Here is a 114,227-nt window from a genome sequence, read left to right on the forward strand (position 1 = left end):
GAATCCACGCTGCATTAAAAACCGGCTGCGCCTGGCCCATTCCCTGGCCTCCATTTTTCTCTCCCGTCCGTATTTTTTGCCGTAGACCCGCTCCAGCAATTCCGCCCAGCTTCCGGCCGCGGCCCGGACGAGCTGTTCAAGATCAAAGGCGAACGCCTCTTCCCTGCCCGGGTCGATGCCGGCCTGCTTTAATTCATATCGGATGTGTATCGGACCGTAGCCTTTTGCAATACGCGATCGGGCATAACTTTCGGCGTAGCGCGCATCGCTCTGAAAGCCTTCGTCGGCCAGTTCGTCGATCACCGCCAGCGCTTCATCGCGTCCGAAGCCTTTCGCCGCCAGTTTTTGCTGCAACTCCTTCCGGCTGTGTTCGCGCGCCGCCAGCCAACGCAGGCAGTGGTCCCTGATGTCCCGGCCGGCCTCGCTCATGTCCGAAGCAGCTTCGGATTATTCCTCGTCCAGCTCCGGTTTATCGGAATACACAAGGGTTTTTCCGAACGCTTCGGCTCTGATTTGTTCTTCGATCTCCTTGGCTTTTTCGGGATGTTCTCTCAAAAACTGCTTGGCATTGTCTTTGCCCTGGCCGATTTTTTCGTCTTTGTAGCTGTACCAGGAGCCGGCTTTCTGGACTAGACCGAAAGTAACTCCCAGGTCGACCAATTCGCCGAAGAAGGAGATGCCTTCGCCGTACAAAATCTCGAATTCAGCCTGTTTGAACGGCGGCGCCACCTTGTTTTTCACCACCTTGACGCGGGTTTCGTTGCCGATCACTTCTTCGCCTTTCTTGATCGCGCCGATGCGGCGAATGTCGAGGCGGACGGAGGCGTAGAACTTCAATGCGTTGCCGCCGGTCGTGGTTTCGGGATTGCCGAACATGACTCCGATCTTCATGCGGATCTGGTTGATAAAAATGACCAGCGTATTCGAACGCTTGATGTTGGCGGTCAGTTTCCGGAGCGCCTGGGACATCAAGCGGGCCTGCAAACCCATGTGCGAGTCGCCCATGTCGCCTTCGATCTCGGCTTTCGGCGTCAAGGCCGCCACCGAATCGACCACGACGACGTCGACCGCGCCGGAACGGACCAGCATATCGGTAATTTCCAGAGCCTGCTCGCCGGTGTCGGGCTGCGAGACCAGAAGCTCGTCGACGTTGACCCCGATTTTTTCAGCGTACGCCGGATCCAGCGCATGCTCGGCGTCGACAAACGCGGCCGTGCCGCCCAGCTTTTGTGCTTCGGCAATCACCTGCAGGGTCAGCGTAGTTTTGCCCGACGATTCCGGGCCGTAGATTTCGACAATCCGGCCGCGCGGCAAGCCGCCGCACCCCAGAGCAATATCCAGACCCAACGATCCTGTGGAAATGACTTCAATATCCTTGGCGGCCGCCACGTCGCCCATGCGCATCACCGAGCCTTTGCCGAACTGTTTCTCGATCTGCATCAATGCCGCGCCCAGCGCTTTCTTTCTGTTTTCGTCCATTGCCAATGACCTGTAAGTAAATGGAATAAAAGGAAGTATTACACAACCTAACCCCTTATTATGACATACGGGGGCTGATTCTGGTAGTACTGATTTGGCTCCAGCCGGGAACCGGAATCCTCCGCCGATGCAGCGTCCCAAACTCGATCCGAACCGGTTGTCACAACAAGATCGTTGATTTCCATGCCCCTCGGAATCGCTCCCGAGGGAACCGATTACCGTCGATGCCGGTCAATCCCATCATGGGCCGGGACGCGTATGGGCGGAGGGAAGGCGCTATATGAACACGTCTCGTGTAAAAATCATGAGGTTCGGAAAGACTTCTTGAACCGACCCGACGATGCTTCCAGGCCCTAGGGTTCAGATCCAATTTGAACAAGGAAATTCCCTGGACAAATTCATTAGACCTGCCGGGACAACCCGTAACAGGCAACCGTCCGGCCTGCCGAACGGGTGCTTTTCAAGCGCCGGACCGAACCGATCTGCTCGACCTAATAAGCGCAAGGAACCGGAGATAACGAACATGGCTGAAGAAATTAAACCGTATACCGAGGACTCGCTTATGGAAGAGCTGGGAATTACCGCCGAGGAAATCGAGAAGCGGAAAGCCTTTCTGGAATTTCGCGACGAAGACATCGAAGAACTGGTCGGCATAAACAAACTGGCCCAGGACTACGCCGATCCGGTCATCGAAGCGTTTTACAAGCATCTGCTCTCGTTCGAGGAAACGCGGGTTTTTTTTCTCGATCCCGCCCTCCTCAACCGGGTCAAGCTGGCGCAGAAAGCTTATTTTTCCAGGCTCACGCAAGGCGAATACGATAAAGAGTATGTCAAGGACCGCCTTCGGGTCGGCGCCGTGCACGAGTACATCGGGCTGCCCGTCAAAATCTATCTCGGGATGTACAGTTTCTACATCAGAACCGTGGCCGACCATCTGTTCGAAGCCTACAAAAATGAACCCGGAAAAGCGCTCAAAGCCTTTATTTCACTATTGAAAATCATCTTTCTGGACATCGGTCTGGCGATCGACACCTACATCAACCGCCGCGAGCAATTGATCGGCCAACAACAGGAAGCCATGCGCGAACTGCCTACCCCCGTGCTCCAGGTTCGGGAACGGTTATTGATTCTGCCGGTGGTCGGCCTGCTCGAATCCTACCGCGCCCATCAACTGACCGAGCAACTGCTGGAAAGCATCAGCACCACCCGCGCCAAGGCCGCCATCGTCGACATTACCGGCGTTCCGATAGTCGATTCCAAAGTCGCCAACCATCTGTTGCAGACGGTCAGCGCGGCCCGGCTCATGGGCGCGACCGTTATCCTGACCGGCTTGTCGTCGCAAATTGCGCAGGCTCTGGTGGCGATCGGCGTGGATTTGAGTCAGGTGAAAACCACGGTCGATCTGCAAAGCGGACTGGAAGAAGCGGAGCGCCTGCTCGGCTATCAATTGATCTCTGTGTGCGACGTAAACACAGATCAGACCGATTCGTAAAAATTTATGAACACGCCCATCCTGAAACAAGGCCCTTATTTGATCGCGAGCCTTCAACCCGATTTGAGCGATACGGAATTGCTGGAACTCCAGGATGCCCTGGTCGAGCAAGTGGGCCAGTTCCGTTCTCGAGGCGTCATACTGGACGTGACGCTGCTCGACGTCATGGATTCCTTCGCGACGCGAACCTTGCGCAATATCGCCCAGGCGGTCAGTTTGCGGGGAGCCGAAACCGTCATTGTCGGCATCCGGCCCGAAATAGCGTTTGCCATGGTTCAGTTGGGACTGGACTTGCGCTTTTCGGGCATTCAAACCGTGCTGGATCTGGAAGAAGCGCTGACGATCCTGGCACACCAAAACCCGGAACGGGATCAACATGGCTGATGTGGTGCAGGTGCCGATCCGGTCGGATGCCGATATCGTCACCGTCCGCCAAAGGGCTCGCCAACTGGCCAAGGAGCTGGGATTCTCGACCAGCGAACTGACGATGATCGCGACGGCGATTTCCGAATTGGCGCGGAACATTGTCGAATACGCCCGGCAGGGCGAGATGACCCTGTCTCGAATCAATCAGGGTAGCCATCGCGGCCTGATCATCATCGCCCGCGACCGGGGGCCCGGCATAGCCGATGTCGAACGGGCCCTGCAGGACGGATATTCGTCCGGCAAGGGACTGGGGCTGGGATTGCCGGGCACCAAACGCTTGATGGACGAATTCGAGATCGTCTCCAAGCAGGGCCAGGGCACGACTGTGAGAGTCGCCAAATGGGTGCGCTGATCGAGCACGGCATCGCCGAGCGGACCTTTCCGGGCCAGCGCGTTTCGGGAGACCGGGCGGTCGTCGTGCCGTTTCGGAAAGGCGTTCTGGCGGCGGCCGTGGACGGCCTGGGCCACGGTGAAGCCGCCGGCCTGGCGGCGGGCATAGCCGTTGCAACGATGGAATGCCATGCCGATGAAGAACCGGCTGCTCTGGTGAAAATCTGCCACCGCCAGTTGCGGGGAACACGCGGGGTGGCGATGAGCCTGGCCGCGATCAACGCCTCCGAAAGCAGCATGACCTGGCTCGGCGTAGGCAATGTGGACGGGCATTTGCTGCACATAAGCGTTCGGCCGCCAGCACACGACAGCCTGTTGCCGCGAAGCGGCGTCGTGGGCTATCAGTTGCCGCCGCTGCACGCCTATCGTCTTCCCGTCACCGCAGGGGATCTGCTGATATTTACCACGGACGGGATCGCCGGCAATTATATAAATGGCCTGCCCGTCCAGGACCCGATTTTAAGATATCAACCGGTCCAGGAAATAGCCTGGCGCATTTTGGGCCGATTCGGCAAAACCACCGACGACGCGCTGGTGCTCGTCATTCGCTATTTGGGTCAGCGGCCATGACAGAAAAAGAACAAGGCTTCATCAAACGTTACACGGCCGCCCTCCAGTCCTATCTGGTCGAAGGCGGAGAAGCCGGGCTCGAGCGCGCCTATGCGCTCGGCCATCAGGCGGTCGAGTCCGAATTGGGTGTGCTGGACATGGAGTCGATTTTCCGGGACGCTCTGGCCGCGGCTTTACAGCAACACACTTCCCTCGCCGCAACCCGCCGGACGGTCGCGATGGCGGCGGAATTCTGGGCCGAAAGCCTCGCTCCGTTCGAGATGACTCATCGCGGCTACCGCGAAGCCAACCACGAATTGCGCCAGCTCAACGCCCTGCTGGAAAGCGAAATCGCCGAGCGCAAGCGGGCCGAGGCCGAACTGCAGAAAGCCCACGACGAGCTGGAACAGCGGGTTCGTCTCCGTACCGCCGAGCTGGCTCAAGCCAATAAAGAGCTGCAGGCGGAAATCGCCGAGCGCAAACGCTACGAGGAGCGGCTGCAACTGCGCGATCGCGCCATTGAAGCCTCCAGCGCCGGCATCATCATTACCGACGCCCGCAAACAGAACCATCCGATCATCTACGCCAATCCGGCCTTTGCCCAGATGACCGGCTACAGCCAGGCAGAACTGATCGGGCTCAACCCCCGCATTTTACAGGGCCCTGAAACCTCCACGGAAGCTCTCGAAAGCATCCGCGAAGCGCTAAGAACCTCGCAGCCGTGCCTGACGACGTTAAAAAACTACCGAAAGAACGGCACGATCTTCTGGAACGAGCTGTTCATTTCTCCGGTTCGCGACAGCGAAGGGAATCTCACCCATTACATCGGCGTCCAGACCGATGTAACCCAACTGCGCAAAGCCGAGGAAGAACGCCATGAAATGGAAATCGCCAAACAGATCCAGCTTTCCTTGCTGCCGGGCTCGCCATTGCAGGTCAGCGGCGTGGTCATCGCCGGCTACTGTCTCCCGGCCAGCCACGTCGGTGGGGACTATTTCGACTATTTTTACGGCCAGGACGCGATCGACATCGTGATCGCCGACGTCTCCGGACATTCGATGGGAGCGGCGCTGATCATGGCCGAAACGCGCAGCACCCTGAAGGCGGAAGCCCTGCGCACACTGCACCTTCCCGCCGACGGGGAAGCGCTGCAGACCGAGGCGGGCACCGGAGAGATTCTGCGCGTTCTAAACGCCCTGTTGTACGAAGACCTGAACCGCGCCGAGCTTTTCATTACCATGTTCTACATGAAATACAACCCGGCCACGCGCCGGCTGAGCTACGCCAACGCCGGCCACAACCGACCTTTGCTGTTGCCGGCAGGAGCGAAAGTCTGCCGCGAGCTGGATGCCGAAGGAATCATTTTCGGAGTGGCCAGGGAAATCGTCTTCGAGGAGAAAAGCATCGTCCTGAATCAGGGGGACCTGGTTCTGCTTTATACCGACGGCGTCACCGAAGCGCAGAATCCGGCCGGCGAGTTTTTCGGCGCCGAGCGCCTGGCCCGGCTGCTGGCCACGCAAGGCCCTCATGCGCCGCAAGAAATCATCAACAAAATCGTCAAGGAACTTAAAAGTTTTTGCGAAGGCAATTCTTTTGCAGACGACGTGTCGATGGTGGTTCTGAAGGCGATCTGACGGATTTCGGGGAACGCCGAAGCCGGCCTTTCGTTGATCGTCGCAGCTCAAACGAACCGTCATGAATCCGGCCGGAAAGCCTCGATATAAAAGACAAGACTTCCCGAACGGTCAATTTATATATCCATAAACAGCATCGGAATGCCGTAGGTCAACACGAAATAGCTGAACGCCATGAGCAGGCTGCTACTCATTTTAAACTCCAGCAATTGCCGAAAAATATAACTGATGATGACGATATACCAGAGCACCAGGACGATGCCGAGGCCAATCGAAACTTCTTCCGCTCTATCGATATGCTTTACGATCATCAAATGATACAAGCCCTCGGTGGCGGTCGCCAGGGTCATGATGAAATTCTCGCAAACGAAAATGGCCGTATAGAGTTGATTGTAGTAATACCATTTCTTCTGGACCAGCAAGATGACGCCGACCGTCGAAAAGGCCATGATGGTTCTCAAAACGACTTCCAACGTGCCGTCGGCGGGATCCGAGATCAAACCTTCGACGATCATTCCCGAAACCAGATAAAAGAGCACGTTTTTCCACATGAAGGATTTGGGTGGAATTAAATCGGCCGGGTTATTGACAAAAAAACAAAGCGCTAGGTACTTGAATAATAAATCCATGGAAAAAAGTTTGAGATAGTCCGATTACACAAAAAGGAATGCATTCAAACCGACGACACTATCGGCCCTTTAATTGTATTATTTTTTATACGGGAATTGCTAATGGCTTGAGGGGAGACGGATCAAAAATAAGAAAATCGAATTCGCGGAATGCGGCAATCATGGCATCCGACTTCAATGTTCCATGCGCACTCCTTCGCTTCTTCCGATTTTTCTTTTGAGCGGGCATGCGGAAAAATCCGGCTCAGGATGGGTTGCGTTTTTCAACCGTCAGCATCTCCAAAGCCAGTTCCGCCATGTTTTCAGAGCCTCCGCCCAGCCCTAATTGCGCCTTGACGCCCTCCAGATTCCCGCGCATTTGCCGGGCGTAATCGGCATCAGTCAGGATTTTCAGGATTTCGGCCGAGAGATTTTCGGCGCTGGCCTCGTGCTGGATCAGCTCCTTGACGATGCCTTTGCCGGCGACGATGTTCGGCAAGCCGATGAACGGCGTTTTTACCAGAAGGCGGCCCAGCCAATAAGTCATCGGCGCCAGTTTGTAAGCGATGACCATCGGAACGGTCAGCAGCGCGATTTCCAGCGTCGCCGTGCCCGAGGTCGTCATGATCGCATCGCAGCATTGGATCGCGTCGTAAGGCTCGTTTTTAACGACCGTGATCCCGACCCGGGCCGATTGCAGATAGACTTGCAGCAACTCGTCGGGAATGGAGTCGGCCTGGGGCAGAAGGAACCGGACTTCGGGCAGGACGGCTGCGATCGCCTCGGCCGCTTCGAGCATAACCGGCAACATGCGCCTGATTTCGCCGATGCGGCTGCCGGGCAACAGACCGACGATCGGCCGGTCGGAGCTCAATCCGTAGCGCATGAAATCTTCGTCCCGGCCGAAGCGCGGATGGACCTTGTCGATCGACGGATGGCCGACGTAACGCACCGGCACGTTTTCGGCCTGGTAATATGCCGTTTCGAACGGAAAAATCACCGCCATCATGTCGATCACTTCGCCGTATTTCCTGACCCGGCCGGGCCGCCAGGCCCAGACCTGAGGGCTGACGTAAAACAAAACCTTGACGCCGAGCCGTTTGGCGTATTTGGCCAGCTTGAAGTTGAATTCCTTGTAATCGACGCAGACCAACAGATCCGGTCTTTCCTCCCGGACGATTTGCCGCATCAGCTTGAAAGCGCGCCGGATGTCGCCGTAATGTTTGACGACCTCCACCAGGCCGATTACCGCGATTCGGGCGGAGTCGTAACGGACGTCGATGCCCGCTTCCCTCATCCGGGCACCGCCCATGCCGATACCGTGAACGGCCGGCAGGCGCTTTTTCAGCTCCAAAAACATATGCGCGGCATGCCGGTCGCCGGAGGCTTCGCCGGCACTGAACAAAACGGTCGGAGAACGCTGCATCGAAGGGGATCCGCCAGCGTTTCAGGCGCTCAGCACGCCCCGGATCACGCCGGCAATTTCCTTAATCGTGTGGTCTTCGATCGAAGAACAGATCGGCAGCGACAAACAGCGGCAAGCGATGTCTTCGGTCACCGGCAAAGTCACGCCGGCGCACTCTTCTTTGAACGCATTTTGCTGATGCAGCGGCACCGGATAATACACGGCACAGGCGATCTGCTGATCCTGCAGCGCTTTCATCACTTCGTCGCGCCGGTCGCATAAAAGCGTGTATTGATGATAAACGTGCACGCCGAGACCGTCTTCGTAAGGCGTCGCCAGCGGCAAGTCGCCCAGCAGTTCGGAATAAAGGTGCGCGGCGCGGCGCCGTGCCCGGTTATACTGGTCGATGCGCTTGAGTTTGGCCCGGAGAATCACCGCCTGCATTTCGTCCAGACGACTGTTGTAGCCGATGATGTCGTGATAATAACGGACTTTCGAACCGTGATTGTGCAGCATTTGCAGGGTTTCCGCCGCTTGGTCCGAATTGGTCACGACCAGTCCGCCGTCGCCGAAAGCGCCGAGGTTTTTGCTCGGGAAAAAACTGAAGCCGGCGGCGTGTCCGATCGATCCGGTCTGCTTGCCGTTGATTGAAGCTCCGAACGACTGGCAGCAATCTTCGATCAGCTTGAGATTGTGTTTCTCGCAGAGGCCGGCGATGGCCGTCAAATCGGCCGGCTGGCCGAACAGATGCACCGGCATCACCGCTTTGGTAAGCGGCGTAATCGCTTGTTCGATTGCTTCGGGCGAAATATTGAAAGTTTTGGGATCGATGTCGACGAAGACCGGTCTGGCACCGACGTATTTAATGGCTTCGGCGGTCGCAATAAAAGTGAACGCCGTGGTAATCACTTCATCGCCGGCGCCGATGCCTTCGGCAAGCAACGACAGATGCAGGGCGTCGGTTCCGGAAGCAACGCCGATGGCGTGTTTGACGCCGAGATACTCGGCGCATTCCCGTTCAAACGCCTGAACGTTAGGACCTAAAATAAACGAACAACGGGCGATCGTTTCGGCCAGCCCTTGCTCGACTTCCTCCCTGATTTCAGCGTATTGGGCTTTCAGGTTCACCATCGGTATCATTGTCATGCCTTTTCTAATTACTCGGTAATCGGTTGATTTGAATTCGGAAACGAAACGGGCTTCGGATTAATGCAAAAGCTCGCCGATCTTGATCGCCGTCGCCAAGGCCCGCCGTCCGGCTTCGCCCGACACCAGCGGGTTCTCTCCGCGATGAATGCAACGGACAAAATGCCGGATTTCTTCCAGCAAGGCGTCGCCGCTTTCAAAAACGGACTCCTCGGTGACTATTTCGGGAATGCCGGGGAACATTTCCCGGATGCCGGTGCGATGCTTGGTCAGCACACGGTTCTGGAAATCCACCGACACGTAGGAACTCGGCCGGAACAGGCGCATTTTGCGTTCCATCTTCATACTGATCCGGCTGGCGGTGACGTTGGCCACGCAGCCGTTTTTAAAAAGAAGCCGGGCGTTGGCAATGTCGATGCCCTGAGTCAGAACCGCGGTGCCGCTGGCATCGATGCGCTCGACTTCGGAGTCGACCAGAGCCAGAATGATGTCGATGTCGTGGATCATCAGATCCAGCACCACGCTGACGTCGTTGGCGCGGGGATTGAACGGCGACAGGCGGTGAGATTCGATGAACAGCGGCTTCTCGTCCTTGTCGAGCCCCAGCACGGCGGGATTGAACCGTTCCAGATGGCCCACTTGCAGAATCAGCCCCTTCTGTTCGGCAATGGCGATCAGTTCATCGGCCTCCTCGACCGTAACAGTGATCGGCTTTTCCACCAGAACATGGGCGCCGGCATTCAAAAAGTCTCTGGCCACCTGGTGATGAAGCGTCGTCGGCACCACCACGCTGACCGCATCGACCGCCCCGAGCAGCGCTTGATAGTCGGTCAAGGCTTGCGCGCCGTATTTTTCGGCGACGTTCGCCGCGGCTGTTTCATTGGTGTCGACGACCGCGACCAATTCGCAATCCGGCAACGAAGCATATTTTTCGGCATGGAATTTTCCAAGATACCCAGCGCCAATGACTGCGCATTTTAATTTATTCATGTGATGAGACAGGTAGTTCAACGATCAACGCCGCGCATTGCCTGATAATTCCCGCCCTTTTGCCGGAGCCATCCGCTCTGCTTTCGATACGATTGGAGCATTGTAAACCATCGGCCGCGCATTCAGAAATGCTTTAATCGCACCTTTTATCCCGGCAGCCGTTGCCGGGATAAGAGTTCCTGCCGCCGAAGAACCGGTCGATTAGACGGGACCTTAAGCCGCCAATAATTTGAGTCCAATCATAGAACGGTTTTATGTTATTCTAATGCGCTTGGTTTTTTGTTAAATTCCGATATCACTTTTATGCGGACTCGCGTTAAAATTTGCGGTTTTACTCGTGTCGAGGATGCGGTCTGTGCCGCTCGCCTTGGCGTGGATGCGATCGGCCTGGTGTTTTATCCGCCCAGCCCGAGAAACGTGGAAATCGCTCAGGCCGTCCGCATGGTCGAAGCCCTCCCCGCCTTCGTTTCGGTGGTGGCCCTGTTCGTCGATGAAGAAGAATCCCGCATTCGAGAAGTTTTACGAAGAGTTCCGGTCGACTGTTTGCAGTTTCACGGCGACGAATCGGCCGAGACCTGCCGGCGCTATGGCAAGCGCTACATCAAGGCGGTACGCATGCGGCCGGGCACCGATATCCCGGCGCTGGCCCGGCAATATAACGATGCCGCCGGTTTGTTGCTCGACGCCTGGCATCCCGGCGTCCAAGGCGGCAGCGGCAGCCGGTTCGACTGGGAGTTGATTCCGGAAAATTGCGCCTTGCCTATCGTGCTGGCCGGCGGGCTGGAAGCGGGCAATGCAAGAAAGGCGATACATACGGTAAAACCGTATGCGTTGGATGTGAGCAGTGGCGTGGAAGCCGAAAAAGGTGTGAAGGATGCAGCCAAAATGGCGGCATTCATGTCGGAAGTTAACGAGGGTGATAGAAAAATAATATGACAGCACAATATACCATGCCCGATGAGCGGGGCCATTTCGGCCCTTACGGCGGCATCTTCGTCGCGGAAACGCTGATACCGCCCATTCAGGAGCTCAACGCCGCTTATCAGCGGTATTTGAAAGATCCCGAATTTCTCGCCGAACTGGATGCCGATTTGCAGCATTACGTCGGCCGGCCGTCGCCTTTGTATCATGCCGAACGCTGGAGCCGGGAACTCGGCGGCGCGCAAATCTATTTGAAGCGGGAAGACCTCAACCATACCGGCTCGCACAAGATCAACAATACCGTCGGCCAGGCGCTGCTGGCCAAGCGCATGGGCAAAACCCGGATCATCGCCGAAACCGGCGCCGGCCAGCACGGCGTCGCCACAGCCACCGTGGCCGCGCGGCTGGGCCTGGAATGCGTCGTGTACATGGGCGCGGTCGACGTCGCCCGCCAGTCCCTGAACGTTTACCGGATGAAACTCTTGGGCGCCAAAGTCGTCGCAGTCGAATCGGGCTCGAAGACGTTGAAAGATGCTCTGAATGAGGCACTGCGGGACTGGGTAACCAACGTCGACAATACGTTTTACATCATCGGCACGGTCGCAGGCCCGCACCCCTACCCTGCGATGGTTCGGGATTTCCAGGCCATTATCGGCCGGGAAGCCAAACAGCAGTGCCGGGAAATGACCGGACGCCTTCCGGACGCCCTGGTGGCCTGCGTCGGCGGCGGCTCCAACGCGATCGGCCTGTTTTATCCGTTCATCGACGATCCGTCGGTGCAATTGTACGGCGTCGAAGCCGCAGGCGACGGCGTCGCCACCGGCCGCCATTCCGCTCCGCTGTGCGCAGGCCGGCCCGGCGTGCTGCATGGCAACCGCACCTATTTAATGGCCGACGACGACGGCGAAATCATCGAGACTCATTCCATTTCGGCCGGGCTCGATTATCCCGGAGTCGGGCCCGAACACGCTTGGCTCAAGGACACCGGCCGCGCCAACTACGTCAACATCACCGACAACGAGGCGCTGGAAGGCTTCTACGCCCTGACCCGTACGGAAGGCATCATTCCCGCGCTGGAGTCAAGCCATGCGATGGCTTATACGATGAAACTGGCTCCGAAAATGAACAAAGACCAGACCATTATTGTCAACCTGTCCGGTCGCGGCGACAAAGATATGCAAACCATGGCCAAGCGCGAGGGGATAGAACTGTGAGCCGATTAGCCGCCAAATTTGAAGAATTGTCGAAAGCGGGCCGCAAGGCTCTGATTCCGTTCATTACCGCCGGCGACCCCCATCCCGATTTCACGGTGCCGATGATGCATGCGATGGTCAAGGCCGGCGTCGACGTGATCGAACTGGGCGTGCCTTTTTCCGACCCGATGGCGGACGGTCCGGTCATCCAGCGCGCCAGCGAACGCGCCCTCGCCCATAAGATGAGCCTGCGGCGGACCCTGGCGATGGCGATGGAATTTCGAAAAATCGACCGGAAAACGCCGGTGGTGCTGATGGGCTATTTGAATCCGATCGAAGCGATGGGCTATGAAGATTTCGCCAATGCGGCTCAGCGGGCCGAAGTGGACGGCATTTTGACGGTCGACCTGCCGCCCGAAGAGGGCGAGGAATGCGGGGCTCTGCTCAAGGCGCGGGGCATCGACCCGATCTTTCTCTTAGCGCCCAACAGCAGCGACGAGCGCATCCGGAAAATGTCCAGGATCGGCAGCGGCTATCTTTATTACGTGTCGCTGAAGGGCGTTACCGGCGCCGGGCATCTGGACATCGCGGACGTGGAAAAAAAACTGAAACAAATCAGGGCCAACGCCGCTCTTCCGGTCGGCATCGGTTTCGGCGTCAAGGATGCCGAGACGGCAAAAATAATTGCGGACATCGGCGATGGCGTCGTGATCGGCAGCGCCCTGATCAGCAAAATAGAAAACAATCTGGATGATCCCGAGCGCGCTAAAATTGAAATCGTCGAATTGTTAACGGCCATGCGCCGGGCGATGGACAATTCGACGGCAACGGCATGATCCCAATGAAGTACGAAGAGGCAGATAGAAGACGATGAGTTGGTTTCAGAAACTGGTTCCATCCACAATTCGAACAGAAAACTCCAATAAAAAAGGGACCGTTCCCGAAGGATTATGGAACAAATGTCCCAGTTGCAATGCAATACTCTACAACCTGGAACTGGAAAGAAACCTGAGCGTCTGTCCGAAATGCGAACATCACATGCGCATTCCGGCGAGAACGAGGCTGGACATCTTTCTCGATGAAGAAGAGCGTGAAGAAATCGGCAAAGGCGTAAAACCGGTCGATCCGTTAAAATTCAAGGACAGCAAGAAATACAAGGACCGCATCGCCCAGGCGCAAAAACAAACCAAGGAAAACGACGCTCTGGTCGTCATCAAGGGCAAGCTGAAAGGCCGGGGTATTGTCGCGGCCGCCTTCGATTTCAACTTCATGGGCGGCTCGATGGGCTCGGTCGTCGGTGAACGCTTTATCCGCGGCGTCAACAAAAGCCTGGAGCTGGGCATTCCGTTCATCGTCTTTACCGCCAGCGGCGGCGCACGCATGCAGGAATCGCTGTATTCGCTGTTCCAGATGGCGAAAACCAGCGCAGCGCTCACCAAACTGTCCGAGCACGGCATTCCTTATATTTCCTTTATGACCGACCCGACGATGGGAGGCGTTTCCGCCAGTCTGGCGATGCTCGGCGACATCAACGTAGCCGAGCCGAACGCCCTGATCGGCTTCGCCGGTCCCCGGGTCATCGAGCAAACGGTGCGCGAAAAATTGCCCGAAGGCTTTCAGCGCAGCGAATTTCTTCAGGAACACGGCGCCATCGACATGATTATCGACCGGCGGGAAATGCGCGATAAAATAGCGAGCATTCTGGCCATGCTGACGGCAGGCCGAACGCCGGCCTTTGCCCCGGCCCTTGCCGTCCCCGATACCGACGCGAACGAGGTTGCCGAAACGCCCGAAACGGAGCCGCTGCTGGACAGCATAGCCACCGATATCGAACAGAATCTTGATCAGGATGAATGACTGCATCCGGGCGCAATCGGTTAATGCAGCATTTTGATACCCTGAAGGGCTGGCTGGATTGGCAGGAAAGCTTGCATCCTTTGGCGATAGACCTCGGACTGGAACGGGCCGCCAACGTTTTTTCCAAACTGAATCCGGATTATCTCAAGCCGGTCACCGTCACGGTAGCCGGCACCAACGGCAAGGGTTCCTGCGTCGCCTATCTGGAAGCGATCTATCGGGCCCAGGGTTATCGGGTGGGCGCCTATACCTCGCCTCATATCCTGAAGTACAACGAACGCATTAAAATCGACGGCCAGCCGGTAGAGGACGCTGCGATTTGCGCCGCCTTCACCCGTATCGAGGCGGTGCGCGGCGACGTCACCTTAAGCTATTTCGAGTTCGGGACCCTGGCCGCCCTTGATCTGTTCTTTCGATCGAAAGTCGACATCCAATTACTGGAGGTCGGCTTGGGCGGGCGGCTCGATGCGGTCAATATCATCGACCCCGACGTCTCGCTGATCAGCAGCATCGGCATCGATCATACCGACTGGCTGGGACCGACGCGGGAAGACATCGGCAGGGAGAAGGCCGGCATTTTCAGGGCGGCGACTCCGGCCATTGTCGGCGATCCGGACCCACCCTTTTCGATCTTTCAGACGGCCGAAAGCAAAAAAGCCCGGCTGTATTGCATCGGCCGGGATTTCAGGTACCACAAACACGGGAATGAATGGCACTGGAGCGCCGATCGGCAACAATGTTTGCATTTACCGGAACCGGCTTTGAAAGGCGAACACCAGTATCGCAACGCTTCGTCCGTGCTATTGTCGGTATCCCTGCTCCAGGACAGGCTGCCGGTCAGCGACGCGTCCATCCGTACGGGTCTGGCGGCGACTCGCCTACCCGGTCGTTTTCAGTTGATCGACGGCGATGTTCCGATCCTCCTGGACGTCGGACACAACCCTCAGGCGGTCGGCACCCTGGCCGAATACCTGCATGAGCATTTTCCGGGCAAACGCGTGCATGCGATTTTCTCGATGATGAAAGACAAGGACATAGCCGGAGTCCTTGAAATCATGAATCCTTTTGTCCATGACTGGTTTTTTGCGCCGTTAGCCAATCCCAGATCCGTTACGGAGCCGGTGATACGAGAAATTTTTTTAAAAAACTCGATAAGCAGACTATCCTTCGGTTTTAAGGATTTTTCCGCAGCATTTGCGGCAGCCAGACAACACTCCCGAAAAGGCGACCTGCTGCTGGTTTTCGGATCCTTTCTATTAGTGTCTGACTGCCTGACTGAGCTAAACAAAAAGTGAGTTAACGATATGGACCAGGAATTAAAACAACGTTTGATCGGAGCGGCCGTAGTCACCGCCTTGGCGGCCATTTTTATTCCCATGCTGTTCGACGATCCGATCGACGACAGTGGCAAGGCAGTGAGCGAAATGAGCATTCCGCAAACGCCCGCCGTCACCGCCGAAGCCCCGGCGAACAAACTGCCGGCCAGCGCCGGGGAAGTAACGTCGCAGCCGCTTGAAGCCGAAGCGGAAACCCAAGACGCCGCGCGCGAGCCGGAGCCTCAAGCGCCGGAAAACAGCGAGCCGGAAGTGGTGGTAACCGAAGATACCGGGCAACCCGTCGACAATCAACAGTGGGTTGAAGAAAAATCCGTCGAAGCAGAACCGGAACCGGCGGCTGAAGACGTTTCGGCTCCTGCGCCGGCGGAAGCCGAAGCCGTGGAATCCCCCGCCCCGGCCAAGCCGACGGAACACAAGCGACCCACTCCGCCTCCGTCTCCGTCTTCAATTTCCGAAAGTCTGGAAGAGCAGGCCAAACCGGCGCCGGTCAAATCGGCTACCGAGCCCGTGGCGCCTCCGGTCAAAAAATCCGCCGCAGCGCCGAAAACCGAAGCTTCCAAAGCCGGCAAAGGACTGAGCCGATGGTATATTCAGGCCGGCAGCTTCGGTAAGAAGGAAAATGCACTGGCCCGTCTGGCGGATTTGCAAAAACAGGGACTGCCCGTACTGATGGAAACGCAAAATACGGATAAAGGCACCTTATACCGGCTCAAAGTGGGCCCCCAGCTCGATAAAAAGCGGGCCATCGAAATCAAGAACCGGCTCAACAAACAAAACATCAAATCGATCATAATTGCCGAATGATGTCTAAGGGTTGAGTTTCCGTGGCTCTTTTCTCGGGTATGATTTGGGTAGACTATGCCATTCTTGGGCTGGTCGGCATTTATTTTATCGTCGGTTTGGCGCGCGGCGGCAACAAGGAAATGCGGTCGCTGCTGGGCTGGTTGCTGGCTCTCGGCATAGCCTGGTGCTATGCCCTGGAATTTTCGGCCTTTCTGCAGACGGCCGTGGCTCACCCGCCGGCCAGAATGGCCGCCTCGTTTGTTCTGATGCTGACGATCACCCGAATTTTCGCCGGTTTGATATTTTTTCTAATGGCTGAAGGAACAACAAAAGACAGGGTAACGCTGCTGGGCCATGCGGCGGGCATGATGGTCGGCCTGGTCCGCGGCTTGATTATCGTTGCTGCGATTGTCCTGTTAAGCGGACTGACGCCTCTGCCGAAGGATTCCTGGTGGCTGGAATCCCGATTGATTCCGCCTTTTCAATCGGTGGCCGTCTGGAGCCGGGATCATATTCCGTCAGGAATCGGCGGGTACATTCATTTCAGTTAGTTATTTTTAATTTTCAGGTCGATAAAAATGTGTGGTATAGCTGCTATTGTTTCTCATCAAAACGTCAATCAGGAGTTATTTGATGCACTGACAGTCCTGCAACATCGCGGACAGGATGCCGCCGGCATCGTTACCAGTGAAAACGGGCGATTGCACTTGCGTAAGGACAACGGGCTCGCCCGCGACGTATTCACCAATGCCCAGATGCTGAAATTGAGAGGCAACATGGGCATCGCCCACGTCCGTTATCCGACCGCCGGCTGCACCAGTTCGGCCGAAGCGCAGCCGTTTTACGTCAATTCCCCGTTCGGCCTGACCCTGGCGCACAACGGCAATCTGACCAATACCGAAGAATTGAAAAAAGCGCTGTTCGTCGAAGACCAGCGCCACATCAATACCGATTCCGACTCCGAAGTGTTGCTGAACGTGTTTGCGCACGAATTGCAGAGCCTCGGCAAGCTGCATTTGACCGTCGACGACGTGTTCGAGGCGGTGCGCGGCGTCCATCGCCGATGCCGGGGAGCCTATGCGGTGGTGATCATGATCGCCGGTTTCGGCATCCTCGGCTTCCGCGATCCCCACGGCATCCGGCCGGTCGTTTTCGGCGAACGCAAAACCGACAAGGGCTCCGAATTCATGATTGCATCGGAAAGCGTCGCCCTCGACGTACTCGGCTTCGATCTGATTCGGGACATCGAACCCGGCGAAGCCGTTATCATCGAAGAGTCCGGCATACTGCATACCCGGCAGTGCGCGGACCAGGTCGATCACTGCCCCTGCATTTTCGAATACGTCTATTTTGCCCGCCCCGACTCGATCATCGACGATATTTCGGTGTATAAGGCCCGTCTTAGAATGGGCGAGAAGCTTGCCGAGAAAATTCAGCGGGTATGGCCGGATCACGACATCGACGTGGTGATTCCGATCCCCGACACCAGCCGCACGGCTGCGTTGCAGATGGCCAATCGGTTGGGCGTGAAATTCCGCGAAGGATTCATCAAAAACCGTTATATCGGCCGGACTTTCATCATGCCCGGCCAGAAAATGCGGCAAAAATCGGTCAGACAAAAATTGAACGCGATCGGCCTCGAGTTCGAAGGCAAGAATGTTTTGCTGGTCGACGACTCGGTGGTCCGGGGCACGACGTCCGAACAGATCATTCAGATGGCCCGGGACGCAGGCGCCAAAAAAGTCTATTTTGCCTCCGCGGCGCCGCCGGTCCGCTATCCGAACGTCTACGGCATCGACATGCCGGCGGCGCACGAATTGATTGCCCATAACCTGACCGAAGAGGAAGTGTGCAAGGCGATCGGCGCCGATCGGATAATTTACCAGGATCTTCAGGACCTGATCGAAGCCGTGCGCAAGGGCAATACCGCCATCGAACATTTCGACACTTCCTGCTTCAGCAAGGAGTACATTACCGGCGACATCGACGACGACTATCTCGCTCGCATCGAAGCCTTGCGCAATGATCATGCGCAAAGCCAGCGCAATTCGGAAAATTTCATTATCGAAATGCAGAATTGCCAATAATCGGCAAGCCCGACAGATTTAACAACCTATCTTGTCGGGTTGTCGTCGCCGACCCAACCTACTCTCCGAGACATCATGAACGAAATCGACTGGAACGACTATTCTCTGGAAACGCAAGCCATCCGGGCCGGCCATCACAGGACCCATGAAGGCGAACACAGTCTGCCCATTTTCGCTACGTCCAGCTATGTGTTCAACAGCGCGGAAGAAGCTTCTTTGCGTTTTACCGGACAACTGCCGGGCAACGTCTATTCCCGCTTTACCAATCCGACCGTGGCCGCCTTTCAGGAACGGCTGGCGCTGATGGAAAAAGGCGAGCGCTGCCTAGCTTTCGCTTCCGGCATGGCGGCGATCATGGCGGTCGGCATGGGCTTGCTGAAAGCCGGCGATCACGTCGTCTGCTCGCGCGGCGTATTCGGCAATACCGTGCTGCTGTTCCAGAACTATTTCGGCAAGTTCGGCGTCGCCACCGACTTTGTCGACCTGACCGACCTTGCCGCCTGGGAAGCGGCCATCCGGCCGAATACCCGTTTTCTGTTTCTGGAAACGCCGTCCAATCCGTTGACGGAAATCGCCGACGTCGCCGAACTGGCGTCCATCGCCCATCGGCACGGCTGTCTGCTCGTCGTCGACAACTGCTTCTGCACGCCGGCCCTCCAGAAACCGTTCGAACTCGGCGCCGACATCGTCGTGCATTCCGCGACCAAGTATCTGGACGGGCACGGACGCTGCGTCGGAGGCGCGGTGATCGCCGGCAGCGAGATTATCGAAAAATCGATTTATCCGTATCTGCGCACCGGCGGCGCCGCAATGAGTCCGTTCAACGCCTGGGTTTTTTTGTCGGGCCTGGAAACCCTGGCGGTCCGGATGAAAGCGCATTGCGACAACGCTCTGGCGCTGGCTCAATGGCTGGAGCGGCAGCCGGGCGTGAGCCGGGTTTATTATCCCGGCCTTCCGTCCCATCCCCAGCACGAACTGGCTCGCCGGCAGCAAAGCCATTTCGGCGCCATCGTCAGTTTTGAGCTGAGCGGCGGCAAAGAGCATGCCTGGCGGCTGATCGACGCCACCGAAATGCTGTCGATCACGGCAAATCTGGGCGACGTCAAAACCACCATTACTCACCCGGCCACGACGACGCACGGCCGCCTGACGCCGGAAGTCCGGGCCGCCGCCGGCATCAAGGACGGTCTGGTAAGAGTTTCGGTCGGTCTGGAAAACATCGAGGACATCAAGAAAGACCTCTTGAGAGGCTTATAGCCTCTCTCCCTTAATGCCCAGGTTAAGCTGCCGGACTATCGAGAGTCGCAAAGCTTGCTTTGCGACTCTAAACCTTGTCGAACTTATAAAAAAAGACCTGCTGTTATTGCGCTAAAGCGGCCATTTTCTTCCTCGATTTCGTCAAAAACCTCTTTCATCCTTTTTTCGGACAACAAACAGCCTGGGCGCGGAAGCCTTGTGTTCGTCCGAAAAAATCGCCGTCGACGAAAATTGCGCCGGATTCACCGCTCCGCACCATGCTTCAACCTGCCGGGCTTCCTCGGCGCCTCCCGGATGACCGGGATAAGCAAGTACGGTCAGGATGCCGCCGGGAGCCAGGAGCCTGGCCGCGGCATTCAATGCCGGCAAGGTCGTCTCCGCTGCGGTAATGATGCGCTTGTCGCTGCCCGGCAGATAACCCAGATTAAACATGCAGGCTCTGATCCTGCCGTGAAATTCCGCCGAAATTTTTTCTTCCATGCCGGCATGGCTCTCGCGCAGCAAGATCAGGCAATCGCGCCATCCTGCCCGGTCCGCCTTAGCGGCCGCCGAGTCGAGAGCCGCCTGCTGGACATCGAAGCCGAACACTTTCCCGGAGGGTGCTATTTGCCGAAGCAGAAACAGCGTATCGAAGCCGTTGCCGACCGTAGCGTCGACGGCAACATCGCCCTCATGCAAACGGGGCCGGATCCGATCGTGGGCGCTGTCAACCAGGGAAATGCGTCGCATAATACCGCCGGATGTCGCATCGTTGAGGAACGGGAATATCCTTTAACAAAAAATCCGCCAGTTGCCGGCTATAAGCCGGAATCGACAGGCTGCCCCTGGCGCCGAAACCGTTAAAGACGGCAAGCCGGCGCAGTTTCGGGTGAACGCCGAGAAAAGGCTGCTTGTCCTGCGTGCCTGGGCGGACATTCGCCCGATGGTCGACGACGCCGACGGTCAGATCCGGCGCCATCCGGCCGAGCGCCGACAATAATTCGTTTTTGCCCGACTCGGTAGGCGCCGTATCCGGACGATTGCGGTCAAAAGTAGCCCCGACCCGGATTCGCCCGGAACCTTGCGGAATCAGCCAATGTCCGAAATTGACGATCCGGTCCGGCAACGCGGTTTGATGCTCCAGCGTTAAAATTTCACCTTTGGCAGGCTGGAACGGCAGCCAGGAAAACCAGGGATTGGCTGCCGTCCGGTAGCCTTCGCAAAAAACGATCTGCTCCGGATAAAGGTCTTGCCATTTCAAGACCGGCGAGAGTTCGATGTCCCGGTAATCCATTTCGGCGAGCCGGTAACACGACCGTTCGATGAAAAAATTTTTCAGACATTCGAGCAGTGATTCGGTCAGCAAATGGCCGGTTTGCCTCTGCTCGAGGAATCCGAACGGCGCCTTGAAGCCGATGTCAAGACGACCGGGCGGATGCAGTTCTCCCAGATAATCGCGGTAGCCGGGATCGTTCAGGCGCAGCAGCGCCTGATCCCTTTCCGCTGGATTCCGAAAAATCCTGAGCATCGGCTTTTCCTGAAAAAACGCTTGCCGGAAATCATCGGACAACAGGCGATAACATCGCCGTGCTTCGGGCAACAGCGAGTCGACGTCGGCCGATTTGACCAACCTCATGCCGGTCACCGGATTGATCAGCCCTGCCGAGACTTGCGAAGCGTTTTCCCTGCCGTTATCGACAACCACCACCCGGCGTTGCCGCCGCATCAGTTCCAGCGCCAGCAAACTGCCCGACAGGCCCTGGCCCAGGATTAAAAAATTAATCTTCATACGATTCAAATGAATGGGAATACCGCCCGAATAACAGGCGGGTACAAATTTCGTCTATGTTATGTACAAGTTATGGTACAATAGCCTAACTGCGGAATTGTCAAAAATAAATAGATATTTCAAACGCTTACTTGATATATATGACAATCCGGCATTCAGCATCTCTTCGTAGGGTCCAGCCTTGATTAAAGCGTGCTGACTGCATTGATTGTATTATCCGAGCCAAAGGAGCACTTAATGACGAATGTTAAGGACGATACCGCGCAGTATCTGATCAGTACGGTCTCCAAGCGATCCGGGGTCAAATCCGATCTGGTCAGAGCATGGGAACGCCGATACCAGGCCGTGGTGCCGTCACGCACCGCCGGCGGTCATCGCGTTTACACCGATCTGGACATAGCCCGTCTTAAATTATTGAATCAGGCTACCAATCAAGGCCACAGCATCAGCCAGATCGCCCGTCTGTCCCTTGAAGAGCTGAGAAAGCTTCTGCAAAAGGACGAATCCGGTCCGGCGGCAGCGGCGGCGCCAGTCTCCGGAACGTCATTGAGCGGGGAACGAAAATTTCTTGCCGATGATTATATCGAAAAATGTTACACCGCCGTGGTCGACTTCGATGCCCGAGCGCTGGAGTCGCATTTCGAACACGCCATCGTCGAACTGGGTTCGCAAGCTTTTATCGAAAATCTACTGGAGCCCTTATTGACGATGATCGGCGAACGCTGGCGAACCGGCGAACTGAGGCCGGTGCACGAACATATGGCGTCGTCGATTATACGCTCTTTGACCTACATCCTGCGCAATAACGCCCCCTGCCCTGCCAATGCCCCGCGCATGGTGGTCAGCACGCCCCTCGGCCAGCATCATGAATTGGGCGCCCTGCTGGCAGCGATTCTGGCCGAACTCAAAGACTGGCAGGTCACCTACCTCGGCCCCAATCTGCCGGCGGAAGAAATTGCCGCGGCGGTCAAATTCACCCAAGCAAGAGCGGTTACCCTCAGCATCAGTTTCAGTACCGAAGAGCCGGTCGTACAAAAAGAATTAAGGCGCCTGCGCAAACTGATCGGCAATGAAGTCGCTTTGATTGTAGGAGGAAGAGCAGCCGGCTATTATGAAGCCGTACTGGATGAAATCGGAGTGGCCAAGATCCAGAATTATCAATACTTCAGACATTACCTTGACCAACTGGCCGCCAAAGACGGCAACAATTCCGAAATTTCGAAATAGAACGGATGGGCTTTCCGGCCGGCATTCGTTCTCATCTGTTTTCTCTTGAAAGCTCTCAAAAAAAGGGGGCTTAAAGCCCCCCCTGAATGAGCGCACCTCAAACTTGTTGCACCGGTTCACCGGCCTTGACGCTCTTGTCGTCGGGTTTATCGAGTTTGGGTCCGGGCGATGGGATGCCGGTATCGATCTCGTCCATCGGCGGCCGGGGATCCTTGCCGGCCATCAGATCGTCGATCTGATACTTGTCGATGGTTTCCCATTTCATCAGGGCCTCGGCCATCTTGTGCAGAATCCCGAGGTGATCGGTCAGGATCTGTTCGGCCTTCTGATAATTGCGGTCGATCACCGCGCGGATCTCTTCGTCGATCTGGTGCGCCACCTCGTTGGAAACCTTGGCGCCGGGCGAGGCGTAGCCCATGAACGGCTGGCCGCTCTCTTCGCCGTACACCTGCGGCCCCAGCTTGTCGGAAAAGCCCCAGCGGGTGACCATGTTGCGCGCGAGCTCCGTGGCCCGCTCGATGTCGTTGGAGGCGCCGGTGGTGACCCGGTCGCCGCCGTAAATCATCTGCTCGGCGATGCGTCCGCCGAACAGGCTGGCGATCTGGCTTTCCAGCTTGCGCTTGCTGGCGCTGTACTGGTCGCGCTCGGGCAGGAACATGGTGATGCCCAAAGCCCGCCCCCTGGGCATGATGCTGACCTTGTACACCGGATCGTGCTCGGGCACGAGACGGCCGACGATGCAGTGGCCGGCCTCGTGGTAGGCGGTCAGGCGCTTGTCGTCCTCGGTCATCACCATGGTGTGCCGCTCGGCGCCCATCAGGATCTTGTCCTTGGCTTTCTCGAGGTCGGCCATGGTCACTTCCTGCTTGTTGGCGCGGGCCGCGAACAGCGCCGCCTCGTTGACCAGATTGGCCAGATCGGCCCCGGAAAAGCCCGGGGTGCCGCGGGCGATGTATTTCAGTTCGACGTCGGCCCCGGCCGGCACCTTCTTGATGTGCACGTTCAGGATCTGTTCGCGCCCTTTGACGTCGGGCAGGCCGACGTTGACCTGGCGGTCGAAGCGGCCGGGACGCAGCAGCGCCTTGTCGAGCACGTCGGCGCGGTTGGTCGCGGCAATGACGATGACCCCTTCGTTGCCGTTAAAGCCGTCCATTTCGACCAGCAATTGGTTCAACGTCTGCTCGCGCTCTTCGTTGCCGCCCGAGAATCCGGCGCCGCCGCGCTGCCGGCCGACTGCGTCGATCTCGTCGATGAAGATGATGCAGGGCGCGTGCTCTTTCGCCTGGGCGAACATGTCCCGCACCCTCGAGGCGCCGACCCCGACGAACATCTCGACGAAATCGGACCCGGAAATGGTGAAGAACTTGACCCCGGCCTCGCCGGCAATCGCCCGGGCCAGCAAGGTCTTGCCGGTGCCCGGCGGGCCCACCATCAGAATGCCTCGGGGAATCTGCCCGCCCAGCTTCTGGAATTTCTGCGGATCGGACAGAAAATCGACCAGTTCGACCACTTCTTCCTTGGCTTCCTCACAGCCGGCGACGTCGGCGAAGGTCACCGTGCGCTTGTCTTCTTCGAGCAGTTTCGCCTTGCTTTTGCCGAAGCTGCTGGCGCCCATGCCGCCGCCCTGAGTGCGCCGCATGTAAATGACCCAGACCGCGATCAGCAGCAGCATCGGAAACCAGGAAATGAAAATCTGCATCAGGAACGACTGCCGGGGCGGCTCCAGGGTGCGGATCTGCACCCTGGCGTTGACCAGGTCGTCGATCAGATGCGGATCGTCGGGATTGATCGTCTCGTAGTCCTGCCCTTCGTTGGTGCGGATCCGGATGTGCTTGTCCATGATCTCGACCCGGGCAATCTGCTTGGTTTTGACCATGCTCAGAAATTCCGAGTAGGCAATCGAATCCTGCATCGGCGGCGCCGTGTTGAGCCGGTTGAAAATCAGCAACGATCCCGAGATGACCGCGGCCCACAGCAGAAGGTTGAATAGGTTTGTCTTCATGATTTACTCCGGGGCATACATTGACTCGTGGATGACAACGCTCATGCCAGTGTTGCAGCGTCTGCTTGCGGATTTATCCGGCACGGGTTTTGTCCCTCTATCTGAAAATCGGAGAATAGTTTTTGGAAAAGCTGTCAACAATCGAATCATTCCCACATCCATGCCGGAAACGGTCTCATAAACAAGCCGTCAGTTGCTCCCCATAAAACAGTTTCATTTTATTAAGGGCGGCTACCTGGATTTGTCTGACCCGTTCACGGGTCAGATTCAGTTCCTTGCCGATTTCCTTCAAAGTCATTTCCCGACCGAAATGAATCCCGAAATGGCCGCAGATCACCATGGCTTCGCGAGGATTCAATAATTTAATAGCCTTTCTTATCAATTTTTCAAGATCCGACTGAGCGATATCGCCGAATGGGGGGGCAAATGTCTGCTGTTCCAGAAAATCGACCGGGGAAAAACTGTTTTCTTCATCTTCGTCCGAATCCTCCAGCGAAACGGAAGACTGCGAGATCGTCAAAACCGTGTGGATTTCCTCCCCGGTCAAGCCAGTAAAGTCCGCCAGTTCCTGTAGGGAAGGCTCCATGCCTCGTTGGAAAATAAACTGCTCTCTGGCGCGAAAAACTTTATTGATGATTTCCAACTGGCCGCAGGGTATTCTGACCACCCGCTCGCAGCGGGACAACGCTCTGGACATGGCCTGCCTGATCCAATACCCGGCGTAGGTGGAAAACTTGTATCCCAATTCATAATTGTAACGGTCGACCGCCCTGAGCAATCCTGTCTGACCTTCCTGAACCAGATCGTCAAAATCCAGAAATCCGCCTTTATATTGGTTGGCAATGAATAACACCAGACGAGAATTGGCCGTAGCGAGCTTGTTCCTGGTAGATAACCATTCATGTTCCGAATCGATGACGACCGGCAAAATTTGCTCTCTTTCCTCCTTCTGCAAAAACAGAAACGATTCGTTTAACGAATCATCCAAGGAGCATTTCAACAGATCGAAAAAGCGCCCGTCGACCGCACCGGTTCGCCGCTTCATCTGTTCCCTGCGTTTCAGCAGGCGGCTGGAATCGGCAGGCCCGCCGGGACAGACTGCGCCGCCACGAACTCTTCTCAACTCATCGAAAGTCAGGATCACATCGACCAAGCCGGTCAAATCATGAAAAGAAAACGGAAAGCGTCTCAGGGCTTCGGACAGGCGACGCCGGCTTTCGGCGGAATCCGAACCGCTGCCGGCCGCCTCCTGGACGGCCTGCAAATAGTATCTTTTTATCTCGGTCAGAGCCGGGACCGACTCGGGCAACCACGCGGATTCTTCGTCTGTTTCTGTCTCCGTGTTGTCATATTGTTGTTCATATTTGAACAACAAGTATAATGCGGACACGGGGAATCGGGACAAAGCCTCCGTCAGCCTGGTTTTCTCGGTGATCAATTCCCGAGCCGTTTGAAAATTACTGATCATTTTATTCTTGACCTCACTTTCGAAGATATTGACAGGCATTCGCTACAACTCTTTCCGGACCATAACCGAACCTTACGCGCCGAACCATTTTCTGTAGACGGATCACAAAATCACCCGGTCTCTGGTCTTTATGGTTTGCGGCAGGTCCGGGAATTCGTCTGAACCTTCCGCCTCACCGAGAATTAGAGTCGGCAACGGACCCATTCAATATCAGTTGCTAATAAGACAAAGCATTGCCGTATAAGTTTTAAAGAAATTCGACTTAACGATTCTTTTCGATACGAAATTTAACAACTATTGACAACATCGTCAAATTTTAATTATACAATATATGGACAATTTGAATGATTTGCTTTAATTTCTCTAATTTCTCTAAAGACAACATCCGAAGCCGGGCAATGCATGCTTTGCTTCTTAAAGTAATAGCACCGACTGGGTTGAGGTACGAAACCCAGCTTTTCCCAATCTTGGCAATGCCGGGTTTCCGCAAAGCTCCAACCCAGCATTATATGGTTTAGAGAAGCTATTTTTGGCCAAATCCTTAGCCGACTGGAAGCAGTGGCCGATTTACCGTTGGATATTTTCTTAAAACGTCGAGCCTTAATTATTTGCGGATTTTAACAACCATGAGAACCGCTAATAAGGCAAACAAGCTTGCGCAGAGAAAAGCCAAACGGTAGCTTCCCTGAATACTGTGGACATAACCCGCCGAGTAGGAAGCTAATGCTGCCCCAATCTGATGGGCACAGCAGATCCAACCGAATACGACACCGACGTTATTTTTGCCGAACAAATCGGCGGTCAGGGCCGAAGTGGCGGGCACCGTGGAGAGCCAGTTCAAACCATAAACCATCGAGAACAAGAGCATTTGTTCAATAGAGTCCACGAAAAGTAGCCCCATCAGCGACAGACCTCGCAAACCATAATAAATGGTCAACAATCGGCCTTTGTCAAAACGATCGCACAGCCAGCCGGATAAAATGGTGCCGAAAATGTCGGTTGCTCCCATCAATCCCAGCGATACCGCCATCGTCATTTCGGTAAAGCCATGCTCGATACCGTGTGGAATCAGATGGGTCTGGAACAGACCGGACGTCGTGAAGCCGCAAATGCCGAAACTGCCCGCCAACAGCCAAAACCGGGATTGGCGTATCGCTTTACGCATCGGATCGGGATCGGCCGGCACCGGTTTGATCTCGCTGCCGGCATGACCGTACGGAGGACACCCTTTCCGGATAGGTTCGTCAGCGAGCCAATAGGCCGAGAGCGGCAACACCAGCAATCCTAACAGTCCAGCCAATAGCAGAAAAGTCGGCCTCCAACCGAAGTCCATGTTGATCTGCATCAGCAAGGGAGTAAAAACCAGTTGACCGGATGAGAACGCGGCCCCGAGTACCCCGAGCGCCAGCCCTCGCCGCTCCGTAAACCAGCGGTTGACCAGGGCCGAACCGACAACGATCGACGTCCCTCCGGACCCGATGCCGGCGATGACTCCCCACAAGAGATACCACTGCCAAAGTTCTCTGATCATCGCACAAGCACCGGCCGCGACGGCCAGCAGCGCAACACTGACGATACAGACGCGCTTGGGACCATAAAGATCCATCCCGCGCCCCAGCCATGGACCGGAAATTCCGAAAAGCAACAGATTTAACGCCACGGCGCCGCTGATGGCGTCCCGGCTCCAGCCGAACTCGTGTTCCAGCGCCAGCATCAGAATCCCGGGCAACGACCGGAGTGCGGCGGAAAAAAACAGGCACACAAAGGTCACCGCCAACACGATCCAGGCATAATGCAACCTCCGTGGTGCGGAGTCCATCCTGTTTATATTCATCTCGAAGTCAGTCCGCATCTTCGATCTTATCGAGCAATTCGATCAACCTTGTAACCCCCTGGAGCAAAATCCCGCCCACGCCCAAGGCAAACCAGACCCCGATCACGAAGCCCCAGTGAATCGGCGCGGCGAAGAATTCTTCGCGAAACCAGAAGGTGTGTCCCCATTCGTTGAAACCGACGCTGACCAGGATCATGAACGGACCGAACACGGCCAGGGTCAACGGCAGCGAGATGCCTTTGGCGTACAGCGGCAGCCGGGTTCTGGCGTACAACCAAGCGCAGCCACCCAGAATCACGTACAGCGGAAAATTAAAGTAAAACTCGATGATGTGGTTGGCCGTGAACGGCGTATCTCGAATCGCGACCTGATGCCAGGAATTGTCCTGTTCGGCAAAATAACTGCCGGCCCAATACACCGCGAACGTATAAATGCTGATCCACATCGTCAGCGTGAAATAGCGGCGAATCTCTTCCTTCGGCGACAGCTTGTCCAACTGCCGGTCGCGAGTGAACCATAAATAGGCCCAGAGGCCGGTCATTACCACGGCGATCACCGCGAGCTCAATATAAAACAAGCGCATCCAGTACCGCTCAAACGCCGGTTCGGTCGAATCGAGCCCCGCCGAGACCGCAAAAGCGCCCTGATACAGACGCAAGCCGATATACATAACGGTCAGTGCGCCGAAGGTTTTCAGGTATCTCGGCAAATCCTGCAAATACCAGGGCAGCCGATTGCCGGTGTGCGTGACGGCGGGCATATTTTCTGATGTGGTAGCCATAAGGGTTCTCCTCTTGATGATTAAAACTTCGGTATCACGGCGGCGGACACGCTCGAAATAAAGCGCTCGCCGCCTTCGCTAGCGTAAAGAAACAAGAGGCCGCCGACACGGCTGTCCGCATCGTTGATCAGACCATCCAGTTTTTCGGTCTCCCATAAGGCGTCTTGCGCCGTCACGGTGACGGTTCGCGCTTCGCCGGGGCGTATCGGCGTATTGTCATCCAACTTTAGAACCGCATCGATTGACGAAGACCGTGAAGAGACGGCCGGCAGTTCGGTATTGGTAAAGCCGGCGTTCGCGGTATTGAATTCACCGAGCTGGACCGGCTTGTCGCTGCGGTTATCGATTCGGACGGTAAAGATCATCGCCCGCTTCGCGACGACGTATTCGGCCTTGACCGCTTCGGCATCGACCTGGCCCGCATTGACCAGGGCAGGCAGCGGCAATATCCGGTCCAAAGAGGCCTGCAACGGAATCGCGTTTGGATAGCGATGGATCGTGACCGCATTGATGGCCAGCACGGCCACGGGCACTGCCACCAGCACGGCCTTGGCGATCAGGCGATCGGTCGACGTGACCAGCTCCTCTTCCATACCGGCCTGCAGCATCCGGTAGCGCGAAATGAACAGCGGCCGGCGCACCCACCAGAGCAGCCAGCCCGTCGCCAGTACGCCCCAAAACAGGTGCCACCCGATGCCATTGAAGAGACCGACGCTTTCCATGTCGACGATGTCGCCGTTCAGCGTTCTGACGTCGTTGCTGAAATCGCCGGCCGTTCCGGAAATATCAAGCCAGGCGCCCGGCCCCATCACCTGACCCGCATCCTTCAGGTTGAAGAACGGATGAATGTGATAGCGTCCCGGCAAACGGCCTTTCAGCACGATTTTGAATTCATAATCGCCGCCCGGCTGTAGCGTGACCGAGTTGACCCACGGCTTGCCGTTCAGCCAACGCTCGGTACGGATAAGCACCGGTCCCGGTGTCGACACATTCAGAAAGGTCGCTTCCGGCTTCGGCACGCTGACCGGCCAGTACCGTAGGCTGGGTTGAGGTACGAAACCCAGCTTTCCCTTTGGCAAGGCTGGGTTTTCACTATCGCTCCAACCCAGCCTACGCAGGGATATTTCCAGCCTAACGCTGTTCCGGGCAGGCTATTCCCAATCACAATCCTCGATTTCCGGCGATGCCGCCCAATTTTCGGGATATACACCTCGCTTTACCCAGCGATGAAAAGATGAATACGGCCAATCTTTGACCTTCTGTACCAGTCCGTGTTTGACCGGGTTGTAATGAATGTAATCCAAATGATTGCGATAATCCTGGTCGTCTCGAATCCAATGCTCCCAATAACGGCGCTGTCAGATGCCTCTTTCTTGTTTCCGAAGGCGGCTTGGCGAGATGATCTCAGCGTTTGGGATCGATCGAGAGAAATGCGATTTGATCAACCGCCAGCGTGCGGAATAATCATGATTATTTGGAGGCATTTGCCAGATGCAATGGAGGTGTTCCGGTAAAATCACGATGGCGTCGATCCTGAACGGATGGTCGCTGCGAACCTGCCGGAAGGCGGCGCGCAAATTGTCGACATAGCGGATCAGAAGATCGCTGTCTCGGCGTTCGGCAAGGTTGACGGTAAAGAAATAGCAGCCACCGGAGGTACGTAGACGTTTGTAGGTTCGCATTTGACAAGCATAGTAAAGCTTTGTGAGGTTTGGCGGTGCCGGGTTTCGAGCCTCAACCCAGCCTACATGTTGATCGGATGATAATAATTTTAAAAATCAGCTATGCACAAGAATAGGCAGCCGACAACAAACATTGCGACAATGCGGTTTTTATCCTGCCGGAAATATTTTTTATGACCTCGCTGAGAAATTTCGATCTGAATATTCTGGTGGCCTTCGACGTGCTGATGGAGGAGCTGAACGTGACCCGCGCCGCGGAACGGATGTTCGTGACCCAATCGGCAATGAGCCACCAGCTGCACCGGTTGCGCCAGCAACTGGACGATCCCTTGCTGATCAAAACGCCGAGCGGCATGAAACCGACGCCGAGGGCATTGGTTTTGATCGGCCCCGTTAAAGACGTCTTGAAAGACGTAGAGCATTTGATTCGGCCGCCGGCGGCATTCGACCCGCTGGCCAGCCAGCGCCGCTTCGTGCTGGCCGCGACCGATTACATGGAGATCCTGACGTTGCCCGCACTATGCGAACGGATCAGCCGAATTGCCCCCGGCATCGATATTCATGTCAAACGCACCGAAGCCTCGTTTCCGGACGGCGCGCTCGAAAACTGCAGCCTGGACGTGGTGCTCGGTTTTGAATCGGTATTGAACCCGCCCTCTCATCTCAATCGGCAGACCTTGTTCAGCGACCGCATGGCCTGTCTGGCCCGAAAGAAGCATCCGATGTTGAAAAACGGTTTGTCGCTGACCGATTATGTCGCGTTGCCGCATATGCTGATTTCCAGGACCGGAAGTCCCATCGGCCTGATCGATCAGAAATTGCAGGAAATGGGCATCGAGCGGCGTATTCAATTGATCGTGCCGCATTTTCTGTCCGCGCCGCTGATCGTTGCGCAGACCGACATGATGCTGTCGCTGCCGCAGCGGATCGCGGAGCAATTCAGCCGCTTCGCGGCGCTCGACGTTTTTCCGGTCCCGGTCGACCTGCCGGACTATGAATTGGCGATGATCTGGCATCCTTTGCGCGACAAGGATCCGGCGCTGGTCTGGCTGCGCGGGCAACTCGCCGACGTCGGCCGGACCTTTGCCGCCTTATGAATTGCTTAGATTCCGCGCTTAGCGTCCCGGCAGACCGGGCGCTAACGGTTTGACTTTCAGCAGATAATACGGCGGCTTCGATGCCGATTCACCGCCGTTCAGCACAGCCGGTTGACCACCGCATACAAGCGGCCTTCCGGCCCGAAGCTGAAGGAATCGACCCAGGACAAGCGCGGACACTGCGCGAGCCGCCGGTAAGTTCGATCGGCCAAAATCACGCCGATCGCGTTTTCGGCCAGTTCGCCGAGATAAATATTGTTCCGCTCGTCTATCGTGATCCCGTCCGAGATGGGTTTATCGCTGTAGCGTTCCACCCGGCTTGCCAGCGTCTTTGCATCGAGATTTTCATCGGCTAGATCGGCCGCTTTGATCCGGTACAGGCTGTGCCCGTGCATCGGACCGTAATAGACCCATTCGTTGTTCAGGTCTTCCGTGATCGGATTGACGCCGATATGCGGCCTGACCAAACGGCCCGACGCTTCCCTGACCTGAATAGGTTTTCCGTCGATGATCAGATCGACGTTTTCCGGAAGCACGCTGGAATGGCCTTGCAGCACCCGCCGCGCGGCACCGGTCGCAAGATCGATCACGATCAGCGCCGCGTCGCTGCCGCCGGCCGGATCGCTGATGAAGATACGCTGATGACGCAGATCGACCGCAAAATCATTCACGAAAGCGTGTTCTCCCGTTACCGGAGGAGGTAAGTAAATGACGCGGTGCAATTGATCGGTGCGGACATTCCAACCGACCAATTTCGGGGTGGACTTACCGCGCATGCCGTTATCGAGCATCCAGACGACGCCGTTTTTGTCCGAACGGATACCCAGAACCGAATCGAGCTTCAATGCCGATCGCGAGGCAAAAGCACTGGATGCCGGCGAAGGAAACGGCGTCAGCGCATGATTCGACTGCATTTCGACCACCGAGAACTCGGGCGCGTAAAACTGATGCAGACTCATGATGACGTGTCCTTCCTGAGTGACAGTGACGTTGCCCGGCCCCCGGTCCAGGCTGGCCAAGATCTCGAAATTCGAATTGCCCTCGGCACCTGCCCGCCAGGTTACTCCTAAAAGCAGGATAGCGCTAAATTTGATTAAACGATTCATTTTCATACCCCGTTATTGGTTGCGTTCCAATACACCATACTAAAGCGCAACCCGGGCGTTAAATGATGTTTTCTCATACTGTCATTGATAAAATTTATGAATCTCGGATGTCCGTTGAGGGCTGTTGAAAGAGGAGAAAAAACGATGATTTTATTAATGGCCGCTTGGTAACATAGGGCCGGCTTTTTTGCTAAAACCGCTTGGATATCTTTACAATGTTTTGATTAGCCGAACCGAGACAATCAGCTTTGTTGTTCGTTATATCAGTTCAAATTTAACCCTACTTCGGAACCCCGGATCGAGTTCGGATTTTTATACCTTATCCCTTTTCCTTTTACAGAATTCATTATGGATAACGCATTGCCAACTTCTTCAGCCTCCGACCGGGATGACAGCCACCGGTTGATCAAAAATTTATGTGAAGGAGGGAAATACCCCCACCCGATCTCTGAAATCCGTCTCGTTGAAACCCATATTTCGTGGGTGCTGCTGACGGGCGACTTCGCTTACAAGATTAAAAAGCCGGTCGATTTCGGCTTTCTCGATTTCTCGACACTGGAGAAACGGCATTTTTTTTGCCGTGAAGAATTAAGACTGAACCGGCGGTTTACCGAAGATCTTTATCTCGATGTCGTGCCGATCACCGGCACGCCGGAACATCCTGAAATGGGCGGTGACGGTCCGGCGATCGAATACGCGGTGAAAATAAGGCAGTTTCCTTCGGGATTCATTCTGGCCGAGCTGGCGAAAACAGGCCAATTGACGGAACAAGAGATCGACGGAATGGCCGATAGGATTGCCGATTTTCACGCACACGTTGCCAGAGCAGACCCGGATTCGCCTTACGGCGACAGCGAGAATATAAAAAAATGGTTCGACGAAAATTTCGATCACCTCAACCCTCGCCTCACCGAAGAACCGCAGTTGGCCCAGCTTAAGGCAATCCAGGATTGGGGATTACAGCAGTGGCAGGCTTTGACCGGACTGATGCGGCAGCGCAAGCTTGAAGGCTATGTGCGCGAATGCCACGGCGATCTGCATCTGGGCAATATGACGTTACTGAACGGCAAGATCGTTTTATTCGATTGCATCGAATTCAATCCGATGCTGCGCTGGATCGACGTCGTCAGCGAAATCGCTTTCTTGCTCGTCGACCTGTCGCACGCAGACTGCAATACGCTCGCTTACCGCTTTCTTAATCGCTATCTGCACGCGACCGGCGATTACCGGGGACTGCGGCTGTTGCGTTATTACCTGGTGTATCGGGCGCTGGTGCGCGCCAAAGTGGCGCTGCTCAGACAGGAACAGAAGAATCGGACCGACGGCCACTGGAAGCCGTCTCCGGAATACGAAGAATATATGGGGCTGGCCGAGCATTTTACCGAAACGCTCTCGCCCCTGCTGATCCTGACCCATGGCTACTCGGGATCCGGCAAATCGACGATCGCAGGCCGGCTCGCCGAAAAAATCGGCGCAATATGGCTTCGTTCCGATATCGAGCGCAAACGGCTGTACGGTTATGCGGCCACGCAATCTTCCGGCAGCGGGCTCGATACCGGGCTCTATACGGCGCAGGCCGGGCAAGCGACTTATCGGAAACTGGCCGAACTCGCGGGCGAAGTGATCGCAGCCGGCTTTCCGGTGATTATCGATGCCGCCTTTCTCAAATCGGAGCAGCGGCGGTTATTTAGAAAACTCGCCGCAGACTCCGGCGCACGATTCATTATCGTTGACGTTCGGGCTTCGAAAGAAACTCTGCACCAACGCATCGCGCATCGCCGGCAACAAGAAAACGATCCGTCCGAAGCCACGCTTGCCGTACTGGAACGGCAATTGCAAACGGCCGAGCGGCTGACGGATGAAGAAGCGGACAGGATTATCGCCATCGACAGCGAACGCGACGAGGCATTGGCAACGCTATTGGCCGAGCTGGCGGAATTTCATCGGTTTACAGCGAGTTAGCCGACGTGATCGGCAGTTCATTACTGCAATTTAGATTATGGCTAGAACTCATTTTCCTGCCAAAGACCTGCCAGGTTTTAAAAATCTGGCAGGTCTTTGTTAGCATGGCCACAACGACAGATTACGGCAGCCGACAAAGCTAAAGCGGCATTAAGACAGTGTGCCCGGTAATGCCGAAAAGCCGAGGGGTATTGTCGACGCCTTACTGAGACAGCTTTTTATACTTGATCCGGTGCGGATTATCGGCATCGCTGCCCAGGCGGCGGTGGCGGTCGGCCTCGTAATCCTGATAATTGCCTTCGAACCAGACCACTTGACTGTCGCCCTCGAATGCAAGAATATGCGTCGCGATCCGGTCGAGGAACCAGCGGTCATGGGAAATCACGACGGCGCAGCCGGGGAAGGCCAGCAAGGCTTCTTCAAGAGCGCGCAGGGTTTCCACGTCGAGATCGTTGGTCGGCTCGTCGAGTAACAGAACGTTGCCGCCGCTTTTCAGCAGTTTGGCCAGATGCACGCGGTTGCGCTCGCCGCCGGACAGATCGCCGATGCGTTTTTGCTGGTCGGAGCCTTTAAAGTTGAAGCGGCCGACGTAGGCGCGCGACGGCGTTTCATACTTGCCGACGGTAATCATGTCCAGGCCGTCCGAAATTTCCTCGAAAACGGTATTGTTCGGATTCATGTCGTCGCGCAATTGGTCGACGTAAGCCAGTTGCACCGTCTGCCCCAGCGTTAACGTTCCGGAATCGGGTTGATCGATTCCCGCCATCATCCGGAACAGCGTGGTCTTGCCGGCGCCGTTGGGGCCGATAATGCCGACGATGCCGCCGGGCGGCAGTTTGAAACTCAAATCGCTGATCAACAGCCGGTCGCCGAAACCCTTGCTGATGTGATCCGCATGGATCACGACGTCGCCCAGCCGGGGTCCGGGCGGAATGTAGATTTCCTGGGTTTCGTTGCGTTTTTGCACGTCCACCGACGACAGCTCTTCAAAGCGGGCCAGACGGGCCTTGCTTTTGGCATGGCGGCCTTTGGGATTGGAGCGGACCCATTCGAGCTCGGCCTTCATCGCCTTCTGCCGGGAACTTTCCTGTTTTTCCTCCTGTTCCAGGCGTTTCTCCTTCTGTTCCAGCCAACTGGAATAATTGCCTTCCCAAGGAATACCGGCGCCCCGGTCGAGTTCCAGAATCCAGCCGGCCACATTGTCCAAAAAGTAGCGGTCGTGGGTGACGGCGACCACGGTGCCCGGATAATCGTGCAGGAACCGCTCCAGCCAGGCGACCGATTCGGCGTCCAGATGGTTGGTCGGCTCGTCCAAGAGCAGCATGTCGGGGTTCGACAGCAGCAGGCGGCACAACGCCACGCGGCGTTTTTCCCCGCCCGACAATTTGGTGACGTCGGCATCCCAATCCGGCAGACGCAGGGCGTCGGCCGCGATTTCCAGTTTGCGGTCCAGTTCCCAGGCGCCGGCCGCCTCGATTTTTTCCTGAAGCTCGGCCTGTTCGGCGAGCAAGGCGTCGAAATCGGCGTCGGGCTCGGCGAAAGCGTTGTTCACTTCGTTAAACCGGTCCAGCACCGCCTTGATTTCGGCCACGGCTTCTTCCACATTGCCGCGCACGGTCTTGTTGGGGGCGAGCTGGGGCTCCTGCGGCAGATAGCCGATGTGAGTGCCCTTCAGCGGTATGGCTTCGCCTTCGATGTCCTTGTCGATGCCGGCCATGATCCTGAGCAGGGTGGATTTTCCCGAACCGTTCAAACCCAGCACGCCGATCTTGGCGCCGGGAAAAAAAGACAGCGAGATGTCTTTCAATATGTGTTTCTTGGGCGGAACGATTTTTCCGACCCGGTTCATTGAATAAATGTATTGCGCCATTTTGAAATAATAAATAAATGAATAAACGCGGGACCGCTCTTATCCGGGCGGCTTTGATTGGTTGCGTCCGCCGATTGGATGATCATCGGCGGGCATGCTCTAAAAATCTTCTTTACTGCTCTTTCCGTTCACGACCAGTCTACCCATCCCGCCGCTGCGAGCAAGGCCGGCTAGATCTTCAATCGTTCGACCACCCGTCCGTGTTGCAGATGCTCGTGAATGATCTCGTCAACGTCTTCTTTATTTTTATAGGTATACCATACGCCTTCCGGATAGACTACCAGGACCGGCCCTTTATTGCAGCGGTCCATGCAGCCTGCGTTGTTGACCCGGCATTTTCTGGGACCCGTCAATTTTAATTGTTTGACTTGCTCCTTGGCATAATCGCGTAAAGCCTGAGCGTCGTGATTGGCGCAACAAGCTCCCTCCTCGCGATGATGAGTACAAAAGAACACGTGGTATCGGTAATAGCTCATAAAAAACAGACCTGAAAAAATTCTGCGAAATTATAAACCATAGGACCTCAAATTTATCAGAATGTACTCAAGGAGGCTCTGAATAATTTCCCTGACTCTGGAACCGCTCCATTCAGAGTTTCCGCAAGAAAAACGGCAGCCCGACTGATGGCATTTACTCAGGAGAAAACGGCAAGTCCGGCTTTGTTATGGGTTCTCCCTTTCTTCCTTTTGGCCGTATCCAGCTTGGAACGGCATAGAAGTTTCATCGTTTTTCACTGCCGTTCCGTCGTGCCAGTCGGAACGGCAGCTTATTCGGAATGAACGTTCTTCGAGAAAGGACCGTTACATAACGGACTCTCGGCTAATCAAAAATTATTGTTTATTCTTGGATTCCGGTTGCGGCTTTTGTTGATGTTGCATCATCCTTTGCATGCGATGCTCCATCATTTGGGCTTGGTGGGCTTTCATCAGCTCTCTTTGCTTCGCTTTGAGCTCCTCTTTTTTAGCCGGATCTTTTTCGGACAAAATCTGATTGGAAAGCTCGTGCATTTTTAATAAATGATCCTGAAACTCCCGCAATTGTTGATCTTTTTGCTCCTCGGTCATACCGGGACCCATGCCCATTCCCTGCTGCATGCCCATGCCTTGCTGCATGCCCATTCCGGGACGCATGCCCGGCTGCATGCCCATTCCCTGATTCATTTTCATATCGCCTGCCGGAGCCGCGGTTTTATCCGCCGTTTCTGCACTGTGAGCGCACATCATAGGAAATAAAAGCAAGAGCGGTGTCATTGATCGATAAAATTTATTCATTGGGATCGCCTCTTGATTGATTGAAGGAAAGCCATTTTAGAAAATTTCAGAATAATAATGAAGTTGAAAAACTCTTTTTAACCTTCGGAGCCACATCGTTTTCTGCAATTTCCAATGAATGACCATTGAAAAACCCGGAAACACCGGCGGCGGTCCTGCTGGAGCGCGCGTTGTCCGGCAGATCATTTCGAGCTTGCATAATTGTGTCATTGCGCATAATCTACGACGATTGGCTTGAGCGGGCGCCCTCTTTCCAGAAACGGTTAAAAAGTAAAAATGAGCGCCATTGAGCCGCCCGGATTTCTACCGAAATCAGGTGCCTTGCTACGAACTTTAGATGATTTATTGTGTCTTATCCGCGTTGAAAGCTCATTCCCAATGAAACAAGATTTTTCATCCTTATCGCGGAATGACACGATCCACATCGACCATTTTTTAACCGTTATCAATTCCTCATACTCTAATCCAAAAAACCATTCCTGATTTGATGAAATCCTTCCTTCATTTTTCCCTTTTTTGATGATGTTGTTTAACGTCCTCAATCGATTCATCAATAGAGGCGGCGAAGAAAGACTTCGCTCCCTTATTTTGTTAGAATATGTAAGGTAATAATTCCCATACTCGTCACGGCGAGCCGGGTAATTTTAACACGCGAAGTTTTCCGAGGTTATCGTATGCATAAAACACTTCTTGTCCTTGCCGGAAGTACCTTCTTGCTCCTTGTTCATCCCGGGAGCCGGGCAGCCACGGATCTGCCCCCCACGGCCAAAGCCGAAATGGGCGCCGTGGAGGAAGTCTGTTCGAATTTCACCGATCCGAAATGGCGGGAGGCGCAAGTCGTCGATGGAGTGACCATTCAGGAGTCCAGGCTGTGCAATCCCGATAATCCGGCCGAAATCGCCGCCTTCGTCAAGGGCACCAACAATATTTCGATGGATACGCTGATGGAAACGCAACTGGCGGCCGATGCGATTACCGTATCGGACGACATGGACGGCGACGGCGACCCCGACAAATACGTTATCAAACTGGAAATTGCCGAACTCAACGGCCATTCTCCGGATAGTAAAGAGCTGGCAACGACATTCGATATCGCCCCCGGCATACAGCCTACTTTCTGGGTGTTCGCACCGAAAACGCGGGACATGTCCACCCTGAGCTTGTACGAGCCGATCGCCAACCCCTTGCTTCGCGCGCCGTCGCCGGTCATTCGCGTCGAGCAGGACGACATCGTCTGGCTGATCCTGGAAAACACCCATTATTTGCCGCACTCGATTCACCTGCACGGCATCGATCATCCGTTCATGTCTCATGGCGGCGAAGGCAATGAAGGAGTTGCTCAAACCAGCAATATGGATACAATGCCCGGCGAGAGCAAGCTGTATGTTCTTAAACCGCGTCAGCCCGGCACGATGTACTACCATTGCCATGTGCAGCCTCACACCCATATTCCGATGGGACTTCAAGGGATTCTTGTGGTCGAGGAAAACCGTCCGAACAACTGGGTGCAAGTTTTTAACGTCGGCGCCGGCCAAGTGCGTCATCCGTCGGTGGCCGTGCTGGAAAAATACGCCAGGGAATACGATCTGCATTATCAGTCCGCGGACAAGGAACTGCATGAACTGGTGGCCCGGTCCGCCAACGATCCGCGCCTGATCGCCAAACACATGAACATGGAGTATGACATTACCGATGCCAGCGACGACTACTTCATGCTGAACGGCCGCGCTTTCCCGTATACGCTGAGGGAATCGCTGATTCACATGGACAAGGACGAAAAGATAAAACTGCGCGTTTTGAACGGCCATACCGAGACGCTGGCACTGCACATTCACGGCCATAAACCGACCGTCACCCATTACGACGGGGTCGACAACGGCCCGGGCTCCTATATTACCCGCGACGTGCACGGGCTGACGCCGGCGCAGCGTCTGGATCTGGAGCTTAGCGGCGTGGACGACGGCCTGCACAGCTTCGGCCAGGGGATCTGGATGTTCCACGACCACGTCGAAAAAGCCTTTACTACCAACGGCACGGGCGAAGGGGGCGACATCAGCCTGGTCGTTTACAAAGGCTTTTATGACGAAAGAGGCATCCCCGCCTCCCACGGCATGAGCCTGGCGCAGTATTTCAGCAAGTCGTTCTGGCAGAAGAACTACCCGGTCTGGCAGGATTACGACGCTTGGCACAGTCTGGGATTGCCGGATCTGAAAGCCGGCTACGAGCCTGCGAAAAAAGCCGTGCAAATCACTCCTCCGCCCAAACCGGGCGCAAGCGCTGCAGTTGCTGCGACGGCCGAACAGGAAGGTTCGTTCTTCGGCAAATTGCTCTTCGGCGTGATCCTCGGCTCCATCAGCTACATGGTCATCGCGAAGCGGCAATTGATCTACAGCCACGTCCGCGATCTGGTCAAAAACAATCTGGCCAAATAGCTTTAATCAAGGATCAACCGCACCGCCGAACGAGAGACAACATAAGTTCGGCGGTTTTTTCAAGTTCTCCTTCTTGAAACGGTAGAAGATTCTTCTGCCGAAAAGCCGGGCTCTCCTCTCTCTTCTTCGCCCGTATCAATCCGCAAATCCTTTCAAATCCATGCTCCAGCCGGCTACTCCATTGCCGCTTTTTCCTTGCTATCCAGACCTTATCCGGTTTCCGCGCGGTTCTTTAACGACCGAATCCAATATTCATCAACAACAACGATTGATCCCGTTCCATTTCCGTTCCTGCCATTGTTTGAAAAACTCGGCCTTGCTTAACGGCGGCTCCCCGGCTTCATGCCCGTACGAAAGGCAACGATGTTCGGCATGATGTTTCAGATACCGTTCATAGGCATCGTCGCCGCTCAAGCGGCGCAGCCCTTGCCAGATCCGCTTAAATGCGCTAACCATCAATCCCTCGCCCAGTTTTCTATCAATCGACTCGGCACGTGCGGCGACTCGGTCAGGGGCGGCACCGGCTTGCCGGCCAGATGGCGGCTGCACACTCTTGCCATGTCCAGAACAATCAGCCACAGCAGACAGACGAAAAACAAGGTCAAGCCTGCGTCCAGATGCAGATTGAAGATCAGTTGCGGCGCGATGGCGGCCTTTGCGGGGGGCAATGCGCCCGCGGCCAGTTTGGCGTTCATGTCGGCGGCGGCGGCAAAGAAGCCGACCCTGACGTCGGCGCTGGCGATTTTTTCCCAGGCCGCCGTGCTGGTGATCGTGACCAGCCACGCCAAAGGCAGGCCGGTAATCCAGGCGTATTTCGATTTGCCGGATTTGATCAAAATCCCGGTCGCCACAGAGAGCGCGATGGCGGCCAGCATCTGATTGGCAATGCCGAACAAAGGCCACAGAATATTGACGCCGCCGTTCGGATCGATCACGCCGATATAGAGAAAATAGCCCCAGCCGGCCACGACGGTGGCACTGGTCAGGATGACCGAAGGCGTCCAGGACGTGTGCGCCATTTTCGGCCAGATATTGCCGAGCAGATCCTGCAGCATGAAGCGGCCTACCCGCGTCCCCGCGTCCAGCGTGGTCAGGATGAAGATCGCTTCGAACATGATCGCAAAGTGATACCACAAAGCCAACAGGCCGTCTCCGAACGCACTGCCGAACAGACTGGCCATGCCCACCGCCAGAGACGGCGCGCCGCCGGTCCGTGCGAACAGGCTCGCCTCGCCCATCGCGGCCGCCAGAGACTGCATTTGCTCGACCGATACCGGAAATCCCCACGAAGTTATTTTGGCGACCGCCGCCGCTGCCTCCGTCCCGACGATTCCGGCAGGACTGTTGATGGCGAAATACACGCCGGGTTCCAGCACGGTGGCGGCGATCATCGCCATCATCGCCACGAACGATTCCAGCAGCATGCTGCCGTAACCGATCATCCGGATATCGGTCTCGTTGGTGAGCAATTTAGGCGTGGTGCCGGAGGAGATCAGCGCATGAAAACCGGAAATCGCCCCGCAGGCGATGGTAATGAACACGAAAGGAAAGAGTTTCCCTCCGAACACCGGTCCGCTGCCGTCGATGAAACGGGTTACGGCAGGCATCCGGATATCGGGCTGGAGCACGATGATCGCGGCCGCAAGCAAGGCAATCGTGCCGAGCTTGACGAAAGTCGACAAATAATCGCGCGGCGCCAGCAGCATCCACACCGGCAAAATGGCGGCGGCAAAACCGTAGCCGATGATGCACCAGGCCAGCGTCAGACCTTCGTGATCGAACCAGCTCCTGAGAACCGCGTTTTGATCGACCCATCCACCCAGCGCGACCGAGAGTAACAATAACAACACCCCCAGCAACGAGGCTTCGAGCACTTGGCCGGGCCGAAAGCTGCGCATGTAAAAGCCGACGATCATGGCGATCGGAATGGTCGCCGCCACCGTCGACGTCGCCCATGGGCTGTGCTTCATCGCATTGACCACGACCAACCCCAGCACCGCGATCAGAATGATCATGATCGCGAAAGTGCCGATTAAAGCCGAAGTGCCGCCGAGAAGCCCCAGTTCGTCGCGCGCCATCTGGCCGAGGCTCCGGGCGTTCCGCCGGGTGGAAAAAAACAGGATGACCATGTCCTGCACGCAGCCGCCCAATACCGCGCCCACCAGGATCCACAAGGTGCCGGGTAGATAGCCGTATTGCGCCGCCAGGGTCGGTCCGACCAGAGGCCCCGGCCCGGCAATGGCGGCGAAATGATGCCCGAACACGATCCATTTATTGGTCGGAACGAAGTCGCGTCCGTTGTCCAGACGCTCAGCCGGAGTCGCGCGAGTGGCATCGACGGCCAATACCCGTGCGGCGACCCAGGCCGCATAAAACCGGTAAGCCAGAGCATAGCTGCAGAAGGCGGCGGTCACAAACCAGAGCGCGTTGATCGACTCGCCCCGGTGCAAGGCCAGGCCGCCGACGGCCGACGCTCCCGCTACGGCAAGGATTACCCACAGGATGTTCTTGGCAAGAGTACTCATCAGGCTTCACCGAACTGATTGAGAAAAAGCTGCAACTGGTTCCGGTCCAGTTTCTGGTTGTCGACTTTAAGATAAGCGACGGCTTCTTCGGCATGCACGGTCACTTCCTCTATGCCGGCAACCTTCAACAAGCCGGAAATAAATTCATCGGTCCGAAGCCGGTTTATTTTTTCCATCGAGATCAATAAATTGGCCAGATGGCGGGGAGGCTTCATCGTCAGCGAAAGCAAAAACCAACTGAACGCGGCGGCCGCGCAAAACAAAAAAACCGACTCGACCCCGTAATGGCCGTAAAACCATCCTCCCGCCGTTCCGCCGAGCCCGGCGCCCAAAAACTGGCAGGTGGAATAGATGCCCATGGCGGTGCCGCGCAAGTCGGACGGCGCGGTTTTGGAAACCAGCGACGGCAAGGTGGCTTCCAGCAAATTAAATCCACAGAAAAACAGCCAGAGAGAAGCGATGATTCCCGGCAGGATATTATGGAACAGGGTCAATCCCAGATCGGCCACAATCAGGGAGACAATCGCGCCGATAAAGACGCCTTTCATCTTGCGCTTTTTCTCGGCAAGGATCACGAAAGGAATGATTCCCGCCAGAGAAGTGACGAAAACCGGCAAATAGACCAGCCAGTGCCGGTCGGGAAGCAAACCGGAATCCCGCAGCAATAACGGCACAATGACGAAACTGGCGGTCAGAATGATGTGTAAAACGAAAATGCCGTAATCGAGCCTCAATAACTCGGCGTTGGCCAATACCGTGGACAATTGAGAAGGAACCACTTCGGCGTCGCGGTGGATCTTGCTGCGCTCGGGATTGGGGACGACGAAAACAATGTTCAATATGGCCAGTACCGCCAGGCCGGCTATCACCCAGAACAGGCCGTGAACGCCGATGAATCCCGCAACGACGGGACCCAGAGTGATGGCCACGCCGAACGAGACGCCGATGCTGGCGCCGATCAAGGCCATGGCTTTGGTGCGATGCACCTCCTGAGTCAAATCGGCCACCAGCGCCATGATGGGAGCAGCGATTGCCCCGGCTCCCTGAATCGCCCGTCCCGCGACAATGCCGTAAATGCTATTCGACAGGGCCGCCACAATGCTGCCGGCGCAAAACAACAGCAAGCCCAGGACGATGATTTTTTTCCGGCCGACGCGGTCCGACCAGAGTCCGAATGGAATCTGCAAAATGGACTGGGTGATGCCGTAAATTCCGATGGCCAGGCCGATCAGCGAGGGAGTCGCTCCTTCAAGTTGCTCGGAAAAAAGCGACAATACCGGCATGATCAGGAATAAACCCAGCATGCGCAACGCATAAATGCCCGACAAAGACCAGGTCGCACGTTTTTCCAGCGGAGTCATCGGACTCGTAATGTCCTGTATGTGTGTCAAAACCGGTTTCTCCTGTAAATAAACATTCCTGTCAAGTTGGCCGTCCGGCTTGAAAACCACAAAGCCATGTTTATCTTTAAATTGAGTTCCAACGAAGCATATTTTTCAGCGCAGAAAACAACAGAAAAGACTAAAAGCCCAGGATCGCGCAAGTTGCTTGTGCCTCATCGCTCCGTTACCGTGGATGTCATCGGTACTCCGGCTCACATTCCGTCACCTCGGACGGATCGATCGGTTCATTCGGCGATGGGCCTCGTCAGAGCGGATCGGCCGAAACGGGGACGATCGCCCGGACGTTACGAGTCGTCCACCCGATCGGCCAGTGCCGTCAGCGGCTGAAGCAACGAAGACAACTGTTCCGAAGTCTCCGCGCGAACCGTCGCATGAGCCACTTTGCGGCCTTTTCTCGGCGCTTTATCGTAAAGATGCAGATGAGTCTGCGCCAATGCCAGGACTTCCTGCGGCTCCGGCAGTCCGCCGATAAAGTTGACCATCGCCGACTTGCCCACCGGAGCGGTCGATCCTAGCGGCAGGCCCAGAATAGCCCGCAAATGGTTTTCAAACTGGCTGGTTTCCGCGCCTTCGATGGTCCAGTGGCCGGAATTGTGCACTCTCGGCGCAAATTCGTTGGCGATCAGCCGGCCCCCTGTTTCGAACAGTTCGAGAGCGAGCACGCCGACATAGCCCAACGCGTCCATCAGGCGCGAAACGTAAGCTTCGGCCTGACTTTGCATCGCGTCGCCCGCGCAGCTTCTGGCAACACGCAGAATGCCTCCGCGATGCAAATTTTCCGAAAGGGGATAAAACGCCATCGAGCCGTTCACGCCGCGTACGGCAATGACCGAGACCTCCCGGTCAAAAGGGACAAACCCCTCGACAATTGCCGGCGCTCCTTCCAGCAGCTCCCAGGCAGGCCGTAAATCCGCTTCGGATTTCAGCATGGATTGGCCCTTGCCGTCGTAGCCCAGCCTTCGGCTTTTCAGAATCGCCGGGTAACCGATCGAAGCCATCGCTTGCTCAAGGTCTTCCAGAGAATCGACCGGCGCGAACTCGGGCGTGGGAATCTCGAGCGACCTGAAAAAATTTTTCTCGATCAGACGGTCCTGGGCCACGGCCAATGCTTTCGGCGACGGATGCACCCGAGTATGCGACGTCAGGAATTCGGCGACGTCGGCCGAAACATTCTCGAATTCATAGGTGACGACGTCGGCCGATTCCGCCAGTTGCGCCAGAAGACGCGGATCCTGGTAGTCTCCGTGCAGATGCTCGCCCAGCTTGTTGGCGCAGGCATCCCCGGACGGATCCAGAAAAACGAAATCCAGTCCTAACGGATAGCCCGCCAGGGCGATCATGCGAGCGAGTTGACCGGCTCCCAGAATCCCGACTTTCATAGATTTTCTCCCGGAGTGGTTTCCTGCACGGCTTGATTGGTGGCGACGGCTCTCGGATCGGGATGATCGAGCACCGAATCGGTTTGTTTTTGCCGGTAATCCTGCAGCGCCGCCCGGTATTCCGAATGTTTGTTGCCGATGATCGCCGCCGACAACAAGGCGGCATTGATCGCTCCCGCCTTGCCGATGGCCAGCGTACCTACCGGAATGCCGGCAGGCATTTGCACGATCGATAACAAAGAGTCCATGCCGTTCAATGCTTTGGACTGAACCGGCACGCCGAGCACAGGCAGGGAGGTTTTGGCTGCGACCATGCCGGGCAAATGGGCCGCTCCGCCGGCGCCGGCAATGATGACTTCCAGCCCTTTGCCGGCCGCGGTTTCGGCATAACGAAACAATTTATCCGGCGTCCGGTGCGCCGACACCACTTCGATTTCGTGCGGAATGCCGAGCTGTCCCAAGGTTTCTGCGGCAAAGCGCATGGTTTCCCAGTCGGAGGCCGAACCCATAATGACGCCCACCAGTGCTGTCATGTGATACTCCTTTTTGATCGACTCAATCCGTCCATACGCCGGCGACCGATCCTCATTAAAATGAAAAATTATCGCATAAATATCTTTGAAATGCGTTTCAAAGTTACTCGGAAGGAGTTGAGGCGTCTATATCCGGAAGACTGAACGATGACCGCGTTTCTCTTGGCCGGTACCTTTCCTGATTCTTGACCGAGACAAGGCCGATGCCGGCTCAAGCGATTTCCCGAACGGGAGTGGAAGAGTTAACCGGATGGACGGCCTCCGGAAACCGGAAAGAGAAAGCCACGGATTTCATTTCAGATGAAGCAAGGCTGCTCCGCATGCCGACTCAAAACTTCACTTGAAAAAAGGGAATACTTTCCGGAAAGCCCGACCGGAAAAATACATAATATCGTATGGCGTCCCCGGGGTGATTCGAACACCCAGTCGCCTTCTTAGGAGGAAGGTGCATTATCCAGCTTATGCTACGGGGACAAAACGCCATTCTAACAATAATGGCCCGGCTCGTGCAATGAGCCACAGGCCGCCTGACCTGCCGCATCGGACGTCACGGACCGGAATGTTACGGGTGGCGCGCGCCTCATAATCAAAGTGAGAGAGCGCTTTACTGGAGTCCGAGCCGAAGGAACGATCCTTACCCATTGCGGTGAGCCCGCTGTAGCCCTTCGATGTCGATTTTGGTCATTTGCAGCATGGTCATCATGACTCTTTGCGCCTTGCCGCGGTCCGGATCGTTCAACAGCTCCAGCAGAATTTTCGGAACCACCTGCCAGGTCAGACCGAACCGGTCCCGGAGCCAGCCACACGGAAGGGGTTCGCCGCCGTCGCAAAGTTTATCCCAAAACTCGTCCACTTCCTCCTGGGAATCGCAGTTCACGACGAACGATACGGCCGGCGAAAAGGCAAACTGCGGGCCACCGTTGAGCGCTACAAACTCTTGCCCGTCCAGGCTGAAACGGAGAGTCATTACGGTTCCCTTGGGAAAGGGGGCACCTTCTTCGTAACGAGTCATTTCAATAACGTGTGAATTCCTGAAGATGGCGCTGTAAAAATTAACGGCCTCTTCGGCTTGGTTATCGAACCATAAAAACGGAGTGATTTTTTGCATAAAGTAGAACTCCCGAAAGGTGTTGCCGTGCCGATGCGTCTACCTGTCCCTCTGTTTTTTTAAGTATACCTTTTCCTGAGCCGAAAAGTTAGCAAGGAAGATTGCCTCCCCACTGATCACAAACCATAAATTTATTGTGATACAGCTCTCATTTTTTCGTCAATAAAACGCGTATGCTATGGCATCGCTTACAGCGAGTTCACGGATGTAAACGGTGGCAGCAATGGTTGAAAATATCGACGATATCGATCATATCAGGAAAACGGCGGAGCAGGTTCTAAAAAATGAGCTTCTCCAATTGCCCCTGGTGCCGACAATCGCCACCAAACTGTTGAATCTGACCAGCAACGACTACACCCGGCTGGAAGACTTGTCGAGACTGATCGAGACCGAGCCCGCGCTTTCGGCAAAAATTTTGCAGAACGTCAACTCCGCCGCCTATGCCCTGCCCAATCCGGTCAGTTCGATCCACCGTGCCGTCAATCTGCTCGGCTTTTCCACGATACGCCGGACCGCCTTGACCCTGATATTTTTCAACAGACTGATAAAAAAAAATGTTCGCCAGGCGTTCGATCCGCTCTTCTTCTGGCAACATTGCCTGTTCGTGGCGTCGTTAAGCAGAAGGATGGCCGCTGCGACGGGCCATCCCGATCCGGACATGATCTATACGGCAGGACTCCTGCACGACATCGGCAAAGTCGTGCTGGAATCGCACGGCCGCAAGAGTTACAGCGAATTCATCAGTTCATTGAACGGTAACTCTCAATCTACGCTGACGGAAGAACGCATTTTTTTCGGCTTGACCCATCCCGAGATCGGCCATTTGCTGTGCGTAGAATGGCAATTGCCGCCGTCGATTACCGCAGTGGTCGCTTATCATCAGCAGCCGGCCACGGTGAAGCCCCCTTACCATGAATTCGAGCAGGAAATCGTCCTGATTTCCTTCGCAAACTATATCGCCTGGACGCAAGGACTGGCTTCATTTACCCTCGAAAGCCGGCCCGATTTGTCGAACAACGTTCTGGAATTTCTTGGGAGCCATCCTCTCGACCTGGAAAGTCTGCTGCAACAGGTGGATGAAGAAATGTTGAGCATACGGGAATTTTTCGGCATCGAATTTCCGGACCTCAACAAGCTCAGAGCAAACCTGATCCAGACCAGCATCTCGCTAAGTCAGACCGTTATCTCGCCAACGCCGGCCGCCACAATGAAGTCGGCGCCGGAAATTCCTTCCAGTTTGACCGCTCCTCATCGAAGCCTTAATCCGGACGACTTTGTGCCGACGACTCTGGCGGCCATTCAACGCGACTTCGGCTTCGATCGAGTGCAGATGCTGACGATCGATCCGATTCACCGCAGCCTGATCCCGTTCTATCGTCATTTCTGCCCTTCTCTTTCAGCGAGCCATCCGTCTACAGAGATTCCTATCGATGCCCGGACCGGTCGATTACTCGATTGCCTGCGCACGAAAAAACCCATCATCGTCAATAGGATCAACGATCCGGACAATCAGGCCCTGAATCTTTTGAACACCGACGAATTCATCGCGGTTCCCATTCTTGAACACCAACGTCCGATCGGCGTCATTCTGGCCGATAACCCGCTCAGCAAAATCCGGATGGCGCACAGTCTGTTGAACCAAATCGTTCCGGTAGCGCACCAGTTAAGCATTGCCCTGTTAAACGCCAAACATTACGAAGCAGAAAAAAAGCATGCGCAACTCGACCCCTTGACTCAGATAGGCAACAAACGGATGCTGGATCGTTCCCTGGTCGAGATTTTTCAACAGGAACCGTCCAAGCTGGAAAAAATCGCCATCGGTTTTGTCGATATCGATAAATTCAAGCTGTTCAACGACACATGCGGGCATCAAGCCGGCGACAAGATCATTCAAATCGTCGCCGATTTGCTGACCCGCCTGACCCGACCCGGCGACATCATCGGCCGCTACGGCGGCGAAGAGTTTTTATTCATCCTGCTCGACACCACTCAAGACGGCGCCCAGCGTTATGCCGAACGGATTCGCATGGAAGCGGAACGCCTCGGCAGAATCATGAGCCCCAAATTCAACAACCTGGCCTTGACGGTCAGCATCGGAATTTCATTCTACGACCCCGCTTTTTCGAATTACGCAGAGATGATCGAGCTCGCCGATCAGGCCATGTACCTGGCAAAAAGCGAGGGAAGAAACAGAGTCATCATGCTTTCCGAAATTCCGGGACGCTGAGCCTCAAACTTCCAGCACGGAAACCATTCCGTTCTGCCGATTCGATATACATTGCCGGACGAATGAATTCGCCCCACACGCGATATGAAAATGTCTCGGATGCGTCTTCGACGGCACTGCGGCCAAAATGGCAAAAATGCGAACCGGTTACCCAAAAAGTCCAAAAAAGCGGAGCTTATACGCTAATATGAAATAGTCATTTTAACTGTTAGGGAAGAGCGCCGATGGACACGGGATTGAATTCCAGAATGAGCAAGAAAGGGTGGAAGCCATTCAAAACATGGCAACTGATTCTATTGAATAGATTTTATCGGATCTTGCCGATGCTGATGATGATCCTGTCTTTTCCGGTTACCGGGGACGAGGTCGGCGTGTTCGGTCCGGTCCAGTTGATTCGCGGTTCGGGTTCGCCGGTGGCCGAAACGCACACCGTAACCGTCACCAACCCGGCCGCCGCCTACCGTCTGCTTATTGGCAGTACGAACGGCAGCATAGGCGGTCCCGTTAGTTCCGGATCAATCCACTGGAACGGGAAAGAGGTCGCAGGTCCTTCTCAATTCAAAAAGAAAAGCACTTCTCTGTCGATCCCGGTCAATACCTTATTGGTCAATACGTTGTCGGTGGAGCTTCAAGGCAAGCCCGGAAACAGCCTAACCGTACAGCTTGTTCGATGCAACCAGTCGCCCGTCGCCCATGCAGGGGACGATCGAACATTGGCCGTAGGCGACCTTGCTATACTGGACGGCAGCGCTTCGACCGACGCCGACGGCGACGCCTTGAGCTACCGGTGGCGTCTCTTGGAAACGCCGGCAAACAGCGCGGCGCAATTCAGCGACGGCGCCGCCGTTCGCCCCGAGTTGCCGATCGACCGCTTCGGCCATTATCAAGCCGAATTGATCGTCAGCGACGGCTTTGCCGACAGCGCACCGGACCGGGTCGTCATCGATACCCGAAATTCGGCGCCGGTCGCGCATGCCGGCGAAGATCAGAGCGCTTTCGTTGGGGCCTCCGTCCTGCTAGACGGCGGCTTGTCCCACGATAACGACGGTGACATACTAAGTTACCAATGGCATCTGGATGAAAAGCCCGCTTCGAGCAATGCCGTTCTGGCCGACGAACGGCAGCAGGTCGCTCAAATCGTCATCGACAAGCCCGGCCGTTACGTGGCTCGGCTGACTGTCAACGACGGCCAACTGGATAGCGAACCCGATCTGATTGCTATCGATACCCTCAACTCGGCCCCGGTAGCCGATGCCGGCGAGGACCGAACCGTTGACGCAGGCACTCCCGTACACCTGGACGGCAGTTTGTCTTATGACATCGACGGCGATGCGATCGATTATGTCTGGTCGCTGCTGTCCAAGCCCGAAGGCAGCGAAACCGATCTGCAAAATGCCGATTCGGTCGAACCCTTGCTGACACCGGACGTTCCGGGCTTGTATGTCTCGCAGTTAAAAGTCACCGATCCGGATCAGGCCAGCTCGACGGACACCCAGGTGGTTACCGCCTTGGCGCCGCCAATTAATCATTCTCCGGTAATCGACTCGGAACCCGTAACGAGTGCGGTCGCAGGCCAATCTTACCGTTATAGCGTTCATGCCACGGATCCCGACGGAGATCCCTTAAGCTACCGATTAAACGGCGCACCGGAAGGGATGACTATCAATGCGGCCGGCGTGATTGACTGGATGCCGTCTGCTGCCGGACTTTATCCGGTGATCGTGAGCGTAATCGACGGCCGAGGCGGCGATGCCAGTCAAAGCTTTACCGTGACCGTTGCCGAGCCTCAGGATTCGGGCCTGCCGCCGGATCCTCTGACCGTTGCGCCGGCATCAAGCCCGACCGCCTCGTTCACGCCGCTGCACCAGGCGGCGGAATTTCTCTACAGCGGCGATCGCCCGGTACAAACCGGGGTCGGTGAAGGCGTCATCGAGGCCAGGCGCATCGCCGTGATCCGGGGCAAGGTGTTAAGCCGCGACAAGCAGCCTTTGTCCGGAGTCACGCTCACCGTCAAGGAGTATCCGGAATTCGGGCAAACCCTGTCCCGGGCGGACGGACAGTTCGACCTTGCCGTTAACGGCGGCGGCACGCTGACCCTGAATTATCAAAAATCCGGCTTTCTGCCGATCCAGCGCCGAATCGATGCGCCCTGGCAGGAGTATGCCCTGGCCGAAGAGGCGGTGATGATTCCGCTCGACAGTCAAGTCACCGAAATCGACTTGTCCTCGGCCAACGCCCAGGTGGCGCAAGGTAGCGTCAGTTCCGACGTGGACGGCCAGCGCCAGGCGACTATTCTCTTCCCGGCCAACACCCAGGCGACCCTGACCCGGGCGGACGGCACCCACCAGATCTTGACCCATCTCCATGTCCGGGCGACCGAATACACCGTGGGCCCAAACGGCCCGAAGACCCTGCCGGGTCCTTTGCCGCCGACTTCGGGCTATACCTATGCGGTGGAACTGAGCGTGGACGAAGCCCAGGCCACAGGCGCCGCCCAAGTGACTTTCAACCAGGCGCTGCCGGTTTACGTCGATAATTTTTTGGGCTTTCCGGTGGGGGAAACGGTCCCGGCGGGCTGGTACGATTTCCAAAAGGCTGCCTGGATCCCGTCCGACAACGGCAAGGTCATCCAGATTCTGGCCATTGCCAACGGTTCGGCGGCTTTGGACAGCAACGGCGACAATGCCGCCGATACCGCCGCGCAGTTGACGGCCTTGGGCATCACCGCGGCCGAACAAGTGCAATTAGCCGGCTTGTATCCTGCCGGTAAAACCTTGTGGCGAGTGCCGGTCACGCATTTTACCCCGTGGGATTTCAACTGGCCCTGGGGTTTGCCCCACGGAGCGACACCGCCGCCCAATCAGAAGCCGAAGCCAGGCGATCAAAACAAGCCGGACAATTGCCAGACCCAGGCCGCCAATGCAGAGAAGCCGGGCTGTATCATCGACGGGATCAACCAGACGCTGGGCGAAGACCTGGCCCTGGCGGGCACGCCCCATGCGCTGCATTACCGCAGCGACCGGATGCCGGGCAACCACAGCGGCCATACCGTCAGCATCCCGCTGAGCGAGGCGACCGTGCCCGAGACGTTGAAACGGATTGATCTGGTCGTCCACGTCGCGGGCCGGGAGTTCAAGCAAAGCTTTGCTCCGGCGCCGAACCTCAGCCATACCTTCGCCTGGGACGGCAAGAACGCCTACGGCCAGACCGTCAATACCGGGCAGACCGCCCAAATCCGGGTCGGCTATGTTTACAGCCCGGTGTACTACTCATCGCGCGACGATTTCACAGCCTCCTTCGGCATCTCGTCCGATTCGACCGGCGGAACAGGCCCCGGCGGCCTGGTAATTAGCGCGAGCAGGCCCAGCCAGGAGATCACCCAATGGAAAAACTGGAAAGAAGAACTGGGCAGCTTCGAAAACAAGGCATCGAGCCTCGGCGGCTGGAGTTTAAGCCAGCACCATGTCTACGATCCGGGTACCCGGACACTATATCGGGGAGACGGCAGCCGAATCCAGGCAGACAATCTAGGTTCAGTCGTTACCACGATCGCCGGTACCGGGGTGGCAGGTTACAGCGGAGATGGGGGACAAGCTATTAACGCACGAATTAACGGGTTGTCTCAAGGTTTGGTCATTGACAGCCAAGGCAGAATAATATTTGCTGATGAGTATAACCATCGGGTACGCCGTATCGACACCGATGGCCTCATTTCCACGATTGCAGGAACGGGAAGAATCGGCTTTTCGGGTGATGGAGGACCAGGGACGCTCGCCAATTTAAAAAATCCTCATGAGCTTTGTTTAGGTTTGGATGACTCCATCCATATCGTGGATTGGGGGAATAATCGGGTGCGCAGGCTGGCCTCTAACGGCATTATTTCGACGGTTGCCGGTAATGGCACCGCAGGTTTTTCAGGGGACGGCGGACCCGCCACCAGCGCAATGTTAAACGGCCCCTATGCTTGCACGGTCGCACCTGACGGAACCCTGTATATTGCCGAATTCGGCGGCCATCGTATTCGTCGGATTGATCCCAAAGGGGTTATCTCAACCTTTGCCGGAACTGGCACCTCAGGCTATTCCGGCGAGGGCGGCCCGGCGACTCAAGCCAATCTGGACCACCCGACGACTGTAATTTATCATGAGGGCAGTGTTTATTTTTCAACAAGTGGCAGAGTCCTTCGGGTCGGTGCAGATGGCCTAATGATCCGGGTGGCCGGTATTGGCGGAGGATACAGTGGTGACGGCAGTCCCGCCGCGCTCGCGCAGCTGAACAGCGGCGATCTGGCGTTCAAAGGTGATGGAAGCCTGGTCATTGCCGATGCGGGCAACAACCGTCTTCGAATCGTAACGCCTGACGGCATCATCAACACCCTGGCTGGAACCGGTGCCATTAATGGCTCGGGTAACGGTGCATTTAACGGTGACGGCCTTAACCCCTTACAGACCACGTTGAACTATTCGCGCAACCTGGCCATAGGCGCAGATCAAGCGTTGTATTTTTCAGACACTTATAATTACCGCATTCGCAAAATCACCCCGCCCTTGCCGGGCTTCACCACCAGCGAACTCGTCATCCCCTCCCAGGAGGGAGGCGAAGTCTATCGGTTCGATGCGGCAGGCCACCATATCGAAACCCGCAGTACGATCACCGATGCGGTGACCTACCGCTTTGCTTACGACGGCCAGGGCCTCTTGCAAAGCGTCAGCGATGGGGACGGCAACGAAACCCGGATCGAGCGCGACCGCCTGGGCCATCCTACGGCCATCGTCGCTCCGGACGGCCAGCGGACGAATTTGGAACTGGATGCCAATGGATTTCTTGCTAAAGTCATCAATCCGGCCAACGAAAGCCATGCGATGGCTTATTCCGCCGACGGTTTGTTGATCCGCTTCACCACGCCAGAAAATCACAGCAATGACTATGAATACGATAGCCTGGGCAGGCTCAGCCAGGACACCGACCCCGTGGGCGGCGGCTGGCTACTGAACCGCACCGAACTCGCTCAAGGCTTTGTCGTCACGATGACTTCCGGCGAAGGCCGCATCAGCCAATATCAGGTCGAGCCCCGGCCGACCGGCGACCGCAGGCTGTCCAGCATCCGGCCCGACGGTACGGTCCAGACCCTGCTCTATAAGACCAATGGCGAACAAAGTGTGATCGGCGCCGACGGTACGGTCACCACCACGCAGACAGGCCCCGACCCGCGTTTCGGCCTGCAGGCGCCGCTCCCGGTGTCCAGCACGGTCACAACGCCGTCCGGCCTGAGCGCCACGGTCACCCAACAGCGTACGGTGTCCTTGGCCGATGCCAACGACCCGTTCAGTCTGACCTCGTTGACCGACACGATCAGTATCAACGGCAAGGCGTCCGTATTAAATTACCACGCTCAGACTAAAACCTGGACGGCCACCAGCGCCGAAAACCGCGTCAGTTCCGTCCAAATAAACGAACAAGGGAAGCCGCTGCTATCGACCTTGGCCGATATCGAACCGGTTGCCTATGAATACGACGACAGAGGCCGGTTGAGCGCCGTCCGCCAGGGCCAAGGCGAGGCACAGCGCAAGAAGGCCTATAGCTACTACGATCATACCGATGCCGCTTCCGGCGCCCTGACAGGCTATCTCGAAAGCAGCACCGACGCTCTGGGGCGGAGCGAGCATTTTGCCTATGATGAAGCAGGGCGCATTGCCAGCCAAGTACTGCCGGACAATAGAGTCATTCAATATCAATACGATGCCAACGGCAACCTGACCGGCATCCGTCCTCCCGAGCGCGACGAACATCTTTTCAATCACAATGCCGTCGATCGGGTTGAACGCTACACCCCGCCCGATGCGCCCGGCATCGCCCAAACGTACACGGAGTATTTTTACAACAAAGACCAACAGCCGACCCGGATTCAGCGTCCCGATAGCCAGACGATCGATTTCGTTTATCAGCTGCAAAGCGGAAAGCTAGACGCGGTTCATACCCAAGACGGCGATATCCAGTACCACTATCTGTCCGCCAGTGGACAACTGGACAGCCTCACCTGGCCGGACGGCGACAGCCTGAGCTATCGCTACGACGGCGGCCTCGTCACCGGGCAAAGCTGGACCGGCACTGTCCACGGGCAAGTCGACTTCGGTTACGACTCGGATTTTCGCGTCATAAGCATTGGTCTGAATCAGGCCGATTCCGTGGCTTACGGTTACGACCAGGACGGCTTGATCACTCAGGCCGGCGAGCTTTCCTTGACCCGTCAGCCGCAGAACGGCCTGCTCTCGGGCACCGCGCTGGGCACCGTCAGTGACAGCATCAGCTATAACGGCTTTGGCGAAACTTCCGATTATCAGGCCACAGTCAATGGCGTTCCTTTGATCCGCTGGACCTACCAGCGCGACCGGTTGGGCCGGATAATCCAAAAAACCGAAACCTCAGGCGGCATTTCACACCGTCTCGACTACCGCTACGACGACCGCGGCCGCCTGGAACAAATCACGGACAACGATGCAGTCGTCGCCGTCTACGGCTACGACGCCAACGGCAACAGGACTCAGCTCAACGGCCAAACCGTTGCGGTTTACGACAGCCAGGACCGCCTGACCGATTTCAACGGGAAACATTACGTCTACACCGATAACGGCGAGCTGCAAAGCCAAACCGAAAACGGGCAAACGACGACTTACGGCTACGACGTCTTCGGCAACCTTCGCCACGTGGACTTACCCGACGGCACCCGGATCGATTACGTGATCGACGGCCAGCATCGCCGAATCGGCAAGAAAGTCAACGGTCAACTGGTGCAGGCCTGGCTTTATCAAAGCCAACTGAATCCAGTCGCCGAACTCGACGGCGACGGCCAGGTGATTACACGCTTCGTCTACGGCGACAAAGGCAATGTGCCTTCCTATCTGGTCAAAACCGATCCCGCCACGCAGGCGAAAACCACTTACCGCCTGATCTCGGATCATCTGGGCAGTTCGAGGCTCGTTGTCGACGCCGCAACCGGTGCTATCGTACAGGAACTCGACTACGACGTCTGGGGCAATCTCGTCCGCGACTCCAATCCCGGATTTCAACCGTTCGGCTTTGCCGGCGGGCTCTATGACCGTGATACTCATCTTGTACGCTTTGGGGCGCGGGATTATGATGCGGAAACGGGACGATGGACCGCCAAAGATCCGATTGGGTTCGCCGGCGGCGATACGAATCTGTATGGGTATGTGTTGAATGATCCGGTGAATTTTATTGATCCCATGGGAGAGGCATTAGAGGGACCTGGAACACGCAGTACTGGTCCAACTGGCGATCCGGTTAGCGGTCCATACACTCCAAAGGCTACAACTGGAGAAAAATTAGCAAATAGGACTTTAAGCAAAATTATTGAATCTATGAGTAAAAAAATTATGAAAATTGATCCAGAAACTGGAAGGATCGTACCTAATCCAATTGGATTTTGTATCTTTGCTCTAATAGTCAGTCACGAAGAAACACAAGGATACAGGCGAGCCAGTTTACGTCGTGCCTGTTGCGTCGTAAATCGCCAATTGACGGGCGTCGCCTTGGTGTTGCGCGGTAGGATATTGGCTTCGACCTCACGCCGGAGGCTCTCTGTGTCCGGTATCCGCTGTGATAAACACATGTTCGACAAGACGGCCAGTTCGATCTCAGCGATGTTTAGCCAACTGCCATGCTTGGGCGTGTAGTGGAACTCCAGCCGTCGCGCCAATTCACGGGCTTGCTCTGCTGGAAAGGCTTCATACAAAGACGCCATTTTATGGGTATTCAGATTGTCCAGCACCACCCGGATCACCGCCGCGTCCGGATAAAGTTCAGCGATATGCTTCATGCTGTGCGCGAATTCGATTTTGGTCCGCCGCGCGGTGATGTCCACCTGCCGAAAACCGCGTTTAGGTTCGCAGATCATCATCAAATCGCAGACGCCTTTCCGTTCATAGCCGGTGTCATAGCGGGCCGGTTGACCGGGCTCAGGCGGGAGAGGTTGGCGGACTTCCGCAATGAGTTGCTTCGGACTTTCGTCGAAACACACAACCGGGCGCAACGGATCGTAGGGTTCTTCATAAAGGTCCAGCACGTCTTCCATCGCCGCGACAAATTCAGCACTCACCTCGGGAATGCACCACTCTTGCTTCTGCCAGGGTTTGAGAGTGTTTTTTTAAAAGCTGACGGATGGTTTCATAGCTGCAACGGTCGGCATACGCTAATTCCACCACTTTGTCCGCCAACAACCGCAAGGTCCAGTGATCATGCCCTGTCGGCGCCTCACTACAAGCCAAGGCGATAATATGGGCGGCCTGCTTCTCCGTCAGTTTTGGGGCACGTCCTGGACGGGGGCGTTCTTTCAGGGCGGCTTCCGGGCCTTCTTCCACACACCGTTGGCGCGTCGTCAACACCATTGATTCCGAGACACCCAAAGCTTGGATAATGTCTTTATCCTGAATACCCGCTGCCGCTTTTAATAAAATTCGCGCGCGTGTCAGATGGCGTGCCGCGGCTTTTCCTTTGTTGATCATGGCTTCCAAGCCACGCTTTTCGTCTTCAGTCAGATTGACTTTGTATTTAAGAGCTGGCATTGCTTGACCTCAATCAGTAACCATCAATGCCACTATAGAGTGACTTACAAGCCCAATATATCCTTTTGATTTAAATTGACTGACTACTAACTTACAGTGGTGGTTTAGCTGAATGTCAAGAATTGACATGTCCTAAAAAAAATAAACATAGGTAGATAATGAATTACTCAAATACCTTGTTATCAGGATTTGCTATGATGCCAACATATGTTTTTTTTGGCATTTGGCTAGGAACATATTCCGTATGGATATGGGCTATCGGTATGATAATTATTCTTTATTTATGTTCATGGATATATAACAGCACTGTCATAAATGCCGAACTAACAAATCTAAATCCAGGTAAAACATATGCTAAGCTTTTTTTATTTCAATTAATATTTTATTTAATTGTAGTTTGGGGGGGCATTGAAGCGTGGTAGCCCGGATGAAGTTTACGAAATCCGGGATGTTCTTGACTTTCGATAATCCCCGTATTACGCACAGCTTCATGCTGTCTACTTGCTTATCAGCTAGGTACAGAAGCTGCTTCTAAATTAGCTTTGCCCCCTTGGAATCCAGCCACAGCTGTTCGTCCAGTCAATCCTTCTCCTTTCAAATATGTTGCAGGGCCGCGGACTGTATAATCACAACTACAATGGGGACAGCCTGGTGGTGGCACAGAGTATAGGGCTGGCGGATTTTAATCGCACAGATGAGCATATTAAGCAAACTTATGAAGAGTATTGGTTGGCATCCAGTCGGTCAATCAGTATTACTGAAAATTGATGATTCAGTTTCAGAAGAGATTAAGGGAATTCAAATTGTTGGAATGATTTCAAATCTGATCAACAAAAACTCCGCATTAATAACGCTCGAAAATCCCCTTGTGATTAACGATAAGGTAATTAATAATTGTATTGCTATTTGTCGCCATGATGGATATGACTTTTTTTGGTTGTATTTCGGGTTCATAGCAGCCGATTTAGCTTATGTACAGGACTCATCTGAAAATAAAATTGATGATTCATCGCTGGTTCGGTTTGCAATAGCTTCAATAAAAACTCTTTAGCGAAATAGCCTGGATGAAATTTACGGAACTTAGGATGTGCCTGGCTTTGTATAGTACCGCATTATGCACAGCTTTATGCGGGCTACTTGCTTTTCCCGGCTTGCTGTGTGAGGTATTTAGATGAGTTATTCTATTGTTGACCCTATTAACCAGGCCACAATAAACCGAACAGTCGTGGTATCATTTCTTCATGGAAATTGAGAAAATAGATACCCGAAAACTTGATGCATCCGCTCGCGAGCAGCTTCGTAAAACGGCGATACGGATGTATAAACGAGGTCGCACCCAGACTTCTATTTCCGAAGAACTCGGCGTCCGCAGATCCACCATTGTGGAGTGGATTAGCCGGAGCCGCCTTGGAAACAGTACAAAAGAAGCAAAGCGGGGCCGAACTGTAGGCGAATTTCGCAGATTGACCGAGGCTCAGGAAGTGAAAATCCAGAAAGACATTATTGATAAAACGCCGGAGCAGATGAAATTGAGTTTTGCACTCTGGAATGCCAAGGCAGTTCGTTCGCACATCAAGCAGTGCTTTCTGATTGACCTGCCGATCCGGTCAGTCCGGCGCTATTTAAACCGCTGGGGTTTCACGCCGCAGCGCCCCCTCAAGCGGGCGCTTGAACAAAAGCCCGAAGCAGTCAAAAAATGGCTGGAAACGGACTACCCGGCAATTGCTGCACGTGCCAAAGCAGAGGGTGCAGAAATATATTGGGGCGATGAAACCGCCGTGTCATCCGTTGAGCATTATCCGAGAGGATACGCACCCAAGGGAAAAACACCCGTTCTGGTCCTGTCCCAGAGTAAAAGGGAGCGAATCAATCTGATCTCGGCGGTGACCAACCAAGGCACGATGCGGTTCATGCTGTACCGCGAGAATATGACTGCCGAGATTATGATTCGCTTTATGCAACGGTTGATCAAGGATGCAGGACGCAAGGTCTTTCTGGTTGTAGACAATCTCAGGGTTCATCACAGCAAAGCAGTAACAAAATGGCTTGAGAGAAACAGCGAAAAGATCGAAATGTTTTTTCTCCCGAGCTATTCGCCGGAACTGAACCCAGACGAGTATATGAACGGTGAGCTGAAGGCGCGAATGAATGCAAGTGAGCCAACTCGCGGTGGCGATCATCTCAGGAAAAAAGTCATGTCAAATCTCAAATCGATTCAAAGCCGACCGCACCGCGTTCGTGCATACTTCCGCGCTAAGCCGATAGCTTATGCTGCATAGGTGTGCGGTTTTTAGCGGCCGGATTAATAGTAGTTCAGGATGGAAAACTCAATATCAATTGGCCTTCGATCCTCTTTCGGACAATTTGCAGAAAGCAATACCTTTTCCTGCGTGGTTGAAATACACGCTAAAGGTAATCCCCCAAATCGATACGAGGCCGGTTGGCCCACTACATCCTATAAAGGATTTTTTGCAGTGTGGAAAATTAGACGGTAAGCTCAAAAATGAATATCAGAAAATTTATGATAATCAACAACGCCTTACGAGAGATGAAGCAGAGAGTTTTTTGAAGTCTATGGCTGAAAAATATCCGGAAATGAACGATCTTTATCCTTCGTCAACGGATATGCTTGATCAAGCTGAGAGCAACTCAAAGAATCATTGGTTTTATGGATTAACACATGACTAAATTTCGAGCCGCCAACATCAATTATTTTTGTTTTTTCACTGCCTTTATTTCCAGCAGTTTAGTTTTGCTTTCAATTTATATAGCAGCGATGTTAGTACAATGGCAGTATCTTGACCTAATGCAAATTGGTAAGGTTACGATAAAGGTATTGACTGTTTCTTTAATACCAGCTTGCTTGGTTACGTATATTATTGATATTAGAAAACGCCACCTTTCTTTTGTGTACTGCTTTTTGATAGGTGCATTAGGTGGTCCATTCGTAGCATCTTTAACTATGTCATTGTTTTACTAATTAGTCGTCCCTGATTAATTCATAAGAAATTGATTAATATCATATAAATGGATATTTATGAGGTCAAAAATTGCAAGAAAATGTTAAAATGGGTTTTATTTTCTTGCAAATTTTCACCGAAAAATGAAGCCCAAACGTCCTCAGGAAGTTGTGCAAAAGTTGTACGAAAAATGCCGTCGGGAGCTGGTCAAGCTGGCTGGACAACACGGGCTGCCCCTGCGACAGAACTACAATAAAAAGGCACCGCTGCTGTTAGTGCAATCGCATCGTTATCATCATGCCAAGCAAATGAAGCGTAAGCAAAAAGCCCTGAAGCAACTGAAAACCCTGGTCGGTCGTGTTTATCGGGATATCCTGCGGCAACTGCCGCAACAGGAGCTGGCCGCGCAAAGGGGGCTTCAGGACGCCCTGGCCAAAACCCAGCGGATACTGAATCAGAAACACACCGACAAAAACAAACTCTACAGCTTTCATGCACCGGAAGTGGAATGCATCAGTAAAGGGAAAGCACACAAAAAATACGAGTTCGGCGTCAAAGTCGGCATCACGGTGACCAATAAAAGTAATTTCGTGCTGGGCGCCAGGAGCTTTCCCGGCAATCCTTATGACGGCGATACCTTGTACTCCTGCCTGGAACAAGCTGAAATCCTGAGCGGTACCCGAGCCAAAGAAGCTTTTGTGGATTTGGGCTATCGGGGGCGAGAAATACCCGGTGTCACCCTGTACAAGTCAAGGCAAAAACGGGGAGTCCATACCCGACGGTTGAAAACCGCGTTAAAACGGCGCAATGCCATCGAGCCGGTGATTGGACACATGAAGAACGATGGCTTGCTGAGCAGAAATTACCTGAAAGGCCAACTCGGTGATGCCATGAATGCCGTTCTCTGCGCCGCTGGACACAACATGCGTTTAATCCTCAGGCGGTTGAGGATTTTTTGGCCGGAAATCGGGGAAGCCATCTGCCGGTTTTTACAAAATAAAACGGTTCAGGAATCTGTTTATGTTTCCTAATGAGCTGTTTTTTTCAAAAAAATGACTTTTTCAGGGACGACTAATTAAAGGAGTCATTAAGCATCAAAAAGGTCAGACCCATGCCCTTGTACACAACTCTGCTATTCCGGCAGGGATTGCCGGAACCCATGACTGCACGGATGCAGGAGGTAGAGCAACGCAGGAGCAGTTGCCGAGGCTACAGGGGCTATTGAGCTTGCCACCCATGGCACTGGATACCCGCTTCCCGGCGGGTATGACGACATTTGTGTATAAGGGTATGGGTCAGACCCTTTTGATGTTTTGCAATGTCATTTCCTGATCCTTTCACAGGTGGGGAATTTGATGCAGGCTTTTTTACCGAGTTAGGTGTAAACCCATTATTTATTAATCAACCAAATGGGGCATACGATCTTAATAGTTTAAATATTTTTGATTTTATTTTTAAATTAAGCTGGCAAATAGGAGTACAGGGAGGGGCAGTTTGTAATTTGGCTGGTAAAGGTGGGGAGGTAGGCGCAACAATTCCATATACCCCTATACCAGGAACTAGTGTTCCTAACCCTTTAGGCCCGACAATTGGGGCAAATGCAACTTTTGATATCCATGATAATTTTACAGGGATAAACCTAGAAGTAGGGATCGGAGGAGCCGGTATTCATGGGTATGGTACAGTAGGAACGACAATAAGCATGCGTAGGGGATTGTCAAAATGAACTTTCTAAAAAAAATAATTAAATGGGAGTTAGAAAATATTTTAAATGAAAAGCAATGGGAGTTTTTTTTAATGGATGGTTATGAGAGTTTTAACGAAAAAATAAATAACAGGGTTGCTTTGATAAATAAAGATAAATTTGAATACAACCCTAGAAATAAATCTAATGAGAAAAGTTTTTATGGCTGCATAAGTGATAATGTGTTAACCATAATATTAGCTAAAGAGCAACCGCCACTAAGCTATATAAATCCTACTTATTTTTACTTTAGAGGAAAAATTTATGCTAAAGAAAATGTAATAAAAGGAAGCTTCCGCAGGTCTGATTTTTTTAGATTAACAAGCCTGTTTCTCTTGAATGCATATTTTTTACATATAATCGCATATATCTTATATCTTGTTTTTAGTTTTATTTTTTATAATCGCTTGGAAATTAATTATTCCATTTTTTTCATTGCTACATTTGGTGTTGTTTTTTTAACGTCCTTCATTGCTATTGAAAGTAGCATCCTTCGTTTTTTTTCAAAGAGTGAAGAAAAGCAAATATACAAATTATTATCTGATTTGGCCAGTTGATATGAATCTCATGTAAGGCTGTATGCATGCCCTTATAAGTGACTGGTATTTTTTGGATTATTAAAATATTGACGACTATACAGTGGATCAAATGGGACAGAGGCAAGGCCAAGGCGCAATAACCAACAAATAAGTGCTTCGCAAGAAGTCCGTTTGCGTTATGCTATTGAGTATTTGGATACAGCTAAGGAACATCATTTGGCACGGGTAGAGTTAATGGAAATTGAAAGTGATTGTCTACGGGCAGTCATAAAGAAGAGCTCTGATTGGCGTGAACGTGAGCGCGCCGAGACGGTTTTATTATTGGCCTCTGGAAAAACCGTTAAAGAAGTGGCCGAGCAACAGAATCTGTGTCGAGAAGCGGTTCGTATTCGGCGACGTAAATGGTTGAAGCGAGGCTTAGCCAGTTTACCGGATCAGCCCCGAAGCGGCGCCCCGACGAAACTGACCAATGAACATCGGCAACAATTAGGACAATGGGTTGAAGCCGAAGCTTTATCATCCCGAGAATTATTAACGCGCTTAGCAGAGCAATATCAAGTCCATATTGGACCGACGACCTTGCGAACTGAACTCAAACTCTTGGGCTACGTGTGGAAACGAACGCGCTATAGTTTAAAAAAAAAAGCGCGATCCCGAACGCTTCGAACAAGCCCAACACGAGATTAACGGATTGATCCGGCAAGCGAACGCGGGTGAAATTGAATTGGCTTACGTGGATGAGGCAGGATTCTCAGCACAACCTCCTAATCGCTCGGCCTGGACGAAAAGTGGTGAGACCCACGCCGTCACGGCAAAGCGGGGGCAACGTTTGAATGTCATTGGCGCTCTTTGATCTTCGGGAGCACTGATGCTGGCTAAATTGTGGAAAAGCGTAAACGGTTTGTGGTTCTTTGGTTTTTTGATGGGGCTGATTGAGCGAATAAAAAAAACCGCTCGTAGTCATTTTGGATAATGCTTCGATTCATACTGCCAAAAAACTCAAGCCTTATTGGGACTTACTGGAAGAAAAAGGCATGCGTTTTTACTTTTTGCCCCCGTACAGTCCTGAGTTGAACCGCATTGAAATGCTATGGCGCAAAATGAAATACGAGTGGTTGCCTTTCAAATCGTTTACGCCATCTGAACTTGAGCAAGCTATTGATGAAATTACCGCTGGTTTTGGCGCTCAATACCAACTGACTTTCTGCTAAGAACTTAATGGAGTGCAAAACTATCCTGCGACTACTCCAGCTAATGGGTCAAGTGCGCCATGGGCAAAGTGATTTCGTACATTTTTATTACCACCCTCGTATTGGCTATTGTGTATTGCGTTTTTCGCGGCATTATCAGTTGGAAACAAGGTTATTCTTGGCAGGAAATGGACTGGCGACGGCGAAGAAGCACCTCAATTAGTGATTTCTTTGCGGCTAGTGATATTGGAAAACGAGAAGTTATAAAGAATGGAAAAAAGTGTATTGAATATTATGCTTATAAAGATGGCTTACCAGTTAAAACAGTATGCTCCCTTAATCTACTAGAAGGTGATCAGGCGGAACCAGAAAAAATGGTTCAGCCATGACTGAAGGCCACGGGCCTTATGCCCACACGGACGGCTCTTGCCGTTCTTTGTCAACTACTATGGTTTTAACCGCGACCGCTGGGACATAAGTCTAAAGGCCTTTGATCAGGCCACGTAGCCGCGATTATGCGCAGTCAAAGCGGGGCAAGATGGTTTGCCGGTTTAGCAAGTAGCCCGGATGAAACGCAGTGGAATCCAGGACAATCGGAGCTTGTTTGCCCGGATTCCGCAAACCTCCATCCGGGCTACTTTCTGTTTCGCTTCGGTCAAGCCCTTCCCATATTTCATTTGTCTCGCTACAACCAGCCATCATACCGTCTGATTTCACCCATTTTTTTATGCAAACCTACCTGTGATAATTGCATTTTTTAAAAAACTACTTTTTGGTGATCAGATTTTTATTTTGCATATACCGTCTTCCGTAATTTTGAATGGTAAAAGAAATATATGGATAGGAGAATATTATGTACAAATTCAAAAATCAAAAATTATTGTTGCTCGCCGTAATCCAATAATGTTAATTGCAGGGTTGCCTTCTCTGTATTGCTTTATTGGAAAATTAGATGACGCTTATGAAAAAGAGGGTATAGTTTCAATTGCAGGCATAGTAACTTTTAAACCGCTTCCAAAAACATTTTTGTCGATATGGTTTGGACTTTTGCTCTTGTTTTTAACGATATGCTTGGCACAGGCAATTTTACTAGCAAGTAGAATCATACTTTCTTTGAATTCAGTTTCTACCGAGGACCTTGCTGCAATTGGGTTTATGCTTGGCAGTGGAGCTTTAACCGTTGTATTTGGCGTTGCGGTTCTGGCTGCGGTCAGATTCATTTTTAAAAGTGAACGTCAAGGGCTGATTGCGTTTTGCTGCTCGGAACCACTCAAATCATCAAAGGCAATCCGAGATGGTCAAGAATAATCGGCCAATTGATAAATCAAAGTAAATCAAAGCGGTCAGACCCTGGGCATCCCCACAAATTTACTCCACCATCCGTCTTTCGAAATAGCGCGTCAGCATCGATTGGGCCGGCGCCAAATAGTCGGCCGCTAGAGCCATGGATGGGCTGAGGCGCGAAGCCCGTCCTTATCGTTCTGCCCACCCGGCACAAGCAGAAAGAGCTTCGCTAACGGCTTCTGCCGGCGACCAGCGTTTTAATGGAATCGGTTCTGAACTCGGTCTCCAGCCAATCGGCCGTCATCGGCGGACTAAAAAGATAGCCCTGCAAAAAATCGCATTGCCGATCGATCAGAAACGCCAGTTGTTCTTCCGTTTCCACGCCTTCCACGGTGACCTGCAATTTAAGCTCGTGCGCCAGAGCGATAATGCCCTGTACCAGGGTCATGCTGTTTCTGTTGTCGGGAATATCGGCAATAAAAGAACGGTCGATCTTGACCCGCTGAATCGGAAAGCGTCTGAGATAAGTCAGATTCGAATACCCGGTCCCGAAGTCATCGATGCTGATCTGCACTCCCAGGTCATGCAACTGCCGCAGCACGAGCAGCGCCCTATCGGGATCCTGCATGACCGCGGATTCGGTAATTTCCAGTTCCAGCAAGGAAGATTTCAGATGAGTTTCATCGAGTATTCTCCTGATGATGCCGAACAGATCGCCTTCCAGGAATTGCCGGGAAGACAGATTCACCGCGATATGGGTAACCGGACCGTCGTTGTCCTGCCAGGACTTGGCCTGAAGACAGGCTTTACGCAGAACCCACTCGCCGATGGCCGCTATCAGACCGGTTTCCTCGGCCACGTCGATAAACCGATCCGGGTACACCAGGCCCCATTCGGAATGCTGCCAGCGCAGCAGCACTTCGACCCTGACGACATGGCCGTTCCTTGCATTGATCTGCGGCTGGTAATAAAGCACCAGTTCGTTATTGGCCAGCGCCTGCCGCAAGCCTCTTTCCACGATCATCCGTTCGGTGGCTCTGGCCGTCATGTCCAGGGTATAAAACTGATAATTGTTCTTGCCCCGTTCCTTGGCCAGGTACATCGCGGTATCGGCGTTCATCAGCAGCATCTGGCTGTTTTCTCCGTCTTCCGGGAAAACACTGATGCCGATACTGGCGGTCACCACAATGTCGTTGTCTTCGATCGAAAAAGGCTGAGTGAGCGTATCGATCGTCTTTTGCGCAATCCGGGCGATATCCTCGATGGCCCCGATGTCGTTCAGCAGCACGATGAATTCGTCGCCGCCCAGGCGAGCCAGCGTGTCGTTGGCACGGACCAGGCTTTTCAGCCGATCACTGACCGCCTGCAGCAGCAGATCGCCGACGCGGTGGCCGAGCGTATCGTTAATCAGTTTGAAGCGGTCCAGATCGAGAAACATCAGCGCAAACCGGGTCTTGTGGCGGCGCGCATTCGACCAGGCCTGAGCCATGCGATCTTCGAACTGAATCCGGTTGCAGAGGCCGGTCAAGGGGTCGTGATTGGCGACATAAAGGAGTTGCTGTTCGGCGTATTTACGGTCGGTAATGTCCTGAAACTGAAGAATGAAAAATTGCGGCTCATTAAGAGGACCGCGCACCAGGGAAGCGCTCAACAAGGTCCAGACCGCTTTGCCGATGTTTTTGTAAAAGCACTCCACCTCGATTTGAAACGACCGTAATTCGTGATTCATCAACTGACGCAGGTGGTGTTCAATTACCGTATGATAAGTGCCGGCATGAATAAGGACCTGCAGGGAAGAAGCCAGCAATTCTTTCTCCGAATACCCGAATATGCCGCAAAGGGCGAGATTGACCTGCAAAAAACGTCCCTTCACGTCGATCAGGGCCATCCCGATGGAGGCATTGTCGAAGGCGTTACGAAAACATTCCTCGCTTTCCCGAAGCGCCCTTTCCATCTGCAGACGAGTGGTGACGTCCCGCAATATCAACACGGCGCCGAGCAAGATGCCGGCAGGGTCCCGAATCGGGGCAGTGCTCTCGTCGACAGGAATCTCCTCCCCGGTTTTGGCTACTAACAAGGCCGAGGTTCTGCAATCGGTGCTCTCGACGTTGTTCAGGACTTTTCTGACCGGATTGGCAATGGGACTCCGGTGCGTCTCCTCGATCAGAGTCAGCATATCGCCGATATCCGTTCCTTTAACTTCGTCGAATTGCCAGCCGGTCAGCTCTTCCGCCACCGGATTCATAAACCGGACCCTGGCATCGCCGTCCGTCGCGATCACGGCATCGCTAAGACAATGCAGCGTTTTGGCAAACCACTGTTCACTTTCCAGCAGCTTCTTTTCCATTTCGTGTTTGTACATCGCCACTTCGATGGTCGTGCGCAGTTCATCCGGACGGAACGGCTTGATCAGATAACCGTAAGCGCCGGTGACTTTTGCTCGCTCCAACGTGGCCACATCGCTGTAAGCGGTCAGAAAAACGATGGGGATATGCAGGGATTCGGTAATCGTCTGCGCGGCGCTGATGCCGTCCATGCTGCCCTTGAGAATGATGTCCATCAGGACCAACTGAGGCCGGTTCTCCGTTGCCTGGATAATGGCCTGTTCTCCGGAATAGGCGGTCCCTACCACATCGTACCCGAATCCCTCCAGGTGCTGGCGAATGTCCATCGCGACAATGCCTTCGTCTTCAACAATCAGGATTTTATTGGCCGACATGCCGCACCTCAATTCAGTGTCCGGAGTTTTCGTCAAAGCGAATGGTGAAGATCGAACCGTGGTTGCGATCCAGCGTAATGTGCCCCAAAAGCTGATTGGTCAGAGTCGTGACCAATTGCAAACCGAGCGAAGAGGATTGTTTGAAATCCAGACCGGGCGGAAATCCGATGCCGTTATCGGCAACTTCGAGAACATACTCGTTTTGATCGTGCCGGAAAGCAATGTCGATCCGGCCCGGCCGGTTGTCCGGAAACGCGTGTTTCAGCGCATTGGACAAGAGTTCATTGATAATGAGTCCACATGGAATCGCGGTATCGACGTCGAGAAAGACGTCCTCGATCTGCAGGCCGACCCGGATTCTTGCCGAGGAATCGCCGTGGCCGAACATCAGATAGTCGACCAGGCTGTGCACGTATGCTTTAAAGTCGATCCGGGTCAAATCCTTCGACTGGTACAGTTTCTCGTGCAGCAGCGCCATGGATTTGACCCGGTCGGCGCTTTGCTGGAGCAAGTCACGGGCCAGGTCGTGTTTTACGTTCCTGGCCTGGAGATTGATCATGCTGGAGACGACTTGCAGGTTGTTCTTGACCCTGTGATAGACTTCTTTCAACAGAATTTCTTTCTCGTTGACCGCTTGTTTCAGTTTGTCGTTGGCGACCATCCTTTCGGTGATATCGATGATGGAGCTGAGCACGATCAGACCGTTTTCGTCATCGATGAGACCGAGCCCTATTTCCACGGGAAACTCGCTGCCATCCTTGCGCCGCGCGTAAAGATCGCGGCCGGCTCCCATCGGTCTGGACCGCGGTTCGGCAAAAAAGTTTTGACGATAGCCCGCATGCTCTTCCCGAAAGCGCTCCGGCACCAGAATCTCCACAGACTGACCGATCAACTCGAAGCGCGAATAGCCGAAAGAGCGTTCCGTTTGCAGATTGACCATCAGGATGATGCCCGACTCATTGACCATGACAATGGCATTCGGTGCGGCTTCCACCGCCTGCCGGAAGCGATGCTCGAGCTGTTTGTGCCGGCTGATGTCGACGATGGAACCGAGCACCAGCGTTTCTTCGTGTTCCTCAATGAGGCTCAGGCTGATCTCCACCGGAAACTCGGTGCCGTCCTTGCGTAAACCGTAAAGATCGCGGCCGGCGCCCATCGGTCTGGACACGGGCATGGCCGCATAAGCCTGACGGAAATCGACATGCGGCGTGCGAAAACGCTCCGGCAGCAATAACTCTACCGGCTGGCCGACCAATTCATCGCGTGAATATCCGAAAGACGCCTCCGTTTGCGCATTGACCATCAAAATGATTCCCGTTTCGTTAATCATAACCAGAGCGCTCGGCGAAAATTCCACTACTTGCCGGAATCGGTGTTCCAGTAGTTTATGCTCGGTAATATCTTGATGGACTACGAGGATGCCGGCAAGTTCCTGCTCGGGGAACGGCATGACCTTGCCGGCAAACCATTGCGGCACAGTCCGGGCATTTCGATCCTGATACGCCAACGAAAAACCGCTTTTTTCACCGCTTATTACCGCTCGCATGCCTTCCACAAAAGCCTCTCCGCCCCGGTCCTGAATCCGGCCCCGTTCGAGAAGCTCCCAATAGTTTTGCCCGATCTTGGCCCCTGGGTAACCGCCGTCCTGTTCGTGCGCCTGCCACGGCCTGTTCGTGCCCAGGATACGGCCGTTTTTATCGAGAACGCAGAATTGGAGCGGCAAGGCATCAAGAATGGCTCGAGCAAACCGCAAAGAATGGTGCAATGCGGCTTGTTCGGTTAAAGGCGGCAGAGGTTTCTCTTCGCCAACTTCGCTCCGGGCTTCGTCCCGCTCGTTCGCCCGGCGCCGAAGATCGAGGACGGACGCCGTCTGACGAGCCAGCAGTCTGAGCGCTTCAAGCTGCTCGGGAAGCAATTGCCGCGGTATTTTATCGAGCACGCACAGCGTGCCCAGAGCTTCGCCGGTTGCTGCCCGGACCGGAACTCCGGCATAGAAACGGATCCAGGGATCCGAAGCCACCAGGGGATGATCCGCAAAACGGGCGTCCTGACGGGCGTCGGCAACCGTTATGAGATCGTGCTGCTGAATGGTATACGTGCCGAATCCGCCGTTTCTCGGATGCTCTTCAAGACCGATGCCTTTTTTGGCTTTATACCATTCCCGGTTCCGATCGATCAGAGTAAACATCGCAATCGGCACGGCGCAGACCATGGCGGCCAGCGAGACCGTGTCGTCGAAGACCTGTTCGGGAGGCGTATCGAGGATCCGGTATTCATGAAGTTTCCGTATCCGGTCATCGTCGTTCGACGGCGTTTGCATGCGTGTCATCTGGCCTCCTCATCCTGAACATCGTTTTATCGTTACGAAAAACCCTATGTTTATGACCCGGTAAAGTCCTTTCGTTTCCAACAGTAAGTCACATTTGGAATCGAACGGACAAGGAGCCCAGAACACAAGAATCCGGGGCCGGCCTACGGACGTTTTCAAACTTATATCATGAGTGGCCTTGTCTGTTCAATTTCTTTACAGACTTAAGTGCCCATAGCATCAAGAAAAAACGGCCGGACGATCGTTACAATTGTCGCAGCAATTTAACAATCGGCCGATAGGATATGATAAAGTCAGAAGAATGGCTTTCATTATGCCGGAGCCGCGTACGAATGATTGTAGTATCGGCCCAGACGGCCGGAACGCCGAAGTTTCGCTTTAAAATTCACGCTTACTCAAGAACGAAAGATGAAAGAGCGCCCGTTTGTTTTCGACCAAATTCACATTGAAGTAGCCCGCCATGCTTCCGACGACTTCAACTTGTTTCACGACAAGCACAAATGGCTTCAGATTACCCATAACCCTTTTAAAGGCCCGATCGTTTTGGGCTATCAACTCAATACCCTGATCGAGTATCAAATGCGGCTGTATCGGGAAGCGCATCATGAAGACAAGGTCATTACCGAAAACAATCTGCGTTTCAGCAATTACCAGATTACCTTCGTCAATGCGGTGCGCCCGCGCGTTCCGGTTTATCTCGGAATCAAGAAGACCCTGATCCAGACCATTCCCGAACTGACGCTCGGAAACCGCATCGCTCTGAAGTCGGAAGGCAAAACCGTGCTGCTGGGATTCAAAAAGGAAACGCAATCGCCGCTGTTTCTGGCCGAGACCAAACTCGACGACTTGCCCGACCTCAATGAAATTCCCGATCGAACCATCGTGCCGGGCACCGATTTTTTTCTCAAACGAAAATTCATGAACAACGGCTCGGTCAAAAACTTTCTCTCCGGATCTCTGGCCGAGCAATCCGACTATTTCGACGAATTAACCCATGTCGCCAATTACCCCGAAATTTTTCCTTGCAGCCTCACCTCCGGCGCCCTGCTGGAAAAAGCGCAACTGGAAAATCATGATTTCAAGCTCAATCCCATGGTTTACACCTCTCACGAAATTTCCGTCGACCGGCATTATTTAAGATGGCTTAGAAACAACGACAAATTGCACATTCTGGTCAGGCAGCTTCCGGAGTCCCAGGACAACACGTTAAAGCAGACCGCCATCAAATTGAGAACGTATCACTGTTACGGTTTGCTGCAGAACAATGAAGTCTTGTTCAGACTGACGATGAACTTGGCTCCGTTGGAGCAGATACTGGAAAATCTGAGCCAAAAATAAGCGAAGCTCTGCCTGGCATATTGCCCAACGGTAAGGCGGGATTGAAATCCAAGGCACCGGATTGGTGCTTTTTTACAGAATACGGCTTTCCGGAAAGAAATTAAAGACCACTTTCTCCTCGCCGAGATCAGCCGGCACAAATCGGATACAGCCATGGCACAATTAATGCTATATTTTGAGTGTCGAGTTATTTTTCGACAGGATTCCCTTTCCTGAGCTAGGAGAAAATTATGGCTGCTCTCGTATTTTGCATTTTATTTCTGGTACTGGCCATGCATTCGCACGGTTCTGCGTCCATCGGTGCCATTCGCCGCAGTGTGGGAGCGGCAAAGCACGATCGAATGCGCTCCGATCGCGATGAAAGCCGGTTCCGCTGATCGAGTTGAAACAGAATGCAACCGAGACTGTGAAAGTATTCATGTGGGGTGGGAGCGGCTTTAGCCGCGATGATCGCGGCTAAAGCCGCTCCCACACATTAAGGATCCATCACTTGAAGAACCCATAAAAGTTTTTTAGAAAATTTCCGGAATACTTTCACAGCCTCAACCGCCATCCGGATGCAAACTCTCGGACTTGTCCGATTTGGGAAAAGGCAAGCCTGGCGCTTCCGGATTGTTTCGTTTTCAGCCCGTCAACGGTTTTACCGTTTACAGGATTGCTTTCAACTTCGAGAATCTCTTGCGCTACTTAGCGAACAAATAGCGGTGAAATTCAAATGGTTTTTCGGATGGTGCTTCACAATGAATCGATAACGAGAAAAATCAAAATCGGGTCCGTTTCTTTATCCGTTGCCTGCCGGTAGGCGAACGCCGGCATTTCGGATACACTCTTAACCGGACAGAGTGAGGTATAATCAATTTCATTGCACGAAATGGGTGACGGCGGATGCTCGATCAAACCTTATCCATCATTTTAGCCGGAGGCGCAGGTTCGCGGCTCCACCCTCTGACGGTGGAAAGAGCCAAGCCGGCGGTGCCGTTCGGCGGCAAATACCGCATCATCGACTTCACTCTGACCAACTGCCTGCACTCCGGATTGCGCCGAATTCTGGTGCTGACGCAATACAAGTCGCACTCGCTGCAAAAGCACCTTCGCGACGGCTGGTCCATCTTCAATCCGGAACTGTCGGAATTCATCACCCCCGTTCCACCCCAGATGAGAACCGGAGACTCCTGGTACGCAGGCACGGCCGACGCCATTCTGCAAAACCTCTATCTGCTCGAACGCAGCAATGCCCGATACGTATTGATTCTGGCGGGCGACCATATTTACCGTATGGACTACGCCGCTCTGCTTAATTTTCATCGGGACAGGGGCGCGAAGCTGACCATCGCCTGCATGAAAGTGCCTCTCGCCGAAGCCGGCGCTTTCGGCATCCTGGCGATGGATGAAGCGCAACGCATCCGCAGTTTTCAGGAAAAGCCCGACAATCCTCGCCCGTTGGCGGACGATCCGCAGCATGCGCTGGCCTCGATGGGCATTTACGTCTTCGACATGGCCCTGCTCTGCCGAGCCTTGCGCGTCGATCACAATCTCGCCGGCTCGCATCACGATTTCGGCAAAGACATTATTCCGAAACTCATCGAGCAACAACAGCGCGTTTATGGGTATCCGTTCGGCGGAAAAACGGGACGGGTCACGCCGGACGGATATTGGCGGGACGTCGGCACTCTGGATTCGTACTACGCAACCAATATGGACCTTCTTTCCCCGCTGCCGCCGATGAATCTGTATCAACCGGACTGGTCCATCCGCACCTATCACGGCCAGCATCCGCCGGCGCGCATGGTTCCCGGACCTTCCGGACAGGACGGGCAACTGATCAACTCGCTGCTCTGCGGCGGCTCGATCATTTCAGGCGGCACGGTCCGGCATTCCATCCTGTCCTCGCAGGTCCGGGTGGACGAAAACGCCATGGTGGAAGATTCGATTCTGTTCGAAGGCGTGCACGTCGGTGCAGGAGCGCGCCTGCACCGCTGCATCGTCGACAAGCACGTCAACGTTCCGCCCGGCGAGCAGATCGGCATGCATAGGGACCGTGATACCGTCCGCTTTACCGTCTCCGAGGGAGGAATTACCGTGGTGCCGAAAGGTTACCGTTTCTTGTCCGGACCGGCCTGAGCCATCAGGAAAACGCGTTCGAATTCTGCCCTTTGCTCAGGCCGGCGGCCCGTCAGGGATGGCAGACGTTCAAGCCCGGACGGGACCGCCGCTGTCGTCATCAATACCGGAAACCGGCCCCGCACGGACAGGCCGATTCCGTGTTTTTCCGCCTATGCCTTTGCGCCTTCTCGGTACCGATGAGCCTGCCGATTTCTCTTTCCGCCTCGAACCAGTCGGCCATATCGTTACCGGGCACAAATCCACGACTTATGGCTTTGTAATAGGCGGCCTCGGCAATCATTGTCCGTACGTCCAGCCCGGGCAAATACGGCGCCGGAGTTTCCTTGGGCACCGGCGTAAAACCGAGCAGCAACTGGCTGATGAAATCCGGCCCCGGATTGTTTTTGATGCCGACGGCGACCGGTTCGAGCTCCGCCAGCGTACTGAACAACCGGTCCCACATCGATAACACCAAGCCGTAATTCCGGTCGTGCTCGTGGCGCTGCACGGAATGATGCACGCGGTGCAGATAGGGCACGATCATCAGGCGTTTCAACAGATGTTCGCCGGGAAAGCCGATGTTGGCGTGATGGAACATGACGAAAAAAGTCATGATGCTCTCGACGATCAGCACGAGCATCTTGTCCACACCCAGAGCAATGATATAAACCGCTTTAATCAAGCTAGTCAACAACTGCTCGAGAAGATGCGTCCGAAACGCCGTCGATACGTTCATCTCCAGATCGCTGTGATGAACTCGGTGGAACATCCATAAGGCTTCGAACTTGTGGCAGGCTCTATGCCAGAGATAAAGCGTCAGATCGAGACCCAAGAAGACCAGAACGCCCTTCACGATCGGGCTGGACACGGAATTGAGCAAGCCGCGGCCTGAAAAGCGGTCGGCCACTATCCATAAAGAAAGTGCCGACAACACCGAAAGCAGGGCGCTGTTCGTCAAGAACAAACCCATATTGGTCCCGAACGACTGACGCCTTAGCGCCGGTTGAGACGCGAGTTTGGGAAAACGGCCTTCAAGCGACGAAAACATGACAAACAACATCAAAAGAATCAGGGCCGCCACTTCATCGGCCGTCATTCTCGCCCACGGCAATGTGAACAGAAGCATGTAATTTTCGTACATAACTGATTTTCCTGAATAAAATTAAATAAGGTGATAACCGTTTCGGTTAAATAATCATGAAATTTAGACATGCGATATTTCGAAAATTCAACACAGGTTATGGAATACCGACTGATTTCATTCCGGTGACTTCGACTTCATACTATATAAATTCGAGCTTTTAATGAAACGATCATTTTTGATTTGAATATCTTGATTATAGATATATTTTTTCGGATTGTGCGGCCGAGCCCTGCCGGGAACCGGGCGGAATACCAAGGATGGCCGGATCAGGTGCCGCTAAGGGCCTGTTGCGGAGTCCTGTTCATGCTTCGGAAAAATCCGAAGGAAAAGAGAAGATAAGAGGAAAAAAGAAATTGGGTAGGCCGAATTAGCGAAGCGCCTCCGGCTCCGGGGTGGATGCGCTCCGCTTATTCACCCGGCATGACATAAGCCACAAGAAGAAGGGAACGCATAGGATGTACCGACAAAGGAGGCACACTGGCGCCCTTCACGGCCGGCACGTTCCATAGAATATTTTCACGGCAACGGCATCGACTCAAGCCAAGCCGTATTTTACGAATCGCTCGCTTTTTGCCCGGATTGATTCGATCTTTAATCCAAATCCTCGAAGCCAGCGGCTATTCGCCGGGTTTCTTCAGCATCTTCCGCACCTCTCCCAAATGCATTTCTTCTTGGGCGATCATTCGCCTGGCGTATTCTTCGAGCATGACGTTGCGTCCCGAGACCAGTTCCAGCAACGTGTAATAAGCGGACAAGGCCAGCATTTCGTGATCGAGCGATTCCCGGAGAATGTCGCCGATGTCGTGCCGGTGGGTTTCCAAAAGCGGCCCGATGCCCAGGGACGGATGATTGCCCAACTGGGTGATCAACTCACCCGCCTCGTTGGCGTGCATCAGCGATTCGGAGGCCTGGCTTCGCATCCACGACACGATCGGAATCCGCCCGTAGCCGAAAACCATCAAGGCATAATGGGTATAACGGACCACGCCGGCCAATTCGGTTTCCATGATTTTATTGAGCACGGTCACCACTTCCTCGATATCTATTTGCGCGTTGGTCATGAAAGCCTCCCGGATCGTATGAATCGAAGTTCGACTATACTCGATTTTTTTTTGTTTGGATAGAAACCCGATCATGGAAGTCGAATAAGCCTGAAGCACGTACAGTTCATCCATTTACTGAGCAGGAAACCCGCAGACAGCCCGGCGGATGGCTCTTGTCCTGACCTATGAAGCCGATTCGGTTGATTCTGCGGGATTTTACCGGCCTGGCGGCCACCGCCGGCTATGGCGACAAAGTCGAAGCGTTTAAAACACAAAGCCGCATTGACACGCCGATCGAAATCGAGTATTACCGTGACGGCGGCATTCTTCGGACCGTATCGAAAAAACTGCTGAAAGGCTGAAAAAGACAATTCCGAGGCCGTTAAGCCGCAAATGCTTTCGTCAAAATCAAGAGAGGATCATCCTTATGGGCTGGAGAGAACGCAAACACGAAGACACCTATTCCGACGCCGAGGTCGAAGAACGGTTGAAGGAAGAACTGCCGCACTGGTACCTGGAAAACGGCTGGATTCGGCGCAAATACAAAACCAGCGGCTGGAAAGCGACGCTGATGGTGGTCAATACGATCGGGCATCTGGCCGAGGCGGCCTTTCATCACCCCGACCTGACCGTTTCCTACGCCTTCGTCATCGTCAAACTGATGAATCACGCCGCCAAAGGCATCACCAACAAGGATTTCGAACTGGCTCGTAAAATCGAGGAAGTAATCCAGTGGCAGCCCGGCAAGGAAGGCGGCGCTTTGGAGGGCACGCCCGACGATCCTCGCTTCAAATACCTCAAATACGATTAATATCCGGAGGCCGAAAATGAACGAAGACACCATGAACATGGAAATCCGAAAATACCTGAAACAGGTCGGCGTCACCTCCCAGCGCGAGATCGAGCACGCGGTGCAAAAAGCCCTCGAATCCGGGAAAATCAACGGCAACGAATCGTTCGACGTCAAGATGACGCTGGAAGCGCCGGCGCTGGGTTTGGTTCATCATATCGACGGGCATATTGCGCTGGAATGAGGATTGATCCGGTTTACTTGCTGGGATGTTTCTTAGCAGGCTAATCTGACATCGGACAGCAGGGTAATCCGGCCGAAGCTCGCTGCTTTATCATAATAACGGCGGTCGGCGGTTACCAGTGCGGCGCCGGGGGTATTCAGAGCTACCGCGTGGTAGAGCGTATCGAACAAGTGGTGCCGGCAACGGATCGCCAGATCCATCGCCGTGGCGTAAATCTCCGGCTCCTCGGCAAAACGACTTTCGATGGCCAATAAATCGAACAAATCGTCCTGGGCTTCCTTCGGTTTTTCGCGGGCCAGCACCGCCGTCATCTCGGCAATAAAATGCGGAGGCTGTCGCATGCGTATCCTGCCTTCATCGATGCCCGACAGGATCGCTAACGCCAAGCCGCAATCGGCTTCATCCTCTCGGCTCTGGAAAAACCATTTCAGGGCGACGCTGGCATCGACCACGACAATCATGGCCGACCGTCTTCCCGTGCGGCCTGCAGTTCTTCACTGCTCATGGCCGGGGCATGCTTACGCCGTTCCAGGATGCTTGCAATTGCCTCATGACTGCGCTGTTTACGCTGCGCGCGTTCGACGGCTTCGCGCATCAATTCGGCAATAACGGCGCTCTTGTTCTGGCCTTTGTAGGCCTCGTTAAACGCGTCTTTAACGTCATCCGGCACACTGAAATTCACGGTAGCCATCATAGCCTCCTCAGTTGTTGAAAATTTCAACAAATTATCCGCTCTTGCCGGCAGAATAGCAATGCGTCCGCAGACGTAGTGCAATGAAAAAAAATGGGGGCAGACTCTGAGATATCTGAACAAGCCCGCGTCGGACCTACGCGGGCTCGACAGCCTCGCTTCCGGAATTTTCCGCAGATCCGCTTGTTTCAAAGAAGCAAAACGCTCTTTTCCGAACAAAACTTTTCACTCCTCCGGATGCTCGTTGATGTCCAGCCACATCGCGTTGATGATGGCCAGGGCGCAGGCAAGCGCCACGCCTAAAGCCCATGCGAAATACCACATGACACATTCTCCTCAATACAAACCATGCTGATTTTTTCGAATATCCTCGACCGTCACCTTGCCGCGCAACACGCGATAAACCCAGGCCGTGTAGGCCATGACGATAGGCATTAACAGAACGGTTGCGAAGCTCAGCAACAGCAGCGTGTAGCGGCTGGCGCCGGCGTCCCACACGGTCAGACTGCTGGACGGATCGACGCTGGACGGGACGATAAAAGGAAACATCGAACCGCCGGCGGTAAGGATCACGCTGACGACGACTCCGCAACTGACGACGAAGGCGGTGCCGGCATAATGCTTCGCCGAAAAAAAGACGACCAGCCACGATCCGATCAGGGCAAACGCCGGCGCCAGCATCAGCAGCGGGTATTCGCTGTAATTGTCGAACCACAGGCCGGTGGCTTTTTCCACGGTTTTGGCAAGCGGCCTGACAATGGCTTCGGTATCGACCGCCGACGTGATGCGGTAGCCGTGCAGGCTGATCGCGGCCCATAGGCCGGCAATAAAAAAACTCACGGTGAAGACGAGCGCCCCCCAGAAAACGGCGCGCCGGGCGCGTTCGGCAAGCACGGATTCGGTGCGGCAGAGCAGGAACGAGGCGCCGTGCATGCAAAGCAAAGCGACTCCCGTGACCACCGACAGCAACGCGAACGGATTGAACAGTTCCAGGAAACTGCCGGAGTACAGGGAGCGCAAATCTTCGTCGAGCTGAAACGGCAGCCCCTGAATGATGTTGCCGACGGCGAGGCTCAACACCACCGAGGGCACCGCGCCGCCGGCGAACAAAGCCCAGTCCCAGGCACCGCGCCAGCGCGGGCCGGGCAATTTGCTGCGGTAATCGAAGCCGACCGGACGCAGGAACAGGCCGAACAAGAGCACCAGCATGCCGAGATAAAGCCCGGAAAAGACCGTGGCATAGACCAGAGGCCAAGCGCCGAAAGTGAAACCTCCGAGCGTGATCAGCCAGGTCTGGTTGCCTTCCCAGGTGGGGCCGATGGCGTTCAGCATCACCCGCCGTTCTTCATCCGATTTACCGAGAAACGGCAGCAGCATGCCGATGCCGAGATCGAAGCCGTCCATGACGGCAAAACCGCAGACCAACAGGACCAGCACGGCCCACCAGAAGATCCTCAGCGTTTCGTAATCAAACATGACTCACTCCTTCCTGTTCGAAATGATAGCGGCCGGTATGAAGACTGCTCGGTCCCAGGCGCACGTATTTGGTCATCAGAAAAAGCTCGATGACGAGCAACACGGTATAAAAGAGCGTAAATCCGGCAAGGCTCGTATAGAGCTGGCCCGTGCTCACACTGGAAGTGCTCAGATGAGTCGGCAGAATGCCGGCGATGGTCCAGGGCTGCCGTCCGTATTCGGCGACGACCCAGCCGAGTTCGCTGGCGATCCAGGGCAAGGGAATGCCGTAAAACGCCAGGCGCAGAAGCCAGCGTTGTTTGTGCGCGGTCTGTCTGGCGTTGAAATAAAAAGCCGCGGCAAAAATGAACAGCATCGCTACGCCGCAGAACACCATACCCCTGAAGGTCCAGAACATCGGTGCGACTTTGGGTATCGAGCGGCGGGTGGCCGCTTCGATCTGCTCCGGCGTTGCGTCAATGACATTTTCCGTGTAACGCTTTAACAACAGTCCGTAGCCGAGATCAGCCTTGCGCGTTTCAAACTCCGTCCTGGCTTTGATGTCCTGGTGGTTCTGCCTCAATTTTTGCAGATTGTCGTATGCGATCATGCCGTTTTTGATCCGTTCGCGATTGTTGTCGAGTATGTCCTTGATGCCGATGACCGTTTCATCCACCGAACGGGTCGCGATCAGGCCCAGCAGCCAGGGAAATTTGACCGCATAGCGGGTGGTCATGGTTTCTTCGTCGGGAAGGCCGACGATGGTGAAGGAAGCCGGCGGTTCCTCGGATTGCCATTCCGCCTCGATCGTGGCCAGCTTGGCTTTTTGCACTTCGCCCAGGGTATAACCGCTTTCATCGCCCAGCACGATGACCGACAAGATCGATGCCAGGCCGAAACCGGCGGCGACTCTGAAAGACCGCCGGGCAAAAGCGATATCCCTGCCTTTCAACAGATAGTACGCGCTGATGCCGAGCACGAACGTCGAACCGGTGACGTAACCGGCCGCCGCCGTGTGAACGAACTTGACCTGCGCTACCGGATTGAAAAACAGATCGGCGAAGCTGGACAATTCCATGCGCATGGTTTCATAGTTGAATTCCGCCCCGATCGGATGCTGCATCCAGCCGTTGGCGATCAAAATCCAGAGAGCCGACAGGCTGGTTCCGATGGCCAGCAGCCAGGTCACCGTCAAGTGCTGCACTTGGGTGAGACGGTCCCAGCCGAAGAAAAACAATCCGACGAAAGTCGATTCCAGAAAGAACGCCATCAGGCCCTCGATCGCCAGCGGCATGCCGAAAATATCGCCGACGTAATGCGAATAATAGGCCCAGTTGGTGCCGAACTGAAATTCCAGCGTCAGGCCGGTGGTCACTCCCATCGCGAAATTGATGCCGAACAGTTTGCCCCAAAAACGGGTCATGTCTTTGTAAACGATCCGGTCGGTCATCACGTAAACCGATTCCATGATCGCCAGCAAAAACGACAATCCCAGCGTCAGCGGCACGAACAAAAAATGATACATTGCCGTCAGCGCAAACTGGAGACGCGACAACTCGACGATTTCATTGACGATCATTGCGCTCTCTCCCGACCGGATGGTGAAACCATAAGCGGACGATTTTCTCCGAACATTCTGCCGGCCATTATCTCTTCATTGATCGGCGGTTTTTTCCCGGCGAAAAATACCCACCAGAGTCCGCCCAACAATAGAAATTTCACCAGCAAAGCCAGCGAAATTTCCAGGCCGAACGAAAATGAAGGACCGTTCCTGAATCTATGCAACCTACTTTTACAAGAAAACATACGCCCTACCGAAGTTAATAATAATTTCTTCAAACAAAGGCAAGAATCTTGCCAAGGTCTATCCGGTACTGACGGGTAAGGCTTCTTCGCATTAACTGACCGTCTATCCGATAGTAAATTACGAAAATGACAAAAAAGGTTCATTATGATTGCCGGACGCGCCATTTCGCGGCTGCACTCTGCTCCAGAAAGGCGGTCCGGTTCGTTTCAGGCCGATTTTTGCAACGGTTGATTATTACATGACCGGTCGACCGACAAGAACCGAAATGGTGGAAAACCACCCATCTTCATGACAAAAATATCGAAAAATCCCGGACGGCCTTGATGGATCCAATCCTGCCGCCGGCTGCAAGAATGTTGTCAAACAATCGGAATCAGCGGCATATTGGCCTTCTCTGCATCGCCCATTCGATGCCTCTTGCCGCCGAGGTTCGGCCGGTTCAAATTCCTCGGCAGCCGCGCATTTCATGCCGCCGCAAACCGGTTTCTGGAACGCCGGCTCCAGAAATCGGCGGCCAGTTGCTGCGCCTGTTCCCGGGTTTGCGCCTTGCCGAGCAGCTTGAGCGCGACGGCGGCGGTACCCACGACGGAAGCCTCGGCGTATTCGTCGGCGAGCCGGCCTTGCCAGAGCAACGCCAATTGGGAAGGATCCAGGGTTTCCGGCTTGACGTGCCGGTAGTCGAACAGGGCCGGCCAGTTTTCGTCGGATAATTCGCCGTTATGCACGCTTTGCACCAGGCAGTCCATGTCGGGATTGCGTTCGGTTTCGCCGCCCTCGCCTTTCAATACCGCGGCGTGCGGCTGATTCAGCAGCGCGGCGGCCTCTTGATGCACCGGACGGTAACCCGGATGGAAAATGCCCTGAAGACTGTACTCGGCATTGAAGGGATTCAGCAGACGCACCAGCGTATGCACCGGCGAGCGCAGCCCGAGCAACGGGCGCAGTTCGATGATCTCGTGCAGTTTCGGGCAGAACTGGTGCAGCGACAGATAGCTGAAATTCTGTTCGTCCAGTTGCAAGGCCGCTTCGGCGACGGAAGCAGCGCTGCGCAGCCCCAGGTAGGCCAGCATGTCCTGAGTATAAAGCCTGTCCGCCGACGGACCCGGCGCGCCGTGCATGAACACTTTAATGCCGTTTTCCGCCAGCAGCAGAGCCGACAGCAGATACCAGGGCAAATGGCGGCGCTTGCCGGCATAGGAAGACCAATCGAGGTCGACCCGGGCCTGATAAGCCTCAAGCCGGCACGATTCCCGGGCGGCGAGCACGAAACCCGCCAGTTCCTCGGGCGTTTCTTCCTTGACCCGCATCAGCATCAAAAACGCGCCCAGTTGTACCGGCAACACCTCGTCGGCCATGATCATTTTCATGGCCCGATACGCTTCGTCGCGGGTCAGCGGACGGGAACCCTTCTTGCCCTTGCCCAGGATGCGGATGTATTCTGCGAACGGATGTTCGGGCCGGGAAGTTTGCAGATGATGGCTGAAATTCATAAGGTGATCTTGAAATAATGGTCGACGATCAGCGCGGCGAACAGCAAAGTAATGTAGACAATCGAATAACCGAACGTTTTCATGGCGGTCCTATTGTCTTTATGGCGCATCATCAGCACCGCGAACCAAAGAAAAATTGCTCCCAGCAGGACGGCCGATCCCAGATAAACCAGGCCGCTCATGCCGGTCAGATACGGCAAGAGGGTCACGATCAACAGCAAAATGGTATAGAGTAAAATCTGCAGACGGGTAAAGTCGGGGCCGTGCGTGACCGGCAGCATCGGAATGTTGACTTTGGCGTATTCGTCGCGCCGGGCGATGGCCAGCGCCCAGAAATGCGGAGGCGTCCAGACGAAGATGATCAGCATCAGCAACAGCGCGTAAGGATGCACTTCGCCGGTCATCGCGCACCAGCCGAGCAAGGGGGGCGTGGCTCCGAAAGCGCCGCCGATGACGATATTCTGGGGCGTCATGTGCTTCAGATAAACGGTATAGACGATCGCGTAACCGAACAGCGACAGAAAAGTCAGCACCGCGGTCAGGGCATTCACCTTGAGCACCAGCAGCAGCATCGAAGCGACGCCCAGGATTACGGCAAAGGAAAGCACTTTGGCCGAACTTAATGCGCCCTGGGGCAACGGACGGTTTTTGGTGCGCTTCATTTCCGCGTCCGCCTTGCGGTCGATAAAATGGTTGATTGCCGCGGCCGAGGAAGCGGCCAACGCAATGCCGACGACGCTGTAAATCAGGACGTCGAGAGGCGGCATTCCGGGAACGGCAAGGAGCATGCCGACGACCGCAGTAAACAGCATTTCCAGAACCACGTTCGGCTTGCACAGGGTCAGATAATTTTTCCAGGAAAGTTCGGGTGCTAGGGTAGGCATCGTTTTAATTCGTTTCAACTTTCTATTTATCCTTATAGAATACAGTGAACCATGGATTATTGAAATAGTCCCAGACGCTATCATTTTAACGAAGAGGGAGACATGAAACAGCGTTTATTAAGTGCATTACTGCTCGGCCTGCCCGCTCTTGCCGCGGGTTCGGAACCCCGGGTGTCGGAACACATCCTGAAAAACGGGCTGAAAGTTCTGGTCAAGGAAGACCACCGGTCGCCGGTGGCGGTGTCGCAAATCTGGTACAAGGTCGGCTCCAGCTACGAGCCGGGCGGCCTCACCGGCATCTCGCACATGCTCGAGCACATGATGTTCAAAGGAACGGACAAACATCCGCCGGGAGAGTTCTCCCGAATCATCGCCGAAAACGGCGGCCAGGAAAACGCGTTCACCGGCCAGGATTACACGGCTTATTTTCAAACGATGGAGTCATCCAGGCTGGCGGTCAGCTTCGAACTGGAAGCGGACCGCATGCGTCATTTGCACCTGTTGGCCGACGAGCTGAAAAAGGAACTCCAGGTGGTCACCGAAGAGCGGCGGATGCGCACCGACGACAATCCGCAGGCCAAAATGGGCGAATATTTCATGGCGATGGCGTTCACCAACAGTCCTTACAAGCATCCGGTCATCGGCTGGCCGGCCGATATCGCCAATTATACGATCGAAGACCTTCAGGCCTGGTATCAGCGCTGGTACGCCCCGAACAACGCGACGCTGGTCGTGGTCGGCGACGTCCAGGCGAAAGCCGTATTCGACCTGGCCGAACAGTATTTCGCCGAGCTCAAGACCAGCGAAATCAAACCGGTCAAGCCGCAAACCGAAATGCCGCAGCTTGGCCTCCGCAAAATGACGGTCAAGGTTCCGGCCAAACTGCCGTCGATCGTGATGGGCTACAAAGTGCCGTCGCTGACCTCGGTAGAACAGGAATGGGAAGCCTACGCGCTGGAAGTTCTGGCGGGCATCCTCGACGGCGGCAGCAGCGCCCGGCTGAGTTCGGATCTCGTGCGCGGCAAGCAAATCGCCGTCGCGGCGGGAGCCAGCTACAATCTGGCTTCGCGCCTGCCCAGCCTGTTCGAACTGGAAGCCACTCCGGCCGAAGGCAAAACGGTATCCGAACTGGAAACGGAATTAAAGAACGAAATCGCCCGGCTGCAGCGCAAGCCGGTGGACCCCGACGAGTTGCAACGCGTGAAAGCCCAGGTGTCCGCCAACGCCATCTACGAACGCGATTCCAATTTCTATCAGGCCATGCAGCTCGGCATGCTGGAAACGGTCGGCCTGGGCTGGCAAAAAGCCGACGAATACGTCGGGAAAGTCAATCAGGTGACCGCAGAGCAGGTGCTCAAGGTGGCGCAGAAATATCTGATCGACGACCACCTGAACGTGGCCTATCTGGAGCCTCAATCCATCAATGAAAACGCCGCCGGCAACAAGGGAGACAAGTAATGCGTATCAGTCTATTGGGTTTGATCTTGCTGCTGTGCAGCCAGCCGGTTTGGGCGATCGCAAAAATCGAGCATTGGCAAACGAAACAAGGCAGCCGGGTTTATTTCGTGCGCACCGAAAGCTTGCCCCTGGCCGACGTCGTGGTGGTCTTCGACGCCGGCAGCGCAAGGGATGGGAAGCAGTACGGCCTGTCCTCGCTGACGGCGAATCTTCTCGACAGCGGCGCCGGCCAATGGAACGCCGACGACATCGCCCGGCGGTTCGAAAGCGTCGGCGCCGAGTTTAGCGCCGGCATTTCCAACGACATGGCCACGGTGTCGCTGCGGACCTTGACGGAAAAACCTCTGTTCGACAAGGCGTTGACCACTTTACAGGAAATTCTGGCCAAACCCGCATTCAACGAGGAAGATTTTCAACGCGAAAAGAAACGCACCCTGGCCGCCCTGAAGCAACGGGAAGAATCGCCGGCCGAGCTGGCCAACATCGCTTTTTACAAGGCCTTGTACGGCAATCATCCTTATGCCCATCCCGAAGCCGGTGACATCGACACCGTATCGAAGCTGAACGCGAAGGATCTGCGCCGGTTTTATCGGCAGTATTATGTTGCCGCCAATGCCATCGTCGTTATCGTCGGCGATCTGTCCAGAGAGCAGGCCGAACAAACCGCCGGAAAGCTGCTGAGTCATCTTCCCGAAGGTTCGAAACCCGCGCCGCTACCGGACGTGGTCATGCCGGAGAAGGCGCAGACCCTGCACCAGGAGTTTCCCTCCACGCAAACCCACGTTCTGGTGGGACTGCCCGGAATCGACCGAAAGGATCCCGATTTTTTCAGCCTCTATGTCGGCAATCACATCCTCGGCGGCAGTTCCCTGGTTTCAAAGCTTTTTGAAGAAATCCGGGAAAAGCGCGGGCTCGCTTACAGCGCTTCCAGCTCATTCATTCCGATGGTGAAAAAAGGCCCGTTCGTGCTGAGCCTCCAGACCCGCAACGACCAAACGGCCGAGGCGCTGAAGGTTCTCAATCAAACGCTGACGGATTTCATCAAAAAAGGCCCGACCGAAGAAGAACTGAGCGCCGCCAAGAAAAACATCACCGGCGGCTTCGCGATGCGCTTCGACACCAACAAGAAACTGGCCAATACCGTGGCGATGATCGGTTTTCATCAATTGCCGCTCGACTATCTGGATACTTTTCAACAAAAGGTGGAACAGGTGACCGCCCCGTCCGTGGCCGAAGCTTTTCAGCGTCATATCGACCTGAACCGGCTCCAGACGGTTACCGTGGGCGACAGCACGAAAGCCGAAGGTGAAAAATAAGTTACGGATCATCGGCGGCGAATGGCGCAGCCGGTGCGTGCGCTTTGCCGATGCGCCGGGCTTGCGGCCGACGCCGGCCCGGGTCAGGGAAACTTTGTTCAACTGGCTGCAGAACGACGTCCGGGGCAGCCGCTGTCTGGACTTATATGCCGGCAGCGGGGCGCTCGGCATTGAGGCGGCGTCGCGGGGCGCAAGGCTCGTGGTCCAGGTCGAAAACAACCCGCAGGCCTGCCTGAGCCTGAAAGACAATGCCGCAGTACTGGCCGCCGAGCAGGTTAAAATCGTGCAAATGGACGTCCTGCGTTTTCTGTCGGATGAGACGGAAGAACCGTTCGACCTGGTTTTTCTGGATCCGCCTTTTGACCGGCATCTGGCGGTTCCCACGTGCCGGCGGCTGGAACAAAAAGGCTGGGTGAACCGCCACGGTAAAATCTACGTGGAGAGCGAAAGCCATGCCGATTTAACGGGCATGCCGGAAAACTGGCAGCTTCTGAAAAGCAAAACGGCCGGCGACGTCGCCTATCGTCTATTCCAGAGGGCCGACTGACTTTTTATTTATTTGCAATTTGGTATAAAATTCTCAATTTTAGCGCCTTTTGATGAATATTATCGCCATCTATCCCGGTACCTTCGACCCCATCACGAGCGGCCATCTGGATTTGATCGCCAGAGCGGCCAAACTCTACGACCGAATCATCGTCGCGGTCGCGCTGAACAAGGGCAAAACCCCGCTGTTTTCGATGGAGGAACGCGTCGCCATGGCCAGCGAAGTCACTACCGAATTCGGTAACGTCGAGGTCAAGGGCTTCGACTCGCTGCTGGTCGAATTCGCCAAAAAGCAAAACGCCCACGTGATCCTAAGAGGTCTTCGCGCCGTCTCCGATTTCGAATACGAATTTCAGTTGGCCGGCATGAACCGGCGGCTCGCGCCCGACCTGGAAACGGTGTTTTTGACCCCGGCCGAACAATATGAATTTATTTCGTCGAGCATGATCAGAGAAATCGCCCAGTTGAAAGGCGATGTCTCCAGCTTCGTCCCCGATCTGGTCCATCAACGGTTAATTGAAAAGTTTAGTTAGGTAACGTATGTCTCTTATTATTCATGACGAATGCATCAACTGCGATGTCTGCGAACCCGAATGCCCCAACGGCGCCATTTCCCAGGGTGAGGAAATTTATGTCATCGACCCGGCGCTGTGCACCGAGTGCGTCGGCCATTACGATACGCCTCAATGCATGGAAGTCTGCCCGGTCGACTGCATCAACAAGGACCCCGAGCATGTCGAAAGCAAGGACAGTTTGTATCAGAAATATTTGAAGCTGACGCGGAAAACGGCTTAGTCTGTTTTTAATTCTTTAGCCGATGGATTTTGGATCAGAATAACCGGAGGCCCTGCCCGTCTTCTCCTCCCGCTCCGGTTCGGTCCTGAGAAAAGGAGCCGAGCGGCCAAAGCCGGCAGCCATTATTGTTCCGCCTCGAGGGTCCGCCTGTCGCTCGCAGGGCTCAAACATTCGGCCGCACCCGACGCAATAGCCTCGGCAACCCGTCTTCGCCCTTCCCTGCCCGTCACCTTCAGTTCATCGACCGGATTGACGACGACGCCGGCTTCAATCAGCACCGCGGGCTGCCGCGCGCTCTTTAAAACGACCAGATCGTCGAAATAATGCACTCCGGTTTTCTCGTCGGCGAACGGGCGATTTTCGCCCCGGACCGGCAAGGCATGATAGCCGGAAGGCCGAAAGCCGGCCGCCAGCAGTTTCGCACCGATTTTTCGGGCGCACGCCAGGCTGTCCTGAAATCTGGGATTTTTTCTCGACACGAACAGCGAAAATCCGCTGAACTCTCCGGCGCGCGGCCGCCATTCCGGCTGGATGGAATCGTGATGGATCGAAAGAAAGAGGCGATCTCCGCGAGCGGCGACGGTCCTTTCGGCAAGGTCCGCCATGTGGCCGTCGTCTCCGATCAATTGACGGCTGAGCCGTGCCCGGTCCAAACGTCCGGCGATTTCGAGAGCAAGCAGCCGGTTCAACTCCCATTCTTTAGCGCCGCTGGCGCTGATGACGCCCGGCCGTTCGAGAAAATGGCCGACGTCCAGAGCAATATCGGCGGCCGAGGCCGGCAAGGCCGCGCAATTGAGGAGAAAAAGCGCTCCAATCCATTTCATTCGTGCTTCCGATCGACGCCTCCGCTTTTTACTTTGCCGAACGATGGCGCTTTTCGAATCGCCGGCCGGCAACTCCGGTTCCAATGCAGTCTCTGCATCCTGCTAAAACGCCCGGACTCCTCCATAAATCACATACGCCAGATTGAGTATGGCCAGACCGATGAGAGTGAAAAAAGTCAACTGCATGCCCAGTACTCGAAATCGAAGGTTGTCGGTCAGCAAGCCTCGGGCATGCGCCACTCGCCCGGCAACAAGAACCACGCCCCCCAGATGCACCAGGGCCGCATGAGCATGATTAAACTCGAGCAGAACCAGCAAGATCAGCGAGAGAGGCGCATATTCCACAGCATTGCCTTGCGCGCGAATGGCCGTCTGAAGCTCGGAATCGCCCCCGTCGCCGAGCCGAATCCTTTTTGCCCGGCGCAGTTTGATCACGCGCAACGATAGCCATACGATCCAGAAAGCCAGCAAGCCGGCATAAATAGAGCTGATCATGATTTCCTCTTGATCTGTCATTATTGGTTTTTTATTGGCCGCCAGTTTACCTGATCTTGTACTAAAAGCACGCAAAGAATTAAACTGCGGGATATGACTTATTCCTATCAGTGATTTCCCCTAAAAAATCCGCGCACTCCTTCCGAAAGCCGCGCCATTCCTGGATTTGCGCTAGACAAACCAATGGATCTAGCAAGATTCAAGCCAAAAACTGCGATCTTTTGTCGCGCGGCAATTTGCCACATTTTCACGTCCAGATGAAGCCGTTAGACTTTACCCGACTTCTGCAAGTGCTTTAGAAAACTTCATTAGTTATCATCCTTCCTCTCTCATAATGCGGGCGGCAGCTTCGTCCGCATTTTTTTTCAATCGAGGTGTGTCATGAACAGGAGCTTTTCAACAAAAAGATCAAATTTCCAGTTACACCCCTATGAGCTGAACAGGAAAACCGCCATTCACGAAGCCGGCCATGCAGCGGCCATTTACATCAGCAATAAAGAGAAACAACTGCCGCCGATCTTTTTCCAGATTTTCATCAAAGAACCCGTCAGAGACGTTCATCCGGAGAGCAGCCGTTCTTGTTCTTCTCAAAGCCCTCTTTACGCATGGATCGAAGGCGGCCGACTGATCCATACGCTGCCGTCCTCGCTGCAGGAGGCCACCTGTCGTTTTTCTTCCCAGGAAAAACAGGCCTATCAACAGGCATTCGAGGCCGACATCATGAATCTGCTGGTAGGTCCCCTGGCCGAAGCCAAATACGTGGCGCTGCGCGATAACGAGCTGATCAATCCGCGCCTGGTCAATTTGCACGCCCTGCACTATTACGGCGGCTTGTCCGACCTGAAAACCGCTCACGAATACCTGGACTGCTTATTGAGCGATCCCGAACAGAAAGAAAAGAAAATAGCCGAATTGTTCGGTGCGGCCTACCGTTTCATCAATCATCCGGGCTATTGGCGCGCCATTACCGGCCTGGCCGACTACATATTGAATGCGGGCAAGAAAGTCATCGAGTGCGAAGAGGCCATCGCCGTGCTGGATGCCAGACTGGCCTGATCGTTTTTTGCAAAGACTCGGTAGACTCCCGACCTTACCGCTGCCGTGCGCCGAAAATGGCCGTACCGATGCGTACGATGGTCGACCCTTCGGCAATTGCCGCATCCAGATCGTCGGTCATGCCGAAAGAAAAGGTATCCAGCTTTGGATCGTCAAGACGCTTGACCGCACGATAGAGCGTCCGATAAGGCACGCGCTGCTTCTCGAAATCCGTTTCCGGCGAGGGAATGGCCATGACGCCGCGCAGCCTTAACCGGGGCAGCGCCGCCACTTGCTCGACCAGCTCCGGCAGTTCCGCCAGGGCAATTCCCGATTTGCTGGCTTCACCGCTGATATTAACTTGCAGGCAGACGTTCAGCAGCGGCAAGCCGGCCGGTCTCTGCTCGCTGAGGCGGCGGGCGATCTTCAGCGAGTCGACGCTGTGCACCCATCCGAAATCTCTCGCCAGCCATTTGGTCTTATTGGATTGAATCGGTCCGATAAAATGCCAGGTGATGTCGTAAGCGCCCAGTTCCTGCTGTTTTTTTAACGCCTCCTGGCAATAGCTTTCGCCGAAATGGCGCTGCCCGGCCAGATACGCTTCGGCAATGTCGGCGGCCGGCTTGGTTTTGCTGACGGCCAGCAGCAATACGTCCGCCGGATCGCGATGCCATTGATTGCAACTCGCCCGGATCCGGTTTCGAATCAATTCAAGATTTTCAGTAATCATTTCCCGCCACAAGATTATTTGAATCAGCTCCGATTATTAAACAATACGCCTTCAAAAAGTCAAACAGTTGAACTATTGTGTAAGGAGAAAATTCAACTTCCGTCTTGATACTCTTCGAGGATGTTATGGACATTGCCGAATTACTGGCTTTTTCAGTTAAAAACAATGCGTCGGATTTACACCTGTCGGCCGGTCTGCCGCCGATGATCCGGGTCGACGGCGACATCCGCCGTATCAACGTGCCGGCCCTGGACCACAAAGCCGTGCACGCGCTGATTTACGACATCATGAACGACAAACAGCGCCGGGACTATGAAGAATTTCTGGAAACCGACTTTTCCTTCGAACTGCCCGGCGTCGCCCGCTTCCGGGTCAATGCGTTCAATCAGGAGCGGGGCGCGGCCGGCGTGTTCCGTACGATTCCTTCCAAGATTCTGAGCCTGGACGACCTGAAAGCGCCCAAGTTTTTCGAAGAAGTGACCCGCAAGCCGCGCGGGCTGATTCTGGTGACCGGCCCCACGGGTTCCGGCAAATCCACGACGCTGGCGGCCATGATCAATCACATCAATACCAACGATTACGCTCACATCCTGACCGTCGAAGATCCGATCGAATTCGTCCACGAAAGCCAGAAATGCCTGATCAACCAACGCGAAGTCCACCGCGACACTCACGGCTTCAACGAAGCCTTGCGTTCGGCGCTGCGGGAAGACCCCGACGTCATCCTGGTCGGCGAAATGCGCGATCTGGAAACCATCCGGCTGGCTCTGACCGCGGCGGAAACCGGTCACCTGGTTTTCGGCACGCTGCACACCACCTCCGCGGCCAAGACGATCGACCGGATCATCGACGTGTTTCCGGCCGCCGAAAAAGACATGATCCGCTCGATGTTGTCCGAATCGCTGCAGGCGGTCATTTCCCAAACGCTGCTGAAAAAAGTCGGCGGCGGACGCATCGCCGCTCATGAAATCATGGTCGGCACGCCCGCGATCCGGAACCTGATTCGCGAAGCCAAGGTCGCGCAGATGTATTCGGCGATCCAGACCGGACGCAAGGACGGCATGCAGACGCTGGATCAAAATCTGAAGGAACTGGTCGATAAAGGCCTGGTGAACGCCAAAATAGCCATGACCAAAGCGGTTAACAAAGACTTGTTCCGATAATCCGCCCCGCTTCGGATGAAAGTCCCGAAGCGAAAGGAAACCTTAAATTACCAGTTAATCATCATTATCTTACGACGTGACGTCAACGGTTCGGGGTTGGAGGAAAAATTATGGATTTTAAAGCGCTACTGGCATTAATGGTGCAAAAAAAGGCGTCCGACTTGTTTATCACTGCCGGCCGTGCTCCGACCCTCAAGGTCGACGGCTCCATGGTGGAAGTCGCCAAGACTCCGCTGACGCCGGAACAATCGATGCGAGTGGTCTTGAGCATCATGACCGATCGCCAGAAGGATGAATTCGATCATACCAAGGAATGCCAGTTTGCGATCAGCCTGCCCGATCTCGGACGCTTCCGGGTCAGCGCCTTCATTCAGCGGGACGCGGCCGGCATGGTTTTGCGCCGGATCGAAAACGTCATTCCGGATGCCGAATCCTTGCACCTGCCGCCCGTATTGAAAGACCTGATCATGGAAAAAAGGGGCCTGGTCATTTTCGTCGGCGGCACCGGCACCGGTAAATCGACTTCGCTGGCGGCCCTGATCAAGCATCGCAACCAAAACTCCAGCGGCCACATCATCACCATCGAGGATCCGATGGAGTTCGAACATCCGCATCTGGGATGCATCATCACCCAGCGCGAAGTCGGCGTCGATACCGAATCCTATGAAGTGGCTCTAAAAAACACCCTGCGTCAGGCGCCGGACGTGATTCTGATCGGCGAAATCCGGACCCGCGACACCATGCAGAATGCGATCACCTTTGCCGAAACCGGGCATTTGTGCCTGGCGACGCTGCACGCCAACAACGCCAACCAGGCGATCGACCGGATTCTCCATTTCTTTCCCGATGAAATGCACGGCCAGTTGTTCATGGACCTGTCCCTGAACCTGCGCGGCATCGTCGCTCAGCAGTTGATCAAACGGGTGGACGGCAAGGGGCGCTATCCGGCGATCGAAATACTGATCAACACGCCGCTGGCCAAGGATTACATTCGCAAAGGCGAAGTCCATAAACTCAAGGAACTGATGAAAGACTCCCGTGAACACGGCATGCAGACCTTCGACCAAGCCTTGTACGATCTGTACGCCGCCGGCAAGATCAGCTACGACGATGCGCTGAATTCGGCCGACTCGCGGAACGAAGTGCGCCTGATGATCAAATTGGGCGCCGAAGCCGGCAATTTTGCCAACGACGAGATGATGCTGACCGACACCGACGAAGGCATGGGATCGCATTTTTAGTTTCCGATTCAAGCCCCGGGAGAAGTCACTGTTCCGGCCTGCCGGTTGATCGGCCGAAACGGAAAACGGCGGCCCCTCCTTCGGGTTCCGTCATTGCCCGCCTTTGGCGGACAACTCGTCGACGATACTTGCATATTCATCGGGTTTGGGCCGGTGTAAAAACAGGCCCAACAGAGCGAGCCCGGAAAATATGTAAAGCGTGTTAAAATCATCCCCCAGAATGAATAAAATCAGCCCCATGACGCCGATGCTTTCGACGAGCGACAGGCAAACGACGACCGTCGTCAGATAGCGCTGCCCGGGCGGTGCCGTGCCCGGCATGGTTTGATTCAAGCGCACCATGACGTGCCTGATCAGATTGGTCAAGGGAAAAATGATAATGGCGACGGCATAGAAGACCGTTCTCAGCACCTCCCGCTGCGATTCCGGCAAATGCTGCCGGAATTGCTCGCCCAGAAAATGGCAGATAACGACGTACGTCACCAGCAGAACAAACAGAAAGGCTGCAATGATCCAGTGTAAAACAAGGTCGGATTCGAGTCGTCGGCGTTCGTTTCGGTCCAGCATCGGGTTTCCGGTTGAGTTCGTAGAATGCCATATGATACCAAACCCCGCTATTAAGTCGGATTTTTCCGGCGACGAACCGGTGCGCCCTTGATGAGCCGTCTTTCGATATCCCCGCTATCGCTGCAACTGTGGCAGCGCCGGTTGACGATCGACGAAGCCGATTATCAAGCCTGCCGGCAACTGCTCGATTCCGACGAGCATCGGCGGGCTGCCGCGATCACCAATGAGCGCTCGCATCGGCGCTTTGTCGCATCGTACGGCATGCTCCGAAACATACTGTCTCAAACCGTCGGCGAGCCGCCGCAGGCGATACGAATTCACCGAACCGAACACGGCAAGCCTTATCTCGCCGATTATCCCGAGCTGGCCTTCAACCTGTCGCATACCGGCGACAGGTTGATCATTGCCGTCGGCCGAAATTGCCGGCTTGGCATCGATGTTGAAACCTGTAAACCGCGGCCGAATCTCCGGGCCCTGGTCGCCAAGTGTTTTGCCGAAGTCGAAGCCGCCTGGTGGCAGGCGCTTCCCGACTCCGACAAAAACCGCGAGTTTTACCGGTACTGGACCCGAAAGGAAGCGTTCGTCAAGGCGACGGGACGCGGCATCGGACAGGGGCTGCACCGCTGCGTCATCGATCCGGAACATCCGGCCCTCTGGTTGAGCGTTCCCGCCGATTGCGGCCCGGCCTCCGGCTGGCACACGCAGGATCTCGACCTGGGCGAAGCGGTCTGCTCGGCGGTCGTAGCCGATAGGCCCATCGTCCACGTCGAATTCATATCCGCCTGAATCAGAGCGCCTCTTTCATTAACTTAAAACCGAGCGGCAGTTTCTATTTTCAGCCCGATCAGTTCCCATACGCCCCGGAACACCGGTCTCATGCCTTATCCCTCCGACGATTCGGCCAACTTATCTTTTTTCGTCTTGCCGCGGGCGAACTTGATGCTCGCCAGCACAATCACCACACAAATCAGAAACGTGTACAAAAATTTCTTGATCTTGATGAAAGTCTCGTCGCCTTCGATGCCCACCGAGAAAGGAATGTGCGTATCCACCTTTTCGCCCTGATCGACGAGAGTGACGTGAGCCCGATAGTTTCCGGGACCGAACTGGCTGAAGTCGACCGTGCCGTCTACGGTACCGGTTTTGGTCGTATCGGGAGCGCGGTAATACACCCTTGTTCCTTCCGGCTCCTTGGTCACCTCGAACTCCATGCTCACCGCACGCAGTTTATCGCCTTCATAATCGAACACCAGATTGGTCATGCCGACTTTGGGAATGGACCTGCAGAAACTCTTGCTGCCCGAAAATTTGGGCGTATAAGCGGAAAAATGAAGCCATTCATCGCCGATCTTAACGCGGCAGGGATCGGCTTCGTCGCTGCTGCCCCTATGCGCATGGACAACCGACGGCAAACCGAGGAAAAGCATCAAGGCGGACAAGATCAATAAGGACCGCTTTTTCGGCTTTTTTCCCGGCAAACCTGAAGCTCTTGCGGTCCAGGTCATGATTTTTCCGCATGGGTCGTTGTTATTCATCGTTTACCTCCTCACAGTAAAAGAATTTTTATTATTAAAGCTCGAGCTTTTTTATTTAAACGTCAATCACCCTGATTTTCCGCCGGCCGAAGAATCGCTGGCATGATACTGCATATCCTCCTGTCCGCTAGTTTAAACGCGCGGACGGCTCCTGCAAAGGCCAAAAACATACTTTTACGATAGGAAAATCGAAATGCGCCGGACTTTGACAGCACAAGAAGGAAGGCAAGCCGGCTTTTCTGTTTTCGTCGGCAGGGCTTTGCCGGCATCGCGGCGGTCAGGAATTCGGGCCGAGCCGAAGGAGTACGAATGCCGGCACGTTTTTTCATTACGTTTACCGAGCGAATGCATTCGTCCCAATTCGCGATCAATTCATTCCTGCACGCGATGCTCCGTATCCGCAGCCGGAAACGAACTAACGTTTGGCGACCTGTTTCGGTGAAATGCCGAAATGCTTGAAAAAAGCCGCGCTGAAATTGCTGGCGTGATGGTAGCCGACGTGATCGGCCGCAACGGCGACATGGCAGCGCGTCGCTTCCAGAAGACGATAGGCCTTCTCCATTCTGAATTCAAACAACAGGCCGTAAGGCGTCCGGTTGAAATAACGACGAAAGATCTGCTTCAATTTGAACGGATTGGTCCCGACGCGTGCGGCCAGCTCGGCCAGAGACGGCGGATTTTTGAATTCCTCGAACAGGATGTCCCTGGCCTGATGGGCCATGGCCTTGTCCCTGGCGTTGATGCGCGCGGATGAATGGGACTCGTTTTCGAACAGAGGGCTCAGTTCGGCAGACAGGATGAGCAAGGACTGCCCATGCATCAATAGGTTTCCGGCGTCCTCGGTTTCCTTGCCGGCCAGCAACTGCCGGCTTGCATTGAGCGCCAGACCGGAAATCGGCCGCCGAGCCACAGTCCGGACTTCGTCCCCGGTAAAGAAAGGCGATGCCCGATTTTCTCCGAAATATCGGCCCAACCAGCTTTTGCTCACAGAGAAACGCATCTGCACCAGGGATTTGTCCGCTTCGTATTGCCGTTCGCCGTCGCTGGAATGGAACGCGGTAATGGTCGTGTAGCCTTCGGTAAAAAGAATTTCCTCGCCGCGAGCGCCGACGAAACGCGATGTTCCGGTTAATCCCAGAGTGACGACCAGCCTCGGTTCCCGAAGATCCATTCGGCTCAGTATGGCCACGGGCGCGGCAGGCGCAAAACGGGTTTCGATATAGCTCAAGTCGTGATCGAGCCGGAATATCTCGGAAAATCCGAAGCCCAGCTCCTCCGGCAAATGCTGGGAGAGGCAATTGCGCAACTCAAGACGACAAGACGGCAGATCGTCGGTTTTAAGCTTTCGCCAATGGCTGTTACCCATCCAATCCTCTTTTTTAAGCACTCACTTTTGCATACGAAAAAATCCTTTTCGCATACGAATGCGCAAGGCGCGCCGCCCCGCTCGCCGAGTATTATTGGAGCGGTTCATTCGGCAAGTCAAATTTGCGAAAAAACCGATCCAGGCACTGAAAGGAGCATCCGGATCAAGCGCCCGATCGAGAGCCGTACCGTTAAGACGCCCGATGATTTGCCGCAATGCGTCAATCCACAAAGAAAATATCGATGGAGAAACAATGAAAAACAGAAATCGTTTAATCGAGCCGGCCCGGCTGGCGCTGGTTTTGATCCTGAGCCAGGGGCTCGCCATGAACGCAGTCGCCCACGGCACCGGCGACGGGAGCAGCACGGCTTCGACCAAAACCAAAAAGCCGCCGCGCTGCAGAATCTATACGGCCGACCGGGTGTTCGACGGCTTCGAATTGCTCAGCGACGCGGCGGTACTGGTCAAAAAAGATAAAATCGCAGAGGTCGGCACCTTCGACGAGTTGAAAAAACAATGCAGCAAAAGAAAACATCTGGGCGATGCCACGCTGATGCCGGGATTCATCGAATCGCATGCGCATCTGACCTTTCAGAACGTCAATTCCGACATCGTCTTGAAGCACGGCATCACCACGGTTCGGGATACGGGCGGTCCCTTGCTGGCGCCTTTCGGCGGCGAAGGTCAATTGCGGATCCTGAGCGCCGGCCCCATCATTCAGGCTCCCGGCGGCTATCCGTTGAACGTGTTCGGCGGCGGCTCGGGCGGCTACGACCAGATCGGCATTCCGGTCGGCACGGTTCAGGAAGCGGAAGAAGTCGTTCAGCAACTGGCCGACGGCGGCGCTGCAGTCATTAAAATAGCCCTGGAGCCCGGCGGCGAATCCGGCGCCCCGTGGATGGAACCGCACGGCGATCAGCCGGTCCCGGCAACGCCCTGGCCTCTGTTGTCTCTGGAAACGGTCCAGGCAATTGTGGCCAAGGCGCATGCCCTGGGCAAACGGGTAACCGCCCATATCGGCGAAAATACCGGAGCACAGTTGGCTCTCGAAGGTCAGGTCGACGAATGGGCGCACACACCCTGCGCCGCCATCGACGAGGATTTATTGCAGCAGGCGGTCGATCAGGGCGTCAAAGTGGTCACCACGATCGATACGCTCGGATCCTGTTCCGGCATTTACGACAATGTCCGTAAGCTGGCCGGCATGATGGCTCTGGCCAGCGATACCGGCTCGGAATTTATCTACGGATCCGAAATCGGGCACGACAATGTGCCCTGGGGCGTCAACGGTCAGGAAATGCATCTGATGCTGCATTTGACCAGCGGCGACGGCATCGATGCGGCCGACGTGCTCAACGTCTTTAAGGCGGCCACCTCCGGAGCAGGCGAAAACCTCGGAATCGACAAGCTGGGCACATTGACTCCGAACGCGCCCGCGGATTTGATCGCGGTCAAAGGCAATCCCTTCGAACGCTTTAAATTGCTGGAATATCCGGATCTGGTCGTCTCGGGCGGCCGCATCGTCGTCAACAACTTCAAGAAATAACGTTTCGCTTGAAGGAAAACAACGCCTGCGGTTTCGGCCGCAGGCGCCGCTGCCTCTGGCCTGATTCCTCGAGCGGCTTCCGGGTTCAGCCGGTTCCGCCCGGTTCCCGATCGGAAGATTTTGCGAAGAAGTTATAAAACTGCCTGGCCGTTCGGCCGCTCTTCGCCGCCCTCGTTTGGGCGAATTCCAGAGCCGCCCGATGCAGCGCGTCGCGGTCCCCGGCATAACCTGGAAAATAACTGTCGACGATGTCCAGATAACCCTGAACGGGCTGCGGATAAAACGGCAGCCACAGCCCGAACCGGTCGGACAGCGAAATCTGCTCTTCCACGGCATCGGAATAATGCACCTCGCCGTCCACGAGCCGCGTGTCCAGGTTGTCGCGCAAATATTCCGGGAGCAGATGGCGACGGTTCGAGGTGGCGTAAAGCAGCACATTTTCCGGCGGCAGTTCGAGCGATCCTTCCAGCACGCTCTTCAGCGATTTGTAGCGGCTTTCGCCGGTTTCGAAAGACAGGTCGTCGCAGAAAATAATGAAGCGCCTGGGATGATCGCGGATGTCGTCGACGATTTCCGGCAAATAGATTAGATCCTGTTTATCGACCTCGATCATTCTAAGCCCGCGGTCCCTGTAGGCGTTCAAAAGGGCCTTGATCAGCGAGGATTTGCCGGTGCCTCGGGCGCCCCACAGCAAGGCGTTGTTGGCCGGCTGTCTGGCAAGAAACTTTTCCGTATTGTCGATCAGTTGCTGCTTCTGGCTGTCGATACCGAGCAGGTCGTCCAGGCGAATCGAGTCCAATTGCATCACCGGGCGCAGATATTCCTGGCGTTGCCGCCAAATCGCCGCATAAGTTGTATTCCAGTCGATCATGAAAGTAGCCTCGAAGTAAACAGAGTCGTCGTTACAAGAACGATCAACTCTAAGGAGAATAAGCTGTCGCTGGGCTCTCGATACAAAGCATGGCCGCCGCTTTCCGGTTTTACAGCGACTTTACCGCGGCATACATGGCCGCCGTCAGCGTTTCGAGTTGCTCTTCGGTAATGATATAAGGCGGCATCGTATAGATCAACCGGCCGAACGGCCTCAGCCAACAGCCGGCTGCCACCAGCGCTTGCTGGACTTTGGTCACGGGCACCGGATCAATCGTTTCCACGACGCCGATCGCGCCCAGCACCCGGACGTCGGCGACTCCCGGCAGGGCACGGCAAGGCTCCAGTCCCTTCGCCAGCGCCTGTTCGATCCGTGCGATGCGCCGTTGCCAGTCCGACTCCAGCAACAGGTCGATACTGGCCGAAGCGATGCAGCACGCCAGCGGATTGGCCATGAATGTGGGCCCGTGCATGAAGCAGCGGGCTTCTCCCGACGAGAGGGTTTGCGCCACTTCGGAAGTGGCCAGAGTGGCGGCGAACGACAAATAGCCTCCGGTCAGGGCCTTGCCCAGGCAAAGGATGTCCGGCGCAATCCCTGCGTGCTCGCAGGCGAACAGCCGGCCGGTGCGGCCGAAGCCGGTGGCGATCTCATCGGCGATCAACAAGATTTCGTACTGGTCACAAAGCCTGCGCGCCGCCGCCAGATACTCCGGATGGTAAAACCACATGCCGCCTGCACCCTGCACGACCGGCTCCAGAATCAGGGCGGCGCAGCGGTCGGCGTGCCGGGCAATCACCTCTTCCAGCGCCTGAGCGTCGCCGGCTCGCCAGGGCTCCCCGAACCGGCACTCGGGGCGAGGAGCGAACTCATGCCGGGGAAGAATCCCGGTAAACAAATGATGCATGCCGTTCACCGGATCGCACACCGCCATCGCTCCGAAAGTATCGCCGTGATAGCCGCCCGTCAAGGCGATAAAGCGGTTTTTGCCGCTCTGGCCCCGCGCCTGCCAGTACTGGATTGCCATTTTCAGCGCCACTTCGACGCCGACCGAGCCCGAATCGCTGAAAAATACCGTTTCGAGCCCTTCAGGCGCCAGTCTTAACAAGCGCGCGCCCAGATCGGTCGCCGGCGCATGGGTAAGGCCGCCGAACATCACGTGCGCCATGCGGTGCAGTTGCCGGGTGGCCGCCTCGTTCAGATTCGGATGATTGTATCCGTGGATCGCCGACCACCAGGACGACATGCCGTCGATCAGCCGCCGGCCGTCCGCCAGCGTGAGCAGGACGCCGTCGGCGGACTCCACCGGATAAACGGGATCCGGAGCCGACAGCGAGGTGTAAGGATGCCAGAGATGCCGGCGGTCGAATTCCAGGCGTTCCCGCCAGGCTGCGGTGTCGAAGATCGTCATGACGGAAGGTAGCCTTCGGATATGCCGATCAAAGCGGCAAAGTAGCCTTGTGCAGACGGTCGTTGATCGCGCGCCAGGCCTCCCCTTCCGGCGGCTCTTCCACGAGAATCTTGTCGATGCGCAGATGGTCCAGGTCGCGCAAGGCGGAATACAGCCTTCGGGCATACGCCTCGGGTTGCTCCGGCATTCGAACGGCATGGATACGCCGGCTGGACGGAACCGTCTCGCGGTACAGCAGCAGGCCGACGTGCAGCTTTTGCCGGGTGCATTGTTTGACCGCTTCCGCGATATGCTCTGCAGAACAGCGATAGGCGGGCTTGGAAGGGGCATAATGGACGGCCATCATGCCCGGCGCGCGAATGCCTTCTTCCTGCACGGAAGAAGGTAGCTGCAACGGCGCGTTCAATACTCGTTCAAGCTCGGGAACGGTAATTTTTCCGGATCTCAGCAGCCTGGGCTGCGGTCCGCTCAAGTCGATGATGGTCGATTCCACCCCGACCTCGCATGGGCCGCCGTCGAGAATCAGGTCCACCTCCTCGCCCAGCTCTTCCTGGACATGCAGCGCCTGCGTGGGACTGATCCTGCAGAAACGGTTCGCCGAAGGCGCGGCGATGCCGCCGCCGAACTTCCGCAACAGGCGTAAGGCCACCGGATGGTCCGGCACGCGCAGCCCCACCGTCTGCTGCCCTCCCGTCACTTCCGGAGGCACTTCGGCTTTCTTGTTCAGAATCATCGCCAAAGGTCCCGGCCAAAAACGGGCTGCCAGCCGCCTTGCCGCCTCGGGAACTTCCACGGCCCAGTCGTCCAATTGATTTGCGTCGGCGAGATGCACGATCAAAGGATGATTCGAAGGGCGGCCTTTCACTTGAAAAATCCTCCGCACCGCCTCGGGATTGGCGGCATCGGCACCCAAACCGTAGACGGTTTCGGTCGGAAAGGCCACCAGCCGGCCCTTTCTGAGCAGGTCGGCGGCGTAATCTATCGCGGCATCATCGGCAACTACGGGTTTCATCGCGTTATCCTAACAGAACGGCGGTCATTAGCCGAGACCGTCGATTTCGATCAGCACTTCATCCGGGTTGGCCGGCTCGCCCTTGACCACGTGCACGGCTTTGACGGTGCCGGAAATCGGCGCGGTGATTTCGGTTTCCATCTTCATCGCTTCGGTAATCAATACCGCCTGCCCTGCCGTCACCTTCTGGCCGACCTTGACCAGCACTTCCAGGATGTTGCAGGGCATGCTGACGCCGACGTCGCCTTCGGCGGTCGGCCGGCGGCGTTTCGGGGAGATGTTGCTTTGCACCGCCCCCAGAGTACCGCCTTCCAGCACGATTTCATCCAGCGTTTCGACGACGATTTCTTCGGGAACGCCGTCCACCATGAAATAGAAATGCCTGAGCATCTGGTTTTTGGGGCCGGTGCCGGTCACCTTGACGTGATAGGATTCGCCGTGGAGCGCCACGTTGAATTCGGTCGGCGCCTTTTTCACGGCGTCGGCCTCGGGCGAATCGACGATTAAAGGTTCCGGAGTCAAATTGCCGCTCGAACGCTGCTCCAGAAACTGCCGGCCGACTTCGGGAAACATCGCATAGCTTAAAACGTCCAGATCGTTCAGTGCCAACTGGCCGATGTCGTGGCGCAACTGCTCCAGTTCGGGCTTCAACAGGTCGGCGGGCCGGCAATCGATCGGCTCTTCCGAACCGATCGCCTTTTTCTGCAGCGCCGCGTCGACCGGCGCCGGCGCCTTGCCGTAGCCGCCCTGCAGGTAGCGCTTCACTTCGTTGGTAATCGTTTGGTAACGCTTGCCGGTCAGGACGTTCATGACGGCCTGAGTGCCCACGATTTGCGACGTCGGCGTCACCAGCGGCGGATAGCCCAGATCCTTGCGCACTTCGGGAATCTCTTTATAGACCTCTTCGATCCGGTCCAGCGCGTTGCGTTCGCGCAGTTGATTGGCCAGATTGGAGATCATGCCGCCCGGGACCTGAAACACATGGACCCGGCTGTCGATGCCGGTAAATTCGCTTTCGAAGCGGCGGTATTTTTTTCTGACTTCGGCGAAATAATCGTTCACTTCCTGCAATTTGGCCAGATCCAGGCCGGTATCGAAGGCCGTTCCCTGCAACGCGGCGACGAGGCTTTCGGTCGGCGGATGGCTGGTGCCTCCGGCCCACGACGACAAGGCGGTGTCGACGTGCCGGCAACCGGCCTCGATGGCCTTGAGCTGGCACATTTCGGCAAGGCCGGAAGTGGCATGGGTATGAAGGTGCAGAGGCACTGCCACCGCCTCTTTCAGCGCCCTGATCAGCTCGCCGGCGACAAAAGGCGTCAGCAAGCCGGCCATGTCCTTGATCGCGATCGAGTCGCAGCCCATTTCGGCCAGATCCCTGGCCAGATTGACGAAGCTTTTGATGTCGTGCACGGGACTGGTCGTGTAGCAGATTGTGCCCTGGGCGTGCTTGCCGCTGTCCTTGGCAGCCTCGATCGCCGTTTTCAGATTGCGGACGTCGTTCAGGGCATCGAAAATCCGAAACACGTCCATGCCGTTTTCCGCCGCTTTCAGAATGAACGCCCGCACCACGTCGTCGGAATAATGCCGGTAACCCAGAAGATTCTGGCCGCGCACCAGCATCTGCAGACGCGTGTTCGGTAAGGCCGCCTTGAGCCGGCCGAGCCGTTCCCAGGGGTCTTCCTTGAGAAACCTCAGACAGGCATCGAAGGTGGCGCCGCCCCAGCATTCGAGGGACCAGTAGCCGATTGCGTCAAGCATCGGACAGGCGGGCAGCATGTCTTCGGTACGCAGCCTCGTCGCGATCAGGGACTGGTGGGCGTCCCGTAAAATAACATCGGTAATATGAACTTTTGACATGGAATTTCCTTCGTTATAGTCCGGTATGAGCGGCCATCGCGGCGGCAATCACGCTGGCCAGCACCTCCGGTCTCGGTTTGTTCGAATAATGGACCAGTTCGGGATGTTTTTCGACAAATCCCGTGTTGAAATCGGCTTCCCGAAATTCCGGATGTTTTAGAATTTCAAGATAATAAGGGATCGTGGTCTTGATGCCGAACAGTCCCATGTCGCGCAGCGCCCGCTCGCCCCGCTTGACGGCGTCTTCCCAGGTCAGCGCGTTGACGATGACCTTGGCCAGCATCGAATCAAAGTACGGCGGGATTTCATAACCGGTGTAAATGGCCGTATCGGTGCGCACGCCGGGACCGCCCGGCGCGTAGTAGCGGGAGATCCGGCCGAAGCTCGGCAGAAAACCGTTTTTCGGATCCTCGGCATTGATGCGGAACTGAATCGCGTAACCGCGCCGGACGATTTCTTCCTGCTTGAAGCGCAGCGGTAGGCCGGCGGCGACCCGGATTTGTTCTTCGACGATGTCGACGCCGGTGATGGTCTCGGTAATGGTGTGTTCCACCTGGACCCGGGTATTCATTTCCATGAAATAAAAGCGTCCCTGATCGTCGAGCAAAAACTCGACGGTGCCGGCGTTGGTATAACCGACCGCTTTCGCCGCCAGCACCGCAAGGCCTCCCAGATACTGGCGCTGCGCTTCGTCCAGTTGCGGCGACGGAGCGATTTCGATCAGTTTTTGATTGCGGCGCTGAATCGAACAGTCGCGTTCGAACAGATGAATCGTGTTGCCGTCATGGTCGGCCAGAATCTGCACTTCGATATGGCGTGGATTGACGATGCATTTTTCCAGAAAGACTTCGGCGCTGCCGAAAGCTTTGGTGGCTTCGGAAATCACTCGCTGATAGTTGCGCCGCAGGTCCTGGGTGCTATCGCATCGCCGGATGCCTCTGCCCCCGCCGCCGGAAGTGGCTTTCAACATGACCGGATAGCCGATCCGTTCGGCGACGTCGAGCGCTTCTTCGACCGTGCCGAGATTGCCGTCCGAACCCGGCGTGACCGGAATCCCCGCCGCGACCATCGCCTTTCGGGCTTCGGTCTTGTCGCCCATGCGCCGGATGATGTCGGCGTCGGGACCGATGAAAATCAGTCCCCGCTCCTTGCAGGCCCTGGCGAACTGGGGATTCTCGGAAAGAAAACCGTAACCCGGATGCACCGCGTCGCAGCCGGTGGCGGCGGCCAGATCCACCAGCGCATACACGTTCAAATAACCGGCCACCGGCTCGCTGCCGATACAGTAGGATTCGTCCGCTTTTTTGACGTGCAGAGCGAAGCGGTCGGCTTCGGTGTAAATCGCGACCGAGCGGATGCCCATTTCGGCGCAGGCCCGGATGATGCGGACAGCAATTTCGCCCCGGTTGGCGATCAGGATTTTACGTAGCATGTGGAGCCCATTAAAAAATAATTCTCGGGGGTCAATGTCGGTTTTTTTTCGAACCCGTTATACAGGAAAAAACCAGATCTTCAAGGAAATCAACGATCTCCAACTCATCTTTGTGATCGCCGAAATCGGTCAGCGACGGCAGGTTGTTCATGAAATAATTTTGAAAATGCGCCATTTCGATGATTGTGGAAGCGAGCGATTTCGGGTATGGATAAGTCGGGCTGCATTCCAGGATCATGTTGCCGAGGATGGCGCACAGATCTTTATAGGGTTTGAACAACTGGTCCTTGTTGTCTTCCGAAACCCGCTTGGTCAAGTAAGTCTTCGAGCCTTCCGTGATGATGATCTGATGCAGCAGACTTTCATCGACGTATCCGGTGTTTCTGTCGTCTTCGACAGAGGAAGCCAGCAGTTTGATCACTTTCTTCAGCTTGACCACGGGATCTTCGATGTTATTGGTCTGGAAAACAACCTGATATTCCAGCCAGCTCCAATACCAGGCCACGATGTAAATCAGCAGCCGGTGCTTGTTTTCGAAGTAGCGGTAAATGCCCGCCTCGGTGGTTCCGATGTGCCCCGCCAGTTTTTTAAAGGTAAACGCTTCGAAGCCGTGTTGGTGAATCAGCTCGATGCTGTGACGAATGATCTTCTTCCCCAGTTCGGACTGCTCGGGATCCCGGAGAAACAATTTTTCATTCATTTTTATCTGCAACTGTATTTCCATAGCCACCTGATTAGCTTTTTCGATTGAGCAGCTCAGCAAAGCGGTTGTTTCAGCAAGACTAGCCGGACCTAAAAAAATTATACTTGAAAGCATTGCATTTTACAAAGATAGTGTTACTATCTTTTTAATTAACAAAACTATCGCATCGCATCCCTTAGCCATGGAGACAAATTCAAACCCATCTTATCCAGTGCAAATATACCACCGGAGCCGGTTCTGCTTTTCTATCCTGCTTACGGACGAGGACTCCGAACACGCTGCGATTCAGCCCCCGCAAACCCTATTGACACCAAGACAAGAGTACCGAAATGAAAACACTGACCAAAGAAATGCAAGCTGCCATAACGCCCGGAATGGCTCTGGAATTACTGAAAGAAGGCAACAAACGTTTCATCAATAATCTCAAGGTCAACCGCAATCTTTTGCAGCAAGCCAACGAAACTTCCGACGGCCAGCATCCGTTTGCGATCATCCTCAGTTGCATCGATTCGCGCACTTCGGCGGAACTCATCTTCGATCAGGGACTGGGCGATATTTTCAGCGTTCGCATCGCCGGCAACATCATCAATGAAGACATTCTGGGCAGCATGGAGTTTGCCTGCAAAGTGGCCGGCTCCAAGATCATCGTCGTCCTGGGACACACCCGCTGCGGCGCCGTGAAAGGCGCGTGCGATCATGTCGAAATGGGCAATCTGACCGCGTTGCTGACCAAATTGCAGCCGGCGGTTTATGAAGAGAAGACTGAAATCGAGAACCGAACCTCCGCCAATGACACCTTCGTGGAGAAAGTTTCGGTCATCAATGTCAAACGCACGGTGCACGGTATTCAACAGCGCAGCCCGATATTAAAGGAAATGATCCAAAGCGGCGCGATAGGGATTGTCGGCGGCACGTATGACATTACGACCGGGATAGTGGATTTTTATAACGACACGCTGATCATCAATGAAAACAAACAACGAGCCGATTGAAAACCTCACAATCCGTTCGGAATCAAACGCTGTGGACCACTTGAAGAAATAAAGGGACTGCAATGCGCTATCCCGGTAAACGGGATAGCGCCGAACAGTGAAATTCCACTGCCGGCTTCTCGCACTTGCTGATTCCGTGCACTTTTTGCAAATGATATGAGGGTAATTTTTGAAATCAGGCGCAAGCCGTTAAAGCCAAGGAGCTTTTCAGCATTTACCCATCACCTTCCGGGCTACTGCTATGAACGAAAATTTTCAACGAAACTGGCATGAAATGACCGAGGCGCAGGCGTTTGAGAGTCTTCGCGTCGAGATATCGGAAGGGCTGGCTCATGCCGAAGCCGAAAAACGAAAGCAGATTCATGGTTCGAACCGGCTGACGACCAAGAAAGGCAAGAGTCCGCTGATCCTGTTTTTATCGCAGTTTCATGATTCTCTCATCTATATTCTGCTGGCCTCCGCCTTAATCACCGGTTTTTTGAAATCGTGGCTGGATGCCGCCGTTATTTTCGCCGTCGTGTTTCTGAATGCGATGATCGGTTTCATTCAGGAATTCAACGCGCTGCGCGCGATCGACGCCTTATCGAGGGTACTCAGCATCAGTGCGGCCGTGCTGCGGGACGGTTTGCGCAAAGTGATTCCGGCGGCGGAACTCGTACCCGGCGACATCGTTTTTCTGCAATCCGGCGATAAAGTTCCGGCGGACCTGCGTCTCATCAAGCTGCGCGACCTGCAGATCGACGAATCGGCACTCACCGGTGAATCGGTACCCGTCGAGAAACGAACCGGCCGGCTGCCGGGAAGCACGGTATTGGCCGAACGCAGCAATATGGCTTATTCTTCGACGCTGGTGACCTTCGGTACCGGCATCGGACTCGTAGTGGAAACCGGCGATCATACGGAACTGGGCCGCATTAATCGGTTGATTGCCGAAGCCTCCGATTTGGAAACCCCGCTGACCCGAAAAATACGGCAATTCAGCCGTCTGTTGATGTGGTTCATTTTAGGCCTTGCCCTGGTGACTTTCTTGGCAGGATGGTGGAGAGAACAGGAAGCGATCGACAGTTTCATCGCCGCCGTCGCTCTCGCCGTGGCAGCCATTCCCGAAGGCCTGCCGGTGGCCGTGACCATTACCCTTGCCATTGGGGTAGCGCGCATGGCCAAACGCCATGCCATCATCCGCAAGCTACCGGCGGTCGAGACACTGGGCAGCACAACCGTCATCTGCTCCGACAAAACCGGAACCCTGACCCAGAATCAGATGACCGTGCAAGCGATTTACGCCGCCGGTCAGGCCTACGAAGTCGCCGGCTCCGGCTATGAGCCCCGGGGCGGGTTCTCCCAGGACGGAATTCCCGTCGAGCCCCGGACCCGGCCGGCCCTGATGGAATGTCTCAAGGCCGGGCTGCTTTGCAACGATGCGCGCCTGGCAGCCGGAAACGAAGGCTGGGAGCTGGAAGGCGATCCCACCGAAGGCGCCTTGCTGATTTCCGCGCACAAGGCAGGCCTGGATCATGCCGATCAGGCGCAAGCCCATCCCCGCATCGATGCCATTCCCTTCGAATCGGCCCACCAGTTCATGGCGACTCTCCATCACAACCAGGCAGCGGACGCCTATCATGTCTATTTAAAAGGCTCCGTGGAAAGCATCCTGCAGCGCTGCGATTCGGCCCTCGACACTAATCTTCGGAAAACGCCCCTCGACATTGCGGCCGTTCATGCCCGGATTGAGGCGATGACGGCAAAAGGAATGCGCGTGCTGGCTTTCGCCCGCGGCGAACTGCCTCAGGACCGCGCCGCCCTCGAACACGCCGAAATCGCGGAAGGACTGAGTTTTTTGGGATTGCAAGGCATGATCGACCCGCCCCGCCCCGAAGCCGTCTTAGCCATTGCCGCGTGCCGGACCGCCGGAATCCGCATCAAAATGATCACCGGCGATCATCTGGGAACCGCGGTGGCCATTGCGCGGCAAATCGGTCTGGTCGGTGCCGGAGGCGATATCGGCGCCCTCGAAGGGAAAGCACTGGCCAATGTTCCGGAATCCGCCCTGCCGGAGATTGCCGAGCGCACCTCGGTATTTGCCCGGGTCGCCCCCGAACAGAAACTCCGGCTGGTGGAGGCCTTGCAGGCGCGGGGTCATATCGTGGCGATGACCGGCGACGGCGTCAACGATGCGCCCGCGTTGCGGCAGGCCAATATCGGCGTCGCCATGGGGATCACCGGCACCGAAGTGTCCAAGGAAGCAGCCGCCATGGTGCTGACCGACGACAATTTCGCTTCCATCGCCGCGGCGGTCGAAGAGGGCCGTGGCGTTTACGATAATCTGATAAAGTTCATCGGTTGGACCCTGCCCACGAACATCGGCCAGGGTCTGGTCATACTGATCGCGGTGTTTGCCGGCATCCCGCTGCCCATCCTGCCGGGTCAGGTATTGTGGATCAACATGACCACGGCCGTGTTTCTCGGATTGACCCTGGCCTTCGAAGCCCGTGAAAGCGACATCATGCAGCGCGCGCCGCGCGATCCCGAGCAACCGATTCTCACGCGCCACCTGATGTTTCGCACGGTACTGGTCGGTCTGCTTTTGACCGGGGGCGCCTTCGGATTGTTCGAATGGGAGCTCTTGCATGGAGAAAGCATCGAAAAAGCCCGTACCGCCGCCGTGAATATGTTCATTATCGGACAGACTTTTTATCTGCTGAATTGCCGTTCTTTAACCCGGTCGATATTGTCTCTCGGCCTGTTTTCCAATCCGTGGCTATGGCCTGGAATCATCGGCATGTTGCTGGCGCAAGCCGCTTTCATCTATCTGCCCATGATGAACTGGCTTTTTCACAGCGAATCCATCGGCAAGGACGAATGGCTGCTGACCGTGGCAGCCGGCCTACTCATCTATTTGATCATAGGATTGGAGAAGTTGATTAACCGGAGAAGAGCCTATCGTCCTATTCCGGTTTCCTCACAACCGAAAGCGTTTGATCACGATCAGAAGCGTGCGAAAGGAGGCCGGCTTCGTACCGATAAACGTTAAAGAGGCTATCTAATCCGGCCAGAGGACCACTGCCGTACGCAGCCGGCTTTTGCCAAAACAGGACATTCTGTCGAAATCTTCGCACGCAATGGGAATGAACTGGCAATCAAGCTCGCCTTTGCGCCCCTCTTCCGGGTCGGGATCGTGCATATACAGACAATCGTTATCGAAGCCGCTCATCACGACCCAGTGCGGCGCTTTTTTCTTGTCCAATTGGTAGGTGCTGATCAGGATCAGCGGAATGGCCCCCGCTTTGAAGGCGTTGATCAGTTCGTTTTGAGTCACATCGATATAATGGACGTCGACACCCTGCTCCTCGGCTTCCCGCTTAAAACAGGTATCAACCAATTCGACCACCTGCTTTTTTTCATCATTACGCACGCTGTCGACGAACAGGGTGTCTCTCCGGTTAATCCAGACATCAACCTTAAATCCGCGTCTTTTTGCAGCAAGCGCCAGACCGATCGGGTGGCAGCCGCCGTGGCCGGAGGTCATGAAAATGGTGGTCGCTTCCCGCCATAGATTGATTTCTTCTTCGATCGAAGGCTGATAACTGTTGTTGAGTCCGTGCATGGCCATCATCAGCGCGGCCGGCCCGCAGGTAAAAGGCGTAGTCTGCCTTAACCAGTGCACGGGCCGGTGCTGGAGCGTATCGTGGTAGTGTCTGATGCATTTCTGAAACCGTAACGCGTCCTTGTGGTTTTCATAATAATCCCGGTAGATGCCGAATTTTTGAAAACCCAACGTTTCGTACAGCCCGATCGCGGCGACATTGTCGACGCCGACTTCCAGACGCAGATAAAGCCGCCCGTCGTCAATGGCGGCCTGCTCGCCGGCCGACATCAACAGCTTGGCGATGCCTTCCCCTCGATACGGAATAGCCACTGCCAGCGAATAAATTCGGGCCAGACGGGTTCCCGGATGATAAATAATAAGGATATAGCCGGCAAAACGGCCATCCACTTCGGCTACCAGGATGGCGCGATGATCGGTGGTGATCCAGTGCCGGAAACTCCGCCGGCTCATCCGGTCGGTATCGAAACTGACGTTTTCCAGTTGCACCAGATCCTCGAGATCCGACAGCCTGGCAGGCCGGATCAGGATATTGCGGCTGTTCGTTGCGCTCATAAATTCCTTATAGCTTGAGCCACGACTTGCCGCGCCCGGAACAGCACCATTTCCTTCCAGGCCTGATCGTCGGGGCAGAAATGCCGGCGCATGAGCCGGCTGTGATCCAGGCGTTCCCGCATGTTGTTCTGGCCCGCCCAAAGCTGATGATCCTTCAGCAGGACCTCGAACAATTGATCGGTGCCGAACGTACCGAACTCCAGCGTCACGTAACAACTGCGCTCGTTCATGACCGCATGCCAGGCGTAATCGAGCAAACCGGTCTTCGGAACCGAACTGGAAGTGCCGAGCAACGGCAGGGTAACCGAATCGCCGTAGCAGCGGAGAGACGCGGCCGTACCCGGACTGTCCGGATTGTGGTCGCAGATGATTTCGCCGTACCCATAAGGCCCGAGTCCCGTATGCACGTCGATCACCGCCAAGTCCCGCTCCCTCAGGGCATAGGTTTTGATCAAATGTTCGGTGACCAGGCGGCCATGAGCCGGTTTGCGGCCGCCATAAAACGGACCTTGCAGATCGGTGTACTGGCCGGCGCTGATGGCTTTTTCCAGCGCTACCCGGCCGTGCGCTTTTTCGTATTCGACGAAAATCAGTTTTCGTCGCATGGCATCGTCTGAAAACAAGGCGTTCCTGAGGCATTCATAGCCTGGATTCTCGGGCAGCCGGCCGGAAAAATCGACGATGTTGCGGTTGAGATCCACGCCATCTTCATCGCAGCGGCGCAGCCAGGCGTACCCCCAGGGCGTCAGGGCGTGAACCAGCAACAAGGCGGTATTTTCGGGAAGGGAGATTTTCCCGGAGGTCAAAAGATGCAAATGATCGATCTGTACGGCGCTGCCGGCGAATCCCTCGATGCCATGAGTCCCCGCGAGCACGACGACCACCCGGCGTGCCTCCTTGTCGCCGAACCAGACCGTGTCGGTAAACAGGGGGCTACCCTCAGGTCCGGTGCCCTGGCATTGGTACGGGCGATATTGCTTGGCATCGGCCGGTAGCGCGGACACCAGAGCCAGCCAGCGCTGCCGGGCCGCTTCATAATGAGCCGGAAAGACGTCCGTATCGATGGCGGCAAAAGGAAAACCGTTGAACATGAGCATTCACTGATTCGATGATTAAAAACCGGATTTTAAACGAAACGAACGATTCGTGCCTCTGTACGCGCTTATCTTTTGTAGATTTCCGCTCCCGGCTCAGAACTTGAATGGCCTGTCGCCGCAGCCGGCCCGACCGGCGGGCATTCCTCCCGACTTTGATCAAGGCAGGTAAACGCTCCAGACCATGCCGCCCAGCGTCTTGCTCTTGCCTCCCTCCAGCGTGCCGCCCAGCAATCCGATCAACTCATTGACCACCGCCATGCCGATGCCGTGCCCATGAATATTTTCATCGGCACGCACGCCTCTCTTCAGAATTTCCGACAGTTTATCCTGAGGAATGCCGGGCCCGTCGTCTTCAATGAGCAACAGCAACGAAAAGTTGCGCCGGTTTCTGCGCACGTTGAGCGTCACGTCGACTTTCACCGTCTGCCGGCACCATTTGCAGGCGTTGTCGAGCAGGTTGCCGATGATTTCGTAGAGATCGCCTTCTTCGTAGCGGATAATGCTGGAACTCGGCACCGACAATTCGAAGGTCATGCCTTTATCGATATACACCTTCGCCAGCGACGCGACAATTTTGTTGATGATGATCGATACGTCGACCGCCTTGATCGTTTTATGCTCGCCCTTGGCGGCGGCGCGTTGCAATTGGTACTCGACGATCTGATCCATTCGCACGATCTGTTCCTGCACGGTATCGCGATGGCCGTGAAAGGATTCGATGCAACCGTGCAGGATCGCAAGGGGCGTTTTCAAGCTGTGCGCGAGATCGGCCAGCGTATTCCGGTAGCGGTCCAGATGCGCCCGTTCGCTGCTGATCAAGGCGTTGAGATTGCCGGCCAGGCCCTGCAGTTCGGTCGCATAATAACCATCCAGCCGGATTTTCTCGCCTTTTTCTATCGCTTCCAGGTCTTTCCCGATCATCCGGAGCGGCTTGAGGCTCCAGCGCAACAGCATGAACTGGATGACGATCAGTACGATGCCGATGATCAGCAGCCAGAATCTCAAGGTATCGTTGAACCGCTTGACCTGATGGCTGACGAACTCGCCGTCTTCGGCTACCGTGAAGATGTAATCGCGCTCCACGCCGGCTACATTCTGCCACAGAACACGATAGTGAAAGGCATAGCGGTTGTTCTTGACCAGCTCGAATACATACCCGCCCGGATTCAATTCGGGCGCAACGAGCACGTCCAGGCCGATGGCCGAAGGCGAGTGCCATATCAATTTTTTCTTGTCCTGATGAATGAATCCGTACAGCCCGGAGCCGGGGTTGGCGAATCTCGGCTCGGGCAGATTGGCCGAGATGGTCAATTGTCCCGAATTGTTGAGTTCGGCCGCGGACAGCAGGGAATAAACCTGAACCTGCAATCTTTCCTTTAACGCTTCTTCCGCGCTTTCCAGAAAACTCCGCTCAAGAACCACGGCCACCAGCGCAAAGAACGCCGCCAGCACCAGCCCTTCCGAAGCCAGCAACCGGAAACTCAATGATTTCGTCTGCATGGAATATCCGAATAAAAATCGTTGAAAAGTAGAAATTTCCGGCGCAGTCTCTTCATATCACCGGAAAGGGATGGCCGAAACAAATACCATCATCCTTTAGGTCCGCCGGCTACGCAAGCCCTATCGAAACTCATACGGCGCAACGGATTGGTTTAAGGGGGAAGCGGGACGGAATCCGAACGAGGCGCATTGGAGTTATGGTTCGGAACCATGGGCAATTGCCGACGCGACGAGAAAATTTTCCATTCTCCGGACGAAAACCGTTTTTTCGAAATACCGAGGGATGATACCGAAGCCGTCGGCTTCGACAAACAAGACGAGGGGGGTGTCGGCAACCGTTCGCTCTTGGACGCGCTGACCGTCAAGGGCACTGTGAGCAATGAGGGCCGCCCGTCGAAGAGCACTTGAGGGGGGATTGAACGGCTGCCGAGGTTTATTCTATGACCTAAACCTTTCAATAACCTTTCAGCCGCTTTTAATAAGACAATTATTCTTTTTACCTTGATGCCAAACATGCCCGAGTTTGAATCGTCGGGCCGGATTTCTCAATTTCATCAAACGGCCGCGTGATTTCCGAAAAAAAACATCGTAATTCAAAAAGCAACGTCCTTTGACCTGAGAAAAACCGAAGCGGCTGCCGATCCGAGACTTAGCTTACCACGGCAGGCTCGATCCGTCGTATTTTAAAAAAACGCCGCTTTGCTCAAAAGTAAAATCTTCAATGATCCGGCGCATGCCGGCAATGCTCTCCGCCGGTTCTATCAAAGCATGTTCTCCGCCCATGTCGGTCTTAACCCAGCCGGGATGCAACAGAACAACCCCGATGCCCTGCTCTTCCAGATCGATGGCCAGGCTTTTCATCGCCGCATTCAGAGCCGCCTTGCTGGTACGGTACATAATGCTGCCGCCGCTGCCGTTGTCGGCAATGCTGCCCATCTGGCTCGTGATCGAGACGAGCAACTTTTTTTCCGAGCGTTTAAGGTGGGGCAAAAAAGCTTCCGCCATTTTTACCGG

Annotated in this window: 103 protein-coding genes, 1 tRNA gene and 2 pseudogenes (2 of these 106 only partly in view); 50 read left to right on the forward strand and 56 right to left on the reverse strand. The window is 55.0% G+C overall.

From position 1 onward, the window contains the following. Window positions 1-429 carry the 5' portion of a regulatory protein RecX gene (locus A3OW_RS0110045; RefSeq protein ID WP_020563312.1) on the reverse strand. The gene continues 54 nt to the left of window position 1, outside the view, so 429 of the gene's 483 nt are visible here — the first part of the coding sequence; it begins with the start codon at window positions 427-429; its stop codon lies beyond the left edge, outside the window. 18 nt (window positions 430-447) lie between these two features. Then, a complete protein-coding gene (recA, locus tag A3OW_RS0110050) occupies window positions 448-1,479 on the reverse strand; it encodes a recombinase RecA (RefSeq protein ID WP_020563313.1) in 1,032 nt (343 codons plus the stop codon). Between the two features lie 523 nt (window positions 1,480-2,002). Here recA and A3OW_RS0110055 point away from each other — a divergent pair. From A3OW_RS0110055 to A3OW_RS0110075, 5 genes are read left to right on the forward strand one after another with little or no spacing between them, the layout of a single operon-like run. After that, window positions 2,003-2,971, forward strand: a complete 969-nt coding sequence (locus tag A3OW_RS0110055) for a protoglobin domain-containing protein (RefSeq protein WP_020563314.1) — start codon at window positions 2,003-2,005, stop codon at window positions 2,969-2,971. Between the two features lie 6 nt (window positions 2,972-2,977). Then, window positions 2,978-3,355, forward strand: a complete 378-nt coding sequence (locus A3OW_RS0110060; protein ID WP_020563315.1) for an STAS domain-containing protein — start codon at window positions 2,978-2,980, stop codon at window positions 3,353-3,355. Then, the gene (locus tag A3OW_RS0110065; protein WP_020563316.1) at window positions 3,348-3,749 is read left to right on the forward strand and encodes an anti-sigma regulatory factor; all 402 of its coding nucleotides are present in this window, start codon (window positions 3,348-3,350) and stop codon (window positions 3,747-3,749) included. The genes A3OW_RS0110060 and A3OW_RS0110065 overlap by 8 nt, the downstream gene beginning before the upstream one ends. Next, window positions 3,737-4,357 (forward strand): SpoIIE family protein phosphatase, encoded by a 621-nt coding sequence (locus tag A3OW_RS0110070; RefSeq protein ID WP_020563317.1) that lies wholly within the window; start codon window positions 3,737-3,739, stop codon window positions 4,355-4,357. The genes A3OW_RS0110065 and A3OW_RS0110070 overlap by 13 nt, the downstream gene beginning before the upstream one ends. Then, a complete protein-coding gene (locus A3OW_RS0110075; RefSeq protein ID WP_020563318.1) occupies window positions 4,354-5,970 on the forward strand; it encodes a PP2C family protein-serine/threonine phosphatase in 1,617 nt (538 codons plus the stop codon). The genes A3OW_RS0110070 and A3OW_RS0110075 overlap by 4 nt, the downstream gene beginning before the upstream one ends. Window positions 5,971-6,086: 116 nt before the next feature. Here the strand turns inward: A3OW_RS0110075 and A3OW_RS0110080 are convergent, their stop codons facing one another. The 4 genes from A3OW_RS0110080 to A3OW_RS0110100 form a co-directional block, all read right to left on the reverse strand. Further along, entirely contained in the window at window positions 6,087-6,521 is a 435-nt protein-coding gene (locus A3OW_RS0110080) for a hypothetical protein (RefSeq protein WP_020563319.1), read from the reverse strand. A 322-nt stretch (window positions 6,522-6,843) separates the two neighbouring features. Continuing rightward, window positions 6,844-8,004 (reverse strand): lipid-A-disaccharide synthase, encoded by a 1,161-nt coding sequence (gene lpxB, locus A3OW_RS0110090; protein WP_020563321.1) that lies wholly within the window; start codon window positions 8,002-8,004, stop codon window positions 6,844-6,846. Window positions 8,005-8,025: 21 nt separating this feature from the next. Beyond that, on the reverse strand, window positions 8,026-9,123 hold the full coding sequence (locus A3OW_RS0110095) for a DegT/DnrJ/EryC1/StrS family aminotransferase (RefSeq protein WP_020563322.1): 1,098 nt from the start codon (window positions 9,121-9,123) through the stop codon (window positions 8,026-8,028). Window positions 9,124-9,189: 66 nt separating this feature from the next. Then, complete coding sequence (locus A3OW_RS0110100; RefSeq protein WP_020563323.1) at window positions 9,190-10,119, reverse strand: Gfo/Idh/MocA family protein; 930 nt, start codon at window positions 10,117-10,119, stop codon at window positions 9,190-9,192. A 303-nt stretch (window positions 10,120-10,422) separates the two neighbouring features. Here A3OW_RS0110100 and A3OW_RS0110105 point away from each other — a divergent pair, with 303 nt between their 5' ends. The 9 genes from A3OW_RS0110105 to A3OW_RS0110145 all read left to right on the forward strand — a co-directional run bounded on the left by A3OW_RS0110105 (window position 10,423) and on the right by A3OW_RS0110145 (window position 19,554). Next, entirely contained in the window at window positions 10,423-11,055 is a 633-nt protein-coding gene (locus A3OW_RS0110105) for a phosphoribosylanthranilate isomerase (protein ID WP_020563324.1), read from the forward strand. Continuing rightward, window positions 11,052-12,254 carry a tryptophan synthase subunit beta gene (gene trpB / locus A3OW_RS0110110; RefSeq protein ID WP_020563325.1) on the forward strand — a complete coding sequence of 401 codons (1,203 nt, stop codon included), beginning with the start codon at window positions 11,052-11,054 and terminating at the stop codon, window positions 12,252-12,254. Before A3OW_RS0110105 ends, trpB begins: the two co-directional genes overlap by 4 nt. Beyond that, window positions 12,251-13,069, forward strand: a complete 819-nt coding sequence (gene trpA / locus A3OW_RS0110115; RefSeq protein WP_020563326.1) for a tryptophan synthase subunit alpha — start codon at window positions 12,251-12,253, stop codon at window positions 13,067-13,069. Before trpB ends, trpA begins: the two co-directional genes overlap by 4 nt. A gap of 34 nt (window positions 13,070-13,103) precedes the next feature. Next, entirely contained in the window at window positions 13,104-14,090 is a 987-nt protein-coding gene (gene accD, locus A3OW_RS24650) for an acetyl-CoA carboxylase, carboxyltransferase subunit beta (RefSeq protein WP_033411687.1), read from the forward strand. Between the two features lie 23 nt (window positions 14,091-14,113). Next, window positions 14,114-15,385, forward strand: a complete 1,272-nt coding sequence (gene folC, locus A3OW_RS0110125) for a bifunctional tetrahydrofolate synthase/dihydrofolate synthase (protein ID WP_020563328.1) — start codon at window positions 14,114-14,116, stop codon at window positions 15,383-15,385. 9 nt (window positions 15,386-15,394) lie between these two features. Continuing rightward, window positions 15,395-16,231: an SPOR domain-containing protein gene (locus tag A3OW_RS0110130; RefSeq protein ID WP_020563329.1), complete on the forward strand. Its 837-nt coding sequence runs from the start codon at window positions 15,395-15,397 to the stop codon at window positions 16,229-16,231. A 38-nt stretch (window positions 16,232-16,269) separates the two neighbouring features. After that, the gene (locus tag A3OW_RS0110135) at window positions 16,270-16,761 is read left to right on the forward strand and encodes a CvpA family protein (RefSeq protein ID WP_020563330.1); all 492 of its coding nucleotides are present in this window, start codon (window positions 16,270-16,272) and stop codon (window positions 16,759-16,761) included. A 27-nt stretch (window positions 16,762-16,788) separates the two neighbouring features. Then, window positions 16,789-18,297 (forward strand): amidophosphoribosyltransferase, encoded by a 1,509-nt coding sequence (purF, locus tag A3OW_RS0110140; RefSeq protein WP_026223477.1) that lies wholly within the window; start codon window positions 16,789-16,791, stop codon window positions 18,295-18,297. A gap of 75 nt (window positions 18,298-18,372) precedes the next feature. Continuing rightward, window positions 18,373-19,554, forward strand: a complete 1,182-nt coding sequence (locus A3OW_RS0110145; RefSeq protein ID WP_020563332.1) for an O-succinylhomoserine sulfhydrylase — start codon at window positions 18,373-18,375, stop codon at window positions 19,552-19,554. Between the two features lie 141 nt (window positions 19,555-19,695). On the opposite strand, the gene A3OW_RS0110150 is transcribed toward A3OW_RS0110145, so the two are convergent. Both A3OW_RS0110150 and A3OW_RS0110155 read right to left on the reverse strand, forming a co-directional pair. Then, window positions 19,696-20,283 (reverse strand): class I SAM-dependent methyltransferase, encoded by a 588-nt coding sequence (locus tag A3OW_RS0110150; protein ID WP_020563333.1) that lies wholly within the window; start codon window positions 20,281-20,283, stop codon window positions 19,696-19,698. Beyond that, window positions 20,261-21,322: an NAD(P)/FAD-dependent oxidoreductase gene (locus tag A3OW_RS0110155; RefSeq protein WP_020563334.1), complete on the reverse strand. Its 1,062-nt coding sequence runs from the start codon at window positions 21,320-21,322 to the stop codon at window positions 20,261-20,263. Before A3OW_RS0110155 ends, A3OW_RS0110150 begins: the two co-directional genes overlap by 23 nt. Before the next feature lie 237 nt (window positions 21,323-21,559). On the opposite strand from A3OW_RS0110155, the gene A3OW_RS0110160 reads away from it, so the two are divergent. Then, complete coding sequence (locus A3OW_RS0110160; protein WP_020563335.1) at window positions 21,560-22,549, forward strand: MerR family transcriptional regulator; 990 nt, start codon at window positions 21,560-21,562, stop codon at window positions 22,547-22,549. 97 nt (window positions 22,550-22,646) lie between these two features. Here A3OW_RS0110160 and ftsH read toward each other — a convergent pair whose 3' ends face one another. From ftsH to A3OW_RS29065, 6 genes and pseudogenes are all read right to left on the reverse strand, one after another. After that, on the reverse strand, window positions 22,647-24,551 hold the full coding sequence (gene ftsH, locus A3OW_RS0110165) for an ATP-dependent zinc metalloprotease FtsH (protein WP_020563336.1): 1,905 nt from the start codon (window positions 24,549-24,551) through the stop codon (window positions 22,647-22,649). Between the two features lie 175 nt (window positions 24,552-24,726). Then, complete coding sequence (locus tag A3OW_RS26400; protein WP_020563337.1) at window positions 24,727-26,058, reverse strand: sigma-70 family RNA polymerase sigma factor; 1,332 nt, start codon at window positions 26,056-26,058, stop codon at window positions 24,727-24,729. A 565-nt stretch (window positions 26,059-26,623) separates the two neighbouring features. Further along, window positions 26,624-27,838 carry an MFS transporter gene (locus A3OW_RS0110175; RefSeq protein WP_026223478.1) on the reverse strand — a complete coding sequence of 405 codons (1,215 nt, stop codon included), beginning with the start codon at window positions 27,836-27,838 and terminating at the stop codon, window positions 26,624-26,626. Between the two features lie 22 nt (window positions 27,839-27,860). Next, window positions 27,861-28,634, reverse strand: coding sequence for a bacterial ammonia monooxygenase, subunit AmoC (amoC, locus tag A3OW_RS0110180; RefSeq protein ID WP_026223479.1), 774 nt, complete (start codon window positions 28,632-28,634; stop codon window positions 27,861-27,863). Between the two features lie 20 nt (window positions 28,635-28,654). Continuing rightward, window positions 28,655-29,713 (reverse strand): bacterial ammonia monooxygenase, subunit AmoB, encoded by a 1,059-nt coding sequence (gene amoB / locus A3OW_RS0110185; RefSeq protein ID WP_232422356.1) that lies wholly within the window; start codon window positions 29,711-29,713, stop codon window positions 28,655-28,657. Between the two features lie 72 nt (window positions 29,714-29,785). Next, window positions 29,786-30,316 (reverse strand): annotated as a pseudogene (locus A3OW_RS29065) (REP-associated tyrosine transposase). A gap of 173 nt (window positions 30,317-30,489) precedes the next feature. On the opposite strand from A3OW_RS29065, the gene A3OW_RS0110195 reads away from it, so the two are divergent. Beyond that, window positions 30,490-31,413 carry a LysR family transcriptional regulator gene (locus A3OW_RS0110195; protein ID WP_020563343.1) on the forward strand — a complete coding sequence of 308 codons (924 nt, stop codon included), beginning with the start codon at window positions 30,490-30,492 and terminating at the stop codon, window positions 31,411-31,413. Window positions 31,414-31,511: 98 nt separating this feature from the next. On the opposite strand, the gene A3OW_RS25955 is transcribed toward A3OW_RS0110195, so the two are convergent. Next, window positions 31,512-32,519 (reverse strand): major royal jelly family protein, encoded by a 1,008-nt coding sequence (locus tag A3OW_RS25955; protein WP_232422357.1) that lies wholly within the window; start codon window positions 32,517-32,519, stop codon window positions 31,512-31,514. A 360-nt stretch (window positions 32,520-32,879) separates the two neighbouring features. On the opposite strand from A3OW_RS25955, the gene A3OW_RS0110205 reads away from it, so the two are divergent. Beyond that, entirely contained in the window at window positions 32,880-34,481 is a 1,602-nt protein-coding gene (locus A3OW_RS0110205; protein ID WP_232422358.1) for a bifunctional aminoglycoside phosphotransferase/ATP-binding protein, read from the forward strand. 202 nt (window positions 34,482-34,683) lie between these two features. Here the strand turns inward: A3OW_RS0110205 and ettA are convergent, their stop codons facing one another. From ettA to A3OW_RS27800, 4 genes are all read right to left on the reverse strand, one after another. Continuing rightward, complete coding sequence (gene ettA / locus A3OW_RS0110210) at window positions 34,684-36,351, reverse strand: energy-dependent translational throttle protein EttA (protein WP_020563346.1); 1,668 nt, start codon at window positions 36,349-36,351, stop codon at window positions 34,684-34,686. 170 nt (window positions 36,352-36,521) lie between these two features. Beyond that, window positions 36,522-36,827: a (2Fe-2S) ferredoxin domain-containing protein gene (locus tag A3OW_RS0110215; protein ID WP_020563347.1), complete on the reverse strand. Its 306-nt coding sequence runs from the start codon at window positions 36,825-36,827 to the stop codon at window positions 36,522-36,524. Between the two features lie 354 nt (window positions 36,828-37,181). Continuing rightward, entirely contained in the window at window positions 37,182-37,622 is a 441-nt protein-coding gene (locus A3OW_RS0110220) for a hypothetical protein (RefSeq protein ID WP_157385866.1), read from the reverse strand. A gap of 46 nt (window positions 37,623-37,668) precedes the next feature. After that, window positions 37,669-37,821: a hypothetical protein gene (locus A3OW_RS27800; RefSeq protein WP_157385867.1), complete on the reverse strand. Its 153-nt coding sequence runs from the start codon at window positions 37,819-37,821 to the stop codon at window positions 37,669-37,671. 475 nt (window positions 37,822-38,296) lie between these two features. Here A3OW_RS27800 and A3OW_RS0110230 point away from each other — a divergent pair, with 475 nt between their 5' ends. Then, entirely contained in the window at window positions 38,297-40,054 is a 1,758-nt protein-coding gene (locus tag A3OW_RS0110230) for a multicopper oxidase domain-containing protein (RefSeq protein ID WP_026223480.1), read from the forward strand. A 255-nt stretch (window positions 40,055-40,309) separates the two neighbouring features. On the opposite strand, the gene A3OW_RS0110235 is transcribed toward A3OW_RS0110230, so the two are convergent. From A3OW_RS0110235 to A3OW_RS0110270, 7 genes are all read right to left on the reverse strand, one after another. Further along, the gene (locus tag A3OW_RS0110235; protein WP_020563351.1) at window positions 40,310-40,510 is read right to left on the reverse strand and encodes a YbdD/YjiX family protein; all 201 of its coding nucleotides are present in this window, start codon (window positions 40,508-40,510) and stop codon (window positions 40,310-40,312) included. Further along, window positions 40,510-42,579 carry a carbon starvation CstA family protein gene (locus A3OW_RS0110240; RefSeq protein WP_020563352.1) on the reverse strand — a complete coding sequence of 690 codons (2,070 nt, stop codon included), beginning with the start codon at window positions 42,577-42,579 and terminating at the stop codon, window positions 40,510-40,512. Before A3OW_RS0110240 ends, A3OW_RS0110235 begins: the two co-directional genes overlap by 1 nt. Further along, window positions 42,579-43,940 (reverse strand): MFS transporter, encoded by a 1,362-nt coding sequence (locus A3OW_RS0110245; RefSeq protein ID WP_020563353.1) that lies wholly within the window; start codon window positions 43,938-43,940, stop codon window positions 42,579-42,581. The genes A3OW_RS0110240 and A3OW_RS0110245 overlap by 1 nt, the downstream gene beginning before the upstream one ends. 326 nt (window positions 43,941-44,266) lie before the next feature. Beyond that, window positions 44,267-45,361, reverse strand: coding sequence for a 5-(carboxyamino)imidazole ribonucleotide synthase (locus A3OW_RS0110250; RefSeq protein WP_020563354.1), 1,095 nt, complete (start codon window positions 45,359-45,361; stop codon window positions 44,267-44,269). Further along, window positions 45,358-45,894 (reverse strand): 5-(carboxyamino)imidazole ribonucleotide mutase, encoded by a 537-nt coding sequence (gene purE, locus A3OW_RS0110255; protein ID WP_020563355.1) that lies wholly within the window; start codon window positions 45,892-45,894, stop codon window positions 45,358-45,360. Before purE ends, A3OW_RS0110250 begins: the two co-directional genes overlap by 4 nt. A gap of 396 nt (window positions 45,895-46,290) precedes the next feature. After that, window positions 46,291-46,368 (reverse strand) — tRNA-Arg (locus A3OW_RS0110265). Window positions 46,369-46,528: 160 nt separating this feature from the next. Continuing rightward, window positions 46,529-47,002 carry a VOC family protein gene (locus A3OW_RS0110270; RefSeq protein ID WP_020563357.1) on the reverse strand — a complete coding sequence of 158 codons (474 nt, stop codon included), beginning with the start codon at window positions 47,000-47,002 and terminating at the stop codon, window positions 46,529-46,531. A 223-nt stretch (window positions 47,003-47,225) separates the two neighbouring features. Here A3OW_RS0110270 and A3OW_RS0110275 point away from each other — a divergent pair, with 223 nt between their 5' ends. Then, the gene (locus tag A3OW_RS0110275; RefSeq protein WP_020563358.1) at window positions 47,226-49,229 is read left to right on the forward strand and encodes an HDOD domain-containing protein; all 2,004 of its coding nucleotides are present in this window, start codon (window positions 47,226-47,228) and stop codon (window positions 49,227-49,229) included. Between the two features lie 332 nt (window positions 49,230-49,561). Continuing rightward, a pseudogene (locus A3OW_RS26405) lies at window positions 49,562-56,467 on the forward strand (PKD domain-containing protein); the annotation flags it as partial. Window positions 56,468-56,697: 230 nt separating this feature from the next. Here A3OW_RS26405 and A3OW_RS28565 read toward each other — a convergent pair. Then, window positions 56,698-57,811 (reverse strand): IS630 family transposase gene (locus A3OW_RS28565; protein ID WP_085984322.1). Its coding sequence is split into 2 segments (ribosomal slippage): window positions 56,698-57,385 and window positions 57,384-57,811, totalling 1,116 coding nucleotides; the frame shifts between segments, so codons are not numbered across the junction. A gap of 694 nt (window positions 57,812-58,505) precedes the next feature. Between A3OW_RS28565 and A3OW_RS0110295 the strand changes: the two genes are divergently transcribed. The 11 genes from A3OW_RS0110295 to A3OW_RS0110325 all read left to right on the forward strand — a co-directional run bounded on the left by A3OW_RS0110295 (window position 58,506) and on the right by A3OW_RS0110325 (window position 65,552). Continuing rightward, window positions 58,506-58,862, forward strand: a complete 357-nt coding sequence (locus A3OW_RS0110295; RefSeq protein WP_020563360.1) for a hypothetical protein — start codon at window positions 58,506-58,508, stop codon at window positions 58,860-58,862. A gap of 190 nt (window positions 58,863-59,052) precedes the next feature. Continuing rightward, a complete protein-coding gene (locus A3OW_RS0110300; RefSeq protein ID WP_020563361.1) occupies window positions 59,053-60,090 on the forward strand; it encodes an IS630 family transposase in 1,038 nt (345 codons plus the stop codon). A gap of 58 nt (window positions 60,091-60,148) precedes the next feature. Continuing rightward, entirely contained in the window at window positions 60,149-60,499 is a 351-nt protein-coding gene (locus tag A3OW_RS0110305) for a hypothetical protein (protein ID WP_020563362.1), read from the forward strand. Beyond that, on the forward strand, window positions 60,492-60,791 hold the full coding sequence (locus tag A3OW_RS27805; protein WP_157385868.1) for a hypothetical protein: 300 nt from the start codon (window positions 60,492-60,494) through the stop codon (window positions 60,789-60,791). The genes A3OW_RS0110305 and A3OW_RS27805 overlap by 8 nt, the downstream gene beginning before the upstream one ends. Before the next feature lie 123 nt (window positions 60,792-60,914). Further along, on the forward strand, window positions 60,915-61,802 hold the full coding sequence (locus tag A3OW_RS24680; RefSeq protein ID WP_020563363.1) for an IS5 family transposase: 888 nt from the start codon (window positions 60,915-60,917) through the stop codon (window positions 61,800-61,802). A gap of 287 nt (window positions 61,803-62,089) precedes the next feature. Continuing rightward, window positions 62,090-62,497, forward strand: coding sequence for a hypothetical protein (locus A3OW_RS27810; protein ID WP_157385869.1), 408 nt, complete (start codon window positions 62,090-62,092; stop codon window positions 62,495-62,497). Then, window positions 62,494-63,072, forward strand: coding sequence for a hypothetical protein (locus A3OW_RS0110315; RefSeq protein WP_020563364.1), 579 nt, complete (start codon window positions 62,494-62,496; stop codon window positions 63,070-63,072). Before A3OW_RS27810 ends, A3OW_RS0110315 begins: the two co-directional genes overlap by 4 nt. A gap of 153 nt (window positions 63,073-63,225) precedes the next feature. Continuing rightward, window positions 63,226-63,741 (forward strand): helix-turn-helix domain-containing protein, encoded by a 516-nt coding sequence (locus A3OW_RS27085; protein WP_232422360.1) that lies wholly within the window; start codon window positions 63,226-63,228, stop codon window positions 63,739-63,741. Window positions 63,742-64,016: 275 nt separating this feature from the next. Continuing rightward, window positions 64,017-64,265, forward strand: a complete 249-nt coding sequence (locus A3OW_RS25960; protein WP_051091805.1) for a transposase — start codon at window positions 64,017-64,019, stop codon at window positions 64,263-64,265. 59 nt (window positions 64,266-64,324) lie between these two features. Further along, window positions 64,325-64,633 (forward strand): hypothetical protein, encoded by a 309-nt coding sequence (locus A3OW_RS24690; protein ID WP_051091806.1) that lies wholly within the window; start codon window positions 64,325-64,327, stop codon window positions 64,631-64,633. A 352-nt stretch (window positions 64,634-64,985) separates the two neighbouring features. Beyond that, window positions 64,986-65,552, forward strand: a complete 567-nt coding sequence (locus A3OW_RS0110325) for a hypothetical protein (RefSeq protein WP_020563366.1) — start codon at window positions 64,986-64,988, stop codon at window positions 65,550-65,552. A 205-nt stretch (window positions 65,553-65,757) separates the two neighbouring features. On the opposite strand, the gene A3OW_RS0110330 is transcribed toward A3OW_RS0110325, so the two are convergent. Both A3OW_RS0110330 and A3OW_RS26410 read right to left on the reverse strand, forming a co-directional pair. Beyond that, entirely contained in the window at window positions 65,758-68,247 is a 2,490-nt protein-coding gene (locus A3OW_RS0110330; RefSeq protein ID WP_020563367.1) for a GGDEF domain-containing response regulator, read from the reverse strand. A gap of 13 nt (window positions 68,248-68,260) precedes the next feature. Then, a complete protein-coding gene (locus A3OW_RS26410) occupies window positions 68,261-70,576 on the reverse strand; it encodes a PAS domain S-box protein (protein WP_232422361.1) in 2,316 nt (771 codons plus the stop codon). A gap of 408 nt (window positions 70,577-70,984) precedes the next feature. Between A3OW_RS26410 and A3OW_RS0110340 the strand changes: the two genes are divergently transcribed. The 3 genes from A3OW_RS0110340 (at window position 70,985) to glgC (ending at window position 74,035) form a co-directional block, all read left to right on the forward strand. After that, window positions 70,985-71,914 carry a hypothetical protein gene (locus A3OW_RS0110340; RefSeq protein ID WP_020563369.1) on the forward strand — a complete coding sequence of 310 codons (930 nt, stop codon included), beginning with the start codon at window positions 70,985-70,987 and terminating at the stop codon, window positions 71,912-71,914. Between the two features lie 230 nt (window positions 71,915-72,144). Further along, entirely contained in the window at window positions 72,145-72,291 is a 147-nt protein-coding gene (locus A3OW_RS27815; RefSeq protein WP_020563370.1) for a hypothetical protein, read from the forward strand. A 508-nt stretch (window positions 72,292-72,799) separates the two neighbouring features. After that, complete coding sequence (glgC, locus tag A3OW_RS0110360; RefSeq protein WP_020563372.1) at window positions 72,800-74,035, forward strand: glucose-1-phosphate adenylyltransferase; 1,236 nt, start codon at window positions 72,800-72,802, stop codon at window positions 74,033-74,035. A gap of 100 nt (window positions 74,036-74,135) precedes the next feature. On the opposite strand, the gene A3OW_RS24700 is transcribed toward glgC, so the two are convergent. Next, window positions 74,136-75,158 (reverse strand): sterol desaturase family protein, encoded by a 1,023-nt coding sequence (locus A3OW_RS24700; protein WP_020563373.1) that lies wholly within the window; start codon window positions 75,156-75,158, stop codon window positions 74,136-74,138. Between the two features lie 620 nt (window positions 75,159-75,778). Next, entirely contained in the window at window positions 75,779-76,336 is a 558-nt protein-coding gene (locus tag A3OW_RS0110370; protein WP_020563374.1) for a ferritin-like domain-containing protein, read from the reverse strand. Between the two features lie 53 nt (window positions 76,337-76,389). On the opposite strand from A3OW_RS0110370, the gene A3OW_RS27820 reads away from it, so the two are divergent. The 3 genes from A3OW_RS27820 to A3OW_RS0110385 all read left to right on the forward strand — a co-directional run bounded on the left by A3OW_RS27820 (window position 76,390) and on the right by A3OW_RS0110385 (window position 77,238). Next, the gene (locus A3OW_RS27820) at window positions 76,390-76,566 is read left to right on the forward strand and encodes a hypothetical protein (RefSeq protein ID WP_020563375.1); all 177 of its coding nucleotides are present in this window, start codon (window positions 76,390-76,392) and stop codon (window positions 76,564-76,566) included. 65 nt (window positions 76,567-76,631) lie between these two features. Beyond that, window positions 76,632-77,015, forward strand: a complete 384-nt coding sequence (locus A3OW_RS0110380) for a 4a-hydroxytetrahydrobiopterin dehydratase (protein ID WP_020563376.1) — start codon at window positions 76,632-76,634, stop codon at window positions 77,013-77,015. A 16-nt stretch (window positions 77,016-77,031) separates the two neighbouring features. Next, window positions 77,032-77,238, forward strand: a complete 207-nt coding sequence (locus A3OW_RS0110385) for a DUF6494 family protein (protein WP_020563377.1) — start codon at window positions 77,032-77,034, stop codon at window positions 77,236-77,238. A 32-nt stretch (window positions 77,239-77,270) separates the two neighbouring features. On the opposite strand, the gene A3OW_RS0110390 is transcribed toward A3OW_RS0110385, so the two are convergent. The 8 genes from A3OW_RS0110390 to cyoE all read right to left on the reverse strand — a co-directional run bounded on the left by A3OW_RS0110390 (window position 77,271) and on the right by cyoE (window position 83,565). Further along, entirely contained in the window at window positions 77,271-77,699 is a 429-nt protein-coding gene (locus A3OW_RS0110390) for a type II toxin-antitoxin system VapC family toxin (protein WP_020563378.1), read from the reverse strand. Further along, a complete protein-coding gene (locus A3OW_RS28570) occupies window positions 77,696-78,148 on the reverse strand; it encodes a hypothetical protein (RefSeq protein ID WP_020563379.1) in 453 nt (150 codons plus the stop codon). The genes A3OW_RS0110390 and A3OW_RS28570 overlap by 4 nt, the downstream gene beginning before the upstream one ends. Window positions 78,149-78,154: 6 nt before the next feature. Further along, a complete protein-coding gene (gene cydX / locus A3OW_RS27090) occupies window positions 78,155-78,253 on the reverse strand; it encodes a cytochrome bd-I oxidase subunit CydX (protein ID WP_020563380.1) in 99 nt (32 codons plus the stop codon). Window positions 78,254-78,265: 12 nt separating this feature from the next. Further along, complete coding sequence (cydB, locus tag A3OW_RS0110405; RefSeq protein ID WP_020563381.1) at window positions 78,266-79,405, reverse strand: cytochrome d ubiquinol oxidase subunit II; 1,140 nt, start codon at window positions 79,403-79,405, stop codon at window positions 78,266-78,268. Then, the gene (locus A3OW_RS0110410; RefSeq protein ID WP_020563382.1) at window positions 79,398-80,963 is read right to left on the reverse strand and encodes a cytochrome ubiquinol oxidase subunit I; all 1,566 of its coding nucleotides are present in this window, start codon (window positions 80,961-80,963) and stop codon (window positions 79,398-79,400) included. Before A3OW_RS0110410 ends, cydB begins: the two co-directional genes overlap by 8 nt. Then, window positions 80,960-81,355, reverse strand: a complete 396-nt coding sequence (cydP, locus tag A3OW_RS29070) for a cytochrome oxidase putative small subunit CydP (RefSeq protein WP_408605651.1) — start codon at window positions 81,353-81,355, stop codon at window positions 80,960-80,962. Before cydP ends, A3OW_RS0110410 begins: the two co-directional genes overlap by 4 nt. A gap of 300 nt (window positions 81,356-81,655) precedes the next feature. Continuing rightward, window positions 81,656-82,681: a glycosyl transferase family protein gene (locus tag A3OW_RS0110420; protein WP_020563384.1), complete on the reverse strand. Its 1,026-nt coding sequence runs from the start codon at window positions 82,679-82,681 to the stop codon at window positions 81,656-81,658. Then, window positions 82,678-83,565: a heme o synthase gene (gene cyoE, locus A3OW_RS0110425; RefSeq protein WP_020563385.1), complete on the reverse strand. Its 888-nt coding sequence runs from the start codon at window positions 83,563-83,565 to the stop codon at window positions 82,678-82,680. Before cyoE ends, A3OW_RS0110420 begins: the two co-directional genes overlap by 4 nt. A gap of 102 nt (window positions 83,566-83,667) precedes the next feature. Here cyoE and A3OW_RS0110430 point away from each other — a divergent pair, with 102 nt between their 5' ends. From A3OW_RS0110430 to A3OW_RS0110450, 5 genes are read left to right on the forward strand one after another with little or no spacing between them, the layout of a single operon-like run. Next, the gene (locus A3OW_RS0110430; RefSeq protein ID WP_020563386.1) at window positions 83,668-85,023 is read left to right on the forward strand and encodes a M16 family metallopeptidase; all 1,356 of its coding nucleotides are present in this window, start codon (window positions 83,668-83,670) and stop codon (window positions 85,021-85,023) included. Further along, the gene (locus A3OW_RS0110435; RefSeq protein ID WP_020563387.1) at window positions 85,023-86,339 is read left to right on the forward strand and encodes a M16 family metallopeptidase; all 1,317 of its coding nucleotides are present in this window, start codon (window positions 85,023-85,025) and stop codon (window positions 86,337-86,339) included. Before A3OW_RS0110430 ends, A3OW_RS0110435 begins: the two co-directional genes overlap by 1 nt. Beyond that, entirely contained in the window at window positions 86,329-86,886 is a 558-nt protein-coding gene (rsmD, locus tag A3OW_RS0110440; protein ID WP_020563388.1) for a 16S rRNA (guanine(966)-N(2))-methyltransferase RsmD, read from the forward strand. Before A3OW_RS0110435 ends, rsmD begins: the two co-directional genes overlap by 11 nt. Window positions 86,887-86,938: 52 nt before the next feature. Then, the gene (gene coaD / locus A3OW_RS0110445; protein WP_020563389.1) at window positions 86,939-87,418 is read left to right on the forward strand and encodes a pantetheine-phosphate adenylyltransferase; all 480 of its coding nucleotides are present in this window, start codon (window positions 86,939-86,941) and stop codon (window positions 87,416-87,418) included. Between the two features lie 7 nt (window positions 87,419-87,425). Further along, a complete protein-coding gene (locus A3OW_RS0110450) occupies window positions 87,426-87,680 on the forward strand; it encodes a YfhL family 4Fe-4S dicluster ferredoxin (RefSeq protein WP_020563390.1) in 255 nt (84 codons plus the stop codon). A 122-nt stretch (window positions 87,681-87,802) separates the two neighbouring features. Here the strand turns inward: A3OW_RS0110450 and A3OW_RS0110460 are convergent, their stop codons facing one another. Further along, window positions 87,803-88,504, reverse strand: coding sequence for an N-acetylmuramoyl-L-alanine amidase (locus tag A3OW_RS0110460; RefSeq protein WP_157385870.1), 702 nt, complete (start codon window positions 88,502-88,504; stop codon window positions 87,803-87,805). Window positions 88,505-88,606: 102 nt separating this feature from the next. Beyond that, the gene (locus A3OW_RS0110465; protein WP_026223484.1) at window positions 88,607-88,999 is read right to left on the reverse strand and encodes an MAPEG family protein; all 393 of its coding nucleotides are present in this window, start codon (window positions 88,997-88,999) and stop codon (window positions 88,607-88,609) included. 381 nt (window positions 89,000-89,380) lie between these two features. Here A3OW_RS0110465 and A3OW_RS0110470 point away from each other — a divergent pair, with 381 nt between their 5' ends. Beyond that, on the forward strand, window positions 89,381-90,055 hold the full coding sequence (locus tag A3OW_RS0110470) for a hypothetical protein (RefSeq protein ID WP_020563394.1): 675 nt from the start codon (window positions 89,381-89,383) through the stop codon (window positions 90,053-90,055). 34 nt (window positions 90,056-90,089) lie between these two features. Here A3OW_RS0110470 and A3OW_RS0110475 read toward each other — a convergent pair whose 3' ends face one another. Then, window positions 90,090-90,764, reverse strand: a complete 675-nt coding sequence (locus A3OW_RS0110475; RefSeq protein WP_020563395.1) for a YggS family pyridoxal phosphate-dependent enzyme — start codon at window positions 90,762-90,764, stop codon at window positions 90,090-90,092. A gap of 125 nt (window positions 90,765-90,889) precedes the next feature. On the opposite strand from A3OW_RS0110475, the gene A3OW_RS0110480 reads away from it, so the two are divergent. Together A3OW_RS0110480 and A3OW_RS0110485 are read left to right on the forward strand one after the other, a co-directional pair. Continuing rightward, window positions 90,890-91,927 (forward strand): type IV pilus twitching motility protein PilT, encoded by a 1,038-nt coding sequence (locus A3OW_RS0110480; RefSeq protein ID WP_020563396.1) that lies wholly within the window; start codon window positions 90,890-90,892, stop codon window positions 91,925-91,927. Window positions 91,928-92,037: 110 nt separating this feature from the next. Beyond that, window positions 92,038-93,168: a PilT/PilU family type 4a pilus ATPase gene (locus A3OW_RS0110485; protein ID WP_020563397.1), complete on the forward strand. Its 1,131-nt coding sequence runs from the start codon at window positions 92,038-92,040 to the stop codon at window positions 93,166-93,168. Between the two features lie 90 nt (window positions 93,169-93,258). Here the strand turns inward: A3OW_RS0110485 and A3OW_RS0110490 are convergent, their stop codons facing one another. After that, complete coding sequence (locus A3OW_RS0110490) at window positions 93,259-93,735, reverse strand: hypothetical protein (protein ID WP_020563398.1); 477 nt, start codon at window positions 93,733-93,735, stop codon at window positions 93,259-93,261. Window positions 93,736-93,825: 90 nt separating this feature from the next. Here A3OW_RS0110490 and A3OW_RS0110495 point away from each other — a divergent pair, with 90 nt between their 5' ends. Next, window positions 93,826-94,521, forward strand: coding sequence for a 4'-phosphopantetheinyl transferase family protein (locus tag A3OW_RS0110495; RefSeq protein ID WP_020563399.1), 696 nt, complete (start codon window positions 93,826-93,828; stop codon window positions 94,519-94,521). Window positions 94,522-94,616: 95 nt separating this feature from the next. On the opposite strand, the gene A3OW_RS24705 is transcribed toward A3OW_RS0110495, so the two are convergent. From A3OW_RS24705 to A3OW_RS0110515, 3 genes are all read right to left on the reverse strand, one after another. Next, window positions 94,617-95,270, reverse strand: coding sequence for a hypothetical protein (locus tag A3OW_RS24705; RefSeq protein ID WP_157385871.1), 654 nt, complete (start codon window positions 95,268-95,270; stop codon window positions 94,617-94,619). Between the two features lie 62 nt (window positions 95,271-95,332). Beyond that, complete coding sequence (locus A3OW_RS27825; protein ID WP_157385872.1) at window positions 95,333-95,599, reverse strand: hypothetical protein; 267 nt, start codon at window positions 95,597-95,599, stop codon at window positions 95,333-95,335. Between the two features lie 86 nt (window positions 95,600-95,685). Further along, the gene (locus A3OW_RS0110515) at window positions 95,686-96,636 is read right to left on the reverse strand and encodes a helix-turn-helix transcriptional regulator (RefSeq protein ID WP_020563403.1); all 951 of its coding nucleotides are present in this window, start codon (window positions 96,634-96,636) and stop codon (window positions 95,686-95,688) included. A 253-nt stretch (window positions 96,637-96,889) separates the two neighbouring features. On the opposite strand from A3OW_RS0110515, the gene A3OW_RS0110520 reads away from it, so the two are divergent. Beyond that, window positions 96,890-98,182 carry an amidohydrolase family protein gene (locus A3OW_RS0110520; protein WP_033412426.1) on the forward strand — a complete coding sequence of 431 codons (1,293 nt, stop codon included), beginning with the start codon at window positions 96,890-96,892 and terminating at the stop codon, window positions 98,180-98,182. A gap of 85 nt (window positions 98,183-98,267) precedes the next feature. Here the strand turns inward: A3OW_RS0110520 and A3OW_RS0110525 are convergent, their stop codons facing one another. From A3OW_RS0110525 to A3OW_RS0110550, 6 genes are all read right to left on the reverse strand, one after another. Next, window positions 98,268-99,053, reverse strand: coding sequence for an ATP-binding protein (locus tag A3OW_RS0110525; protein WP_020563405.1), 786 nt, complete (start codon window positions 99,051-99,053; stop codon window positions 98,268-98,270). Window positions 99,054-99,162: 109 nt separating this feature from the next. Then, the gene (bioA, locus tag A3OW_RS0110530) at window positions 99,163-100,461 is read right to left on the reverse strand and encodes an adenosylmethionine--8-amino-7-oxononanoate transaminase (protein WP_020563406.1); all 1,299 of its coding nucleotides are present in this window, start codon (window positions 100,459-100,461) and stop codon (window positions 99,163-99,165) included. A 28-nt stretch (window positions 100,462-100,489) separates the two neighbouring features. Further along, window positions 100,490-101,473 carry an L-threonylcarbamoyladenylate synthase gene (locus A3OW_RS0110535; protein ID WP_020563407.1) on the reverse strand — a complete coding sequence of 328 codons (984 nt, stop codon included), beginning with the start codon at window positions 101,471-101,473 and terminating at the stop codon, window positions 100,490-100,492. Window positions 101,474-101,500: 27 nt separating this feature from the next. Next, a complete protein-coding gene (oadA, locus tag A3OW_RS0110540; RefSeq protein WP_020563408.1) occupies window positions 101,501-103,330 on the reverse strand; it encodes a sodium-extruding oxaloacetate decarboxylase subunit alpha in 1,830 nt (609 codons plus the stop codon). A 13-nt stretch (window positions 103,331-103,343) separates the two neighbouring features. Then, window positions 103,344-104,762 carry an acetyl-CoA carboxylase biotin carboxylase subunit gene (locus A3OW_RS0110545; protein ID WP_020563409.1) on the reverse strand — a complete coding sequence of 473 codons (1,419 nt, stop codon included), beginning with the start codon at window positions 104,760-104,762 and terminating at the stop codon, window positions 103,344-103,346. A gap of 31 nt (window positions 104,763-104,793) precedes the next feature. After that, window positions 104,794-105,462, reverse strand: coding sequence for a TetR/AcrR family transcriptional regulator (locus A3OW_RS0110550; RefSeq protein WP_232422362.1), 669 nt, complete (start codon window positions 105,460-105,462; stop codon window positions 104,794-104,796). A 332-nt stretch (window positions 105,463-105,794) separates the two neighbouring features. On the opposite strand from A3OW_RS0110550, the gene A3OW_RS0110555 reads away from it, so the two are divergent. Next, window positions 105,795-106,457: a carbonic anhydrase family protein gene (locus A3OW_RS0110555; protein ID WP_020563411.1), complete on the forward strand. Its 663-nt coding sequence runs from the start codon at window positions 105,795-105,797 to the stop codon at window positions 106,455-106,457. A gap of 241 nt (window positions 106,458-106,698) precedes the next feature. After that, window positions 106,699-109,488 (forward strand): cation-transporting P-type ATPase, encoded by a 2,790-nt coding sequence (locus A3OW_RS0110560; RefSeq protein ID WP_020563412.1) that lies wholly within the window; start codon window positions 106,699-106,701, stop codon window positions 109,486-109,488. 9 nt (window positions 109,489-109,497) lie between these two features. Here A3OW_RS0110560 and A3OW_RS0110565 read toward each other — a convergent pair whose 3' ends face one another. From A3OW_RS0110565 to A3OW_RS0110575, 3 genes are all read right to left on the reverse strand, one after another. Continuing rightward, window positions 109,498-110,616: a GNAT family N-acetyltransferase/peptidase C39 family protein gene (locus A3OW_RS0110565; RefSeq protein ID WP_020563413.1), complete on the reverse strand. Its 1,119-nt coding sequence runs from the start codon at window positions 110,614-110,616 to the stop codon at window positions 109,498-109,500. Continuing rightward, a complete protein-coding gene (locus A3OW_RS0110570; RefSeq protein WP_020563414.1) occupies window positions 110,613-111,713 on the reverse strand; it encodes a DUF2817 domain-containing protein in 1,101 nt (366 codons plus the stop codon). Before A3OW_RS0110570 ends, A3OW_RS0110565 begins: the two co-directional genes overlap by 4 nt. A gap of 156 nt (window positions 111,714-111,869) precedes the next feature. Next, a complete protein-coding gene (locus tag A3OW_RS0110575) occupies window positions 111,870-113,213 on the reverse strand; it encodes an ATP-binding protein (RefSeq protein ID WP_020563415.1) in 1,344 nt (447 codons plus the stop codon). 189 nt (window positions 113,214-113,402) lie between these two features. Here A3OW_RS0110575 and A3OW_RS0110580 point away from each other — a divergent pair, with 189 nt between their 5' ends. Beyond that, window positions 113,403-113,621 carry a hypothetical protein gene (locus A3OW_RS0110580; RefSeq protein WP_198291308.1) on the forward strand — a complete coding sequence of 73 codons (219 nt, stop codon included), beginning with the start codon at window positions 113,403-113,405 and terminating at the stop codon, window positions 113,619-113,621. A gap of 246 nt (window positions 113,622-113,867) precedes the next feature. Here A3OW_RS0110580 and A3OW_RS0110585 read toward each other — a convergent pair whose 3' ends face one another. Next, window positions 113,868-114,227: the 3' portion of an SDR family oxidoreductase gene (locus tag A3OW_RS0110585; RefSeq protein ID WP_020563417.1), read on the reverse strand. It continues 324 nt past the right edge of the window; the window shows 360 of its 684 coding nt (coding positions 325-684); its start codon lies beyond the right edge, outside the window — the gene reads right to left on this strand; the stop codon is at window positions 113,868-113,870.

Origin of the sequence: Methylosarcina fibrata AML-C10 (genome assembly GCF_000372865.1) — a bacterium.
GTDB lineage: Bacteria > Pseudomonadota > Gammaproteobacteria > Methylococcales > Methylomonadaceae > Methylosarcina > Methylosarcina fibrata.

What these genes read in the sequence shown, in the direction of transcription:
- recA (WP_020563313.1), bottom strand. Translation starts at nt 1,479, where the DNA reads ATGGACGAAAACAGAAAGAAAGCGCTGGGCGCGGCATTGATGCAGATC.
- A3OW_RS0110055 (WP_020563314.1), top strand. Translation starts at nt 2,003, where the DNA reads ATGGCTGAAGAAATTAAACCGTATACCGAGGACTCGCTTATGGAAGAG.
- A3OW_RS0110060 (WP_020563315.1), top strand. Translation starts at nt 2,978, where the DNA reads ATGAACACGCCCATCCTGAAACAAGGCCCTTATTTGATCGCGAGCCTT.
- A3OW_RS0110065 (WP_020563316.1), top strand. Translation starts at nt 3,348, where the DNA reads ATGGCTGATGTGGTGCAGGTGCCGATCCGGTCGGATGCCGATATCGTC.
- A3OW_RS0110070 (WP_020563317.1), top strand. Translation starts at nt 3,737, where the DNA reads ATGGGTGCGCTGATCGAGCACGGCATCGCCGAGCGGACCTTTCCGGGC.
- A3OW_RS0110075 (WP_020563318.1), top strand. Translation starts at nt 4,354, where the DNA reads ATGACAGAAAAAGAACAAGGCTTCATCAAACGTTACACGGCCGCCCTC.
- A3OW_RS0110080 (WP_020563319.1), bottom strand. Translation starts at nt 6,521, where the DNA reads ATGTGGAAAAACGTGCTCTTTTATCTGGTTTCGGGAATGATCGTCGAA.
- lpxB (WP_020563321.1), bottom strand. Translation starts at nt 8,004, where the DNA reads ATGCAGCGTTCTCCGACCGTTTTGTTCAGTGCCGGCGAAGCCTCCGGC.
- A3OW_RS0110095 (WP_020563322.1), bottom strand. Translation starts at nt 9,123, where the DNA reads ATGATACCGATGGTGAACCTGAAAGCCCAATACGCTGAAATCAGGGAG.
- A3OW_RS0110100 (WP_020563323.1), bottom strand. Translation starts at nt 10,119, where the DNA reads ATGAATAAATTAAAATGCGCAGTCATTGGCGCTGGGTATCTTGGAAAA.
- A3OW_RS0110105 (WP_020563324.1), top strand. Translation starts at nt 10,423, where the DNA reads ATGCGGACTCGCGTTAAAATTTGCGGTTTTACTCGTGTCGAGGATGCG.
- trpB (WP_020563325.1), top strand. Translation starts at nt 11,052, where the DNA reads ATGACAGCACAATATACCATGCCCGATGAGCGGGGCCATTTCGGCCCT.
- accD (WP_033411687.1), top strand. Translation starts at nt 13,104, where the DNA reads ATGAGTTGGTTTCAGAAACTGGTTCCATCCACAATTCGAACAGAAAAC.
- folC (WP_020563328.1), top strand. Translation starts at nt 14,114, where the DNA reads ATGCAGCATTTTGATACCCTGAAGGGCTGGCTGGATTGGCAGGAAAGC.
- A3OW_RS0110130 (WP_020563329.1), top strand. Translation starts at nt 15,395, where the DNA reads ATGGACCAGGAATTAAAACAACGTTTGATCGGAGCGGCCGTAGTCACC.
- A3OW_RS0110135 (WP_020563330.1), top strand. Translation starts at nt 16,270, where the DNA reads ATGATTTGGGTAGACTATGCCATTCTTGGGCTGGTCGGCATTTATTTT.
- purF (WP_026223477.1), top strand. Translation starts at nt 16,789, where the DNA reads ATGTGTGGTATAGCTGCTATTGTTTCTCATCAAAACGTCAATCAGGAG.
- A3OW_RS0110145 (WP_020563332.1), top strand. Translation starts at nt 18,373, where the DNA reads ATGAACGAAATCGACTGGAACGACTATTCTCTGGAAACGCAAGCCATC.
- A3OW_RS0110150 (WP_020563333.1), bottom strand. Translation starts at nt 20,283, where the DNA reads ATGCGACGCATTTCCCTGGTTGACAGCGCCCACGATCGGATCCGGCCC.
- A3OW_RS0110155 (WP_020563334.1), bottom strand. Translation starts at nt 21,322, where the DNA reads ATGAAGATTAATTTTTTAATCCTGGGCCAGGGCCTGTCGGGCAGTTTG.
- A3OW_RS0110160 (WP_020563335.1), top strand. Translation starts at nt 21,560, where the DNA reads ATGACGAATGTTAAGGACGATACCGCGCAGTATCTGATCAGTACGGTC.
- ftsH (WP_020563336.1), bottom strand. Translation starts at nt 24,551, where the DNA reads ATGAAGACAAACCTATTCAACCTTCTGCTGTGGGCCGCGGTCATCTCG.
- A3OW_RS26400 (WP_020563337.1), bottom strand. Translation starts at nt 26,058, where the DNA reads ATGCCTGTCAATATCTTCGAAAGTGAGGTCAAGAATAAAATGATCAGT.
- A3OW_RS0110175 (WP_026223478.1), bottom strand. Translation starts at nt 27,838, where the DNA reads ATGGACTCCGCACCACGGAGGTTGCATTATGCCTGGATCGTGTTGGCG.
- amoC (WP_026223479.1), bottom strand. Translation starts at nt 28,634, where the DNA reads ATGGCTACCACATCAGAAAATATGCCCGCCGTCACGCACACCGGCAAT.
- A3OW_RS0110195 (WP_020563343.1), top strand. Translation starts at nt 30,490, where the DNA reads ATGACCTCGCTGAGAAATTTCGATCTGAATATTCTGGTGGCCTTCGAC.
- A3OW_RS25955 (WP_232422357.1), bottom strand. Translation starts at nt 32,519, where the DNA reads ATGAATCGTTTAATCAAATTTAGCGCTATCCTGCTTTTAGGAGTAACC.
- ettA (WP_020563346.1), bottom strand. Translation starts at nt 36,351, where the DNA reads ATGGCGCAATACATTTATTCAATGAACCGGGTCGGAAAAATCGTTCCG.
- A3OW_RS0110215 (WP_020563347.1), bottom strand. Translation starts at nt 36,827, where the DNA reads ATGAGCTATTACCGATACCACGTGTTCTTTTGTACTCATCATCGCGAG.
- A3OW_RS0110220 (WP_157385866.1), bottom strand. Translation starts at nt 37,622, where the DNA reads ATGAATAAATTTTATCGATCAATGACACCGCTCTTGCTTTTATTTCCT.
- A3OW_RS27800 (WP_157385867.1), bottom strand. Translation starts at nt 37,821, where the DNA reads ATGCAAGCTCGAAATGATCTGCCGGACAACGCGCGCTCCAGCAGGACC.
- A3OW_RS0110230 (WP_026223480.1), top strand. Translation starts at nt 38,297, where the DNA reads ATGCATAAAACACTTCTTGTCCTTGCCGGAAGTACCTTCTTGCTCCTT.
- A3OW_RS0110235 (WP_020563351.1), bottom strand. Translation starts at nt 40,510, where the DNA reads ATGGTTAGCGCATTTAAGCGGATCTGGCAAGGGCTGCGCCGCTTGAGC.
- A3OW_RS0110240 (WP_020563352.1), bottom strand. Translation starts at nt 42,579, where the DNA reads ATGAGTACTCTTGCCAAGAACATCCTGTGGGTAATCCTTGCCGTAGCG.
- A3OW_RS0110245 (WP_020563353.1), bottom strand. Translation starts at nt 43,940, where the DNA reads ATGACTCCGCTGGAAAAACGTGCGACCTGGTCTTTGTCGGGCATTTAT.
- A3OW_RS0110250 (WP_020563354.1), bottom strand. Translation starts at nt 45,361, where the DNA reads ATGAAAGTCGGGATTCTGGGAGCCGGTCAACTCGCTCGCATGATCGCC.
- purE (WP_020563355.1), bottom strand. Translation starts at nt 45,894, where the DNA reads ATGACAGCACTGGTGGGCGTCATTATGGGTTCGGCCTCCGACTGGGAA.
- A3OW_RS0110270 (WP_020563357.1), bottom strand. Translation starts at nt 47,002, where the DNA reads ATGCAAAAAATCACTCCGTTTTTATGGTTCGATAACCAAGCCGAAGAG.
- A3OW_RS0110275 (WP_020563358.1), top strand. Translation starts at nt 47,226, where the DNA reads ATGGTTGAAAATATCGACGATATCGATCATATCAGGAAAACGGCGGAG.
- A3OW_RS0110295 (WP_020563360.1), top strand. Translation starts at nt 58,506, where the DNA reads ATGAGCATATTAAGCAAACTTATGAAGAGTATTGGTTGGCATCCAGTC.
- A3OW_RS0110300 (WP_020563361.1), top strand. Translation starts at nt 59,053, where the DNA reads ATGGAAATTGAGAAAATAGATACCCGAAAACTTGATGCATCCGCTCGC.
- A3OW_RS27805 (WP_157385868.1), top strand. Translation starts at nt 60,492, where the DNA reads ATGACTAAATTTCGAGCCGCCAACATCAATTATTTTTGTTTTTTCACT.
- A3OW_RS24680 (WP_020563363.1), top strand. Translation starts at nt 60,915, where the DNA reads ATGAAGCCCAAACGTCCTCAGGAAGTTGTGCAAAAGTTGTACGAAAAA.
- A3OW_RS27810 (WP_157385869.1), top strand. Translation starts at nt 62,090, where the DNA reads ATGTCATTTCCTGATCCTTTCACAGGTGGGGAATTTGATGCAGGCTTT.
- A3OW_RS0110315 (WP_020563364.1), top strand. Translation starts at nt 62,494, where the DNA reads ATGAACTTTCTAAAAAAAATAATTAAATGGGAGTTAGAAAATATTTTA.
- A3OW_RS24690 (WP_051091806.1), top strand. Translation starts at nt 64,325, where the DNA reads ATGGGCAAAGTGATTTCGTACATTTTTATTACCACCCTCGTATTGGCT.
- A3OW_RS0110330 (WP_020563367.1), bottom strand. Translation starts at nt 68,247, where the DNA reads ATGTCGGCCAATAAAATCCTGATTGTTGAAGACGAAGGCATTGTCGCG.
- A3OW_RS26410 (WP_232422361.1), bottom strand. Translation starts at nt 70,576, where the DNA reads ATGACACGCATGCAAACGCCGTCGAACGACGATGACCGGATACGGAAA.
- A3OW_RS0110340 (WP_020563369.1), top strand. Translation starts at nt 70,985, where the DNA reads ATGAAAGAGCGCCCGTTTGTTTTCGACCAAATTCACATTGAAGTAGCC.
- A3OW_RS27815 (WP_020563370.1), top strand. Translation starts at nt 72,145, where the DNA reads ATGGCTGCTCTCGTATTTTGCATTTTATTTCTGGTACTGGCCATGCAT.
- glgC (WP_020563372.1), top strand. Translation starts at nt 72,800, where the DNA reads ATGCTCGATCAAACCTTATCCATCATTTTAGCCGGAGGCGCAGGTTCG.
- A3OW_RS24700 (WP_020563373.1), bottom strand. Translation starts at nt 75,158, where the DNA reads ATGTACGAAAATTACATGCTTCTGTTCACATTGCCGTGGGCGAGAATG.
- A3OW_RS0110370 (WP_020563374.1), bottom strand. Translation starts at nt 76,336, where the DNA reads ATGGATGAACTGTACGTGCTTCAGGCTTATTCGACTTCCATGATCGGG.
- A3OW_RS27820 (WP_020563375.1), top strand. Translation starts at nt 76,390, where the DNA reads ATGAAGCCGATTCGGTTGATTCTGCGGGATTTTACCGGCCTGGCGGCC.
- A3OW_RS0110380 (WP_020563376.1), top strand. Translation starts at nt 76,632, where the DNA reads ATGGGCTGGAGAGAACGCAAACACGAAGACACCTATTCCGACGCCGAG.
- A3OW_RS0110385 (WP_020563377.1), top strand. Translation starts at nt 77,032, where the DNA reads ATGAACGAAGACACCATGAACATGGAAATCCGAAAATACCTGAAACAG.
- A3OW_RS0110390 (WP_020563378.1), bottom strand. Translation starts at nt 77,699, where the DNA reads ATGATTGTCGTGGTCGATGCCAGCGTCGCCCTGAAATGGTTTTTCCAG.
- cydX (WP_020563380.1), bottom strand. Translation starts at nt 78,253, where the DNA reads ATGTGGTATTTCGCATGGGCTTTAGGCGTGGCGCTTGCCTGCGCCCTG.
- cydB (WP_020563381.1), bottom strand. Translation starts at nt 79,405, where the DNA reads ATGTTTGATTACGAAACGCTGAGGATCTTCTGGTGGGCCGTGCTGGTC.
- A3OW_RS0110410 (WP_020563382.1), bottom strand. Translation starts at nt 80,963, where the DNA reads ATGATCGTCAATGAAATCGTCGAGTTGTCGCGTCTCCAGTTTGCGCTG.
- cydP (WP_408605651.1), bottom strand. Translation starts at nt 81,355, where the DNA reads ATGGCGCGTCCGGCAATCATAATGAACCTTTTTTGTCATTTTCGTAAT.
- A3OW_RS0110420 (WP_020563384.1), bottom strand. Translation starts at nt 82,681, where the DNA reads ATGAATTTCAGCCATCATCTGCAAACTTCCCGGCCCGAACATCCGTTC.
- cyoE (WP_020563385.1), bottom strand. Translation starts at nt 83,565, where the DNA reads ATGCCTACCCTAGCACCCGAACTTTCCTGGAAAAATTATCTGACCCTG.
- A3OW_RS0110430 (WP_020563386.1), top strand. Translation starts at nt 83,668, where the DNA reads ATGAAACAGCGTTTATTAAGTGCATTACTGCTCGGCCTGCCCGCTCTT.
- A3OW_RS0110435 (WP_020563387.1), top strand. Translation starts at nt 85,023, where the DNA reads ATGCGTATCAGTCTATTGGGTTTGATCTTGCTGCTGTGCAGCCAGCCG.
- coaD (WP_020563389.1), top strand. Translation starts at nt 86,939, where the DNA reads ATGAATATTATCGCCATCTATCCCGGTACCTTCGACCCCATCACGAGC.
- A3OW_RS0110450 (WP_020563390.1), top strand. Translation starts at nt 87,426, where the DNA reads ATGTCTCTTATTATTCATGACGAATGCATCAACTGCGATGTCTGCGAA.
- A3OW_RS0110460 (WP_157385870.1), bottom strand. Translation starts at nt 88,504, where the DNA reads ATGAAATGGATTGGAGCGCTTTTTCTCCTCAATTGCGCGGCCTTGCCG.
- A3OW_RS0110465 (WP_026223484.1), bottom strand. Translation starts at nt 88,999, where the DNA reads ATGATCAGCTCTATTTATGCCGGCTTGCTGGCTTTCTGGATCGTATGG.
- A3OW_RS0110470 (WP_020563394.1), top strand. Translation starts at nt 89,381, where the DNA reads ATGAACAGGAGCTTTTCAACAAAAAGATCAAATTTCCAGTTACACCCC.
- A3OW_RS0110475 (WP_020563395.1), bottom strand. Translation starts at nt 90,764, where the DNA reads ATGATTACTGAAAATCTTGAATTGATTCGAAACCGGATCCGGGCGAGT.
- A3OW_RS0110480 (WP_020563396.1), top strand. Translation starts at nt 90,890, where the DNA reads ATGGACATTGCCGAATTACTGGCTTTTTCAGTTAAAAACAATGCGTCG.
- A3OW_RS0110485 (WP_020563397.1), top strand. Translation starts at nt 92,038, where the DNA reads ATGGATTTTAAAGCGCTACTGGCATTAATGGTGCAAAAAAAGGCGTCC.
- A3OW_RS0110490 (WP_020563398.1), bottom strand. Translation starts at nt 93,735, where the DNA reads ATGCTGGACCGAAACGAACGCCGACGACTCGAATCCGACCTTGTTTTA.
- A3OW_RS0110495 (WP_020563399.1), top strand. Translation starts at nt 93,826, where the DNA reads ATGAGCCGTCTTTCGATATCCCCGCTATCGCTGCAACTGTGGCAGCGC.
- A3OW_RS24705 (WP_157385871.1), bottom strand. Translation starts at nt 95,270, where the DNA reads ATGAATAACAACGACCCATGCGGAAAAATCATGACCTGGACCGCAAGA.
- A3OW_RS27825 (WP_157385872.1), bottom strand. Translation starts at nt 95,599, where the DNA reads ATGAAAAAACGTGCCGGCATTCGTACTCCTTCGGCTCGGCCCGAATTC.
- A3OW_RS0110515 (WP_020563403.1), bottom strand. Translation starts at nt 96,636, where the DNA reads ATGGGTAACAGCCATTGGCGAAAGCTTAAAACCGACGATCTGCCGTCT.
- A3OW_RS0110520 (WP_033412426.1), top strand. Translation starts at nt 96,890, where the DNA reads ATGAAAAACAGAAATCGTTTAATCGAGCCGGCCCGGCTGGCGCTGGTT.
- A3OW_RS0110525 (WP_020563405.1), bottom strand. Translation starts at nt 99,053, where the DNA reads ATGATCGACTGGAATACAACTTATGCGGCGATTTGGCGGCAACGCCAG.
- bioA (WP_020563406.1), bottom strand. Translation starts at nt 100,461, where the DNA reads ATGACGATCTTCGACACCGCAGCCTGGCGGGAACGCCTGGAATTCGAC.
- A3OW_RS0110535 (WP_020563407.1), bottom strand. Translation starts at nt 101,473, where the DNA reads ATGAAACCCGTAGTTGCCGATGATGCCGCGATAGATTACGCCGCCGAC.
- oadA (WP_020563408.1), bottom strand. Translation starts at nt 103,330, where the DNA reads ATGTCAAAAGTTCATATTACCGATGTTATTTTACGGGACGCCCACCAG.
- A3OW_RS0110545 (WP_020563409.1), bottom strand. Translation starts at nt 104,762, where the DNA reads ATGCTACGTAAAATCCTGATCGCCAACCGGGGCGAAATTGCTGTCCGC.
- A3OW_RS0110550 (WP_232422362.1), bottom strand. Translation starts at nt 105,462, where the DNA reads ATGAATGAAAAATTGTTTCTCCGGGATCCCGAGCAGTCCGAACTGGGG.
- A3OW_RS0110555 (WP_020563411.1), top strand. Translation starts at nt 105,795, where the DNA reads ATGAAAACACTGACCAAAGAAATGCAAGCTGCCATAACGCCCGGAATG.
- A3OW_RS0110560 (WP_020563412.1), top strand. Translation starts at nt 106,699, where the DNA reads ATGAACGAAAATTTTCAACGAAACTGGCATGAAATGACCGAGGCGCAG.
- A3OW_RS0110565 (WP_020563413.1), bottom strand. Translation starts at nt 110,616, where the DNA reads ATGAGCGCAACGAACAGCCGCAATATCCTGATCCGGCCTGCCAGGCTG.
- A3OW_RS0110570 (WP_020563414.1), bottom strand. Translation starts at nt 111,713, where the DNA reads ATGCTCATGTTCAACGGTTTTCCTTTTGCCGCCATCGATACGGACGTC.
- A3OW_RS0110575 (WP_020563415.1), bottom strand. Translation starts at nt 113,213, where the DNA reads ATGCAGACGAAATCATTGAGTTTCCGGTTGCTGGCTTCGGAAGGGCTG.